General features: G+C 69.2%; 109 protein-coding genes. 59 read left to right on the top strand and 50 right to left on the bottom strand.

From position 1 onward, the window contains the following. From AB0H84_RS12550 to AB0H84_RS12540, 3 genes are all read left to right on the top strand, one after another. The coding region (locus AB0H84_RS12550; RefSeq protein ID WP_357602339.1) for a hypothetical protein at positions 1 to 253 on the top strand (253 nt) is incomplete at its 5' end. A gap of 326 nt (positions 254 to 579) precedes the next feature. Further along, the gene (locus tag AB0H84_RS12545; RefSeq protein WP_357602336.1) at positions 580 to 3,672 is read left to right on the top strand and encodes a BTAD domain-containing putative transcriptional regulator; all 3,093 of its coding nucleotides are present in this window, start codon (positions 580 to 582) and stop codon (positions 3,670 to 3,672) included. Beyond that, entirely contained in the window at positions 3,570 to 3,950 is a 381-nt protein-coding gene (locus AB0H84_RS12540; RefSeq protein WP_357603032.1) for a zinc-binding dehydrogenase, read from the top strand. The genes AB0H84_RS12545 and AB0H84_RS12540 overlap by 103 nt, the downstream gene beginning before the upstream one ends. Positions 3,951 to 3,959: 9 nt before the next feature. Here the strand turns inward: AB0H84_RS12540 and AB0H84_RS12535 are convergent, their stop codons facing one another. Next, positions 3,960 to 5,411 carry an MFS transporter gene (locus tag AB0H84_RS12535; protein ID WP_357602333.1) on the bottom strand — a complete coding sequence of 484 codons (1,452 nt, stop codon included), beginning with the start codon at positions 5,409 to 5,411 and terminating at the stop codon, positions 3,960 to 3,962. Between the two features lie 93 nt (positions 5,412 to 5,504). Here AB0H84_RS12535 and AB0H84_RS12530 point away from each other — a divergent pair, with 93 nt between their 5' ends. The 5 genes from AB0H84_RS12530 (at position 5,505) to AB0H84_RS12510 (ending at position 10,540) form a co-directional block, all read left to right on the top strand. Next, positions 5,505 to 6,494: a sigma-70 family RNA polymerase sigma factor gene (locus AB0H84_RS12530; protein WP_357602330.1), complete on the top strand. Its 990-nt coding sequence runs from the start codon at positions 5,505 to 5,507 to the stop codon at positions 6,492 to 6,494. 43 nt (positions 6,495 to 6,537) lie between these two features. Beyond that, complete coding sequence (locus AB0H84_RS12525; protein ID WP_357602327.1) at positions 6,538 to 7,653, top strand: steroid 3-ketoacyl-CoA thiolase; 1,116 nt, start codon at positions 6,538 to 6,540, stop codon at positions 7,651 to 7,653. A gap of 18 nt (positions 7,654 to 7,671) precedes the next feature. Then, positions 7,672 to 8,691: an MBL fold metallo-hydrolase gene (locus AB0H84_RS12520; RefSeq protein WP_357602324.1), complete on the top strand. Its 1,020-nt coding sequence runs from the start codon at positions 7,672 to 7,674 to the stop codon at positions 8,689 to 8,691. A gap of 25 nt (positions 8,692 to 8,716) precedes the next feature. Beyond that, positions 8,717 to 9,397, top strand: coding sequence for a FadR/GntR family transcriptional regulator (locus tag AB0H84_RS12515; protein WP_357602320.1), 681 nt, complete (start codon positions 8,717 to 8,719; stop codon positions 9,395 to 9,397). Positions 9,398 to 9,592: 195 nt separating this feature from the next. Further along, positions 9,593 to 10,540 carry a DNA polymerase ligase N-terminal domain-containing protein gene (locus AB0H84_RS12510; RefSeq protein ID WP_357602317.1) on the top strand — a complete coding sequence of 316 codons (948 nt, stop codon included), beginning with the start codon at positions 9,593 to 9,595 and terminating at the stop codon, positions 10,538 to 10,540. A gap of 145 nt (positions 10,541 to 10,685) precedes the next feature. Here the strand turns inward: AB0H84_RS12510 and AB0H84_RS12505 are convergent, their stop codons facing one another. From AB0H84_RS12505 to AB0H84_RS12475, 7 genes are read right to left on the bottom strand one after another with little or no spacing between them, the layout of a single operon-like run. Continuing rightward, positions 10,686 to 11,651 (bottom strand): aldo/keto reductase, encoded by a 966-nt coding sequence (locus tag AB0H84_RS12505; protein WP_357602314.1) that lies wholly within the window; start codon positions 11,649 to 11,651, stop codon positions 10,686 to 10,688. Next, complete coding sequence (locus AB0H84_RS12500) at positions 11,648 to 12,637, bottom strand: ABC transporter permease (protein WP_357602311.1); 990 nt, start codon at positions 12,635 to 12,637, stop codon at positions 11,648 to 11,650. Before AB0H84_RS12500 ends, AB0H84_RS12505 begins: the two co-directional genes overlap by 4 nt. Beyond that, positions 12,634 to 14,115: a sugar ABC transporter ATP-binding protein gene (locus AB0H84_RS12495; protein ID WP_357602309.1), complete on the bottom strand. Its 1,482-nt coding sequence runs from the start codon at positions 14,113 to 14,115 to the stop codon at positions 12,634 to 12,636. The genes AB0H84_RS12500 and AB0H84_RS12495 overlap by 4 nt, the downstream gene beginning before the upstream one ends. After that, positions 14,115 to 15,137 carry a sugar ABC transporter substrate-binding protein gene (locus AB0H84_RS12490; protein ID WP_357602306.1) on the bottom strand — a complete coding sequence of 341 codons (1,023 nt, stop codon included), beginning with the start codon at positions 15,135 to 15,137 and terminating at the stop codon, positions 14,115 to 14,117. The genes AB0H84_RS12495 and AB0H84_RS12490 overlap by 1 nt, the downstream gene beginning before the upstream one ends. A gap of 16 nt (positions 15,138 to 15,153) precedes the next feature. Next, entirely contained in the window at positions 15,154 to 15,888 is a 735-nt protein-coding gene (locus AB0H84_RS12485) for an SDR family oxidoreductase (RefSeq protein WP_357602303.1), read from the bottom strand. Continuing rightward, positions 15,885 to 17,183 (bottom strand): L-fuconate dehydratase, encoded by a 1,299-nt coding sequence (locus AB0H84_RS12480; RefSeq protein WP_357602300.1) that lies wholly within the window; start codon positions 17,181 to 17,183, stop codon positions 15,885 to 15,887. Before AB0H84_RS12480 ends, AB0H84_RS12485 begins: the two co-directional genes overlap by 4 nt. Continuing rightward, positions 17,180 to 18,025, bottom strand: a complete 846-nt coding sequence (locus AB0H84_RS12475) for a fumarylacetoacetate hydrolase family protein (protein WP_357602297.1) — start codon at positions 18,023 to 18,025, stop codon at positions 17,180 to 17,182. The genes AB0H84_RS12480 and AB0H84_RS12475 overlap by 4 nt, the downstream gene beginning before the upstream one ends. A 518-nt stretch (positions 18,026 to 18,543) precedes the next feature. Between AB0H84_RS12475 and AB0H84_RS12470 the strand changes: the two genes are divergently transcribed. Together AB0H84_RS12470 and AB0H84_RS12465 are read left to right on the top strand one after the other, a co-directional pair. Further along, a complete protein-coding gene (locus AB0H84_RS12470; protein ID WP_357602295.1) occupies positions 18,544 to 19,728 on the top strand; it encodes a cytochrome P450 in 1,185 nt (394 codons plus the stop codon). A 359-nt stretch (positions 19,729 to 20,087) separates the two neighbouring features. Then, positions 20,088 to 20,885, top strand: coding sequence for a hypothetical protein (locus tag AB0H84_RS12465; RefSeq protein WP_357602292.1), 798 nt, complete (start codon positions 20,088 to 20,090; stop codon positions 20,883 to 20,885). Positions 20,886 to 20,912: 27 nt separating this feature from the next. Here AB0H84_RS12465 and AB0H84_RS12460 read toward each other — a convergent pair whose 3' ends face one another. The 4 genes from AB0H84_RS12460 to AB0H84_RS12445 all read right to left on the bottom strand — a co-directional run bounded on the left by AB0H84_RS12460 (position 20,913) and on the right by AB0H84_RS12445 (position 23,974). Further along, on the bottom strand, positions 20,913 to 21,323 hold the full coding sequence (locus AB0H84_RS12460) for a DUF2000 domain-containing protein (protein WP_357602289.1): 411 nt from the start codon (positions 21,321 to 21,323) through the stop codon (positions 20,913 to 20,915). A gap of 55 nt (positions 21,324 to 21,378) precedes the next feature. Continuing rightward, positions 21,379 to 22,212 (bottom strand): SRPBCC domain-containing protein, encoded by an 834-nt coding sequence (locus AB0H84_RS12455; protein ID WP_357602286.1) that lies wholly within the window; start codon positions 22,210 to 22,212, stop codon positions 21,379 to 21,381. A gap of 24 nt (positions 22,213 to 22,236) precedes the next feature. After that, entirely contained in the window at positions 22,237 to 22,812 is a 576-nt protein-coding gene (locus AB0H84_RS12450; protein WP_357602283.1) for a helix-turn-helix domain-containing protein, read from the bottom strand. Positions 22,813 to 22,954: 142 nt separating this feature from the next. Further along, positions 22,955 to 23,974 (bottom strand): GDP-mannose 4,6-dehydratase, encoded by a 1,020-nt coding sequence (locus tag AB0H84_RS12445; RefSeq protein WP_357602280.1) that lies wholly within the window; start codon positions 23,972 to 23,974, stop codon positions 22,955 to 22,957. Positions 23,975 to 24,222: 248 nt separating this feature from the next. Between AB0H84_RS12445 and AB0H84_RS12440 the strand changes: the two genes are divergently transcribed. The 4 genes from AB0H84_RS12440 to AB0H84_RS12425 all read left to right on the top strand — a co-directional run bounded on the left by AB0H84_RS12440 (position 24,223) and on the right by AB0H84_RS12425 (position 28,369). Further along, positions 24,223 to 25,479: a glycosyltransferase family 4 protein gene (locus AB0H84_RS12440; RefSeq protein ID WP_357602277.1), complete on the top strand. Its 1,257-nt coding sequence runs from the start codon at positions 24,223 to 24,225 to the stop codon at positions 25,477 to 25,479. A 3-nt stretch (positions 25,480 to 25,482) separates the two neighbouring features. Continuing rightward, entirely contained in the window at positions 25,483 to 26,193 is a 711-nt protein-coding gene (locus AB0H84_RS12435; RefSeq protein WP_357602275.1) for a methyltransferase domain-containing protein, read from the top strand. Beyond that, positions 26,190 to 27,242, top strand: coding sequence for a prenyltransferase (locus tag AB0H84_RS12430; protein WP_357602272.1), 1,053 nt, complete (start codon positions 26,190 to 26,192; stop codon positions 27,240 to 27,242). Before AB0H84_RS12435 ends, AB0H84_RS12430 begins: the two co-directional genes overlap by 4 nt. A gap of 158 nt (positions 27,243 to 27,400) precedes the next feature. Beyond that, complete coding sequence (locus AB0H84_RS12425; protein WP_357602269.1) at positions 27,401 to 28,369, top strand: DUF1702 family protein; 969 nt, start codon at positions 27,401 to 27,403, stop codon at positions 28,367 to 28,369. Positions 28,370 to 28,379: 10 nt separating this feature from the next. Here AB0H84_RS12425 and AB0H84_RS12420 read toward each other — a convergent pair whose 3' ends face one another. Beyond that, positions 28,380 to 29,009 (bottom strand): class I SAM-dependent methyltransferase, encoded by a 630-nt coding sequence (locus tag AB0H84_RS12420; protein WP_357603029.1) that lies wholly within the window; start codon positions 29,007 to 29,009, stop codon positions 28,380 to 28,382. Between the two features lie 85 nt (positions 29,010 to 29,094). On the opposite strand from AB0H84_RS12420, the gene AB0H84_RS12415 reads away from it, so the two are divergent. The 3 genes from AB0H84_RS12415 to AB0H84_RS12405 are packed head-to-tail and all read left to right on the top strand — an operon-like array spanning position 29,095 to position 30,857. Continuing rightward, positions 29,095 to 29,547: a TIGR03618 family F420-dependent PPOX class oxidoreductase gene (locus AB0H84_RS12415; RefSeq protein WP_357602266.1), complete on the top strand. Its 453-nt coding sequence runs from the start codon at positions 29,095 to 29,097 to the stop codon at positions 29,545 to 29,547. Beyond that, on the top strand, positions 29,544 to 29,735 hold the full coding sequence (locus AB0H84_RS12410) for a ferredoxin (RefSeq protein ID WP_357602263.1): 192 nt from the start codon (positions 29,544 to 29,546) through the stop codon (positions 29,733 to 29,735). The genes AB0H84_RS12415 and AB0H84_RS12410 overlap by 4 nt, the downstream gene beginning before the upstream one ends. 33 nt (positions 29,736 to 29,768) lie before the next feature. Next, positions 29,769 to 30,857 (top strand): Zn-dependent alcohol dehydrogenase, encoded by a 1,089-nt coding sequence (locus tag AB0H84_RS12405; protein ID WP_357602260.1) that lies wholly within the window; start codon positions 29,769 to 29,771, stop codon positions 30,855 to 30,857. 139 nt (positions 30,858 to 30,996) lie between these two features. Here AB0H84_RS12405 and AB0H84_RS12400 read toward each other — a convergent pair whose 3' ends face one another. The 7 genes from AB0H84_RS12400 to AB0H84_RS12370 all read right to left on the bottom strand — a co-directional run bounded on the left by AB0H84_RS12400 (position 30,997) and on the right by AB0H84_RS12370 (position 38,928). Continuing rightward, positions 30,997 to 31,998: a sugar phosphate isomerase/epimerase family protein gene (locus tag AB0H84_RS12400; protein ID WP_357602257.1), complete on the bottom strand. Its 1,002-nt coding sequence runs from the start codon at positions 31,996 to 31,998 to the stop codon at positions 30,997 to 30,999. Between the two features lie 3 nt (positions 31,999 to 32,001). Further along, positions 32,002 to 33,153 carry a Gfo/Idh/MocA family oxidoreductase gene (locus tag AB0H84_RS12395; protein ID WP_357602254.1) on the bottom strand — a complete coding sequence of 384 codons (1,152 nt, stop codon included), beginning with the start codon at positions 33,151 to 33,153 and terminating at the stop codon, positions 32,002 to 32,004. 11 nt (positions 33,154 to 33,164) lie between these two features. Then, positions 33,165 to 34,211, bottom strand: a complete 1,047-nt coding sequence (locus AB0H84_RS12390) for an ABC transporter substrate-binding protein (protein ID WP_357602251.1) — start codon at positions 34,209 to 34,211, stop codon at positions 33,165 to 33,167. Further along, positions 34,208 to 35,206, bottom strand: a complete 999-nt coding sequence (locus AB0H84_RS12385) for an ABC transporter permease (RefSeq protein ID WP_357602248.1) — start codon at positions 35,204 to 35,206, stop codon at positions 34,208 to 34,210. Before AB0H84_RS12385 ends, AB0H84_RS12390 begins: the two co-directional genes overlap by 4 nt. Further along, positions 35,206 to 36,690 (bottom strand): sugar ABC transporter ATP-binding protein, encoded by a 1,485-nt coding sequence (locus AB0H84_RS12380; protein ID WP_357602245.1) that lies wholly within the window; start codon positions 36,688 to 36,690, stop codon positions 35,206 to 35,208. Before AB0H84_RS12380 ends, AB0H84_RS12385 begins: the two co-directional genes overlap by 1 nt. 13 nt (positions 36,691 to 36,703) lie before the next feature. Further along, positions 36,704 to 37,861: an ROK family transcriptional regulator gene (locus AB0H84_RS12375; protein ID WP_357602242.1), complete on the bottom strand. Its 1,158-nt coding sequence runs from the start codon at positions 37,859 to 37,861 to the stop codon at positions 36,704 to 36,706. A 194-nt stretch (positions 37,862 to 38,055) separates the two neighbouring features. Further along, positions 38,056 to 38,928 (bottom strand): SDR family oxidoreductase, encoded by an 873-nt coding sequence (locus tag AB0H84_RS12370; protein WP_357602240.1) that lies wholly within the window; start codon positions 38,926 to 38,928, stop codon positions 38,056 to 38,058. Between the two features lie 245 nt (positions 38,929 to 39,173). Here AB0H84_RS12370 and AB0H84_RS12365 point away from each other — a divergent pair, with 245 nt between their 5' ends. Continuing rightward, positions 39,174 to 40,019: a glutathione S-transferase C-terminal domain-containing protein gene (locus AB0H84_RS12365; protein WP_357602237.1), complete on the top strand. Its 846-nt coding sequence runs from the start codon at positions 39,174 to 39,176 to the stop codon at positions 40,017 to 40,019. On the opposite strand, the gene AB0H84_RS12360 is transcribed toward AB0H84_RS12365, so the two are convergent. Then, positions 39,967 to 41,220, bottom strand: a complete 1,254-nt coding sequence (locus AB0H84_RS12360; RefSeq protein ID WP_357602235.1) for an MFS transporter — start codon at positions 41,218 to 41,220, stop codon at positions 39,967 to 39,969. The genes AB0H84_RS12365 and AB0H84_RS12360 overlap by 53 nt on opposite strands. Before the next feature lie 101 nt (positions 41,221 to 41,321). Then, entirely contained in the window at positions 41,322 to 41,891 is a 570-nt protein-coding gene (locus AB0H84_RS12355; RefSeq protein ID WP_357602232.1) for a helix-turn-helix domain-containing protein, read from the bottom strand. A 73-nt stretch (positions 41,892 to 41,964) separates the two neighbouring features. On the opposite strand from AB0H84_RS12355, the gene AB0H84_RS12350 reads away from it, so the two are divergent. The 5 genes from AB0H84_RS12350 to AB0H84_RS12330 all read left to right on the top strand — a co-directional run bounded on the left by AB0H84_RS12350 (position 41,965) and on the right by AB0H84_RS12330 (position 48,348). After that, positions 41,965 to 42,609 (top strand): phenylalanine--tRNA ligase beta subunit-related protein, encoded by a 645-nt coding sequence (locus AB0H84_RS12350; RefSeq protein WP_357602230.1) that lies wholly within the window; start codon positions 41,965 to 41,967, stop codon positions 42,607 to 42,609. Between the two features lie 204 nt (positions 42,610 to 42,813). After that, positions 42,814 to 46,455, top strand: a complete 3,642-nt coding sequence (locus AB0H84_RS12345) for a multifunctional oxoglutarate decarboxylase/oxoglutarate dehydrogenase thiamine pyrophosphate-binding subunit/dihydrolipoyllysine-residue succinyltransferase subunit (protein ID WP_357602227.1) — start codon at positions 42,814 to 42,816, stop codon at positions 46,453 to 46,455. Positions 46,456 to 46,527: 72 nt separating this feature from the next. Further along, complete coding sequence (locus AB0H84_RS12340) at positions 46,528 to 46,707, top strand: DUF6104 family protein (protein WP_357602224.1); 180 nt, start codon at positions 46,528 to 46,530, stop codon at positions 46,705 to 46,707. A 100-nt stretch (positions 46,708 to 46,807) separates the two neighbouring features. Next, positions 46,808 to 47,611 (top strand): DUF4097 family beta strand repeat-containing protein, encoded by an 804-nt coding sequence (locus AB0H84_RS12335; RefSeq protein WP_357602221.1) that lies wholly within the window; start codon positions 46,808 to 46,810, stop codon positions 47,609 to 47,611. Further along, a complete protein-coding gene (locus AB0H84_RS12330; RefSeq protein WP_357602218.1) occupies positions 47,608 to 48,348 on the top strand; it encodes a PadR family transcriptional regulator in 741 nt (246 codons plus the stop codon). The genes AB0H84_RS12335 and AB0H84_RS12330 overlap by 4 nt, the downstream gene beginning before the upstream one ends. Positions 48,349 to 48,378: 30 nt before the next feature. On the opposite strand, the gene AB0H84_RS12325 is transcribed toward AB0H84_RS12330, so the two are convergent. The 6 genes from AB0H84_RS12325 to AB0H84_RS12300 all read right to left on the bottom strand — a co-directional run bounded on the left by AB0H84_RS12325 (position 48,379) and on the right by AB0H84_RS12300 (position 53,431). Next, positions 48,379 to 49,239: an oxygenase MpaB family protein gene (locus AB0H84_RS12325; RefSeq protein WP_357602215.1), complete on the bottom strand. Its 861-nt coding sequence runs from the start codon at positions 49,237 to 49,239 to the stop codon at positions 48,379 to 48,381. 77 nt (positions 49,240 to 49,316) lie between these two features. Further along, entirely contained in the window at positions 49,317 to 50,273 is a 957-nt protein-coding gene (locus AB0H84_RS12320; protein WP_357602212.1) for a zinc-binding dehydrogenase, read from the bottom strand. Positions 50,274 to 50,317: 44 nt separating this feature from the next. Continuing rightward, entirely contained in the window at positions 50,318 to 51,190 is an 873-nt protein-coding gene (locus AB0H84_RS12315) for a hypothetical protein (protein WP_357602209.1), read from the bottom strand. Between the two features lie 47 nt (positions 51,191 to 51,237). Beyond that, positions 51,238 to 51,657: a type II toxin-antitoxin system VapC family toxin gene (locus AB0H84_RS12310; protein WP_357602206.1), complete on the bottom strand. Its 420-nt coding sequence runs from the start codon at positions 51,655 to 51,657 to the stop codon at positions 51,238 to 51,240. Then, on the bottom strand, positions 51,644 to 51,898 hold the full coding sequence (locus tag AB0H84_RS12305; RefSeq protein ID WP_357602203.1) for a hypothetical protein: 255 nt from the start codon (positions 51,896 to 51,898) through the stop codon (positions 51,644 to 51,646). The genes AB0H84_RS12310 and AB0H84_RS12305 overlap by 14 nt, the downstream gene beginning before the upstream one ends. Positions 51,899 to 51,994: 96 nt before the next feature. Continuing rightward, positions 51,995 to 53,431, bottom strand: coding sequence for an acetyl-CoA synthetase (locus AB0H84_RS12300; protein WP_357602201.1), 1,437 nt, complete (start codon positions 53,429 to 53,431; stop codon positions 51,995 to 51,997). 284 nt (positions 53,432 to 53,715) lie between these two features. Here AB0H84_RS12300 and AB0H84_RS12295 point away from each other — a divergent pair, with 284 nt between their 5' ends. The 3 genes from AB0H84_RS12295 to AB0H84_RS12285 all read left to right on the top strand — a co-directional run bounded on the left by AB0H84_RS12295 (position 53,716) and on the right by AB0H84_RS12285 (position 57,574). Continuing rightward, positions 53,716 to 54,825, top strand: a complete 1,110-nt coding sequence (locus tag AB0H84_RS12295) for a serine protease (protein ID WP_357602198.1) — start codon at positions 53,716 to 53,718, stop codon at positions 54,823 to 54,825. A gap of 288 nt (positions 54,826 to 55,113) precedes the next feature. Continuing rightward, the gene (locus AB0H84_RS12290) at positions 55,114 to 56,214 is read left to right on the top strand and encodes a hypothetical protein (protein ID WP_357602195.1); all 1,101 of its coding nucleotides are present in this window, start codon (positions 55,114 to 55,116) and stop codon (positions 56,212 to 56,214) included. Positions 56,215 to 56,410: 196 nt separating this feature from the next. Further along, positions 56,411 to 57,574 (top strand): hypothetical protein, encoded by a 1,164-nt coding sequence (locus AB0H84_RS12285; protein ID WP_357602192.1) that lies wholly within the window; start codon positions 56,411 to 56,413, stop codon positions 57,572 to 57,574. Positions 57,575 to 57,896: 322 nt separating this feature from the next. Here the strand turns inward: AB0H84_RS12285 and AB0H84_RS12280 are convergent, their stop codons facing one another. Continuing rightward, positions 57,897 to 58,475, bottom strand: coding sequence for an NUDIX domain-containing protein (locus AB0H84_RS12280; protein WP_357602189.1), 579 nt, complete (start codon positions 58,473 to 58,475; stop codon positions 57,897 to 57,899). A gap of 260 nt (positions 58,476 to 58,735) precedes the next feature. Here AB0H84_RS12280 and AB0H84_RS12275 point away from each other — a divergent pair, with 260 nt between their 5' ends. The 4 genes from AB0H84_RS12275 (at position 58,736) to AB0H84_RS12260 (ending at position 64,986) form a co-directional block, all read left to right on the top strand. Then, the gene (locus AB0H84_RS12275; protein WP_357602187.1) at positions 58,736 to 59,128 is read left to right on the top strand and encodes a transposase; all 393 of its coding nucleotides are present in this window, start codon (positions 58,736 to 58,738) and stop codon (positions 59,126 to 59,128) included. 696 nt (positions 59,129 to 59,824) lie between these two features. Next, the gene (locus AB0H84_RS12270; RefSeq protein WP_357602184.1) at positions 59,825 to 61,351 is read left to right on the top strand and encodes a hypothetical protein; all 1,527 of its coding nucleotides are present in this window, start codon (positions 59,825 to 59,827) and stop codon (positions 61,349 to 61,351) included. A 436-nt stretch (positions 61,352 to 61,787) separates the two neighbouring features. Next, positions 61,788 to 63,311 (top strand): hypothetical protein, encoded by a 1,524-nt coding sequence (locus tag AB0H84_RS12265; RefSeq protein WP_357602181.1) that lies wholly within the window; start codon positions 61,788 to 61,790, stop codon positions 63,309 to 63,311. Positions 63,312 to 63,489: 178 nt separating this feature from the next. Continuing rightward, entirely contained in the window at positions 63,490 to 64,986 is a 1,497-nt protein-coding gene (locus tag AB0H84_RS12260; RefSeq protein WP_357602178.1) for a hypothetical protein, read from the top strand. A gap of 90 nt (positions 64,987 to 65,076) precedes the next feature. Here the strand turns inward: AB0H84_RS12260 and AB0H84_RS12255 are convergent, their stop codons facing one another. Together AB0H84_RS12255 and AB0H84_RS12250 are read right to left on the bottom strand one after the other, a co-directional pair. Then, complete coding sequence (locus tag AB0H84_RS12255; protein WP_357602176.1) at positions 65,077 to 66,435, bottom strand: hypothetical protein; 1,359 nt, start codon at positions 66,433 to 66,435, stop codon at positions 65,077 to 65,079. A gap of 143 nt (positions 66,436 to 66,578) precedes the next feature. Next, positions 66,579 to 67,769 carry an NADP-dependent malic enzyme gene (locus AB0H84_RS12250; protein WP_357602173.1) on the bottom strand — a complete coding sequence of 397 codons (1,191 nt, stop codon included), beginning with the start codon at positions 67,767 to 67,769 and terminating at the stop codon, positions 66,579 to 66,581. A 277-nt stretch (positions 67,770 to 68,046) separates the two neighbouring features. Here AB0H84_RS12250 and AB0H84_RS12245 point away from each other — a divergent pair, with 277 nt between their 5' ends. The 4 genes from AB0H84_RS12245 to AB0H84_RS12230 all read left to right on the top strand — a co-directional run bounded on the left by AB0H84_RS12245 (position 68,047) and on the right by AB0H84_RS12230 (position 70,990). Then, entirely contained in the window at positions 68,047 to 68,904 is an 858-nt protein-coding gene (locus AB0H84_RS12245) for an ABC transporter substrate-binding protein (RefSeq protein ID WP_357602170.1), read from the top strand. A 3-nt stretch (positions 68,905 to 68,907) separates the two neighbouring features. Continuing rightward, positions 68,908 to 69,735 carry an amino acid ABC transporter permease gene (locus AB0H84_RS12240; protein WP_357602167.1) on the top strand — a complete coding sequence of 276 codons (828 nt, stop codon included), beginning with the start codon at positions 68,908 to 68,910 and terminating at the stop codon, positions 69,733 to 69,735. Next, on the top strand, positions 69,732 to 70,475 hold the full coding sequence (locus tag AB0H84_RS12235; RefSeq protein ID WP_357602164.1) for an amino acid ABC transporter ATP-binding protein: 744 nt from the start codon (positions 69,732 to 69,734) through the stop codon (positions 70,473 to 70,475). Before AB0H84_RS12240 ends, AB0H84_RS12235 begins: the two co-directional genes overlap by 4 nt. A gap of 89 nt (positions 70,476 to 70,564) precedes the next feature. Further along, on the top strand, positions 70,565 to 70,990 hold the full coding sequence (locus AB0H84_RS12230; protein ID WP_357602161.1) for a CGNR zinc finger domain-containing protein: 426 nt from the start codon (positions 70,565 to 70,567) through the stop codon (positions 70,988 to 70,990). Here the strand turns inward: AB0H84_RS12230 and AB0H84_RS12225 are convergent, their stop codons facing one another. Beyond that, on the bottom strand, positions 70,991 to 71,284 hold the full coding sequence (locus tag AB0H84_RS12225) for a S24 family peptidase (protein ID WP_357602158.1): 294 nt from the start codon (positions 71,282 to 71,284) through the stop codon (positions 70,991 to 70,993). It abuts the gene before it with no gap. Between the two features lie 172 nt (positions 71,285 to 71,456). Here AB0H84_RS12225 and sodN point away from each other — a divergent pair, with 172 nt between their 5' ends. The 3 genes from sodN (at position 71,457) to AB0H84_RS12210 (ending at position 73,229) form a co-directional block, all read left to right on the top strand. Then, a complete protein-coding gene (sodN, locus tag AB0H84_RS12220) occupies positions 71,457 to 71,858 on the top strand; it encodes a superoxide dismutase, Ni (protein ID WP_344992164.1) in 402 nt (133 codons plus the stop codon). Positions 71,859 to 71,985: 127 nt separating this feature from the next. Continuing rightward, on the top strand, positions 71,986 to 72,432 hold the full coding sequence (locus AB0H84_RS12215) for an anti-sigma factor (RefSeq protein WP_357602155.1): 447 nt from the start codon (positions 71,986 to 71,988) through the stop codon (positions 72,430 to 72,432). A 17-nt stretch (positions 72,433 to 72,449) separates the two neighbouring features. After that, positions 72,450 to 73,229, top strand: coding sequence for an RNA polymerase sigma factor SigF (locus tag AB0H84_RS12210; RefSeq protein ID WP_176573444.1), 780 nt, complete (start codon positions 72,450 to 72,452; stop codon positions 73,227 to 73,229). Here the strand turns inward: AB0H84_RS12210 and AB0H84_RS12205 are convergent. Further along, complete coding sequence (locus tag AB0H84_RS12205; protein ID WP_357602152.1) at positions 73,226 to 73,609, bottom strand: hypothetical protein; 384 nt, start codon at positions 73,607 to 73,609, stop codon at positions 73,226 to 73,228. The genes AB0H84_RS12210 and AB0H84_RS12205 overlap by 4 nt on opposite strands. Before the next feature lie 88 nt (positions 73,610 to 73,697). Here AB0H84_RS12205 and AB0H84_RS12200 point away from each other — a divergent pair, with 88 nt between their 5' ends. Together AB0H84_RS12200 and AB0H84_RS12195 are read left to right on the top strand one after the other, a co-directional pair. Then, the gene (locus AB0H84_RS12200) at positions 73,698 to 74,660 is read left to right on the top strand and encodes a diacylglycerol kinase family protein (RefSeq protein WP_357602149.1); all 963 of its coding nucleotides are present in this window, start codon (positions 73,698 to 73,700) and stop codon (positions 74,658 to 74,660) included. A gap of 274 nt (positions 74,661 to 74,934) precedes the next feature. Further along, positions 74,935 to 75,189: a WhiB family transcriptional regulator gene (locus tag AB0H84_RS12195; RefSeq protein WP_344992174.1), complete on the top strand. Its 255-nt coding sequence runs from the start codon at positions 74,935 to 74,937 to the stop codon at positions 75,187 to 75,189. 137 nt (positions 75,190 to 75,326) lie between these two features. Here the strand turns inward: AB0H84_RS12195 and AB0H84_RS12190 are convergent, their stop codons facing one another. After that, entirely contained in the window at positions 75,327 to 76,796 is a 1,470-nt protein-coding gene (locus AB0H84_RS12190; protein WP_357602146.1) for a histidine kinase N-terminal domain-containing protein, read from the bottom strand. Between the two features lie 197 nt (positions 76,797 to 76,993). On the opposite strand from AB0H84_RS12190, the gene AB0H84_RS12185 reads away from it, so the two are divergent. The 3 genes from AB0H84_RS12185 (at position 76,994) to AB0H84_RS12175 (ending at position 80,210) form a co-directional block, all read left to right on the top strand. After that, positions 76,994 to 77,251: a hypothetical protein gene (locus AB0H84_RS12185; protein ID WP_357602143.1), complete on the top strand. Its 258-nt coding sequence runs from the start codon at positions 76,994 to 76,996 to the stop codon at positions 77,249 to 77,251. Next, positions 77,248 to 77,967 carry a GntR family transcriptional regulator gene (locus tag AB0H84_RS12180; RefSeq protein ID WP_344992180.1) on the top strand — a complete coding sequence of 240 codons (720 nt, stop codon included), beginning with the start codon at positions 77,248 to 77,250 and terminating at the stop codon, positions 77,965 to 77,967. The genes AB0H84_RS12185 and AB0H84_RS12180 overlap by 4 nt, the downstream gene beginning before the upstream one ends. A 104-nt stretch (positions 77,968 to 78,071) precedes the next feature. Beyond that, positions 78,072 to 80,210, top strand: coding sequence for a hypothetical protein (locus tag AB0H84_RS12175; protein WP_357602141.1), 2,139 nt, complete (start codon positions 78,072 to 78,074; stop codon positions 80,208 to 80,210). An 11-nt stretch (positions 80,211 to 80,221) separates the two neighbouring features. Here the strand turns inward: AB0H84_RS12175 and AB0H84_RS12170 are convergent, their stop codons facing one another. Then, entirely contained in the window at positions 80,222 to 80,665 is a 444-nt protein-coding gene (locus AB0H84_RS12170; RefSeq protein ID WP_357602138.1) for a hypothetical protein, read from the bottom strand. Between the two features lie 81 nt (positions 80,666 to 80,746). Here AB0H84_RS12170 and AB0H84_RS12165 point away from each other — a divergent pair, with 81 nt between their 5' ends. Together AB0H84_RS12165 and bioD are read left to right on the top strand one after the other, a co-directional pair. Next, positions 80,747 to 81,022 carry a hypothetical protein gene (locus AB0H84_RS12165; protein WP_357602135.1) on the top strand — a complete coding sequence of 92 codons (276 nt, stop codon included), beginning with the start codon at positions 80,747 to 80,749 and terminating at the stop codon, positions 81,020 to 81,022. A gap of 21 nt (positions 81,023 to 81,043) precedes the next feature. Continuing rightward, a complete protein-coding gene (gene bioD, locus AB0H84_RS12160; protein ID WP_357602132.1) occupies positions 81,044 to 81,754 on the top strand; it encodes a dethiobiotin synthase in 711 nt (236 codons plus the stop codon). 12 nt (positions 81,755 to 81,766) lie between these two features. Here bioD and AB0H84_RS12155 read toward each other — a convergent pair whose 3' ends face one another. Then, positions 81,767 to 82,345 (bottom strand): hypothetical protein, encoded by a 579-nt coding sequence (locus tag AB0H84_RS12155; RefSeq protein WP_357602130.1) that lies wholly within the window; start codon positions 82,343 to 82,345, stop codon positions 81,767 to 81,769. A gap of 147 nt (positions 82,346 to 82,492) precedes the next feature. Between AB0H84_RS12155 and AB0H84_RS12150 the strand changes: the two genes are divergently transcribed. From AB0H84_RS12150 to AB0H84_RS12135, 4 genes are read left to right on the top strand one after another with little or no spacing between them, the layout of a single operon-like run. Further along, positions 82,493 to 83,659, top strand: coding sequence for a histidine kinase (locus AB0H84_RS12150; protein ID WP_357602127.1), 1,167 nt, complete (start codon positions 82,493 to 82,495; stop codon positions 83,657 to 83,659). Continuing rightward, positions 83,650 to 84,306 carry a response regulator transcription factor gene (locus AB0H84_RS12145; RefSeq protein ID WP_357602124.1) on the top strand — a complete coding sequence of 219 codons (657 nt, stop codon included), beginning with the start codon at positions 83,650 to 83,652 and terminating at the stop codon, positions 84,304 to 84,306. Before AB0H84_RS12150 ends, AB0H84_RS12145 begins: the two co-directional genes overlap by 10 nt. Next, on the top strand, positions 84,303 to 85,091 hold the full coding sequence (locus AB0H84_RS12140) for a DUF4097 family beta strand repeat-containing protein (RefSeq protein WP_357602121.1): 789 nt from the start codon (positions 84,303 to 84,305) through the stop codon (positions 85,089 to 85,091). Before AB0H84_RS12145 ends, AB0H84_RS12140 begins: the two co-directional genes overlap by 4 nt. 49 nt (positions 85,092 to 85,140) lie before the next feature. Beyond that, positions 85,141 to 86,787, top strand: a complete 1,647-nt coding sequence (locus tag AB0H84_RS12135) for an acetolactate synthase (protein WP_357602118.1) — start codon at positions 85,141 to 85,143, stop codon at positions 86,785 to 86,787. A gap of 5 nt (positions 86,788 to 86,792) precedes the next feature. On the opposite strand, the gene AB0H84_RS12130 is transcribed toward AB0H84_RS12135, so the two are convergent. Next, positions 86,793 to 88,367: a serine/threonine-protein kinase gene (locus AB0H84_RS12130; protein WP_357602116.1), complete on the bottom strand. Its 1,575-nt coding sequence runs from the start codon at positions 88,365 to 88,367 to the stop codon at positions 86,793 to 86,795. 251 nt (positions 88,368 to 88,618) lie between these two features. On the opposite strand from AB0H84_RS12130, the gene AB0H84_RS12125 reads away from it, so the two are divergent. Further along, the gene (locus tag AB0H84_RS12125; RefSeq protein WP_357602113.1) at positions 88,619 to 88,999 is read left to right on the top strand and encodes a thioesterase family protein; all 381 of its coding nucleotides are present in this window, start codon (positions 88,619 to 88,621) and stop codon (positions 88,997 to 88,999) included. On the opposite strand, the gene AB0H84_RS12120 is transcribed toward AB0H84_RS12125, so the two are convergent. From AB0H84_RS12120 to AB0H84_RS12090, 7 genes are all read right to left on the bottom strand, one after another. Further along, positions 88,989 to 89,201 carry a biotin/lipoyl-binding carrier protein gene (locus AB0H84_RS12120; protein ID WP_357602110.1) on the bottom strand — a complete coding sequence of 71 codons (213 nt, stop codon included), beginning with the start codon at positions 89,199 to 89,201 and terminating at the stop codon, positions 88,989 to 88,991. The two genes, AB0H84_RS12125 and AB0H84_RS12120, sit on opposite strands and share 11 nt — an antisense overlap. Before the next feature lie 32 nt (positions 89,202 to 89,233). Beyond that, a complete protein-coding gene (locus AB0H84_RS12115; protein WP_357602107.1) occupies positions 89,234 to 90,589 on the bottom strand; it encodes a biotin carboxylase N-terminal domain-containing protein in 1,356 nt (451 codons plus the stop codon). A gap of 123 nt (positions 90,590 to 90,712) precedes the next feature. Further along, the gene (locus tag AB0H84_RS12110) at positions 90,713 to 92,008 is read right to left on the bottom strand and encodes an HD domain-containing phosphohydrolase (protein ID WP_357602104.1); all 1,296 of its coding nucleotides are present in this window, start codon (positions 92,006 to 92,008) and stop codon (positions 90,713 to 90,715) included. Further along, positions 92,005 to 93,354, bottom strand: coding sequence for an HD-GYP domain-containing protein (locus AB0H84_RS12105; RefSeq protein ID WP_357602101.1), 1,350 nt, complete (start codon positions 93,352 to 93,354; stop codon positions 92,005 to 92,007). Before AB0H84_RS12105 ends, AB0H84_RS12110 begins: the two co-directional genes overlap by 4 nt. 221 nt (positions 93,355 to 93,575) lie before the next feature. Continuing rightward, positions 93,576 to 94,517 carry an NAD-dependent epimerase/dehydratase family protein gene (locus AB0H84_RS12100; RefSeq protein WP_357602097.1) on the bottom strand — a complete coding sequence of 314 codons (942 nt, stop codon included), beginning with the start codon at positions 94,515 to 94,517 and terminating at the stop codon, positions 93,576 to 93,578. Between the two features lie 10 nt (positions 94,518 to 94,527). Next, positions 94,528 to 94,794 carry a mycothiol system anti-sigma-R factor gene (gene rsrA, locus AB0H84_RS12095; RefSeq protein WP_357602094.1) on the bottom strand — a complete coding sequence of 89 codons (267 nt, stop codon included), beginning with the start codon at positions 94,792 to 94,794 and terminating at the stop codon, positions 94,528 to 94,530. Next, positions 94,791 to 95,396, bottom strand: a complete 606-nt coding sequence (locus AB0H84_RS12090) for a sigma-70 family RNA polymerase sigma factor (RefSeq protein WP_173526616.1) — start codon at positions 95,394 to 95,396, stop codon at positions 94,791 to 94,793. Before AB0H84_RS12090 ends, rsrA begins: the two co-directional genes overlap by 4 nt. Before the next feature lie 309 nt (positions 95,397 to 95,705). Between AB0H84_RS12090 and AB0H84_RS12085 the strand changes: the two genes are divergently transcribed. Continuing rightward, the gene (locus AB0H84_RS12085) at positions 95,706 to 96,449 is read left to right on the top strand and encodes a methyltransferase domain-containing protein (protein WP_357602090.1); all 744 of its coding nucleotides are present in this window, start codon (positions 95,706 to 95,708) and stop codon (positions 96,447 to 96,449) included. An 11-nt stretch (positions 96,450 to 96,460) separates the two neighbouring features. Here the strand turns inward: AB0H84_RS12085 and AB0H84_RS12080 are convergent, their stop codons facing one another. Both AB0H84_RS12080 and AB0H84_RS12075 read right to left on the bottom strand, forming a co-directional pair. After that, positions 96,461 to 96,793, bottom strand: coding sequence for a TraR/DksA C4-type zinc finger protein (locus AB0H84_RS12080; RefSeq protein ID WP_357602087.1), 333 nt, complete (start codon positions 96,791 to 96,793; stop codon positions 96,461 to 96,463). A 155-nt stretch (positions 96,794 to 96,948) separates the two neighbouring features. Continuing rightward, positions 96,949 to 97,695 carry an SOS response-associated peptidase gene (locus AB0H84_RS12075; RefSeq protein WP_357602085.1) on the bottom strand — a complete coding sequence of 249 codons (747 nt, stop codon included), beginning with the start codon at positions 97,693 to 97,695 and terminating at the stop codon, positions 96,949 to 96,951. A gap of 109 nt (positions 97,696 to 97,804) precedes the next feature. Between AB0H84_RS12075 and aroA the strand changes: the two genes are divergently transcribed. The 3 genes from aroA (at position 97,805) to hisN (ending at position 101,336) form a co-directional block, all read left to right on the top strand. Then, entirely contained in the window at positions 97,805 to 99,091 is a 1,287-nt protein-coding gene (aroA, locus tag AB0H84_RS12070; RefSeq protein ID WP_357602082.1) for a 3-phosphoshikimate 1-carboxyvinyltransferase, read from the top strand. Positions 99,092 to 99,254: 163 nt separating this feature from the next. After that, positions 99,255 to 100,295, top strand: coding sequence for a ribosome small subunit-dependent GTPase A (rsgA, locus tag AB0H84_RS12065; protein ID WP_357603026.1), 1,041 nt, complete (start codon positions 99,255 to 99,257; stop codon positions 100,293 to 100,295). 222 nt (positions 100,296 to 100,517) lie between these two features. Beyond that, the gene (gene hisN, locus AB0H84_RS12060) at positions 100,518 to 101,336 is read left to right on the top strand and encodes a histidinol-phosphatase (protein ID WP_357602079.1); all 819 of its coding nucleotides are present in this window, start codon (positions 100,518 to 100,520) and stop codon (positions 101,334 to 101,336) included. Here the strand turns inward: hisN and AB0H84_RS12055 are convergent. Then, positions 101,333 to 102,118 (bottom strand): fructosamine kinase family protein, encoded by a 786-nt coding sequence (locus tag AB0H84_RS12055; protein ID WP_357602076.1) that lies wholly within the window; start codon positions 102,116 to 102,118, stop codon positions 101,333 to 101,335. The genes hisN and AB0H84_RS12055 overlap by 4 nt on opposite strands. Next, a complete protein-coding gene (locus tag AB0H84_RS12050) occupies positions 102,105 to 102,578 on the bottom strand; it encodes a low molecular weight protein-tyrosine-phosphatase (protein WP_357602074.1) in 474 nt (157 codons plus the stop codon). The genes AB0H84_RS12055 and AB0H84_RS12050 overlap by 14 nt, the downstream gene beginning before the upstream one ends. Positions 102,579 to 102,699: 121 nt before the next feature. Between AB0H84_RS12050 and pstS the strand changes: the two genes are divergently transcribed. From pstS to AB0H84_RS12025, 5 genes are read left to right on the top strand one after another with little or no spacing between them, the layout of a single operon-like run. After that, positions 102,700 to 103,806: a phosphate ABC transporter substrate-binding protein PstS gene (gene pstS / locus AB0H84_RS12045; RefSeq protein ID WP_357602072.1), complete on the top strand. Its 1,107-nt coding sequence runs from the start codon at positions 102,700 to 102,702 to the stop codon at positions 103,804 to 103,806. A 7-nt stretch (positions 103,807 to 103,813) separates the two neighbouring features. Then, the gene (pstC, locus tag AB0H84_RS12040; RefSeq protein WP_357602070.1) at positions 103,814 to 104,794 is read left to right on the top strand and encodes a phosphate ABC transporter permease subunit PstC; all 981 of its coding nucleotides are present in this window, start codon (positions 103,814 to 103,816) and stop codon (positions 104,792 to 104,794) included. Next, positions 104,791 to 105,666, top strand: a complete 876-nt coding sequence (gene pstA, locus AB0H84_RS12035; protein ID WP_357602068.1) for a phosphate ABC transporter permease PstA — start codon at positions 104,791 to 104,793, stop codon at positions 105,664 to 105,666. The genes pstC and pstA overlap by 4 nt, the downstream gene beginning before the upstream one ends. 15 nt (positions 105,667 to 105,681) lie before the next feature. Next, a complete protein-coding gene (gene pstB / locus AB0H84_RS12030; RefSeq protein WP_357602066.1) occupies positions 105,682 to 106,458 on the top strand; it encodes a phosphate ABC transporter ATP-binding protein PstB in 777 nt (258 codons plus the stop codon). Further along, positions 106,458 to 107,183, top strand: a complete 726-nt coding sequence (locus AB0H84_RS12025) for a response regulator transcription factor (RefSeq protein ID WP_357602062.1) — start codon at positions 106,458 to 106,460, stop codon at positions 107,181 to 107,183. The genes pstB and AB0H84_RS12025 overlap by 1 nt, the downstream gene beginning before the upstream one ends. Here AB0H84_RS12025 and AB0H84_RS12020 read toward each other — a convergent pair. Both AB0H84_RS12020 and AB0H84_RS12015 read right to left on the bottom strand, forming a co-directional pair. After that, positions 107,152 to 108,096: a serine hydrolase gene (locus AB0H84_RS12020; protein ID WP_357602060.1), complete on the bottom strand. Its 945-nt coding sequence runs from the start codon at positions 108,094 to 108,096 to the stop codon at positions 107,152 to 107,154. The genes AB0H84_RS12025 and AB0H84_RS12020 overlap by 32 nt on opposite strands. Before the next feature lie 33 nt (positions 108,097 to 108,129). Beyond that, positions 108,130 to 109,017: a phenylalanine 4-monooxygenase gene (locus AB0H84_RS12015; RefSeq protein WP_357602057.1), complete on the bottom strand. Its 888-nt coding sequence runs from the start codon at positions 109,015 to 109,017 to the stop codon at positions 108,130 to 108,132. Positions 109,018 to 109,142: 125 nt separating this feature from the next. On the opposite strand from AB0H84_RS12015, the gene AB0H84_RS12010 reads away from it, so the two are divergent. Then, positions 109,143 to 109,595, top strand: a complete 453-nt coding sequence (locus AB0H84_RS12010) for an Lrp/AsnC family transcriptional regulator (RefSeq protein ID WP_357602054.1) — start codon at positions 109,143 to 109,145, stop codon at positions 109,593 to 109,595. Positions 109,596 to 109,698 lie beyond the last annotated feature (103 nt).

Raw genomic sequence — 109,698 nt, 5'->3', positions numbered from 1 at the left:
CAAGGCCTGGCACAACGGCGCAGGATTCACCGACGTCCCCTGGAACGCCGACAAAATCATCGCCACCGGCTTCGCCAAGGACAACATCCACTTCGCCGACCTCGACGGCGACGGCAAGTCCGAACTCATGACCGTCCTCGACAACGGCGACGTCAAGGCCTGGCACAACGGCGCAGGATTCACCGACGTCCCCTGGAACGCCGACAAAATCATCGCCACCGGCTTCGCCAAGGACAACATCCACTTCGCTTAATCTGCCGCACTCCCCCATCAAGGCGGACCGCCGCACCGGCGGTCCGCCTTCGCTCGTGACACAGGTGCGACGACAGCGGGACGACAGCAGAACGACAGCACCATGAAAGACCCGCCTGCTCTACTTCTGCGCGTGCGCGCGGTCCCAGGCTCGGCGGCACGTTTCATGAAACGGGGTCCTGAGTCATGAAACGGGCGACCGGCTCGGGCCGGTACTCCCGGAGCCGCTGAAGCCGGGGCCGCGCGGGGTTCACGGCCGGACTGCGTTATCGATGACGCGGCACCCGGGTGCTGGTACCGCAGGCGTGGGTTATGGGGGTATGTCGCATGCGCATTTTGATGCTGGGGCCGGTAGAAGTCCGCGTGGGGGAGAACCGGGTGCACCTTGGAGGTGCCAAGCCGAATGCGTTGCTGGCCGCGTTGACGCAACAACCGCGGCAAGTCGTCTCCATCGAGCGTCTCGTCACCCTCATCTGGGACGAGGCGCCACCGAACTCCGCGACCGCGCTGGTGCATACCTACGTCTCCGCCCTGCGCAGAGGACTGGCCTCGATCGGGCGGCAGTCGATGCTTGTCACTCGTTCTCCCGGATACCTCCTGAACGTTCAGCGTACGGAGAACGACCTCGAGATCCACGAGCGCTTCCTCGGCCTGGCCAGACGGCTGGAGCGCGAGGGCAACTACAGCGAGGCCGTGACGCACTATGAACAGGCGCTCGGCCTCTGGCGCGGTCCTGCCTTCGGAGGCGTGGAGGCGAGCTTTGCCCGTACCGCGGCGGTGGCGCTGGAAAAGGACCGGCTGAGCGTCGAGGAAGGACTCGCGCGGTGCGACCTGGCCCGCGGCCGGCCGGTGGAGTGCGCCTCGCGCATGGCCCGGGTGAGCGCCTCGTATCCCCTGCGGGAGGAGGCTCGGGGGCTGCTGATGCGCGGGCTGTATGAGAGCGGCCGCCAGGCCGAGGCCCTCACCGCTTACCGTGACGGCCGCCGGCATCTGCGCGAGGAACTCGGCATCGAGCCCAGCCCCAAGCTCAAGGATCTGCACAGCCAGGTGCTCAGCGGCACGCTCGATCCGCTCGTGCCTCTCGCCCGCACCCATGAGGAGGCCTCTGCGAGGCCGGTCGCATCCAGCCGGCTGGTGACCACCGAGGTCGAGCGCAAGGCGCCCAGCAACCTGCCACCCGACATCGGCAACTTCACCGGCCGCGTAGCGCAGTTGGACAGCCTGCGGCGGCTGAGCAGCCGGTCCGCCGGCGGTGCCGCTCAGACGGCAACGCCGACGGTGGCGGTGGTGTCGGGATTCGGCGGATCAGGAAAGTCGGCGCTGGCCGTACACGCCGCATATGTATTGAGAGACAGCCATCCCGATGGCCAGCTCTACGCCGACCTGCGAAGCGGGGAAGGGGACGCGGGCGTCCGGGACGCGCTCGGGCGCTTTCTCGGCGCACTCGGCGTCTCCGTGGCCGAACTGCCAGACACGATGGAAGACCGGGTGGAGCTCTACCGGCGGAAGGTGTCGGGCAAGACCCTTGTGATCGTGTTGGACAACGTCAGCGGTGAGCACCAGGTCCGCAAGCTGCTGCCGAGCTCCCCCGGCTGCCTGGTGATCATCACGAGCCGGTCGCGGCTGGCCGGGCTCGAGGCGTCGGAGCTTCTCGAACTCGATTTCTTCTCCGTCGACACCTCGGTGGAACTGCTCAGCAAGATGATCGGCACCGCACGGGTGGAGACCGACCCCAAGTCCGCGATGACCATCGCCCGGCTGTGCGGGGGCATCCCGCTCGCGATCCGGGCGGCGGCCGGCAAGCTGCTCGCCCGCCCGCACTGGCCGCTGCGCGCCCTGGCCGACCGCTTGTCCGACGAACGGCGCAGGCTGGACGAGCTCGCCGTGGGAGACTTGGCGATCAGGTCGAGCCTCCAGCTGAACTATGCGGAGCTGAGCGGACCGCACCAGCGGGCGTTCCACCTGCTGACCCTGCTCGACTTACCCGATTTCGGATCCTGGCTCGTGGCGCCGCTGCTGGACGTTTCCGTCGAGGAAGCGGAGGACGTCGTCGAGCACCTGGTGGACCTGCGGCTGCTTGACGTGGCGGGCGTCGACGCCATCGGCAGGGTCCGTTACCGATTCCACGATCTCGTGCAGCTCTTCGGCGCCGAGCACGCCGCGAACGAGGAGGTGGACGAGGCGTACGGCCGGATGCTGGCCGCCTGGAGGTCGATGGTGGAGGCCGGGGCCCGCAGGCTCCCCCACGCGACCCTCAGCCTGTGGCGGTCCGCCACGGAGATCGCGGATCTCGACCCGCGCTTACGCGCCGAGGTCGAGGACGATCCTTCTGGGTGGCTGCAGGCGGAGACCTCGACGGTGGTCAGAGTCGTCGAACGGGCACACGAACTCGGCATCGACAAGATGACCACCCTGCTGATCGCCTCGTTGCTGTCGTCGCCGTTCGCGGCACGCAACGAGTTCGACGGCTGGCAGCGAACGCTGGACGTGGCACTCCTGACGGCCCGGGGCGCGGCCGATCGCGGGGCGGAGGCCATCGTGCTCACCAGCCTCGGGGAACTCTCTTACGAAAAGGATGATTTCGGGGCCGCGTTGGACTATTTCCAGCAGGCCCTCCATCACGCGAAAGCCGTCAACGACGAAGCTGTCCAGGCGGTCATCAAGGTCGGGATCGGCAACGTGCACCGCTATCTGGGCGATTTCCACCTGGCCGGGGAAGAGTTGGGCGAGGGCGCGCGGATCGCCGAACGGCTGGGCGAGCCAGCCGTGGTCGCCGCCGCGCTCTACGGCCTCAGCACGATCCACAGGGACGGTGGCGATTTGGAGAAGGCGGCCGAGTCCCTGCGCAAGTGCCAGGCACTGTACCGCGACCTGGGCGACAGGCGAGGCGAGGCGTTGTCGTTGCGCGGGCTGAGCCTGTGCCATCGGGCCGCCGGCGAGCCGGAACGTGCCGTCGAGCTGAGCGAACAGGCAGCGACGATGCTGGACGAAGCGGGCGACCCGCTCAAGGCCGAGTACGCGCGCCAGTCGCTCGCCAAGGCCATGATCCGGCAGGGACGCACCGTTGAAGCGGAGCCTCTCCTGGATTCCAGCAATCGGCTTTTCCTGCGGCACGGTGACCGTTTCGGCGTCGCGCTCGTCACCAGGACGGCGGGCGAGCTGGCGCTGGCCCGCGGTGACAGCGAGCGGGCGCGCGAACTCCTCACCGTCGCGCTCGGCCAGTGGACCGAACTCGGGCTGGCGATCTGGCAGGGTCGTACGCTGCGAGACCTCGCCGCCATCGAAGCGGTGTCTGACCCCGTCTCCGCGAAGCGCCACTGGCAGGAGGCGATCGAGACGTTCATGGCCCTCGGCGCCCGCGAGGCCTCCGAACTCGCAGGCACGGACCCCGGAGCCTGGCTGGAGCAGGTCCGGCGCTGAACGGCACCCGTGCGGTCAGCACCCGGTACGAGTGGCACCACGCATGCCCTGGGCGGCCCGGACGCGCACGGCGCCTTCGCCGAGGTCGTGCCGGACGTGGACGTGGTGCTCGACACCATCGGCGGCGACTACCGCGCGCGCTCACGGCCCTGGTCGAGGCCGGCAAGCTGCGGGTGGAGATCGCCGCCGCTCTTCCGCTGGCAGAGGCGGCCAAGGCCAACGAGCTCGGCGAGACCAACCGCACCACCGGCAAAATCGTCCTCACCGTCGCCCACTGACGTCCGGGGTCAGAGGCCCGCGTGGAGCGGAAGCTCGTCGTGGGCCTCTTCAGTCTGTTCAGAGCGTTCGGGCTTGAGCACCGTGAGCGCGATGACGAAGGACACGGCGACGAGGGCCGTCCCGATCAGGAAAGCGAGCTGGTACCCGCCGGTCAGCGCCTCCGCCTCGGGCCGGCCCGCGGCGGCGAGCCCGGCGGTCCGGGTGGCCGACAGCGTGGCCAGCACGGCCAGCCCCATCGCCGCGCCCACCTGCGTGGTGGTGTTCACCAGGCCCGAGGCCAGCCCGGCGTCCTCCCGCGTGGCGCCCGACATGGCCAGCGCGGCCAGCGCCGGGAACGCGCCGCTGATCCCCACCCCGAGCAGCAGCGTCGCGGGCAGCACGTCCACCAGGTAGCTCCCGCCCACCGGGACCCGGGCGAACAGCGCCAGCCCGGCCGCGATCAGCACCAGCCCGCCCAGCAGCGTGGCCCTGGCGCCGAACCGGGTGACCAGCCGCTCCGAGTAGCGCAGCGACAGCAGGCCCATCAGGACGCTGTGCGGCAGGAACGCCAGTCCCGTGGCGAGCGAGTCGTACCCGAGGACCCGCTGCAGATACAGCGTCCCCAGGAAGAACATCCCGAACATGCCGGCCACGGTCAGCGCCTGGATGGCGTTCGCGCCGGAGACGTTCGCGGAGCGGAAGATCCGCAGCGGGACCAGCGGTTCGCGGGCCTTGGCCTCGCGCAGCAGGAACAGCAGGAGCAGCAGGACGGCCCCGCCCCCGAGCGTCAGCGTCTGGGCCGCGCCCCAGCCCAGCTCGGCGGCGGGCTTGACGATCGTGTAGACGCCCAGCATCAGGGCGGCGGTGATCAGCACGGCGCCCAGCAGGTCGGCGCCCCGGCCGAGGCCGGCGCCCCGGTCCCTGGGCAGCAGCCGCAGGGCCGCCACCCCGGTGGCCAGCCCGATGGGGATGTTCACGAAGAAGATCCAGTGCCAGTTGATGCCCTGCGTCAGCACGCCGCCGGCCAGCAGCCCGATCGAGCCGCCCGCGGAGGCGACGAAGCTGTAGAAGCCGAGGGCCTTGGCGCGCTCGCGCGGCTCGGGGAACATGGTGACGATCACGCCCAGGATGACGGCCGAGGTCATCGCGCCGCCGACGCCCTGCACGAACCGCGCGGCGATCAGCACCTCCTGGCTGCCCGCCAGCCCGCACACCAGCGAGGCCAGCACGAACACCGCCAGCCCCGCCAGGAAGACGCCCCTGCGCGAGGTCAGGTCGCCCAGCCGGCCTGCGAGGAGCAGCAGGCCGCCGAAGGCGATCAGGTACGCGTTCACCACCCAGGCGAGGCTGGACTGGGTGAAGCCGAGGTCGTTCTGGATGGCGGGCAGCGCCACGTTCACCACGGTGACGTCGAGGACGATCATGAGCATGCCGGTGCAGAGGACGGCCAGCGCCACCCAGCGCGAACGTTCCGGATTCATCGTCATTCCTTCCGCAGAAAAGGTTCGCCGTTATAGACCGGCCGGGTGGCGAAAAGTCATCGGTCTGTCGGTGGCGCCGTCTATACAAGGGGTATGACCGACAAGCCGACGAACGAGGAGTTCCTCCGACAGGCTGACCCGATGCGGCGCGAACTGCTGGCGCACTGCTATCGGATGATGGGCTCGGTGCACGACGCGGAAGACCTCGTCCAGGAGACGTACTTGCGCGCGTGGCGGGCCTACGACGGCTTCGAGGGGCGCTCCTCGCTGCGCACCTGGCTCTACCACATCGCCACCAACGCCTGCCTGACCGCGCTCGACAGCCGCACGAGGCGGCCGCTCCCCACCGGCCTCGGCGCCCCCAGCACCGAGGCGACCGCTCCCCTGGTGCAGGACAAAGAGGTGCTGTGGCTGGAGCCCGTGCCCGACGCGCTGGCGGGGGCGGCCGGCGACGACCCCGCCTCGATCGTGACCTCGCGCGAGAGCATCAGGCTCGCGCTCATCGCCGCGCTGCAGCACCTGCCGCCCCGGCAGCGCGCCGTGCTCGTGCTGCGCGACGTGCTCAAGTGGCGGGCCGCCGAGGTGGCCGAGGCGCTGGAGACGTCCACCGCGGCTGTCAACAGCATCCTGCAGCGGGCCCGCGCCCAGCTCGACCAGGTGCAGCCGAGCCGCGACGACCCGGTGGAGCCGCTGTCACCCGAGCAGCGGGCCCAGCTCGAGCGCTACGTGGCGGCGTTCGAGAACTATGACTTCGAGAGCCTGGTGGAGCAGTTCACCAAGGACGCGATCTGGGAGATGCCGCCTTTCGTCGGCTGGTACCAGGGGCCGGAGACGATCCTGGAGCTCATGAGGACGCAGTGCCCCGCCAAGGGCCCCGGCGATCTCAAGCTGGTGCCAACCGCCGCCAACGGGCAGCCGGCCTTCGCCATGTATCTGCGCGAGGACGGCGTCTACCGGCAGTTCTCGCTCATGGTGGTGACGTTCTCCGGGGAGCGGATCAGCCACGGCGTCATGTTCTTCGAGAGGAAGCTGTTCGAGACGTTCGGGCTGCCGGAGGTGCTGGAGGCTTCCGCGGCAAAGTAGAACGCGTTACAGTCAGCGCCAGAGCGACGTTCTGGAGGCGACTGTGGGCACACCTGTGATCGTCGAAGCCGTTCGCACTCCCATCGGCAAGCGGGCGGGCTGGCTGGCCGGGCTCAAGCCGCAACAGGTCCTGGCCATCGCGCTGAACGGGCTCGTCCAGCGCTCGGGCGTCGATCCGGCGGCCGTCGAGCAGGTGTTCGCCGGGTGCGTGACGCAGGCGGGCGAGCAGGGCGGCCACGTCGGGCGATACTCGTGGCTGTATGCCGGGCTGCCGTACCAGGCCGGGGTGACGACCGTGGACGCGCAGTGCGGGTCGTCGCAGCAGGCGGTGCACCTCGCGGCGGCCCTGGTGAGCTCGGGCGCGATCGAGGCGGGCATCGGGTGCGGCGTCGAGGTGATGAGCCGGGCGCCGCTCGGCAGCAACGTGGCGCCCGCCAGGGCCAAGCCGGACGACTGGAGCATCGACCTGCCCGACCAGTTCACCGCCGCGGAGCGGATCGCGCGGCGGCGCGGGCTGACGCGGGAGCGGCTCGACTGGTTCGGGGCGCGCTCACAGCGGCTGGCGGCCAAGGCGTGGGCCGACGGGCGGTTCGAGCGGGAGATCGTGCTCGTCGGGGACGTACGCAGGGACCAGGGATTACGCGAGACCACGGTCGAGACGCTGGCCAAGCTCAAGCCCGTCGCCGAGGGCGCGCTGCACACCGCGGGCACCTCGTCGCAGATCTCCGACGGCGCCGCGGCCGTGCTGGTGATGAGCGAGGAGGCCGCCGCGCGGCACGGGCTGCGGCCCAGGGCGCGGATCCTGGCTCAGGCGCTTGTGGGCGCGGAGCCGCGCTACCACCTGGACGGGCCGGTGGAGGCGACGGCCAAGGTGCTGGCGGCGGCCGGGATGACGATCGGCGACATCGACCGGTTCGAGGTGAACGAGGCGTTCGCGTCGGTCGTGCTGTCGTGGGCGAGCGTGCACGAGCCCGACTTCGACCGCGTCAACGTCAACGGGGGCGCCATCGCGCTCGGGCATCCGGTCGGCGCCACGGGCGCGCGGCTGATCACCACGGCGCTGCACGAGCTGGAGCGCTCCGACTCGGCCACCGCCCTGGTCACCATGTGCGCCGGCGGCGCGCTGGCCACTGCCACCGTCCTGGAACGGGTCGGTTAGAACTACGAGATGGGACGCATGAAGAGCAGACGCAGGCCGTACAGCGAGCAGCGGCCGCAGGACCTCGGCGGCGGGGTGTGGAGCGTGCCGGTGCCGATCCCGGGCAACCCGCTCGGCTACACGCTCGTCTACGCCGTCGAGTCACCCAAGGGGCCGGTGCTGGTCGACGCCGGGTGGAACCATCCGGACGCCTGGGAGGCGCTCAGCGGCGGCCTCGCGGCGCTCGGGCTCGACGTGGGCACGGTGAGCGGGGTGGTCGTCACCCATTTCCATCCCGACCACGCGGGGCTCGCAGGACAGGTCAAGGAGAGCTCCGGGGCGTGGATCGCCATGCACGAGAACGACGCGGCGCTGGTCCGGCTCATGCGCGAGTATCCGGTCGACGAGCACGAGAACTTCCAGTCCGACATGCTCAGGCGGGCGGGCGCCGATCCCGGCGAGGTGCGCCAGGCCGTGAACCGGCCGATGCCGCCCGCCCTGCCCGACCGCGAGCTGCGTGACGGCGACCTGGTGGACCTGCCGGGGCGCAAGCTGCGGGCCCTGCACACGCCCGGCCACACCCCCGGGCACATCTGCCTGCACCTGGAGGATGCCGACCGGCTGTTCACCGGCGACCACGTCCTCCCCGACATCACCCCCCACGTCGGGATTTATCCGTATGACCGGGATGATGTCGATCCATTGGGTGATTTCCTGGACTCCTTGGACCGGGTCAGCGAGCTGGGCCCCCTCGACGCGCTTCCCGCGCATGAGTGGATATTTCCTGATGTGGCCGCGCGAGCCGCCGAGATCCGCCACCATCACGAGGAGAAGCTCGTACGGCTGCGCGCCCTCCTGGCCCAGCGGCCGGAGCCGCAGACCATCTGGGAGATCGCCGCGATGATGACGTGGAACAGGCCATGGGACGACCTGCCCCCCATGCTGAGAGGCATGGCGGCCGGAGAGGCCGCGGCGCACCTGCGCACCCTGGAGGCAAGAGGTCAGATCAGCCGGGTCCCCGATGTCGATCCGGTCCGGTTCCAGGCTCTAGACTCCTAGACATCCGATGTCTAGGGAGAGAAGCGTGGCGGTCACTGACGCGGCCATCGACAAGATCAAAGAGATGATCGTCTCTGGCGAGCTGGCTCCAGGCGACCGGCTGCCCAAGGAGGCCGACCTCGCCGAGCGCCTCGGCCTGTCACGCAACTCGCTGCGTGAGGCCGTGCGCGCGCTGTCCCTGATCAACGTGCTCGACGTACGTCAGGGCGACGGCACGTACGTCACCAGCCTGGAGCCGCGCCTGCTCCTCGACACCATGTCGTTCGTGCTCGACCTGCACCGCGACGACACGGTGATCCAATTCTTCGAGGTCAGGCGCATCCTGGAGCCGGCCGCCACGGCGATGGCGACCGAGCTCATGACCGACGAGGAGATCGCGGAGCTGCGCGTCATCCTCGAGTCCCTGCCCGCCGAGCCCACGGTCGAGGAGCTGGTGGCCAACGACCTCGAGTTCCACCACCGGATCGCGCGGGGATCGGGCAACAGCGTGCTCTGCTCGTTCATCGAGAGCCTGTCAGGTCCGACCACTCGGGCCCGGATCTGGCGCGGGCTCACCCAGGAGGGCGCGATGGACAAGACGCGGGAGCAGCACACCGCGATCTACGATGCCATCGCCGCCCGCCAGGCCGACGTCGCCCGCTCCTGGGCGACCGTCCACGTGGCAGGCGTGGAGTCGTGGCTGCGCAAGGCGCTGGAGCTGGACTGAGGCTCATCGCCACCATCAGGCCCGCCACGGCCTTGAGGATCACCACGGATACGTGCCGCGCTCCGGCTGCTCGAGGTCGCCGAGGCACGGGTCTGCCGGCCGAGCGCATCGCCGACGTCTCCCGGGAGGCACCCGAGATCCGGGTGCCGTACGCGCTGATGATCCGGGAGAGCACGGGCGGGTAGTACCCCTGTCGTGTCCGACAAACTGGAGCGATATCGAAGTAAACGCGACGCCGCCCGCACCCCCGAGCCCATCCCCGCGTCGCCGCCCTCCTCCGGGGACGGCCACGCGTTCGTCATCCAGGAGCACCACGCCCGCTCCCTCCACTGGGACCTGCGCCTGGAGCGCGACGGCGTACTCGTCTCCTGGGCCGTCCCCAAGGGCCTGCCCTCCGACCCCGGCACGAACCACCTGGCCGTGCATACGGAGGACCACCCGATGGAGTACCTCACGTTCCACGGCGAGATCCCCCAAGGTGAGTACGGCGGCGGCACGATGACCATCTGGGACACCGGCACGTACGAGATCGAGAAGTGGTCGGATCGCGAGGTCAAGTTCGTCCTGCAGGGAAAGCGCGCCTCCGGGCGTTTCGTACTGTTCCAGACGCGCGGGAAGAACTGGATGATCCACCGCATGGACGCCCTGACCCGCGACCCGTTCCCGCAGGTCGAGCCCATGCTTCCCACAGAACGCGCCAAGCCGCCCAAGGACGTCTCGGCCTACGCCTTCGAGTTCGCGTGGGGCGGGCGGCGCCTGCTCGTGCCCATCGAGGGCGGGCGCACCACGGCCGCGCGGGAGCACCCGTGGCTGCGCGCCCTGGCGAGGTCGTTCGGCAGCCGCACTGCGGTGCTGGACGGGGAGCTGGCCACGCTGGGGGGCGCGGAGATCCTGGTCTTCTACGACCTGCTGTACGACGACGGCCACTCGCTGCTCGACCGGCCCTACAAGGTCCGGCGGGCGGCGCTGGAGGCGCTGGAGCTGGCGGGCGGCCACTGGCAGACCGCGCCGTCGTGGCCGGGCGAGGCGGGGCCCGTGCGCCAGGCGGCCCGCGAACAGGAGCTGCCCGGGATCGTCGCCAAGCGCCTCGACTCCCCGTACGAACCGGGCCCGTCGAAGTCCTGGCTCTTCATCCCGTCCTGACCCTCGGCCCGCCCAGCTCAGGCACACCGTCCGATCGTCGAGCCCGCCCAGCTCAGGTGCGGGCCCCTTCCGACGGCGGACCGTCCGGCGATCGTCGAGCCCCTCCTACCTCAGGCGGCCCCTTCCGGCCGCAGACCCTCCCGCCTCAGGCAGCCCCTTCCGACAGCAGGCCCTCCGACTTCAGTTCCTCCCACAGCGCGTCCGGCACCGGCCGGGACCAGAGGGCGGCATTGGCGGTGACCTCCTCGGGCGAACGGGCGCCCAGAACGACGGAGGCGACGGCCGGGTGGCGCAGGGGAAAGGCCATGGCCGCCTGGGGCAGCGTGACGCCGTGGCGCTCGCAGGCCTCCGCGATCCTCGTCGCCCTCTCCAGCAGCGGCGCCGGCGCGGGCTGGTAGTTGTACGTGCCCGACGGCCGCGCCGTGGCCAGGATGCCGCTGTTGAAGACGCCCGCCGCCAGCACCCTGACCCCGCGCCGCACGCACTCCTCCAGGAGCGGCAGGCCGGACTGGTCGAGCAGGGTGTAGCGGCCCGCGAGCATGACGACGTCGATGGAGGTCTCCTGGACGAAGCGCAGCGGCGCCTGCCACTGGTTCATCCCGACGCCGATCGCCTTCACCACGCCGTGCGCCCGTAGCTCGGCCAGCGCCGGGTACGCCTCCGCGAGCGCCTGCTCCAGGTGGTCGTCGGGGTCGTGGATGAGAGCGATGTCGACGGACGGAAGCCCGAGGCGGTCCAGGGACTCCTCCAGAGACCTGCGCACGCCGTCGCCGGAGAAGTCCCACACCCGTCGGAGCTCGGCGGACACGTCGAAGCCCTCGTCGTCGCGGCCGCCCGGCGCGGACGCCGGCACCAGCAGGCGGCCGACCTTCGTGGACAGGACGTAGCCCGAGCGGCCTTTGAGCGCGGCGCCGAGGCGGCGCTCCGAGAGGCCGAGCCCGTAGTGGGGCGCGGTGTCGAACAGGCGCACGCCGCTGTCCCACGCCGCGTCGATCGTGGCGCGCGCCTGGTCCTCCGTCACCTCCTGGAACAGGTTGCCGATCGGCGCCCCGCCGAAGCCGTGCCGCGACAACTCAAGCCCGCCGGTACGAGGCTCCTCGATCTCGCTCAATCTTGTGCCTTTCCGCCCGCGATCCGGCTGATCATCAGGGCGACGAGAATGATGGCGCCGTAGATCACCGGCTGCCAGAAGCCCGAGACGCCGATGAGCGTCAGGATGTTCTGGACCAGGCCGATCACCAGCACGCCGGTGAGCGCGCCCAGGATCGTGCCCTTGCCGCCGTCCATGCTCACGCCGCCGATGACCGCCGCCGCGAACACCATGAAGATCCACCCGACACCCTGGTTGTTGCCGATCGCCCCGAGGCGGCCCGTCTCCAGGACCCCGGCCAGCGCCGCCAGCGTTCCGCCCAGGATGAATACCCCGTACAGCACCCGATCCACCCGGATGCCGGCCGCGCGGGCGGCGTCGGCGTTGCCGCCGATCGCGTAGAGCGCGCGGCCGAGCCTCAGGTAGGCCAGGCCGAAGATGCCTGCCGCGAACAGCACCCCCGCGATCCAGATGGCGGCGGGCAGGCCGAGCCACACGGCGCTGCCCAGGTAGAGGATCGAGTCGGGGAGCTGGAAGAGCGTCTTGCCCTCCGTCGGCCCCTGCAGGAAGCCGTGCACGATGATCAGCATCGCCAGCGTGACGATGAACGCCGACAGCTGGAACCTGATGATCAGAAAGCCGTTGAACGCCCCGATGGCCGCGCCGAGCAGCAGCGCCAGCGGGATCACCAGCGCGGCCGGGAGCCCGATGCCGAACCCGCCTGCCGACACCGGGATCACCAGCATCACCGCGATGGCCGGCGCGGTGCCGACCGTCGACTCCAGCGAGAGGTCGAACTTGCCGGCGATGAGGATCATCGCCTCGGCCAGCACGAGGAGCGAGATCGCCGCCTGCTGCTGGAGCACGTTCGTGAGGTTGCCCGCCGTCAGGAAGGTCGGGTCGAGGAACGCGCCCACGACGAGCAGGATCACGATCACCGGCACCAGCGTCAGGTCACGGAACCTGGCGAGGCGCATCCGTGGGGGCGGCGCAGTCAAAGTGGTCAATCTTCTATGCCTTCCATCACGGCCACGAGCTCGTGGTCCGTCCAGCCACGCGGCAGGTCCTTCACGACCCTTCCGTGGAACATCACCAGCACCCTGTCGCAGATGCGCAGGTCGTCGAGCTCGTCGGAGACCACCACGGCCCCGGCTCCGCGCTCGACCGCGTCCTCGACGGCGCCGAGCAGGGCCTGTTTGGCCTTGACGTCGACCCCGGCGGTCGGGTTGATCACGACCAGCACGCTCGGATCGTCCACGAGTGCCCGCGCGAACACCACTTTCTGCGCGTTGCCCCCGGACAGGTCTCCGACGGGCTGGTCAGGTCCTTCCGTCTTGATGTCGAGCTCCCGGATCAGCTGGCCGGCCTTGGCCCGGCGGCGCGCCGGCGACACGAACCCGTACCGGCCCAGCTTGCGGGCGATCGGGAACGTGGCGTTCTCCCCCACCGAGAGCAGCGGGACGAACCCCTCGTGGTGGCGGTCCTCCGGCACGAACCCGAGGCCCGCCCGCATCGCGGCCGGCACGTCACCCGGCCTGACCCGGGTGCCGTTGACCGTGACCGTGCCGGAGTCGGCCTTGCGGAGCCCGACCAGGGTCTCCGCCAGGCCGACCTTGCCGCTGCTCGCGGATCCGGCCAGGCCGACGACCTCGCCCGACTTAACGGAAATATCAACATCTGAGTAGCGGCCGTCGAGCGAGAGGCCCTCGCCCGACAGCACCACCGTGTCGCCGGGCGTGCGGGGACGCGACTCGTACGCCGCCGTGGCCTCCCCCGTCATCGCGGCGACCAGCTCGTCGTGCGGGAAGCCGGCGACCGGCCTGGTCACGATGTGCCGCGCGTCGCGGAAGACCGTGACGCTCTGGCAGATTTCGTAGACCTCGTCGAGGTGGTGGGAGATGTACATCATCGTGACGCCCTGCTCGCGCAGCGAGCGCATGCGGGCGAACAGCCGCTCGATAGCCGGCCCGTCGAGCCTGGCCGTCGGCTCGTCGAGGATGATGAACCTGGCGCCGAACGACAGCGCGCGGGCGATCTCCACGAGCTGGCGCTGCTCGACGGTCAGGTCACCGGCCAGCGCCTGCGCGTCGACGTCCACCTCGTACGTCTCCAGCAGCTCGCGCGCCCTGGCCCGCAGCGCCCGCCAGTTGATCGTGGCGCCCTTGGCCGCCTGGCGGTTGAGGAAGAGGTTCTCCGCGACCGTGAGCGTCGGAATGATCGTGGACTTCTGGTAGACGCAGGCCACGCGCTGCCGCCACGCGTCGCGGTCGGCGAGGGCGGGCGCCGGCTCTCCCGAGAACAGCACCTCGCCCTCATCGGCCGGCTGGAGCCCGGTGAGGATCGACACCAGGGTGGACTTACCCGCGCCGTTCCGGCCGACGAGCGCGTGGGTCTCACCCTCGGCGATCGCGATCTCCGCGCCGTTGAGTGCCACGGTCGGGCCGAAGCGCTTAACGACATTTCGGGCTTCAACGTGATTTTTCATCACTTGACCTGATTACCCCAAAGGCTCTTGTCGTCCACGTTCTCCTTCGTCACGAGCGGCGCGGGGAGCTGATCCTCCAGGCCGTTCGGGAGCTGGATGATCGTGCTGCCGTGGTCGGTCGGGCCGGGCTTGAACGTCTTGCCCTCCAGCGCGGCCTTGGCGTAGAAGAGCGCGTACTTGGCGTACAGGTCGGCCGGCTGCGACACCGTGGCGTCGATGTCGCCCTTGCGGATCGCCTCGTACTCCTGCGGGATGCCGTCGTTCGAGACCACGAAGATGTGCTTGGGGTCGCTCGGCGGGAAGATCAGCCCCTTCTGCTTCAGCGTCTGCAGGGTCGGGGCCAGGTGGGCGCCGCCGGCGTGCATGTAGATGCCCTTGATGTCGGGGTTCTGCTCGAGACGGGTCTGGAGCATGGACGCGGCCTTGCTGCCCTCCCACTCGGTCGGCTCGCTGAAGACCGTGATGCCGGGGAACTTGCTCTTCATGCAGTCCAGGAACGCCTCCGACCGGTCACGGCCGTTGATCGAGGTGAGCGCGCCCTGGAGCTGCACGACCTTGCCCTTGCCCCCCAGCTTCTCGCCGAGGAACTCGCAGGCCTTCGTCCCGTACGCGCGGTTGTCGGCGCGTACGACCATGTAGACCTTGCCCTTGTCCGGACGGGTGTCGACGGTCACGACGGGGATCTTCTTGTTCTCCAGCTGCTGCAGGAGATTGGCGACCGCGCCGGTGTCCTGCGGGGCCATGACGATCGCCTTGGCGCCCTGGCCGACCAGCGCCTGCACGTTGTTGACCAGCTTGGCCACGTCGTTCTGCGAGTTCGTGGGCGGCATGAGGTCCACCTTGAGCTCGCCGGCCATCTGAGGGACGTACTTGATGTAGGAATTCCAGAAGTCGGAGTCGGCGCGCGGGTGATCGATGCCGATCTTTCCGCCGCCCCCTCCTCCTCCCGACGTTGCGCCTGAACCACACGCGGTGACGACCGCCAAGAGGGCCGCTGCCGCGACCGCCGATCCGAACTTCATTGGGGGGTTACCTTCCTTAGTTGGTTACCCTGAGCCGGAGTCCCTGCATCCCGCCGTCGACCGCGATCGCGGTCCCGGTGGTCGCGCCGGCTTCTGGGCTGGCGAGGTAGGCGATCGCCGCGGCGACCTCCTCCGCGCTGACCAGGCGGCCCATCGGCTGCCTGGCGTTGAGTGCGGCACGCTCCGCCTCGGGGTCGTCGGCGGAGTCGAGCAGCCTGCCGACCCAGGGCGTGTCCGCGGTGCCCGGGTTGACGCAGTTGACCCGGATGCCCTCACGGATGTGGTCCGCCGCCATCGCGAGCGTCAGCGACAGCACCGCGCCCTTGGTCGCGCTGTAGAGGGCCCGCTGCGGCAGCCCCGCGGTGGCCGCGATCGAGCAGGTGTTGACGATCGCGGCATGCTCGGACCTCCTGAGGTACGGCAGCGCCGCCCGCGCGACCCGGACCATGCCGAACACGTTGACGTCGAACACCTTCTGCCACTCGCTGTCCGGGTTGTCCTCGATGGTGCCCTGCGCGCCGATGCCGGCGTTGTTGACGAGCACGTCGATGCCGCCGAGGCGGTCGGCGGCCTCCGCCACTGCCGCGCGTACCCCGGCGTCGTCCGTCACGTCCACCTTGATCCCGATGAACGGCTCGCCCGGGGGGTTGATGTCGAGGCAGGCGACCTTCATGCCGCGCTCGGCGAGCAGGGTGGCGGCGGCCAGGCCGATGCCGGAGCCGCCGCCGGTCACGATCGCTTTCAGGCTCACGCGTCCCTCCAGACCTCGCCGCCGGGGAATGTGTGGGCGGCGATCGATTCTGCGTGCATCTCCGCGCTGAAGCCGGGTGCGGACGGTGCGACGTACCTGCCGTTGCGGATGACGACAGGGTCCACGAAGTGCTCGTGGAGGTGGTCGACGTACTCGATCACGCGGTTCTCCATGGAGCCCGTGACCCTCACGTAGTCGAACATCGACAGGTGCTGCACCAGCTCGCACAGCCCGACACCGCCCGCGTGCGGGCACACCGGCACGCCGAACTTGGCCGCCAGCAGCAGGATCGCCAGGTTCTCGTTGACGCCGCCGACCCTGGCCGAGTCGATCTGCAGGTAGGAGATGGCGTTGGCCTGCAGGAGCTGCTTGAACACGATGCGGTTCTGGACGTGCTCGCCGGTGGCCACCCGGATGGGCTCGATCCCCCTGGCGATGGCGGCGTGGCCGAGCACGTCGTCGGGGCTGGTCGGCTCCTCCACCCAGTGGGGGTGGAACTCGCGCAGCGCGTTGACCCACTCGATGGCCGAGCCGACGTCCCAGCGCTGGTTGGCGTCGATCGCGATCGGGAACTCGGGGCCGCAGACCTCGCGGGCCACCCGGAAGCGGCGCCGGTCGTCGTCGAGATCGGCGCCGACCTTGAGCTTGATCTGCTTGAAGCCCTGCTCGAGCGCCTCCTTGCAGAGCCTGCGCAGCTTCTCGTCGTCGTAGCCCAGCCACCCGGGGGAGGTCGTGTAGGCGGGGTAGCCGTCCTCGACGATCTGGCTTATCCGCTCTTCCTTCCCCTTCTCGGCGTTCCTCAGGATCTGCAGGGCTTCGTCGCGCGTGAGCGCGTCGCTCAGGTAGCGGAAGTCGATGAGGTCGACGATCTCCTCGGAGGACATCTCGGACAGCAGCCGCCACAACGGCTTGCCCGCCCGCTTGGCCTTGAGGTCCCACAGGGCGTTGACCACGGCGGAGATCGCCATGTGCATGACCCCCTTCTCGGGGCCCAGCCAGCGCAGCTGCGAGTCGTTGACCATGTCCTTGTAGAGCGCGCCGAGGTCTTCGACGTCCTTGCCGATCACGTACGGCTCGAGCGCGCTGATGGCCGTGGTCTGGATGTCGTTGCCGCGCCCGATCGTGAACGCGAACCCGTGCCCCTCGAACCCGTCATCGGTCTTGAGCACGACATAGGCCGCGGAGTAGTCGGGATCGGGATTCATCGCATCCGAGCCGTCGAGCTCGCGCGAGGTCGGGAAGCGCACGTCGTGCGTCTCCATCCCAATGATCCGGTACGCGCCTGAAGTCGTCATGCCTGCCCCACCGTCTGCCGCTGCCGGCCGAGCCCGGCTATCTCCAGCTCCATGACGTCACCCGCACGCAAATACGGCTGCCCCGGCATGCCCATCGCCACGCCGGCCGGCGTGCCCGTGTTGATCACATCGCCCGGCTCCAGGACCATGAACTGGCTCAGGTAGCGCACGATCTCGGCCACATCGAAGATCATGTTCTTCGTATCGCCGTCCTGGCGCGCCTCGCCGTTCACCCAGAGGCGCAGGGCCAGGCTCTGCGGGTCGGCCACCTCGTCCGCCGTCACCAGCCAGGGGCCGAGCGGGTTGAACGTCTCGCACGACTTGCCCTTGTCCCACTGGCCGCCGCGTTCGAGCTGGAACTCGCGCTCGGAGACGTCGTTGGAGATCGCATATCCGGCGATCACGCCGAGCGCCTCCTCCCGGCTCCCGAGGTAGCGGGCCTCCTGGCCGATGACAATCGCCAGCTCCACCTCCCAGTCGGTCTTCACGCTGCCCCGTGGGACGAGCACCTCGTCATACGGACCGATCACGGTGTTGGGCGCCTTCATGAACACGACAGGCTCGGCCGGCACGTCCAGGCCGGACTCGGCGGCGTGGTCGCTGTAGTTCAGGCCGATACAGACGATCTTGCCTGGACGCGCGATCGGAGCGCCGACGCGCAGCCCCTCGGCGTCGACGACGGGCAGGGCATCGCGCTCGAGCGCGTCCCGGACGCGCGCCACTCCCCCGGAAGCGAGGAAAGCCCCATCAATCTCGGGCTCTCCGATGTCGCGCAGGTTACCGGCGTCATCCATGACCACCGGGCGCTCCTGACCGACAGGTCCTACTCGCAGCAGCTTCACACCGCATCCTTCACATATACATCGGATGTCTCGTTTCACGATGCTCGTGCGACCAGCGGGAGCGTGTCAAGGGCGTGGAGAGGGATACCTCCGATCCGTGACCTCGGAAGACACCCCCAAGAGCCGGCCGATGCCTGTGAATCGACTTAACCGCTCCGATGGTTACGTTCACATACACGAATGTAAGCCCTCCAAAACATCGGAGGTGAAACGCCCCTCAAAGCCCCTCGCCCAGGCGGTTTCGCGCAGGTGACAACTGCGATCAATACCCCTACCCGCAAACAAAACGACACATCCATCCCCCGGTCCCGGATGTGCCCGAACAGGCAGAACGCCACAGCGGCCGGCCGATGTCACGCCACCGCGTACGCACAGGACCCTGGCGACGCCGAGACCCCATTGGCCCGGCGACATGCGACCGTCGCGCACCTACATTCCTCCTTGACGACCGTACAGGGACGTAATAGAACACGTTTCAACAGGACTTAACCAAGCGCTTGATCAAGAGGGTGAATCGCGTGCGCATCGACCTCGTCGACAGGGACATTTACGCGACAACCGGACCACCACTCGAGCAGCTCGCCTGGCTCCGCGCGAACTCCCCCGTCCACTGGCACGAGGGCGAGCCCGGCTTCTGGGCCGTCACCCGATATGAGGACGTGGTGCACGTATCGCGGCACTCGGACCTGTTCTCCTCGTACCGGAAGCTCGCCCTGTTCGAAGAGCTGACCCAGGAGCAGATCGACCTGCAGCGCCTCATGATGCTCAACCAGGACCCGCCCGAGCACACGAGACGGCGCTCCCTGGTCAACCGGGGCTTCACCCCGCGCACCATCGGCAGCCTCGAAGAGCACATCCGTGACATCTGCGACGACCTCCTCGACAAGTGCACCGGCGAGATCGACTTCGTCACCGAAGTCGCCGCGCCGCTCCCTCTGTACGTGATCTGCGAGCTGCTCGGCGCGCCCGTGGCCGACCGCGACAAGCTCTTCTCCTGGTCCAACCGCATGATCGGCAGCCAGGACCCCGACTACTCGAGCACTCCCGAGCAGGCCTCGGCCGCCGCCATGGAGGTCTACGCCTACGCCAGCGAACTCGCGGCGCGGCGCAAGGCCGCCCCGAAGAACGACATCGCCACCAAGCTGCTCCAACCCGACGAGCACGGCGAGACGCTCGACGAGGACGAGTTCCAGCTCTTCGTCCTTCTCCTGGCCGTGGCGGGCAACGAGACCACCCGCAACGCGGCCTCCGGCGGCATGCTCACCCTTTTCGAGCACCCGGACCAGTGGGACCGCCTGGTCGCCGACCCCACCCTCGCCAGGACCGCCGCCGACGAGATCGTCCGCTGGGTCTCCCCGGTCAACCTCTTCCGCCGCACCTCCACCACCGACCAGGTGCTGGGCGGGCAGGAGATCAAGGCCGACGACAAGGTCGTCGTCTTCTACGCCTCCGCCAACCGCGACCCCTCGGTCTTCGCCGACCCTGAGGTCTTCGACATCGCCCGCGACCCGAACCCGCACATCGGCTTCGGGGGCGGCGGCGCGCACTTCTGCCTCGGCAACCACCTGGCCAAGCTCGAACTCCGCATCCTCTTCGAGCAACTGGCCCGCCGCCGCCCCAACCTCCGCCAGACAGGCCCCGCCCGCCGGTTGCGCTCGAACTTCATCAACGGCATCAAGGAACTCCCCGTCGCAGTCGGCTGACGCCCCACCCATCGAGCACACCTTCCGCTCCCCGTGCTGGTCCTCGTCCTGCTCCACGGGACAGCCGGTGAGTCTCCACCACCAACGCCGACGACGGGCGGCAGGCAGCGGACGACGGACGGCGAACGACGAACGACGAACGACGAACGACGAACGACGGACGACGGACGGCGGGCAGAGGACGGCAGGCGGCAGACGACGGACCGAGGCGGTGGACCGCGGGCGGTGGACGGCGGGCGGCGGGCGGAGGTGGGTAATCGGAAGCGGGAGCGGCGGCGGGCGGCGCGGATGCGGCGCAGGATGCGGTCCGTGCGTTCCGGCCCCGGCTGCCAGCCGCGTTGGATCAGAGCATCGGCCACGTGCTGCAGAAGGTCGGCGATCCGGCCGGGGATGACGTCCCTCCGAACGGCGATCACGCGCCAGCCCCGCCTCCGGAGCTCGTCCCGGCGATCGGTGTCCCGTCGCTGGTCGGCGACCGTGGTGTGGTGCTCCCGGCCGTCGTACTCCACGGCGACCCCGAACTCCTCCCAGCCCAGATCGAGATAGGCGAACCGGTCGCCGTCCAGCTCGACCCTGATCTGGGTGGTGGGCATGGGAAGGCCGCCCTCGACGAGGATGACCCTGAGCCAGCTCTCTCGGGGAGAGGCGGCGCCCCGGTCGGCCAGGGCGAGCGTGTCGCGCAGCCGCCAGGAGTTGAACGGGCGGTGCCACAGGGCTTCGAGATCGACGCCCCTGCGCGCGAACTGGTCGAGGACGGCCACCGCCTCCAGGCGCGGCAGCCAGCGGGCGCAGTCGAGGGCCGTGCGCTCGACGGTGGTGAGGCGGACGCCCTTGTGCGTGGTGACATCCTCGGGCGGAAGGGGCGCCAGGTAGGTGACGCAGCCGGGGAGCGCCAGATGGCCGGGGGCGGTCAGCTCGATGGGCCAGTCGGCCGCGCAGGCAGCCAGGACGTCCAGGCCCCAGATGCAGGCGGCCGTCCGGCGGCAGGCGACGGCCTGCGGAACCGCCCGGGTGACCTGGCCGGCCCGCTCGGTCAACGAGAGGCGAGGGGCCGGAAGAGGGTGACCGTCTGTGGGAGTGAGCGGGGGGTGAGGCATGGCGCCAAGGGTGCTACGCGGGCCGGCGAGCGGGGCGGCCGAATGGAGTTCTGTGGATGAGGGCCGCTTATCCACAGCCGCCGAGGGTCAGGGGTGCAGGGAGAGGCCCTTCAGGACCTTGTCCACGCCGTTCTTCGGCCCATGGATCGCCACCCCCACCAGCGCGAGCTCGTCGGCCTCCACCGCCCGCACGGCCGCCCGGTTGTCCGCGTCGTGCCCCGTCTTGAACATCTCCTCGATGTACACGGCCACGTCCATCCCGCGCCCCACGGCCTTCTCCCGGACGCCTCGCAGCCCCTCCAGATCAGCCACGTAGACCAGCACGGGCTGCCGGATCATCGACAGGTACGCATTACCCGACCCGTCCTCGTACGGCTCCCCCATGACCCCGGGCACCCCGCCTGCCACGGCGCTGGACAGGAAGGCGGTGACGTTGAGCTTCTGCCATGCGGCCAGATCCGCGCGGACCACAATGCCGATCTTGGTGTCGAAACGCATGCCACCAGTCTCCGCGCCCCGCCCCCGCCCCGTCTTGCACGCTGGTGCGGTACCGCTACGCCGCGAGGACCGGCTGCCAGTCGGCCACCTCGTGGTAGCGCCGCAGCTCCGCGACCCCGGCCAGGATCCCGCCCCACGCCGCGTACGGAGGCCGTTCCGTGTCGAACCCGCTCTGCACCAGCGTCAGCCGGGTCTTGCCCGCCGACCCCTCCAGCTCCCACGTCCCGACCCCGGTGCCGCCCCAGTCCAGGGAGAACTTCCGTCCGGGCTCGAGCTCGAGCACCTTGGCCGGGCTCGGGTCGTTGGCGAGGCCGCCCATCGCGAACCGGCCGCCCACGTACGGCTCGATCTCGATCGGGAACCCGAACCACTTCGTCACCGCCTCCGAGTCGATCAGCGAGTCGAAAACCTGAGACGGCGGCGCGTCGATCGTGACCTCGGCACGCAGGTCCACGGAGGTGTAGTCGGGCTTGGGCGTGAGCTCGCGTCCCTCGAAGTGCTCGGCCAGGTTGGCGAGGGCCTGGCACCAGTACGTCTGCAGCACCCCCCGGATGCTCTTGCCGGTCATGGCGTCCTGGAAGTCGAAGTGCGTCTGCGACAGCGACACGACGGTCGCCTCCCCGTCCTCCTCCAACCGGAACTCGGCGGTCGTCTCCTCGCCGTCCAGCAGCCACGCGAACCGCACCGTACGCTCGTCGGCATGCAGCAGCCGCTGGTGGGGCGCGTCCCCCTCAGGCGTGGTGCGCCCCCAGAACCCGAACCGGTCGGGCAGCTCCACCTCGGCGTGCTCCGCGAGCCAGACTCGCAGCGCGGCCGGGTCGGTGAGCGCGTGGCGGACCTCCTTGAGCGGCGCCTGAACGCGGGCACGAAGAATCATGGGCTCGGTCATGGTCACTTCCTCCTGTGAAAACGGTCAGGGGCCTTCCGTGGTCCCCGGCTGGTCAGCGGCCTTGGGATAGCAGGCGACGGCCAGCTTGAACGCGTCGCCTTCCGCCCCGCCGTACCGCGTGAACAGGTCCTGCAGCATCGTCTGCAGATCGTTCAGGAACTCCTGACGCCTCTCGGGCAGCACGTGGATCTCCCCGGACAGCCCGATCGACGGGAGCTCGGGCGCGCGCCTGTCGAGCGCCGCGATGTCCGCCTGAACCTCCTCCATGAGGTCCAGGAGATAGCCGAGGCTCAGCTCGTCACGGGCCTTACGCAGCCCGATCCGGCCGACCAGCCGGGGCGACAGCCAGTACGAGCGCGCACTGGCCTGGTAGCTGCCCTCGTGGATCCCGCGCACTTTGCGCTCCGACACCAGGTCCACGAGGCCCGCCTCGACCAGCCGCTTGACGTGGTAGTAGACCCGCTGCGGCGTCTGGCCGAGGCGTTCGGCGACCTCTGAGCACGTACGCGGCTCGGCCAGCTGCCGCAGCACCTCCACGCGCTGCGGCTTGAGCAGTGCCTCGGCCTGCTCGATCTCTTCCAGGTACAGGACGTCTCTCATCGCAAAAACAATCCTTTACGTAAAAATCTGTTTTGTCAATGGCGACGGAGAAGGTGAAGGGTGGGCACATGACTGATCATCGACGGCACCGCGCGGGCCCGCCCAGGCGGTTACCGCGCGGCGATCACCACGACAGGTGAGCTCACGGCCAGGAGTCCTCGTACGGGTCGGCGCCGTCCGAAAGGAGCCGCAGGTCGGATTCGACCATCATCGCGACCAGCTCGTCGAAGGACACGCCGGGCTCCCATCCCAGCTGCGCCCGCGCCTTCTTCGGATCCGCGCAGAGCAGGTCCACCTCGGCCGGACGGTGCAGCGCCTGGTCCGTCACCACGTACCGCTCCCAGTCCAGCCCGGCGGCCGCGAACGCCGCCTCCACCAGCTCCCTGACCGACTTCATCCGCCCGGTCCCGATCACGTAGTCCTCGGGAGTGGCCGCCTGCAGCATCAGGTGCATGGCCCTGACGTAGTCGCCGGCGAACCCCCAGTCCCGGCGGGCCTCCAGGTTCCCCAACCGCAGCTCCGTGGCCAGCCCCAGCTTGATCCGGGCCACGCCCAGCGACACCTTCCTGGTGACGAACTCGGCCCCCCGGCGCGGCGACTCGTGGTTGAACAGGATGCCGGACACGGCGAACATCCCGTACGACTCGCGGTAGTTCTGCGTGAGGAAGTGCCCGTACGCCTTGGCCACCCCGTACGGCGAGCGCGGGTGGAAGGCGGTGCGCTCGGTCTGCGGCGTCTCGCTGACCTGGCCGAACATCTCAGAGGAGGAAGCCTGATAAAAGCGGATCTGTCCGGAGGAGCCCGAGCCCCGCGACACCCCCGAGCACACCCGGATCGCCTCCAGCATGCGCAGCACGCCCATCCCGGTCACCTCGGCCGTGAGCTCCGCCTGCTCCCACGACATCGGCACGAACGAGATCGCCCCCAGGTTGTACACCTCGTCCGGCTGAACCCGTTCCACCGCCGAGATCAGGGAGCCCTGGTCCAGCAGGTCTCCCCGCACGACCTGGACGTCGGAGAGCAGCTTGCGCATCCGGGAGACCCGCGGGTTCGCCTGCCCCCGGACCAGCCCCCACACCTCATAACCTTGTTCGAGCAGGTGCTCCGCCAAGTAGGAACCGTCCTGGCCGGTGATGCCGGTAATCAGAGCGCGCCTGGCCAAGGGTCCTCCAACTATTGCGTACCGCATCCCTTTGGCACGGGAATGTACAGGTAAGCGCACCGACAGGGCATCAGGGCACCTAGAACGTGTTCCACCGAACCACGCTCGGTTACAGTAACGTCGCAGTTCGCACGACGTGTGACGGCCAATGTGAACAATTCCAGGTGACCTACCGAATGGTAGCCTTCTCGGACTAAGGTCATCTTCACGGTACACGCCCATCTCTGGGCCGAACCGGCGGGAAAGGGGTGTCCGTGCAGGAGGACGAAGGCAGGCTGCGGGTCGCGCTGCTGTCCTACCGCAGCAAGCCCACCTGTGGCGGTCAGGGCGTCTATCTCCGCCACCTCAGCCGCGAGCTGGTCGCGCTCGGCCACCACGTCGAGGTGTTCTCCGGACAGCCCTATCCCGAGCTGGACGAGGGCGTCGTCCTGCGCGAGGTCCCCAGCCTCGACCTCTACCGCGACGAGGACCCGTTCCGAACCCCCAAGCGTGACGAATACCGCGACTGGATCGACTTGCTCGAGGTCGGGACGATGTGGACGGCCGGGTTCCCCGAGCCGCTGACGTTCACGCTGCGGGCCTACCGCGAGCTGAAGAAGCGCGTCGGCGACTTCGACGTCGTCCAGGACAACCAGACCCTCGGGTACGGCCTGCTGGGCATCCAGCGGATGTTCCCCGTGGTCGGCACCATCCACCACCCGATCAGCGTCGACCGCCGCATCGAGCTCGAGGCCGCCACGGGCGGCAAGAGACTGAGCCTGCGCCGCTGGTACGGGTTCGTGAAGATGCAGGCACGCGTCGCGCCCCGGCTGAGCCCCATCCTGACCGTCAGCGAGTCGTCGCTGGCCGACATCCACCGCGACTTCAACGTCCCCCAGGCGAACATGCGCCTGATCCCCCTCGGCGTCGACACCCGCTACTTCCACCCCCGCCCGGACAAGCCCCGGCGCAAGGGCTCGATCGTGGCGGTGGCCAGCGCGGACTCGCCCATGAAGGGCGTCGCGACGCTGCTGCGGGCGGTCGCCAAGCTGGCCACCGAGCGCGACGTGAACCTCACCGTCGTCAGCCGCCCCACCCCCGGCGGCCCGACCGAGCAGCTCGTCCAGGAGCTCTCGCTGCAGGACCGCGTACGTTTCGTGCACGGCATCTCCGACGAGGAGCTGGGCGAGCTGGTCGCCACCTCGGAGATCTCGGTCGTCCCCTCGCTCTATGAGGGCTTCTCGCTGCCCGCCGTCGAGCACATGGCCTGCGCCACGCCCCTGGTGGCCAGCCGTACCGGGGCGCTGCCCGAGGTCGTGGGCGACGCGGCCGTCCAGGTGACCCCCGGCGACCCCGAGGAACTGGCGTCGGTGCTGCGCCGCCTGCACGACTCCCCCGAGGAGCGCGAACGGGTGGGCCAGGCCGGATACGACCGCGTCATGGAGCGCTACACCTGGCACGTCGTGGCCAGGCGGACCGTCGAGGCGTACCGCGAGGCCATCGCGAATCACAAGAGGAGAGGCTGACCAGTGCTGACCGTGGACTTCGCCCGGCTCCCCGTCGGCCCCGGCGTGCGCGTGCTCGACGTGGGCTGCGGCGGCGGCAGGCACGCCTTCGAGGTGCTGCGCCGGGGAGCGGACGTGATCGCGTTCGACATGGACCAGTCGGAGCTGGACGGCGTGGCGGCCATGTTCGCGGCGATGGACAAAGAGGGCGAGGTGCCGCCGGGCGCGAGCGGGCAGACCGTCCAGGGGACCGCGCTGGACATGCCGTTCGAGGACGGCAGCTTCGACCGGGTCATCGCGGCCGAGGTGCTGGAGCACATCCCCGACGACATGGCGGCCATGCGCGAGATCTTCCGCGTGCTCAAGCCGGGCGGCACGGCGGCCGTGACGGTGCCGAGCTTCCTGCCCGAGCGCATCTGCTGGGCGCTGGACGAGGCGTACCACACGGCCCCCGGCGGACATGTCCGGATCTACACGCTGGCCGAGCTGTCGGCGAAGCTGAAGGCCACCGGGTTCGAGATCGGGCCGCACCACCACGCCCACGGGCTGCACGCGCCGTACTGGTGGATCAAGTGCGCCGTCGGCGTCGGCAACGACGACCACCCGCTCGCCAAGGCGTACCATGAGCTGCTGGTCTGGGACATCATGAAGCGCCCCGCGGCGACGAGGATCGCCGAAGCCGTGCTCAACCCGATCATCGGCAAGAGCGTGGTCCTGTACGTCAGGAAGCCATGATCTCCCGCGCGGAGGTCGTGCGGACGGCCGAGAGCATCGCGGCGATACAGCAGGACGACGGCGGCGTGCCGTGGCCGGAAGGCCACGTCGACGCCTGGAACCACGTCGAGTGCCTGATGGCCATGGCCGTCGCGGGCCTCGAGGAGCCCGTACGGCGCGGCTACGCGTGGCTGGCCCGCCACCAGCGCCCCGACGGCTCCTGGCCGATGAAGCTGGTCGACGGCGTGCCCACGGAGCTGGGCGGCGAGAGCAACCACGCCGCCTACGTCGCCGCCGGACTCTGGCACCACCACCTCGTCACCGGCGACCGGGCGTTCACCGAGGAGCACTGGCCCATGGTGAAAGCCGCGCTCGACTACGTGGCGGGGCTGCAGACCGAGCGGGGCGAGATCGTCTGGGAGCGCGACGCCGACGGCAGGGCCTCGACGATCGCGCTGCTCACCGGGTGCTCCTCCATCCACCAGGGACTGCGCTGCGGCGTGCTGCTCGCCGACCACCTGGGCGATCCCCAGCCGCACTGGGAGCTGGCCGCCGACCGGCTGGCCCACGTGCTGGCGGCGCATCCCGAGGCGTTCACCGACAAGAGCCGCTTCTCCATGGACTGGTACTACCCGGTGCTCGGGGGCGCGGTGCGCGGGCGGCAGGCGTTCGAGCTGCTGGAACGGGAGTGGGCGACGTTCGTGGTGCCCGGGCTCGGCATCAGGTGTGTGTCCGACCAGCCGTGGGTGACGGGGGCGGAGACGTGCGAGCTGGTGCTGGCGCTCGACGCCCTGGGGGACCGGGAGCGGGCCGCCACCCTCTTCGGGGACGTGCAGCATCTGCGGCACGAGGACGGCTCGTACTGGACGGGGTGGCAGTTCGCCAACCGCAAGCACTTCCCCCACGAGCGCTCCGGGTACACGGCGGCGGCGGCCGTCCTGGCGGCGGACGCGCTGCTGGAGCTGACACCGGGATCGGGGCTGTTCCGCGACATCGCGGGGACGTCGGTCGCCGACCCGGAGACCTGCGGGTGCGCCGGCACCGGCCTCGTACGCCTCGAAGACCTCTGACCTGCCCTGACCGATCCGGCACAAGCGCTTTTGCAGGTTCTTTGCCCCCGAAATCCGGTGCGCCGCCGAGGATCGCCGCAATGGGCTTACTAGCTTCGGAGTGACTCGTACGAGGCGTCTTCGGGGGAAGCGTGGGCGACGCGGGCACAACCTTGCTCTTGGACCAGGTCAGGACCGAGCCGACATTGTCCACGGCGACAGGGCTGCGGAGGTTCCTGGCCAAGGATCCGCTGGAGTCCGATCTGAGCCGGCGACGATTCCGGGTCAGAGGCGGAGTCTCCCGGACGGCATTCACCGACGCCGAAAGCTCGTACGTTTTCGGCTTCAACGCGGTGATGTCCCGGGAAGTCGAGAAGATCGAGGAACTTTCACCCGAGCAGCGTCCCTTCGGCTACGAAGGGGCAGCGGCCGCCTGCACCGTGCTCGACCTCCTCACCCTGACGCGCGGCCGGCGCCTGCACGAGCTGCTGACCGGCCCCGCCCAGCATCACCGCCACGCCGCCTACCTCGGCGCCGGTCGCGCGTACGCGCTGGTGCGGCTGCGGCCCATGCGGGGAGCGCGGCGGGCGCACCCGGTGCTGCGGTGGCTGGCGGTGGACGGATTCGGCTTCCAGTGGAGCCTGGCCAGGGCCGACCGCATGGTGGGCGAGCGTACGATGCCCGATTTGCTGACCAGGGCGCACTGCGCGGTGTTCGACCAGGGGCTGGGACGGCTGCTCTGGTACCACGACTGCGCCGCGCCCGACGACGTCGCCGCCAGGATCGGCGGCTACCCGCCGGGGCGGCGGGCCGACCTGTGGAGCGGGATCGGGTTCGCCGCCACGTACACCGGCGGGGCCGAGTCCGACGAGCTGTGGTGGCTGACCGAGCACGCCGGGGCCGACGGGTTCCGCGCCCATCTGGCGCAGGGCTGCGCGTTCGCCGTGGCCGCCAGGCTGCGGTCGGGGACGCTGCCGGAGCACACGGCGCGGGCCGTGCCGATCCTGGCGGGAGCCGACCCGGAGGAGGCCGGCTCGTGGACGGACCAGGCCCTCATCGCGCTCGGGCACGAGGCGCACACGCACGAGGACTTCCAGCACTGGCAGTCCCAGACCCGCCGCTCCTGGACCCGCCGCCACCGCTGCTGACGCGGGAGGGTCAGATGCCCGCGCCGACGCGTTCCAGCACGCGCAGCGAGCCCTCCACCGACACCTCCCTGAACGCCCCCGACCGCAGCGCCCGCTGGTAGATCCGGTACGGCGCCTGCCCACCGTCGGCGGGATCGGGATAGATGTCGTGGAACACCAGCGCCCCGCCCGCCATGACGTGCGGCGCCCACCCCTCGTAGTCCCGGGTCACGGGCTCCTCCGAGTGCCCGCCGTCGATGAAGAGCAGGCCCAGGGGCGCGCTCCAGAGCGCGGCGACCTGCTCCGACCGGCCCACGACCGCGATCACCTCGTCCTCGAGCCCGGCCGCCGCGATCGTCGTCCTGAACGTCGGCAACGAGTCCATCTTCCCGAACCGGTGATCCACCAGCGTCGGATCGTGATGGGCCCATCCGGGCTGGATCTCCTCCGAACCCCGGTGATGGTCCACGGTGACGACCACGGACCCGGCCTGCCTGGCCGCCGCCCCGAGGTAGATGGCCGACTTGCCGCAGTAGGTGCCGATCTCGCAGATCGGCCCGAGCTTGCCGTACTGGCAGGCCGCCTCGAACAGGGCCAGCCCCTCGTTGGCCGGCATGAATCCCTTGGCGTGCTTGGCTGCGTGGCGCAGCTCTGACGGCATCGACATAGGGATGCACCTTAGCCGAACCGAACAACATTCCAGGAGCCCCTTGCCGGGCCGTTCTGAAACCTGTTCTACTTACACCGTGAATCAGCGCGCTCGCATCGCGATGTCGGACGACGACGTCACCGCGTTCCTCGAGAGCTCACGCAAGCTGCAGCTGGCCACCATCAACCCGGACGGCATGCCGCACCTGGTGACCATGTTCTACGGGCTCGACGAGGGGCGCATCACCTTCTGGACCTACGCGAAATCCCAGAAGGCCCGCAACCTCGCGCGCGACCCCCGGGTGAGCTGCCTGGTCGAGAGCGGCGACGATTACGGCGAACTGCGCGGCGTCCTGGTGTACGGGAAGGCCGAGCGGGTGGACGACCGCGATCGCGTCATGGAGGTCGGCCTGCTGGTCGCCCGCCGGATGACTCCGGGCGTACCGGACGAACTGCTGCGCCCTTACGTGGAACAGACCGGACGCAAGCGGGTTGCGTACGTCGTCGAGCCGAGCAAAGTGGTCTCATGGGATCACAGGAGGCTCTCATGAAAATCAAGGTCGACTACCTGGTCTGCGAGGCCAACGCCGTGTGCATGGGGCTCGCGCCGGAGGTGTTCGAGGTGGACGACGACGACCAGCTCCACGTCCTGCTCCCGGAACCACCCCCCGAGTTCCAGGACCGCGTCCGCCACGCGGTCAGGTCCTGCCCCAAAGCCGCACTGTCCCTCGAGGAATAGCCAGCCCTACGCCTGAGTTCGAGGAGGAACCCCATGCGCGCCGCGATCCTGCACGCCGTAGGCAACGACAAGCTGGACATCCGCGACGACGTCACCCTGGCCCCCGTCGGGCCGGCGGACGTACGCGTACGGATCAAGGCCACGGGCGTCTGCCACTCGGACCTGTCGGCCATGACCGGCGTCCTGCCGCAACCCGTGCCGCTGGTGCTCGGGCACGAGGGCGCGGGCGAGGTGGTCGAGGTCGGCGAGCACGTCACCTCGCTCAAGCCGGGCGACCATGTGGTCATCAACTGGCGGCCGGGCTGCCAGGAGTGCGACCTGTGCCTGGGCGGCCAGCCGTACCTGTGCATCAAGTACGTGGTCGAGGCGTTCACCAAGGGCAACTTCCGCTTCGGCGGCGACGGGGCGACGGCGTTCGGGATGGCCGGGTGCGGCACCTGGGCCGAGGAGATCGTCGTGCCGTGGCAGGGCGCGATCAAGATCGACGAGGACGTGTCGTGGGAGGCGGCGGCCCTGATCGGCTGCGGCATCACGACCGGCGTGGGCGCCGCGATCAACACCGCCAAGGTACGCCCGGGCTCGACGGTCGCGGTGATCGGCTGCGGCGGCGTCGGCCTGTCGGTCATCCAGGGCGCCCGCCTCTCCGGCGCCCGGACGATCCTCGCGGTCGACCCCCTGGAGTCCAAGCACGAGCTGGCCAAGAAGGTGGGCGCGACTCACGCGGTGACCCCGGAGCAGGTCCCAGAGGCCCTCAACGAGCTCACCGCCGGCGCCGGCTTCGACTACGGCTTCGAGGTGGTCGGCAAGTCGGCCACGATCCAGAGCGCCTGGCAGATCACCCGACAGGGCGGCGACGTCATCGTGGTCGGGGCGGGCGCGGTGGACGACATGGTGTCGATCTCGGCGTTCAGCCTGCTGTTCGAGGGCAAGAACCTGCTGTCCAGCCTGTACGGGGAGGCCGACGTGCGGCACGCTTTCCCCTACTTCGCCAAGCTCCACAAGGCCGGCAAGCTGGACCTGGAGTCGATGATCAGCGCCCGCATCCGCCTGGCCGACCTGAACGACGCGGTGGAGGCGCTGCGGGGCGGCGAGGTCCTCCGCCAGATCGTCGTCATGGACTGACCCTCGGGCCGGCCAAGCGTTTCCCGGTTGCCGTGGCGGCTGGGGGCGCGTCGCCAACCGGCCGCGAGGAGCGAGGGGCGGGAGCCCCGTGGGAGGCGCTGCCCGCAACCCCGTGCATGCGGCGCCTCCCGTAAGCGGCCTACGTCGTCGAGAAGGCGGCGTCGAAGGCGGTGGCCGGTGGGGTGATGGAGTTGAGCTTGCGGATGTACGCCAACGCCTCCCTGGCCCCGTCGAGCCGGTCCATCCCCGCGTCCTCCCACTCGATCGAGATCGGCCCGTCGTAACCGATCGAGTTCAGGGCACGGAAACAGTCCTCCCACGGCACGTCGCCCCGTCCCGTCGAGACGAAGTCCCAGCCGCGGCGCATGTCCGCCCAGGGCAGGTGCGAGGAGAGGCGGCCCTTGCGGCCGTCCCCGACGCGCACGCGCGTGTCCTTGCAGTCCACGTGGTAGATCCGGTCCTTGAAGTCCAGGATGAACCCGACCGGGTCCAGGTCCTGCCAGACCATGTGCGACGGGTCCCAGTTCAGGCCGAACGCGGGACGGTGGCCGATCGCCTCCAGCGCCCGCTGGGTCGTGTAGTAGTCGTAGGCGATCTCGCTCGGGTGGACCTCGTGGGCGAAGCGCACCCCGACCTCGTCGAAGACGTCGAGGATCGGGTTCCAGCGGTCCGCGAAGTCCTGGTAGCCGGCCTCCACCATCGACGCGGGCACCGGCGGGAACATGGCCACCGTGTGCCAGATCGACGACCCGGTGAAGCCCACCACCGTGTCCACGCCCAGCAGCGAGGCAGCCCGGGCCGTGTTCTTCATGTCCTCCGCCGCCGCCTGGCGTACCGACTCGGGGTCGCCGGAGCCCCAGATACGGGCGGGCAGGATGGACTTGTGGCGCTCGTCGATGAGGTCGCAGACGGCCTGGCCGACGAGGTGGTTGGAGATGGTCCAGACCTTGAGCCCGTGCTTGTCGAGCTGGGCGCGCTTCTGCTCCACGTACGACGGGTCCGCCACGGCCTGGGCCACGTCGAAGTGGTCGCCCGAGCAGGCGATCTCCAGGCCGTCGTAGCCCCATTCGGCCGCCAGCCTGCACACCTCCTCGAACGGCAGGTCGGCCCACTGCCCCGTGAACAGGGTGACAGGTCGCATGCGTCAGTCCTCCACCTTCGTGTAGCGGCTGCCCTCAGCCGCGCTCTGCTCGACCGCCTCCAGCACCCGCTGCACCCGCAGCCCGTCCGCGAACGACGGCGACGGGTCGGTCCCGGTGGCGACGGCCTCCAGGAAGTCCCTGATCTCGTGGGTGAAGGTGTGCTCGTAGCCGAGCCCGTGGCCGGGCGGCCACCAGGCGCCCACGTACGGGTGGTCGGGCTCGGTGACCAGGATCCGCTCGAAACCGCCGCCTCCGGAGCTGAACCAGAGCTCGTTCATGGCCTCGAAGTCGAACGCCAGGCTGCCGAGAGAGCCGTTGATCTCGATGCGCATCGCGTTCTTGCGCCCGTAGGCGAACCGGGTGGCCTCGAACGAGGCCAGCGCCCCGCCCGACAACCGGCCGATGAACAGGGCGGCGTCGTCCACGGTGACCTGCCCCATGGAGTCCGCCCGCGAGGCGCCCAGTCCCGCGGACTCCGCGGCGAGCGGGCGTTCCTTGACGAACGTCTCCGTCAGCGCCGAGACGCCCACCACGTTCTGCCCGGTGATGAACTGCGCCGCGTCCACGATGTGCGCGCCGATGTCGCCCAGCGCGCCGGACCCGGCCTTGTCCTTCTGCAGCCGCCAGACCAGCGGGAACTCCGGGTCGACGATCCAGTCCTGCAGGTACGCGGCCCGCACGTGCCTGATCTCGCCGATCCGGCCCTCCTCGACGTACCGGCGGGCGAGCGCGATCGCGGGCACTCTCCGGTAGTTGAACGCCACCATGCTCAGGCCCGGCGCGGAGGCCGCGGCCCGGACCATGGCCTCGGCCTCCTCGACGGTGTTGGCCAGCGGCTTCTCGCAGATCACGTGCTTGCCCGCCTGCAGCGCGGCGATGGCGATCTCGGCGTGCGAGTCGCCGGGCGTGCAGATGTCGACGATCTGCACGTCGTCACGCTTGATCAGTTCTCTCCAGTCGGTCTCGGCATCGGCCCAGCCGAGCTGCGCCGCGGCGGCCTGGGTGCGCTCCTTCGACCGCCCGGCGATCACCGCCATGCGCGGTGTCAGCGGCAGGTCGAAGAACGCTCCCACGCTCCGCCAGGCCTGAGAGTGAACGCGGCCCATGAAGGCGTAGCCGATCATGCCAACGCCGATGGTGGTCTTGTCTGACATGCAACCCCCGATCAGGATTCGAAGCCGAGCGCCAGGTACTTCTCGACGTTCTCCTTGGTAATGGTCTCGGATGCGAGCGTGATCGACTGTGGGACCTGGTTCTCCACGAGATCACTCATGCCCTTCCCCTGTGCTATCAGACGCGCGAGTTTGATCGCCGAGGAGGCCATCGTTGGGCTGTAGGTGACCGTGGCCTTGAGCACCGACGTGCCGGACTGGATCTCCTTCATCGCGTTCAGCGACCCGGCGCCGCCGACCATGATGAACTCGTTCCGGTTCGCCTCCTTGATGGCGGCGAGCACGCCGATGCCCTGGTCGTCGTCGTGGTTCCACATCGCGTCGATCTTCTTGTGCGCCTGGAGCAGCGAGGTGGCCACCTGGTTGCCGGTCTCGACCGTGAACTTGGCGTCCTGCTTGGCCGTCACGCTGAACCCGTACGTCTTCAGCGCGTCCGCGAACCCCTTGCTGCGGTCCTGCGTCAACGGCAGCGTGGCGATGCCCTGGATCTCGACGATGACCGGGTTGGCCACGCCCTTGTCCTTGAGCTGCTTGCCGATGAACTGGCCGGCCGCGACGCCCATGCCGTAGTTGTCGCCGCCGATCCAGGTCCGGTACGCCAGCTTGTCGGGGAAGACGCGGTCGAGGTTGATGACCGGGATCCCCGCCTGGGTCGCCTGCAGCGCCACCTGGTTCAGCTGCTGGCCGTCGTTGGGCAGGATGACCAGCGCGTTCACCTTGGCGGCGATGAGCGACTCGACCGCCGAGATCTGCTGGTTGATGTCGTTGGTGGGCTCGACGGGCTTGAAGTCGACGTCGGAGTACTGCTTCGCGGCGCTCTCGGCGTTCTTGGCGATGGCCGCGATCCAGCCGTGGTCGGCGGCGGGCGCGGAGAAGCCGATCGTGACCTTCTGGCCGGGCTCGTCGTTGCCGCTCGCGGCGGGGGCGGGAGCGGCGGCCGCACTGGAGGGCGCCGCCGCGGGCTCGTTGCTGGTGCAGCCGGCCGCTAAGAGTACGGCCCCGCCGACGAGGAATCCCCTGCGCGCGACGTTCTCACTCATGGTGCTCTCTCCTTCAGGTTCCGCCGCTGGAGAAGGACGGCGACGACGATGATCAGGCCCTTGGCGATGAGCTGGTCGCTGGTGTTGAGCCCGTTGAGGATGAAGAGGTTCGTGATGAGGGTGAAGATCAGCAGGCCCAGGATCGAGCCCACGATCGTGCCCCGGCCCCCGGTGAGCAGCGTGCCGCCGATGATGACGGCGGCGATGGCGTCGAGTTCGTACAGGTCGCCGTGGGTGGACGAGCCCGTCGTCGTACGCGCCATGATCAGGATGGCGGCGATGCCGCAGCACAGCCCCGACAGGGCGTAGAGCAGCATCGTGTGCTTGCGCACGTCGATCCCGGCGAGCCTGGCGGCCTCGGGGTTGCCCCCGACCGCGTACGTCCGCCGCCCGAACGTCGTGCGGTTGAGCACGATCCACCCGAGCACCACGACCAGGGCGAAGATGTAGACCAGCAGCGGGATGCCGAGCACCCGCGTGGTCGACAGGTCCACGATGGCGGCGTTGTCGGCCTGGATGAGCTGCGTCTTGCGGTCGGACATGCGCTGCGCCAGCCCGCGGGCGGCGACGAGCATGGCCAGGGTCGCGATGAACGGCACCAGCCGCCCGTAGGCGATGAGCAGCCCGTTGACCAGCCCCGCCCCCGTGCCGACCAGGACGGCGCAGATCGCCATCACCACCGGTCCGTACGACTGCGTGGCGAGCGTCGTCGCCCAGACCGAGGCCAGCGCCATGACCGCGCCCACCGACAGGTCGATGCCCCCGCCGATGATGACGAACGTGGCCCCGACCGTGATCACGCCGATCGTGGCGGCCAGGGAGAGGATGCTCACCAGGTTGGAGGTGGTGGCGAAGTTCTCGGGTCTGGTGACCAGGCCGACCACCACCAGCAGCGCCAGGGCCGCCAGCAGCCCTAAATGCCGCATCTCGCCGAGGCCGCCGAGGCCGCGCGACGACCGGGGCGCGGCCATCACCTCCGTTGTGGGCTCGCTCATCAGGCCGCCCTCCCATTCATGATCATGTCGAGTACGCGGTGTTCGTCCAGCTCCGCGGCGTCGCCCTCGTGGATGACCGTGCCCTCGCGTAACACCAGCACCCGGTCGGCGAGGCCGAGCACCTCGGGCACCTCACTGGAGACCAGCAGCACGCCGATGCCGCGCTCGGCGAGGTCGCGGATCACCGTGTACAGCTCGGCCCTGGCGCCCACGTCCACACCCCTGGTCGGCTCGTCGAGCAGGAGGAGTTTGCGGCCGCCGAGCAGCCAGCGGGCGAGCACGGCCTTCTGCTGGTTGCCGCCGGAGAGGGTCCTGATCGGGCGTTCGGGGTCGGGCGGCCGGATGTCCAGCATTTCCGACAGGCGCTTGGCCTCGCTCCGCTCACGTCTGCGGTCGATCCAGCCGAACCTGGCGAACCCCGGCAGGCTGCCCAGCGTGATGTTGGCGGTGACGCTCTGGTCGAGGAGCAGGGCCTGGGCCTTGCGCTCCTCCGGGGCCAGGCCCATGCCGCGCCTGACCGTGCCGACGACGCTCCGGCGTACGGGCTGCCCGTCGAGCAGGACCCGTCCTGAGGAGGGGCGGGCGCCGTACACGGCCTCCAGGATCTCCGAGCGCCCCGAGCCGACCAGCCCGGCCAGCCCGACGATCTCGCCCGCCCGCACGGAGAACGAGACGCCCGAGAAGACGCCCGGCGAGGAGAGGTTCTCGGCCCTGAGCACCTCCTCGCCCAGCGAGCGCTGGGCGCGGGGCGGGAAGACGTACTCGACGTTCCGGCCCGTCATGAGGGAGACGATCTCCGCCGTCGGGGTGTCGCGCGCGGGCAGGCCGACGGCGACCGTTCGGCCGTCCTTGAGCACGGTGACCCGGTCGCCGATCTCGCGGATCTCCTCCAGGCGGTGGGAGATGTAGACGACGGCCACGCCCTGGGCGGTGAGCTCGCGGATGATGCGGAAGAGGTTCGTGACCTCGTCGTGGGCGAGGGCGGCGGACGGCTCGTCCATGATGATCAGGCGGGCGTCGTGCGAGAGCGCCCGCGCCATCGACACGACCTGCTTGGCCGCCGGCGACAGCCGCCCCACCTCGGCCGACGGGCGGATCTCCGGGTGGCCCAGCCGCTCGAGCACCTCGCGGGCCGCGCGCCTGGCGGCCGCCCTGTTCACGAAGCCGAAACGGGCGTGCTCGTGGCCGAGGAAGATGTTCTCGGCCACGCTGAGCCCGTCGACGAGGTCGAGCTCCTGGTAGATGGTGGCGAAGCCGAGCCTGATGGCGTCTATGGGGCTGCTCGGGCGCACTTCCCTCTCGTTGAACGAGATCGTGCCCTCGTCCGGCTGGTGGACCCCGGCCAGCACCTTGATCAGCGTGGACTTGCCGGCGCCGTTCTGGCCGAGCAGGCAGTGCACCTCGCCCGCCCGTACGTCCAGATCGACCCCGTCCAGCGCGCGCACGCCGGGGAACTGCTTGACGATGCCCTTCATGACCAGCATCGGAAGATCCCTTTCAGGCGTTGACGATGCGGTTGATGTTGTCCGGTGAGAGGTAGTGCTCGATGGCGAGGATCCCCGCCCCCAGCGCGGCCGCGTTGATGCCCGCCTGGCTGGGCGTGATCGACAGGTGGTGCGTGGCCAGCGGGAGCGATCTGCGGTAGACCGTCTCCCTGATCCCGGCCAGCAGGTGTTCGTGCACCCTCGACAGCGCGCCGCCGACGACGATGACCTCGGGGTTGAAGAAGTTGACCAGGCTGGCCAGCACCTCGCCGATGTGCCGGCCGGCCTCTCTGACCAGCCGCAGCGCCTGGGTGTTGCCCGCCTGTACGAGCGCCACGACGTCGGCTCCCGACTCTGCCGGAAGGCCCAGCTCGGTCAGCCGCCGCGCGATGGCGGCCCCACCGGCCACCGCCTCCAGGCAGGCGCTGTTGCCGCAGCGGCAGCCCGCGTCGTCGTGGCCGCTGACCCGGATGTGGCCGATGTCGCCTGCCGAGCCCTGCGCGCCCCTGTGCAGCTTGCCCTCGGCCATGATGCCGCAGCCGATGCCCGTGCCGACCTTGACGAACAGCAGGTGGTTGATCTCCGGGAACGAGTGGCGGTGCTCGCCCAGCGCCATGACGTTGACGTCGTTGTCGACCAGCACCGACACGCCGTCGAAGTACTCGGGGACGGGGTAGTCGTTCCAGCCCGGCATGATCGGCGGGTTGTTCGGCCGTCCGGTGGCGAACTCCACCGGCCCCGGCACCCCGATGCCCATCGCGCGCAGCGCGGCGCGCGGCCGGCCCACCTCGCCGAGCAGCCGGTCCAGCCGCCGGTCCACGTGCGCGAGCACCTTCTCCGGCCCCTCGCCGATCAGCAGCGAGTCCTCGCACTCGGCCAGCACGTCGCCCGAGATGTCCATCAGCGCGACCCGGCAGTGGGTGGCGCCCAGGTCGACGCCCGCGAAGGCGTGCTCCTCGGTGTGCAGGCGCAGCTGCCGCGGCGGCCGCCCCCCGGTGGACTCGCCGCTCTCGATCTCCTCGACCAGCCCGCGCTCTATCAGCGCGTCCACACGCTGGGAGATCGTGGACCTGGCCAGGCCGGTGAGCCTCGCGAGATCGGAACGGGTCGTCGCCGAGCCTGCGCTGATCAGCGTCAGCACATCGCCGGCGGAGCCCGACTGGGGGGTCATGTCGCGACAATAAGATCACCGATGCGGCAAATCAAGGGGATGGATCGACCAAACTCCCCTAACTTCCGCCGAACATCGAACAAAGCCCGCTTTTTGCGGCTTTGGGCGGCATCCTGCGCCGCGACGGCCCTCTCCACAAAGCAGAAGATCCCCGCCACCGGGTCCGACCCGGCAGCGGGGATCACCCGAAAGAGTCAGAGCATCGCCTTCATCGAGTCGGCGGCCGTGAGGACGTAGGGCTGCTCGGCCATGATCGCCTCCCAGTTGCCCGCGACGGCCTCCGGCGTGATGTCGTCGTCCTTCCAGCCGGGCCCCTCGGCCACGAACACCCGTGCCACCCGGCCGCCGCCGACGCTGAACACCTCGCCGCTCGCCTCGCAGGTCTCGTGCACGAGGTACGCCACCAATGCGCTCACCCGCTCGGGTGTGAACTTGGCCTCGAACTCGGCCGGCAGCAGCGACTCCGTCATCCGGGTCCAGGCGATGGGCGCGATGGCGTTGGCCATGATGCCGTTGCGGGCGCCCTCGATGGCGAGCGTCTTGGTCAGGCCCACCAGCCCCATCTTGGCGGTGGAGTAGTTGGCCTGGCCGAAGTTGCCGAACAGGCCGGCCGGGCTGGAGGTGTTGACGATGCGGCCGTAGCCGGCCGCCTTCATCAGCGGGTAGGCGGCCTGGCTGATCAGGTACGAGCCGCGTACGTGCACGGCCAGCACCCCGTCGAAGTCCTCGACCGTCATCTTCCCGAACGACTTGTCCCGCAGGATGCCCGCGTTGTTGACGACGATGTCCAGCTTGCCGAACGCGTCGACGGCGGCCTGCACGACGGCCCTGGCGCCCTCCGGCGTGGCGACGTTGTCGGCGTTGGCCACGGCCTGGCCGCCGTTCTTCGTGATGAGCTCGACCACGTCGGCGGCGGGCCCGGCGGAGGCGCCCGTGCCGTCGAGCGCGCCGCCGAGGTCGTTGACGACCACCTTGGCGCCCCGCTCGGCCAGCAGGAGCGCATGCGACCTGCCGAGACCGTGCCCGGCCCCCGTGATGATCGCGACCCTGTCATCGAACCGAAGCATCGAACCTCCCACGCAGGAGAACAACATTCTGTTACGAGTACGATAACGCGTTTAATGGTCGCGCTCACTTGGCCCTCGCTGGTCACGCGAGCTACCGCTCTCGGGCCTGAACGTTCGCCGCTCCGCGTCACGCGCCCCGCCACAGATCCGGCTCGCCGGAGCTCCCCGCGCATAGCGGTAATCACCACAAATTTCATCATCAACCCGAACATAGTTCTGTATCAGAAACATGTTCTACTGGGGTCATGAAGCTGAGCGGCGAGACCTCCCGTAATGGCCGCTTCATACGGCAGCCGAACCGTTTCACCGACCGCCTCGACTCCCCCGAGCCGGGCCGCTACCGCCTCTACGCCTCCTATGCCTGCCCATGGGCGCAGCGCGCGCTGATCGTCAGGAAGCTGCTGGGCCTTGAGGACCTGCTCGACGTCACGATCGTCGACCCCATCCGCGACGAGAAGGGCTGGCGCATCCCCGGCGGCGACCCCGAGTACCTGTCGGAGCTCTACCACGCGAGCGACCCCGGCTACACGGGCCGCTACACCGTTCCCTGCGTCTGGGACACCAAGGACAAGCGGATCGTCACCAACGACTACCCGCAGATCACGCTCGATCTGGAAATGTCATGGGGAACCTCCCCCAACCTCTATCCGGAACGCCTGCGCCCCGACATCGACATCATGAACGACCGCCTGTACCACGGCCTCAACAACGCGGTCTACGAGGCGGGCTTCGCCCGTGAGCAGCAGGCGTACGAGGAGGCGGTGGCGCGGGTCTTCACCACCCTCGACTTCCTCGAGGTACGCCTGGCCGAGTCGGAGTACCTCTTCGACACCCTCACCGAGAGCGACGTGCGCCTCTACACGACCCTGGCGAGGTTCGACGCCGTCTACTACGCGCACTTCAAGTGCTCGGTCCGGCGGCTGATCGACTATCCGGCGCTGTGGGCGTACGCGCGCAGGCTGTACGCGATCCCGGCCTTCCGCGAGACCACCGACTTCGACCAGATCAAGCGCCACTACTACATCACCCAGACCAACATCAACCCGACAAGGATCGTGCCGGTGGGACCGGAGATCGACTGGAGTCTCTAGGCGCGGGCATCCGCACGAACAGCAGGGCCGAGGAGAGCGTCACCAGCGCGGCGACGGCCCAGGCGGCGGCCGGGCCCGCCTGGGTGGCCAGGGCGCCCAGCGTGAGGTTGGCCACGACCCCGCCGGACTGCAGGGACAGTGAGCTGGTCGAGGTGACGGTGGTGCGCTCGGCGGCGCTGACGGCGTTGTGGGTCATCTCCAGGCAGAGCAGGCTCCCCACGGACAGTCCGACGAACAGCGTCACGTACGCCGCTCCGGCGTTCACCAGCCCGGCCGCGCCGCCCAGCCCGGACGTGGCGGCCAGCCACCCCACGGAGAGCGCCGCCACCACCGCCCCTGCGATCGCGCCCCTGGCGGAGCCACCGGCCAGCCGCGCCGCGCGTGGCGCCAGGGCGCTACCCGCCGCGCTCGCGGCGAACCCGAGCGCCGCGACCACGGCATAGGCCAGGCTGCCGCGCTCGGCCGTGCCCGCCAGCGCGGCCAGCCGCCCCGGCGTCAGCAGCTCGATGCTCGTCAGCATCACGCCGGAGCACACCGCCGCCGCCGTCAGGCGGCGCAGCACCGGACTCCCCGCCGCGAGCCGCACACCCGCCATCACCGTGGCGGGCACCTCGCGCAGCACGCTCGCCAGCGACCTGCGCTCATGCGCCGGCTCGGGCATCGCGAAGATCACCACCACCAGCAGCACGGCCGCCGCCACCGCCCCCAGCAGCGGCGGCGCGGCCAGCGGGAACATCAGCGAGGGCGGCACCAGCAGCGGGACGACGCCGCCCGCGAGCACGCCCAGGCACAGCGCCACCGACTCCATCGCGCCACCCTTGGCCAGCCCCGGCTTGAGGTCGGCGTCACGGCCCTCGATCGCGTGGACCGTGTCGACGTACCAGGAGGTGGCGGGACCGCTGGACAGGGCCCTGGCCACGCCCTTGAGCACGCCGCTCACCAGGAACATCCAGAACGACGTGGACACGGCGATCATCGCGAGCGCCGCCACGGTGAACGCGGCGGAGGCCGCCAGCACCATCCGCCGCCCGATGACGTCGGCCAGGCCGCCCGTGGGGAGCTCCAGACTCACCGTGACGATCGAGAACACCGTCACCGACAACCCCACCTCGGCGAGGCTGAGCCCGCGCGCGGTCATCAGCAGCACCATGGTGGCCACCATGAGGCCCATGGGCAGCCAGGTCAGGAAACCGACGAGCATGTAGCGGCGTAACGCGGAGCGGCGAACGTTCGGGCCCGAGAGCGGTAGCCCGCGTGACCAGCGAGGGCCACGTGAGCGCGACCATTCAACGCGGCGTGCGGTCACTGCTCCTCCTCCTGTTTCGACAGCGGTACGGCGCCGTACCAGACATCGACCTGCCTGGCCTCGGGGTCACCGGCGTATCTGGCGGCGAGGTCGCGCAGCAGCTCCTCGGCCTTCTCGTTGAACTCGCGCAGCGCGGCGGGCGACAGCGAGAGGACGTGGTCGCTCATCCCCGCCGCGTCGACCCACTCGCGGGACCACTCGGCGGCGTCGAACTCCTCCATCAGCCGCCCGACCATCTCGGCCTGCCGCAGGTGCATGATCCTCATCGCCTCACGCCCCTCCGCGCTGGCGGACATCTCGGCGGCGTCCCACGAGGTGTAGTTGTGGCGGGCCCGCCAGCGGCGCTCGCGCCCGTCGCGCCGCTCGGGGTCCTCCTCGATGAAGCCGTACTTGAACAGCTCGCGCAGGTGATAGCTGGTCGAGCCGGAGCTCTCGCCGACCTTGCGCCCCAGCTCGCTCGCCGTCGCGGGGCCGTCGGTGCGCAGCAGGCCGAGCAGGCGCACCCGGAGCGGGTGGGAGACCGCCTTGAGCACCTGCGGATCACTGATCTTGTACTGCTCCTCCATGCGGCTCACGATAGACCGCAAAGACAATTTTGCAAAGGGAATTTTGCGATTTCGCCGCTCCTAGACTGTGGGGATGCTTGACGACATCTGGGTGGACGACTCCGTCTTCGCGCTGCGCCCCGACTTCGCGGTGCTGATCGTGACCGCGCACGGCCTGCGCAACGGGCCCACGGACGACCGGTCCCGGGCGTGGCTGGCGGCGGCCTCCGAGCTGGAGGTGCAGTCGGACAAGATCGACGCCTGGAAGGACGCCTACCGCGCGTTCGGGGCCAAGCCGCAGCGGACGCGGCCCTCGGTCGACGCGCTCACCCGCAGGATGCCGCTGCCGGAGATCAACCAGGTGGTGGACGCGTACAACTCGATCAGCGTGAAGCACGCGCTGCCGATCGGCGGCGAGGACCTCGACCGCTACGTCGGGCCGGCCCGGCTGGTGCGGGCGACCGGCGACGAGGCGTCCGAGGAGGCGCTCGGCACGCCCGAGCCGGGCGAGGTGATCTGGCGCGACGACGTCGGCGTCACCTGCCGCAGGTGGAACTGGCGCCAGGTGGTGCGCACGCGGCTCACCGAGGAGACCACCAACGCGATCTTCCTGCTCGAACGCCTCGAGCCGATGTCGCTGGAGGAGCTCAAGCAGGCGGGAGAGGAACTGGCCGACCTGCTGTCCGAGTTGTCCCCTCAGGCCCGGATCGCTAGCAGGTTGCTGTCCAGCGGGAAATAAACCTCACGTAGTGGTGTTGATACCAAAGAGTAATAATTGCGGCACCACCTGGACTGACTAGGGGGGCGTGACGTCTTTGCTCTGTCCTGAGAGGATCGAGCGAGGCGCCACAGCCTCTTCGGCGCGCGCTGCCGGTCCGGGCGAGTAGCCTTGGACAGGTTCTCTAACATCAACGCCGATCTGCGGAAGAGGGCGATTTCCGCCGTGTCGTCTGAGTCGTCGCGGACAAACCCGCTGGCAAGCTTTGGTCAGAACGAGTGGCTTGTCGACGAGCTGTACCAGAAGTACCTCCAAGATCCCGAGTCTGTCGACAAGGCCTGGTGGAACTTCTTCGCTGACTACAACCCTGATTACGGACCGGGCCGGGCGGCACCGGGTAGGGAGGCGGCGAACGGCACTGTGACCGCTCCCGCTCCCCCGCAGACGCCGCCCAAGGCGCCGCCGGCGGCCGAGAAGCCGAAGCAGCCGGCCACTCCGGTGCCCAAGGGCGCCGAAGAGGTCAAGCTGCGCGGCGCCGCGGCGCGCACGGCCGCCAACATGGACCTGTCGCTGTCGGTCCCGACGGCGACCAGCGTGCGCGCGATCCCGGCCAAGCTGCTGATCGACAACCGCATTGTGATCAACAATCACCTCAAGCGGGGCCGCGGCGGCAAGGTCTCCTTCACGCACCTGATCGGCTATGCGATCGTCAAGGCCCTGCGGGCCATGCCGGAGATGAACTACTCCTACACGGAGGTCGACGGCAAGCCGACGCTGATCAAGCCCGAGCACGTCGGGTTCGGCCTGGCGATCGACGTACAGAAGAGCAACGGCGAGCGCCAGCTCCTCGTGCCCTCGATCAAGGGCGCGGACGAGATGGACTTCCGGCAGTTCTGGATGGCGTACGAGGAGGTCGTGCGCAAGGCGCGCGCGGGCAAGCTGGGCGTCGACGACTTCTCCGGCACCACGATCTCGCTGACCAACCCCGGCACGATCGGCACCGTCCACTCCGTGCCGCGCCTGATGCCCGGCCAGGGCACCATCATCGGCGTCGGAGCGATGGAATACCCGGCCGAATACCAGGGCGCCTCGCCCGACACGCTCTCGCGCCTGGCCGTCTCCAAGGTCATGACGCTGACCAGCACCTACGACCACCGGATCATCCAGGGCGCCCAGTCGGGCGACTTCCTGCGCCAGATCCACCGGCTGCTGCTGGGCGAGGACGGCTTCTACGACGAGATCTTCGAGGCGCTGCGGATCCCGTACGAGCCGGTCCGCTGGGTGCAGGACGTCTCGGCCTCCCACGACGACGACGTGTCCAAGTCCGCCCGGGTGATCGAGCTGATCCACGCCTACCGCGTGCGCGGCCACCTGATGGCCGAGACCGACCCGCTGGAGTACAAGCAGCGCAAGCACCCCGACCTCGACATCCAGTCCCACGGGCTGACGCTGTGGGACCTGGAGCGCGAGTTCGCCACGGGCGGTTTCGGCGGCCGTCCGCTGATGAAGCTCCGCGAGATCCTCGGCGTGCTGCGTGACTCCTACTGCCGCACGGTCGGCATCGAGTACATGCACATCCAGAACCCCGAGGAGCGGGCCTGGATCCAGGCGCGGGTGGAGAAGCCGCACAAGTCGCCCGAGCGCGACGAGCAGCTCAACATCCTGTCCCGGCTCAACACCGCCGAGGCGTTCGAGACGTTCCTGCAGACCAAGTTCGTCGGCCAGAAGCGCTTCTCCCTGGAGGGCGGCGAGTCCCTGATCCCGCTGCTCGACTCGGTGATCAGCGACGCCGCCGACGAGGGCCTCGACGAGGTCGTCATCGGCATGGCCCACCGCGGCCGGCTCAACGTGCTGGCCAACATCGTGGGCAAGTCGTACGCGCAGATCTTCGGCGAGTTCGAGGGCAACATCGACCCGCGCACGGCGCACGGCTCCGGCGACGTGAAGTACCACCTCGGCGCGACGGGCACCTTCACCGCGCCGAGCGGCAAGACCATCACCGCCTCCGTGGTCGCCAACCCCTCCCACCTGGAGGCGGTCGACCCGGTGCTCGAAGGCGTCGTCCGCGCCAAGCAGGACCTCCTGGAGCGCGGCGAGGAGGGCTTCACCGTCCTGCCCGTCCTCGTCCACGGTGACGCGGCCTTCGCCGGCCAGGGCGTCGTGGCCGAGACCCTCAACCTGTCGCAGCTGCGCGGCTACCGCACCGGCGGCACCGTGCACGTGGTGGTCAACAACCAGGTCGGCTTCACGACCTCGCCCGCCTCGTCCCGCTCCTCGGTCTACGCGACCGACGTGGCCCGGATGATCCAGGCGCCGATCTTCCACGTCAACGGCGACGACCCCGAGGCCGTGGTGCGCGTGGGCCAGCTGGCCTACGAATACCGCCAGGCGTTCCGCAAGGACGTCGTCATCGACCTCATCTGCTACCGCCGCCGCGGCCACAACGAGGGCGACAACCCCGCCTTCACCCAGCCGCTGATGTACGACCTGATCGACGCCAAGCGCTCGACCCGCAAGCTCTACACCGAGGCGCTGATCGGCCGGGGCGACATCACGGTCGAGGAGGCCGAGCAGGCGCTCCGCGACTACCAGGCCAAGCTGGAGCAGGCGTTCACCGAGACCCGCGAGGCGGCGAAGAAGCCGGCCGAGGCGGCCGCCATGCGGGTGCCCCCCGCCGAGGTCGTCAAGTGGTCGCACGACGAGACGCCGACCGCGATCAGCGACGAGACGCTCAAGCGCATCGTCGACACCCAGCTCAACCTGCCCGAGGGCTTCACGCCGCACCCGCGCCTGGCGCCGGTGCTGCAGCGCCGCGGCCAGATGGTCGAGACGGACACGATCGACTGGGCGATGGGCGAGACGCTGGCCTTCGGCTCGCTGCTCATCGACGGCCACCCGGTCCGCCTGGTGGGCCAGGACTCGCGGCGCGGCACGTTCACGCAGCGCCACGCCGTCCTGGTCGACCGGATGACCGGCGCCGACCACACGCCGCTCAAGACCTTCAACGAGGGCACCACGAAGTTCTACGTCTACGACTCGCTGCTGAGCGAGTTCGCGGCGCTCGGCTTCGAGTACGGCTACAGCGTCGTCCGCCCGGACGCGCTGGTCTGCTGGGAGGCGCAGTTCGGCGACTTCGTCAACGGCGCCCAGACGATCATCGACGAGTTCATCTCGTCGGGCGAGCAGAAGTGGGGCCAGAAGTCCTCGGTCGTGCTGCTGCTGCCGCACGGTTTCGAGGGCCAGGGTCCCGACCACTCCTCGGCCCGCATCGAGCGGTTCCTGCAGGTCTGCGCGCTCGACAACATGACGGTCGCGCAGCCCTCGACCCCGGCCAACTACTTCCACCTGCTGCGCTGGCAGGTGGAGTCGCAGCGGCACAAGCCGATGGTGGTCTTCACGCCCAAGTCGCTGCTGCGCCACAAGGCGGCCACGTCCAAGGCGTCCGACTTCACCACGGGCACCTTCCAGCCGGTCCTCGGCGACACGACCGTCGACCCGGCCAAGGTGACCAGGGTCGTGCTCACGTCCGGCAAGCTCTACTACGACCTGGCCGCTGAGCGCGACAAGCGGGGCAGCGACAACGTCGCGATCGTCCGGCTGGAGCGCCTCTACCCGTTCCCGGGTGAGGAGCTGGCCGCCGAGCTGTCGCGCTACGGGGCGCAGGCGGAGCTGGTCTGGGCGCAGGACGAGCCGGTCAACATGGGGCCGTGGCCGTACCTGGCGCTCAAGCTGGCGGAGGACCCGCAGGCGCTGGGCGGCCGCCCGGTCCGCCGCATCTCGCGGCGGCCCAACAGCTCGCCCGCGACGGGGTCGCACAACACGCACGACACCGAGCTCGAGGAGATCCTCCACGAGGTCTACGGCTGAGCCAGCGCACCACACGTGAGCCCCCGGCCCCGGCTGGGGGCTCACTGCCGTTTGAGGGAGGAATGGAGAGAGATGTACTTCACGGATCGGGGGATCGAGGAGCTCGTCGAGCGGCGGGGCGAGGAGGAGGTCAGCCTGCTCTGGCTCGGTGAGCGGTTGCGCGAGTTCGTCGACCTCAACCCGGAGTTCGAGATCCCGGTCGAGCGGCTGGCCACCTGGCTGGCGCGGCTGGACGACGACGACGAGGACTGAACCCCCGCTTTGACGAACTAACGCGATACATCTTGAGATTTCGACAGACGCGACATATCGTGTCTGGTGTAGGGATGTGTCGCCAGAAGGGCGGGGGATCATGCAACAGTGGACGATCGACACACCGGAGCAGCTGACGTTCGGCCCAGTGAAGTCGCTCGACGTCCGCATCGTCGCCGGTCGGCTGGACGTGCTCGCCAGCGACGGCCCGTCCACGGTGGAGGTGGCCGAGATCGATTCGACGTCGCCCCTGCTGGTGACGTACGACGAGGACACCGGAGAGCTCTCGGTCGCCTACAAGGACCTCACCTGGGACGGCCTGCTCGGCTGGCTGCGGCGTGACCGGCGCAGGACGGTCCTGACGATCGCCGTGCCCAAGGAGTGCACGGTCAACGCCGGGGTGGTCTCCGCGCCTGCCGTGGTCGCCGGGTTCGAGAGGATGACGCAGGTCAGGGGCGTGTCCGGGGAGATCGTGCTCGACGGCCTCAGCGGCGACGTGCACGCCACGACCGTCTCGGGCCCGGTGGAGACGCGGGCCCTGGACGGCGACCTGGCGTTCAAGAGTGTCTCCGGCGACCTTACCGTGGCCCACGGCACCCCGCGCAGGCTGAAGGTGAACACCGTGTCCGGCCGGATCACGGCCGACCTCGCGCTGCGGCCGACGGGCCACGTGACACTCCACAGCGTCTCCGGTGACATCCTGGTCAGGCTGCCGGAGAACGTGGAGGCGGACGTGAGCGTGAGGTCCACCTCCGGCAGGCTGGTCAGCACGTTCGACGAACTGTTCAACACGAACGGCCCCGGCGCCAAGCAGATGTCGGGCCGGCTGGGCGGCGGCATGGCGTCGCTGTCGGCGATCACGGTCTCCGGCGAGGTCGCGCTGCTCAAGGGGGAGAAGGAATGAGCCCTGTCTTCGGTCACGGCCGGCTCCGGCTGTACCTGCTCAAGCTGCTGGAGGAGAGCCCGCGTCACGGCTACGAGGTGATCAGGCTGCTCCAGGACCGTTTCCTCGGCGTCTACTCGCCCTCCCCCGGCACGATCTACCCGCGCCTGGCCCGCCTGGAGGAAGAGGGCCTGGTGACGCATGAGGTGGTCGAGGGCAAGAAGGTCTTCTCGATCACCGACAAGGGCCGCGAGGAGCTGAACGCCCGGCTCGACGAGCTCGACGACCTCGAGCAGGAGATCTCCGCCTCGGTACGCGACATCGCCCGCGAGGTCAAGGAGGACGTCCGCGACACGGTCAGGTCGTTGCGCGACGAGCTGACGCGGATGGCCAAGGACGTCCGCACGGGGGCCGCGGAGGACTCCCGCCGGTTCGGGGACAAGCAGAAAGAGGACTTCAAGCGGCTCAAGGAGCAGCAGAAGCGGCAGTGGATGGAGAACGCCTACCACTGGCAGGACGAGGGCGAGCGGCTCAGCAGGGAGTGGCGCAGGATCTGGTCCGAGGTCTGGTCCACGCTCGGGGGCGCGCCCAAGAGCCGCGCCGACCTCGACGCGGAGCTGGGCGAGCTGCTGGCCGACTTCATCGGCCAGGCCCGCCAGGAGGCTTCGCAGGCCCGGCTGACGCCGGAGATGCTGGCCGATCTGCGTACGGCGCTCGACGACACGAGCCGCCGCATCCGCGACATCCTCGAACGCTGACCTGCGCCCGAGCGCGCACGCCTTGTGGGGCTATGCCGAGTGCCGGAGCTGCCGCTCCAGCCGGCGCGAGCTCCGTTCGGCCTTGCGGGCGTGGTAGGCGATCGGCATGTACCGCAGGCGTTCGGGCAGGCGCGGCGTCAGCACCGCCACGGCGTGCCCGAGCTGCCGCAGCCGCCGCTCCTCCCGGGCCGTCCACCGCAGCCCCAGCTTCCGCCGTACGGCGGGCGGCAAGGTGCCCACGGTCACGAAGTGGTTGAACTCCCCCGACCCGACCCCGACCGGCGTCCACAGCCGGCGCAGCGGTCGCGGCAGCCCGGGCGGCGCCGGTGTGCCGCGCAGGACCGACAGCACGTCGAGCGCGGTCGGGTGCGGCTCCAGCGTGTCGGCCACCATCGCGTCGAAGTACCGCCAGAACCCCTCCAGGTCGCGGGGCATCTCGCGCTCCGGCACCCGCAGGATCGCGCCGAGGTGCCGCGACTCCTCGTAGAGCCGCCGCTGCTGTTCGACGGTGAAGGGGGTCCCGAAATAGCGGCGGAGCGTGATGAACCGCTCGAACAGCGACAGGTGCACCCACGCCCACGCCGCGCCGTTCAGCGCGTGATAGGGCCTGCCGAGCTCGTCCACCCCGCTGATCGGCCTGTGCAGCTCTCGCAGCCGCCGGCCCTCGGCCGGGCCGTCCGCACCGCCGTACACCCACTTCTGGATGGAGACGAGCGTGCGGGTGAGCCGCCCCCACGGGTCGTCCTTGTACGTGGAGTGCTCCGCGACGGCCGCGCCGACGGCCGGGTGCATCGTCTGGATGACCAGCGCGCTGCCGGCGACGAGCAGATTGCGATATTCGCCGGCGGTCTCCCAGTGCATCGAGCCTGGGCCGAAGGGCTCGACCTCCATGATGACGGCCTCCCGGGTGAGACAACTCCCCTCATGCATGTATCACCCAGGAGCCGCCAAAGTAACCCATTACTTATTCATACCGCAAAAACCACTTTCCCAAAGATCTCCCCTGCCGCCATGGCGGCGAACCCGGCACGCGCGTCCACCAGCGACAGCACTCGATCGACGACAGGCCGGACACCGGTCTGCTCCAGGAAGATCGCCAGCCGCTGGAGCTGGTCCCGCGTGCCCATCGTGGAGCCGATGACGGAGAGCTGCAGGAAGAAGACCCGGTTCAGGTCGGCGGGCGGGACCGCGCCGCTGGTGGCGCCGGAGACGACGATGCGTCCACCCGGTCTGAGCGACTTGAGCGAGTGGTCCCAGGTGGCCTGCCCGACGGTCTCCATGACCGCGTCGACCCGCTCCGGCAGCCGCGCGCCCGGCTCGAACACCTGGTCCGCGCCGAGCTGGCGAGCACGTTCGCGCTTCTCCTCGGAACGGCTGGTCACCCAGACCCGGTAGCCGCCGGCCCGGCCTAGCGCGATCAGCGCAGTGGCGACGCCACCACCCGCACCCTGCACCAGCACGGTGGAGCCGGGCTCGAGCCCGGCCTTGTCGAACAGCATCCGGTACGCCGTCAGCCAGGCCGTGGGCAGGCAGGCCGCGTCCTCGAAGCTGAGCGCGGGCGGCTTCGGCACGAGATTGGCGCGCGGCACGGCCACCCGTTCGGCGAACGTGCCGTCGTGCAGCTCGGACAGCAGCGTGCGCCGGGGGTCGAGCGTCTCGTCCGCGCCGGTGCCGATGACGGAGTGCACGATGACCTCGTTGCCGTCCTCGTCCACTCCCGCCGCGTCGCAGCCGAGCACGATCGGCAGCCGGTCCTGCCTGATGCCGACGCCTTTGAGCGTCCAGAGGTCGTGATGGTTGAGCGCGGCCGCCCGCACGGAGACGGTCGTCCATCCGTCCGGGACCTTCGGCTCCGGATGCTCGCCGAGCGTCAGCCCGGCGAGTGGGTTGTCGGGATCGGTCTGTGTGGCGGTTACGGCGAACATGGCCGCACCTTACTTCAGCACCCCCGCCCGCACCCCGGACCGCCTCACTTGAGCGTGACGCGGATCCCCTCGATCGCCTTCTTCCGGTACGGCTGCGACCCCGTGACGGCGACCAGCACGTCACCCCGGCACACCCAGCCGGCAGGGCGTCCTCTGATGACCGCCGGCATCAGGGCCCGCTTCCTGCAGTCGGGCGTGGGGACGAGCGCGACCATCTCCCCCGCGCCACCGCCGAACCAGAGCTGCGGCCCCACCGGCTGGCCCTCCGCGAGCTCCCCCGGCCTGGCGAGCCGCACGGGCGCCTTGGCCGACAGCACGAGGTAACCGTCCTTCGTCGCCCTCCCCTTCAGCCCTTTCGCGAGCGCCATCCGCTGGTCGAACGTCAGCCCCTGTCCCCGGTCGTACATCGCCAGCCGCCACCGCCCGAACGCGAACAGCAGCACCTGCCCGTAGTGCTCGCTCCCCGCCTGACGGGGCCAGAGGGTGACGTTGGGCGTGTAGTTCCTGATCGGCTCGCCGCCCTTGGTCACCTCGAACTCACCGCTGTACGGCGCGGTGACCTGCCGATATGCACCACCTATCCAGAAGCCCTGGAAAGGCCGTGACCCCATCTCCGCGAGGCCGAGCTCGGCCGGGTAACGCACCTCGGCCCGCACCCCGTGCGGGAACACCACCTCGATGACCTCGTCACCGCCCTTGGCCTTGGCAGGGACGCTCAGGATGTTGGGAGCGCCGCCGATCCTGGTGAGGGACCTGATGGGCTCGGGGGTGGGCGTCGCCCGCGGCAGCGACTCGGGATCCCGGCTGGTCAGCAGGCCGATGACCGGGATCAGCAAGAGCGCCAGCACCGCGGCCAGGCCGATCCACCGGCGGCGACCTCGCCCGCCTTGCTCGATGACGTCGAACTGGTCAGCCACGACCGTTCCTCGCCGAGTAGTGAGGGCTCGCGCCCCTTCACCTCAGTTCAGTTGAGCGGCGACCTCCAGCGCAAGCCCTCGAACCGGGCGAAGTCCTTGTCGCAGGACACGAATTCGCAACCGTGCTCGATGGCCAGTGCGGCGAGGTAGGCGTCGGGAATGAGGTTGCCTACCGCACCGGCCTGTCGGCACAGCTTGACGAAGATCTCCCAGTGCCTAGAACCCGCGTTCACCACGACCGCATGCGGCTGGTGGCGGAAGCTCTCGGCGAACTCGCGTGCGACCTCGAACGACGTCGCGTCCGGGATGCGCGTCACCACGCGGATGAAGCCGTTGAGCGCGAAGTCGCTTACGGCATAGGCCTCGTCGCCGCCCACGAGCTCGGTGAGCAGGGCATGGCACTGCTCATGATGTTCCATGTCACGCCGCTGCGCGTTAACGAGGATGTTGGTGTCAAGCATCCGCATGGCAGGTCCTCACAGCGCGCTCGATGTCGTCTTGCTCGAGAAGCTCCTTGATCTCGGCCCAGGTCAGCTTGGGGCCAGACGCTGATCCGGAGACCGGCAGATTGATGCGGGGCCGCTCCGCGACCTCCGTGGACCGGTTGAGCAGTTGCCTCAAGGCATCCTCCATCACTGAGTTGAGACTGCGTCCGTTACGTGCCGCGTACGCCTTCGCCTCGTTGAGGAGCGTCTCGTCGATGCGCACAGTTGTCCTCCGCATGACTCCAGCGTCCGCCCGTGACATAAAAATGTCAACGCCGCACAGTAGTCAAGCGATCACAGATTTGGCATCAACTTCAGGTCACCACGTAGCCACATTGACCTTCCCGTCGCTCACCAGCCGCACCCGCTGCCCCACCAGCTCCCGCGACTCCGCGTCCGCCAGCAGCTCGGCCCGCTCCACCACGGCATAAGCCCGCCCACCAGGCACCTCGGCCACGAGGACACCCCTCTGGGCGCCCCCGTCCCGCCCGTGCGCGACCGTGTACCCGGCCACCACCCCGTCCCCGTCGAAGGCGTCCACAAGAGGCACCTCCTTGGCCACGAACACCGGCGCCGCGCTCCCCGGCCGCCCACCCGGCTCGCTGGACCACACCGCGTACGTGTGCTTCGTCAGATGCATCCCCACCCCGCTCACCAGCCCGTGCCCCGACTGCGCCCGCAGCAGTCCCGCCATCGTCGCCGTCGAGTGCAGCACGTAGTCGCTGGCCGGGCCGCCCGCGTACGGCAGCCCGCCGGTGACCGTGAGCCCGTGCCGGTCCAGCGGGTCGAGCCCGATCGCGTCGCACGCCTGCCGCAGGGCGACCGCGAAACAGCTGTAGATGTCGAGCGCGTCCATGTCGTCCAGGCCGAGCCCGGCCCGCAGGAAGGCGGCCTCGGCCACCTTCCCGATCGCCTCCGAAGCGCCGAGCACGGGCCGCGCGGCCACCTCCCAGGTGTCCTCCCCGTACGCCCATCCGCGCAGGTACACGCGCCGCTCGGCGGGCACCCCGAGCCGGTCGGCCAGCTCACTGGCGGCCAGGACGACGGCCGCCGCCTGGTCCACCTCCAGCACGGCCACCGTGCTCCTGGTGTAGGGCCAGCCGACGAACCGGTCGCCGCGCGCGAGCTCGTCGGGGGTGCGGACCGTCCTGCGCCAGGCGTACGGGTTCGCGGCGGCCACCTCGGTCATCGGCGCCATCATCCGGCCCCTGTCGCGCATCTCCTCCTCGACCGCGAGCCCGGCCGCCGCCCGCCACGCCGTCTCCATGATCGCGTAGGTGTGCACCGGCAGGAACAGCCCGTGAGCCAGCGCGGACGGATGCGGGGGCCGTTCCCACCCGTAAGGGGGCTTGGGCACGGCGGGATGGCTCCACGGCACGTGCTCGCCCGCCTGCCTGTACGCCCTGCGCGTCGCGAGCGCCTCGGCCCCCGTGACCAGCGCGGAGTCGATGTCACCCGCCGCGATCCTGGCCGCGGCCTCGCCGATGAGCAGTTGCGGAGCCGTACCGCCGACCTTGGAGTACGCGCGGTGGCGCGGCGTGGCGCCGAGGCGCTCGGCGAGGCGGCCGACCGGGGAGTCGTACTGCCAGGAGTCGGTGTAGACGATCTGGATCGAGTCGAGCCGTTCGGCGGGGAGCCGGGCGTCGTCGGCGGCTGCGCGGGCCGTCTCCGCCCACAGATCGAGCGGCTCCGGACCGGGCTGCTCGCGAACCGTGCGCTGTGCGATGCCGATGAGACAAGGGGTGCGTGGATCCATGAATCCAGTTAACCAGAACAAGATTCGGTTGGCTGTGAAGTGGCATTTGATAATGAGTGTTACCGCTGTTGCTGCAGACAAATAACAGGTGCCACCACCTGCGGAGATGCCGATCGGTAATACATGCGGTTTCGCTATTTCCATAACGGAATGGAACCGGGCCATGCTTTTTCACGTCGTTTCCTGGCCACCCGCTTGCGCCATTCATTAACGTTCCGATCGTTTTCCTGGCCCACCGGGGCGCAGTACCCCGCTCTGGGCCGCCGAAAGCTGAAAGGAGCTCCATGTTTTCCCGAGCAAGGCGCATCGCGATCCCGCTCGCCGGCCTGCTGGCCGCCGGGCTGATCAGCGGCACGGCGGCGAGCGCGACCTCACCCTCAGACGTCGTCTCCCAGAACGCCGCCACCCCCGCGGAGCAGGCGATCCAGTTCTGGACGCCCGACCGCGTCAAGCTGGCCACCGACTACGACGACGGCCTCAGCCTGACCTCCAAGGGCGTCAAGGGCACCAACGACGCCCCTGACGGACCCCCCGGATCCGTCCCGCCGATCGGCGAGGAGAAGACGAAGGCCACGAAGAGCAAGCACGTCAACCTGCCCAACACGGTCGGCCGCGTGTTCTTCACGCTGCCCAAGGCCGACCCGCGCGACCCGAGGAGCTGGCGTTACTGCTCGGCCAGTTCGGTGCAGGGCAAGTACCGCAACCTCGTGGCGACCTCCGCCCACTGCGTCTACGACACCAGCAAGAACACCTTCTACGACAACTGGATCTTCATTCCGTCGTACTGGGACGGCAACAATGCCTGGGAGGGCAAGGCGCCCTACGGCATTTACGCCGCCAAGACGTTCAACGCGCACGACGACTTCGTGGTGAAGGAGGACTACGACTTCGACTACGCGTTCGTCAACGTCTACAACGGCATCAAGGTCAACTGGGAGAAGGTCAACGGCCGGTGGCAGTGGACCGTCAAGAACGTCGGCCGCCTCGGTGACAACGTCGGCGGACAGGGCTTCACCTGGAACAGGAGCCCGAAGCTGAACGTGTTCTCGTTCGGGTACCCGGCGGGCGAGCACCCTGACGGCGACAAGCCGTACACCGGGCGCACGATGAAGTTCTGCTACGGCAAGACGAAGCCGATGCCGGAGGCCAGGAAGTACAACCTGCAGGAGCACATCGGCTTCAAGTGCTCCTTCACCGCCGGCGCGAGCGGCGGACCGTTCCTCTACAACTACAAGAGCGCGTCGCGCACCGGCTACCTGGTCGGGGTCAACAGCGTCGCGTGGGACACCGACGGCAACGACCGCTACGACTACATCTCGTCGCCGTACTTCAACACCGACACCTACAAGGTCTACAAGGCAGCAGCCAACCGCTGGACCGGCAACTTCCGTTGATCACGCCGGCACCCTGGGCCCCGGTTCCCCGAGAACCGGGGCCTTCCCCCTGGGGATGTCAATGAGGCGTTCGCCACTGGAACAGCGCGGAATCGCCGTAATTCCCACGCCCCCGCAACCACCCTGACCTGGGCAAACGACAAGTTTCAATGATCATTTAGCGGCTTGTCTGACGGTGTCCTTATAGCTCACCCTGCACCCTGATCAGGTAACGAATCTCTATCCTGGCTGCAATACCACGTGTTGATCTGGAAAAATCCACCCTTACAACCCAAAGAAAGGCATTTCATGATCCCCCGGGCCAGGCACTTGGTGGCGGCTGCGCTCAGCAGCGCGCTGCTGATGCTGCCTGCCTTCACAGGGATCGCGAGCGCCGAGCGCGACAGCAGGGTGTTCGCCGTCACGCTGGCCAAAACCTCGGCGGACGTGAAGCGGGTCGCCGACTACTGGACGCCCGACCAGCTCAAGAAGGCCGACAGCTACAGCCCGGCCACGCCGGGCGCCGCGGCCACCCCGGCGCCGTCCGCCACCCCGGCCGCCTCCGCCCCCGCCGTGCAGGCCACCTCCCCGGTCACCAGGGCGATCGCCGCGCAGTCCGTGGCGCCGGCGCTGCCGCGCAAGCGCTCGGCGGCGACGACCATGGGCAAGGTCTTCTTCCGGTTCGGGGACAAGGAGTACTGGTGCTCCGCCAGCGCGATCGCCGCCAAGAACCGCAGCGTCGTCGCGACGGCCGGGCACTGCGCGTACGACCCGCGCCAGACCAAGGCGGCGGAGTACTGGATCTTCGTCCCGAACCCCGGGCCCAACGGCGAGACCCCTGACGGCATCTACGTGGGCTCCTCGATCAGCATGCACGAGGACTGGTCCGGCAAGGGCGACTACGACTTCGACTACGCGTTCGTGACCGTGCACCGCGGCTTCAAATGGGTGTCCAAGAACGGCGGCTACGTCATGCAGGACGTCGGGCGCCTGCAGGACAACGTGGGCGGCCAGGGCATCGAGCTCAACAAGAAGCCGGGCACGTACTCGGTGGTCGCCTTCGGCTACCCGGCGGGCGCGCAGCCCGACGGCAGCACGCCGTTCAACGGCAAGAAGCTGGAGATGTGCGGCGCGGGGCCCACCCGCTGGACCTCGGCTGTCAGCATCGACCTGCAGAAGGGCGTGCAGTTGCTGTCGTGCGACTTCAGCCCCGGCGCGAGCGGCGGCCCCTGGCTGATCGGCTACAACGGCGACCGCGGGCTCGGCAGCCTGAACGGCGTCAACAGCCTGACCTGGAACAGAGACGCCAAGGACTGGTACGACGCGGTGTCGTCCCCGTACTTCGACACCACCACCGGAGAGGTCTACCGACGCGCCGCGGCCCTGACCACACCGTCAAAAGTGACCTAAATCACAGCAACCGTTCAATCACTGCTCGTGATCAGCGCTTCCTTTGTCTCGGTACGGTCACGGCGGGCCATTGGAACGATGGGATGATCTACCCAAAATTCACACCGGCTTGGTCAAACCTGTAAATTCCGGGTGTCCTTTTGCTGAGTTGTGGAGGTGCACCAGGCGCCTCTTATCAGCGCAACCTGGAGTTACCTTGAAGCGAATCCTTCTGCCCGCCGGTGGTGCCATTCTGGCGACCGGCCTGCTCGCCGTGGGTCTGACCGGCACTGCGCAGGCTGACGGGGACGTCTCCCGCGACGCCCTGGCCAACAGCACGTCCGACGCCGTCTCCGTCGCCTCCTTCTGGTTCGGCGCGAACGGAGCCGCGCTCCGTCAGGCGACCCAGTACACGTGGGATGCGAAAGAAGTCCGCAAGGTCGTCTCCAAGGGCGGCTACACCCCCGACGGCCGGCCGGGCACCACGGCGCCGACCGGCGAGTCGAAGTCGTCCGGCTCGGCCCAGAACGTGAACCTCCCCAAGACCATCGGCAAGGTCTTCTTCGTCGACGGCTCGGGCAAGTACCGCTGGTGCTCGGCCACCTCGATCCAGTCGAACTACCGCAACCTGGTCGCCACGGCCGGCCACTGCGTGTACGACACGGACAGCAACAGCGCGCTCCTCGACAAGTGGATCTTCGTCCCCGGTTACTACCAGGGCAAGCACCCGTGGGGCATCTACGTGGGCAAGCAGGCCTTCACCCACTACGACTTCGACACGTACGAGGACTACGACAAGGACTACGCCTTCGTCACGGTCTACAACGGCATCCAGCTCGAGCGCGTCAAGGACGTGGACCGCAAGACCTACGACCGCTTCACCGGCCCGAAGCGCTCGTGGGGCGGCCGCTACCACCTGCTGCTGGTCAAGGACGCGGGTCGCCTCGGCGACAACGTCGGCGGCCAGGGCGTCGCCTGGAACCAGCCCACCGGCAAGCCCGTCCGCGCCTTCGGCTACCCGGCGGCCCCGCACCCGGACGGCAACAAGGTCTACAGCGGCGTCACGCCGAAGACCTGCTACGGCAAGACCACCGCCAAGGCGGTCGGCGCTCCCTGGCTCAAGATCGAGGAGCACATCGGCCTCAAGTGCGCCGTGACCCCCGGGTACGACGGCGGCCCCTGGCTCGTCAACTACAGCAACGCCAAGCGCCTGGGCTACGTGAACGGTGTGACCAGCACCTTCGCGGACCAGGACGGCAACGACCGCATCGACTACATCACGTCGCCCTACTTCGACGGTGAGACGGCCGCGGTGTACAACGCGGCCAAGAACTCGTGGTCCGGCAAGCTGGTCACCGCGAACGGCGAGCTGTACAAGTAAGCCCTTCCAGGGGAACGGCGAGGGCCTCGGCAGTGGACGAGGCCCTCGCCGTAGCCGTTCCCGGAGACGTTGGCAATAAAGTCGCTCCGCTCAACGGCAGAGCTACCCGCTGGCAGCGGCCGCCGCCGCCGCGCATGCCGACATCGAGGCACGACGCTTCATGGGTAAGACCTCGCCTCTGACATGACGTCCATGCCTGCCCTCACTCCCCGCCCGGCACGTTCGGCACAGCGGCGACTGCCCTGCCGGCACGACCCGAGCAGGCGCCCTCCCTCCTGCGCCTGGCAAGAGCAACGGAGCCTCCCGCAGCGGGCACACCAAGCTAAGCCATCGCGCCACGGCCACGGCAGGAAAAGCGCATTCCTCGCGAGACAGCAGCGAAACGAGGACTCAGCAGCTCATACGGCGGCCGCCAGGCGAACGCGGTACCCGCGGTACCCGCTATGGGCACACCACCCTCATCGGCCATGAAGGCGTACCGGAAGTCGGCATGCACATGCGACGGCTCCCCCTCTGCCGAATCAGCCGGAACCGAGTGGACGCTGATGTGCACCGGAATGTCGTCATCCGGCATCGCGGGGATCGTGTGACACCATGCGACACCGGTCACCGCCTCAAGCCCACGCAGAGCAGCGCCGTACATGCTGGGATCCCCCGGCTCGACATGCCCACCAGGCAGCCGCCACCGCCCATTCCTCCGGTGCCAGATCATCAGGATGTCCCCGACGGCATCCACGAGGACCGCACTACAGGTGACGTGCAACGGAAAGGTCCTCCGCGAGGCCACGTCGCCGCTCTGCCCAAGGGCCGCAACCAGAGGAGCCGTGTCGAGCCCGCGATGGGGTGCGGCAGCGAGATACCGCGCCAGCACAGCGCCGACCTCCTCATGGGAAACAGTCACGATCACATGGAAGGGCCTGCGGCAGCTCCCCCGCAATCGACTGCCGGACATTGACTTGATTCTTCCCATTGCCGAGAACATGGCTGTCGACCAGCAAATATGTCCATCAGGTCCCTGCTGTCGGCGTTCCCTCCTGATGTCCCGGAGCGACTTCAGCAGGAGGCGCATCGGCAGCGGCCATCCAGCTTGATAGGCAAACTCTCGCGAAGATCTTCTTTGAATTTGCTGACACAGCGTGTTTGCCTTGTCACGATGAGCGTATGCATCGAGGCGATCTGACGAACGCCGAGTGGGAGCGACTCGCGTCGCTGCTCCCCCAGAGCGACAAGCGCGGAGATCGGTGGGATGAACACCGCACGATGATCAACGGGGCGCTTTACCAGGCCCGCACCGGCCTGCGGTGGCGCCATCTCCCCGGGCGCTTCGGCTGCTGGGTGACCATCTACCGACACCACCGCCACTGGACGGCCGACGGCACCTGGCGGCGTCTGCTGGCCGCCGTGGAGATCGCTCAGCAGAACGTCCCTCGAGCGCGCCAGGACGAGGCTCCGGCGATGACACAGCACCCGCGACACAAGCGGGCCACGAGCGATCCGGTGCTGATAAGCCTGCGTGCCCACCTGACCGCGATAGTCAGGCAGAGAGACCTCTAGATCCCGCTCCAGAAGCGGCCGGTTGCCGCTTCGACCGGACAACCCCTTCAGAAGCGGCCGGCTGCCGCTTCGACCGGACAACCCCTTCAGAAGCGGCCGGCTGCCGCTTCGACCGGACAACCCCTTCCCATGGCCCGTGGCACGTCGCCACGGAAGCCACTGAGGCGCCTCAGGCGCTCAGTTCACATAGGACTGGCCGCGGGTCGCTCCCCCAAGACCCGCCTGCCAACCGACGGCCGTCCTCGCCGACCCCTCCCTCCCGGCGAGGACGGCCCCAACCCGGACAGGGCGCCCTCTACGCGGCCCCGCAATCGCCCTCTGAGTGGCGTTCCGGAGAGGTTTCAGGCCTAACCTGAAGATCACCTGTGAGGATTGGAACGACTTAGACGGATTGGGCGTCAATCCGGTTCCTGTGATCTAAGTCACGTTCGACCGACTACGCACTGTGACAGGCCGCTAACGGCACTCCAGTACCATCAGCCACAACCCCTCTATACCCAGCGAAAACGTAACTATCCAATCACCGGCCGCGAAGATCTCTGACTGATAACAGCACGGTAACGGCGGTACGGCCGCCTACCGGATCGCCCAAACCGGGTTTCACCTGCGTAGATCACCACGCTATGTTCCTTGCTATCCCTTTACTGACGCATGGGACGCAAGTTGCGACCCACGACAGAGCAAGGAGCAGTTCCCTTGAAGCGCATCCTCATTCCCGCCGGTGGCGCCCTCGTGGCTACCGGCCTTCTGGCTGCCGGCCTGGCCGGCACCGCCCAGGCCAACAGCGACGTTGCCAGCGACCCGATGGCGACGAGTGCGGCGAACGCCAAGGCCATTGCCCAGTTCTGGGCCGACAACAACGGCGCTGCCCTCCGGGCCGCCAAGGAGTCCAACGTCTGGGACAAGGGCGACGTCGCCAAGCTGCAGAGCAAGGGCGGCTACAGCGCGGACACCAAGCCCGGCTCGACGGCCCCGATCGGCGAAGAGAAGAAGGTCGCCGCGAAGGTCCAGAACGTCAACATGCCGAAGACCATCGGCAAGGTGTTCTTCGTCAACAGCAAGGGCGAGAAGAAGTGGTGCTCCGCCACTTCGATCCAGTCCCAGTACCGCAACCTGGTCGCCACGGCCGGTCACTGCGTGTACGACACGGCGACCAACTCGGACGTCATGTCCAAGTGGGTCTTCGTCCCCGGTTACTACCAGGGCAAGGCGCCGTTCGGCATCTTCGTGGGTAAGCAGGCCTTCACCCACTACGACTTCGACGTGTACGAGGACTACGACCGCGACTACGCGTTCGTGACCGTGTACAACGGCGTGAAGCTCGATGCCGGATCGGCCAAGAAGGTCACGCTCAACGAGTACAAGGACGCTCAGGCCAAGGGTCTGGTCACCGACATCAAGACCACCGAGGTCGACGAGAAGGAATACCTGTCGGCCATCAAGGACCCGAACAAGTTCCTGTACTACGACATCAAGCCGGGTACGGCGAAGAAGGTCGCCGGTCCCGACTACCCCGGCGCCATTGTCGACAAGAAGGAAGTCTCCAAGGCTGACTACGAGGCCGCCAAGGCCAAGGGCAACGGCCGTGGTCAGGGCTTCGTCTACGGCGACCCGGTCGTCGAGAACGTCGACAAGGCCACCTGGGACGCCTACAAGGGTCTCGGGGAGAAGGGCGAGGGCGCGGACAAGTTCGGGAACTACCTGATCACGCACTACTACGTGCAGGACTGGTACGTCCCGGGCACGAGCACCAAGTACTACCGCGTCGACTACTACGTGATCGAGGGCTTCGCCAAGGACGCCGGTCGCCTCGGCGACGTCGTCGGCGGCCAGGGCTTCGCGTGGAACCAGCCCACCGGCAAGTACGTCCGCGTGTTCGGCTACCCGGCCGCTCCTCACCCCGACGGCAACAAGAACTACACCGGCGTGACTCCGAAGTGGTGCTACGGCAAGACTTCGAGCAAGCTGGTCGGTTCGGCTGCCAAGAAGATCGAGGAGCACGTGGCCCTCAAGTGCGCCTTCACCGAGGGCGCCGACGGTGGTCCGTGGCTGTACAAGTACAGCAACGCCAAGCGTCTCGGCTACGTGAACGGTGTCGTGAGCACCTTCAACGACCAGGACGGCAACGGCCGCGTGGACTACATCTCGTCGCCGTACTTCGACGGCGAGACCAACACCGTCTACCGGGCGGCTGCGGCTTCGTGGTCCGGCAAGATTGTCTGAAGTAACGGATAGCGACCGGTCCTAGACCGTTCGTATAACCGTTGCGACCAAAGGGCCCGGCATCCTGCCGGGCCCTTTGGCATTCCCGCCGAAAGTGAAGGCGCCTTGGACGCATGGGGCGTCCAGACGGTGCCATCAATCCAATGTGATCTGCCTCACATAGCCGATCCGGCCGAGATCGAGACGGCGCCTCAGCCCCGCGAGCAACGCTCACAACGCCCTTATGTTGATCAGGGCAAACGGTCGCAAGGCGAGCGTCTTTCGCCTCACGGGCATCAGCGACTTAAACATCACAGAACGGTCACGCCCGGCTTGTCGCATCTTTTCCTTCCAAAGCGGCTACCGGCTAGCAAGATCGACACTGTATGTTCTGGCTATCCCTTTACTGACGCATGGGACGCAAGAGGCGTTCCACGACAGCGCAAGGAGTTACCAAATGAAGCGCATCCTCCTCCCGGCCGGTGGCGCCATTCTGGCCACTGGTCTCCTGGCTGCTGGCCTCGCCAGCACCGCCCAGGCTGCCGACACCTACTCCGCCGACGAGCTGGCCGGCCAGGCCAAGGCCGCCGAAATCCTCGACTTCTGGACGAAGTCGGACAACGCGGCGCTGAAGCAGGCTGTGGCGTTCAACCCCGACGCTCTCGAGGTTCAGAAGATCTCCTCCGGTGGCGGCTACACCTCGGACACCAAGCCGGGCTCCACCGCCCCCATTGGCGAGGAGAAGAAGGTCGCCGCCAAGGTTCAGAACGTGAACCTGCCGAAGACCATCGGTAAGGTTTTCTTCGAGGGCACTGACGGCAAGCTGTACTGGTGCTCCGGTACCTCGATCCAGTCGCAGTACCGCAACCTGGTCGCCACGGCCGGTCACTGCGTGTACGACATCGGCGGCAACGACGAGGTCGTGTCCAAGTGGGTCTTCGTCCCCGGCTACTACCAGGGCAAGGCTCCGTTCGGCATCTACGTGGGTAAGCAGGCCTTCACCCACTACGACTTCGACGTGTACGAGGACTTCGACCGCGACTACGCCTTCGTCACCGTCTACGACGGCATCGGCGGCGTGGCCTACGCTCACGACAAGGTCACGTACGAGCAGTACCGGGACGCTGCCGCCAAGGGTGAGGCGGTGGACACCAAGCGGACCGAGGTGTCCAAGGACGAGTTCGACAAGGCGCAGAACACCCCGAACAAGGTGTACTACGACGTCGAGCTGGGCAAGGGCTCGTCGGAGGCCGGCCCCGACAAGCCGGGCTCTGTCGTCGACAGGGTCGAGGTCACCAAGGCCGTCTACGACCAGGCTGTCACGGACAAGAAGGTCGGCCGCGGTCAGGGCTTCATCTTCGGCGACCCGGTTGTCGAGAACGTGGACAAGGCCACCTGGGAGTCCTACACCGGCAAGGGCACGAAGTCTGCCGGGGCGGACCAGTTCGGGAACTACACGATCACCCACTACTACGTCCAGCAGTGGTACGTGCCCGGCACCTCCACCAAGTACTACCGGATCGACTACTACGTCGTCTCCCACAAGGTCCGCAGCATCGGTCGCCTCGGCGACGTTGTTGGTGGCCAGGGCTTCGCGTGGAACCAGCCGTCCGGCAAGTACGTCCGCACCTTCGGCTACCCCTACGGCCCGCACCTGGACGGCAACAAGCCGTTCACCGGTGTGACGCCGAAGTGGTGCTACGGCAAGACCGCCAAGAAGGCTCTGCTGATCCCGTCCAAGAAGGTCGAGGAGCAGCAGTCCATGAAGTGCACCGTGACCGCTGGCTACGACGGTGGCCCCTGGCTGTACAAGTACAGCAACGCCAAGCGTCTCGGCTACGTCAACGGTGTCACCAGCCTCATCGCGGACACCGACGGCAACAAGCGCTACGACACGATCACCTCGGCTTACTTCGACGGTGAGACCAACGTCGTCTACCAGGCTGCTGCGAAGGCCTGGAGCGGCAAGCTCATCCCGTAGTTCGCTGCGGATCGGAACGAAGACTTGTTCGTCGTTCGTCAGCAGTAAAACCGAAGGGCTCGGCATCCTGCCGGGCCCTTCGGCCTTTTTGGTGAGAAATCTGGCATTCCGACTTACTACAGTGACTTAAGTGTCGATAGGGTCTTTACACCCTTTTTGACAACCGTGGAGCCTCCCCTTGAAGCGCCTGCTCATCCCCCTGGCCACCGCATGCCTGAGCGCCGCCGCCCTCGCCGTCCCCGCCGGCGCCGCCCCTAGCTGGGCCACCGACAACCTTCAGCCCAAGCCTGCCGACGCGTACGGTGCCGCCTACTTCTGGCTCGACTCCAACGGAGCCGCCCTGCGCAAGGCCACCGAATATCGCCTGGACACCAAGACCGTGTCCAAGATCGTGTCCTCCGGCAGCAGCGGCGCCACCGACGGCAAGCCCGGCATGACCGGCCCGACCACCACCAGCACCAAGCCCGCGCAGTCCAAGAACGTCAACCTGCCCAAGACCATCGGCAAGGTCTTCTTCCTCGACAAGGCCGGCCAGTACCGCTGGTGCTCGGCGACGTCCATCCAGTCCAGGAACCGCAACCTGGTCGCCACCGCCGGCCACTGCGTCTTCGCCAACGGCAAGGACGACGTCTACGACAAGTGGATTTTCGTGCCCGGCTACTACCAGGGCAAGGCACCCTTCGGCGTTTACACGGGTGCTTACGCATTCACCGCTTACGACCTCGACACCTACGACGACTACGACGGCGACTTCGCCTTCGTGGCGGTGCACAACGGATTCGCGCTGGCGGGCGGGAAGGACGTCTCGCGCAGCGAATTCAAGGCGTGGGCCGGCGACAAGTGGATCAAGCCGCGCGAGATCAGCGCCGCGGACTTCCTCAAGTGCCAGCTCACCCTCGGCGACTGCTGGTCGGAGGGTGAGGACAAGCCGGCCGACCTCGTCGGCCCCGACTACGCCGGCGCCGTCCTGGAGAAGGTCGAGGTCACCCCGGCCGCGTACAAGGACGCGAAGACCGGCAGGGGCCAGGGCTTCAAGTTCGGCGAGCCGGTTGTGGAGCAGGTCGACAAGGCCACCTGGGACGCGTACAAGGGGCCTGGCGACAAGGGCACCGAGGCCGACAAGTTCGGCAACTACACCATCACCCACTACTTCACTCAGAAGTGGGTTAAGCCCGGCACCTCCCGCAAGTACTACGAGGCCCACTACATCATCGGCATCGCCAAGGACATGGGCCGCCTCGGCGACGTGGTCGGCGGCCAGGGCGTGGCCTGGAACCAGCCGCTGGGCCAGCAGGTGACGGCGTTCGGCTACCCCGCCGCCCCGCACCCCGACGGCGACCGCCCGTTCTCCGGTGTGACGCCGAAGTTCTGCTCCGGCAAGACCGCCACCAAGAGCTACCAGATCAACACGTTCAAGGTCGAGACGCACCAGCTGCTCAAGTGCTCCATGACCGCCGGCGCCGACGGCGGCCCGTGGCTCATGAAGTACGACAACGCCAAGCGCACCGGCTACGTCAACGGCGTGACCAGCCTGTTCCACGACAACGACGGCAACGGCCGGATCGACTACATCAGCTCGGCCATCTTCGACGGTGAGGTGGCCGACGTGTACGCGAAGGCCCAGTTCGCCGAGACCAAGAAGATCGTCGGCCCCAACGGCGAGCTCCTGCAGTAAAAGGCGCACGGGAAGGCCCGGGGTGCTCAAGGCGAGCGCCCCGGGCCGCTTGACGTCTCGAGGTCACACCGCCGTGCGGACGTTCCGAAGTCACACCGCCGTGAGCTCGCGCGACCTCTCCCGCAGCATCAACACAGCGCGCTCGTTCTTGTACGGCTCCAGCCGCCGCCGCAGATCGGCCGCGTAGGACCGCGTCCGGACCGACTGCAGGTCCCCGGCCAGCGCGAAAGCGGTAGCGGCGGCCGAGCACGCCTCCTCCAGCTCCCCGCTCTGCAGCAGCCCCGCGGCCAGCAGCGACAGGTTGAACATCCGCCCCCGGACGTACCGGGCGTCCATGTCGAGCGACCGCCGGGCGTACCGCACGGCCCGCTCCCCCTGCCCCAGGTCGCGGAAGCAGTGGGCGAACTTGGCGGACAGATAGGCCTCGTCGAAGTAGCTCAGCCAGGCGGGCTCGTCGGCGGCCTTGCGCGCGTCGAAGGCGCTCTCTGCCTCGTGCAGGGAGGCGCCGCAGGAGCGGGCGTCGCCCAGGCCCGCGTGGGCGTGGGCCTCGAGCACGTGAGCGGAGGCCAGCAGCGTGTGGACGCGGGCGCGGCGGGCGGCCATCTGGGCGGCCCTGGCGAGGTCGAGGGCGTGGGCGGGCTGGCCCATGTAGATGGCCTGGTGTGCCATGCCGGCCAGGATCTCGCCGCCCAGGGTGTGGTCGTCGGCGCCCCTGGCCAGGCGGAGTGCCTGGATGAGGTAGCGCTGGGCGAGGCCGTGCTGCTCCATGTCGTAGGCCATCCAGCCGGCCAGGCGGGTCAGCTCGGCGGCCGCGGCGGCCAGCTGCCTGCCGGTGGCCTCGCCGTACAGGCCGTCCTTGAGCAGCGGCGAGACGGCGGTGTCGAGGTATTTGACCACGGAGGTGCGGACGCGGCCGCTGCCGAAGCGGTTGTCCAGCTCGCCGAAGGACCGGGTCACCTCCTGGATGGCGGCGATGTCGGCGCGGCCCACCCGCCGCGCGCCGGTGCCGCTCGGATGTCCCTGGGATGGGGACGTCAGCCAGCGGACGGCTCCTACGGAGCCTGCTCCTATTGCGAAAGTCGAGTCGATGAGGAATCTCCGTCTTTCTACGTCGGCCCGCCAGAGCGCCGTCACGGTCGCCACCCCCTCCTGCCACGTGTGCGTGAACTCCTGCCCGAGATCGAGGGGTGTGAGGATGGCGGGCATGCCCAGGTCTTCCGGGGTAACCGGTCGGCCCAGCCGCATCGCGAATATCTCCGTGAGCAGCGCCGGCACCGGATCGCGTGGCCTCTGGCCGCCGATCCAGCGCAGCACGGAGCTGTGGTCGTACTTGAGACCCGGAGTGCCACGCGCAGCTCCCCAATCATTGAGGCACCTGGCCAGTCCCTTGTGGGAGAACCCCGCCTCCGAGATGAGCTGCCGCAGCAGTCGGTTTGGCTCGCGTTCCATCGCTCTCCTCGTCGCAGGAGTGGGCGCCCACATCCTTACAGAGAGCTACTGTTATATCACCTTGGGTAAAGGTTTAAGGCTGTTTCTCAAAGGACAGCAAAAAGGGGGCCCCACTAAGTGAGAGGGCCCCCCTGAAGGAGAGGTCAGAGGCGGGCGACGCCGTCGGCCCGGGCCTGGGCCGAGACGGCGGCCGTCACGGCGGGCGCCACGCGCTCGTCGAACGGGCTCGGGATGACGTACGTCGGCGAGAGATCGTCGCCGACGACCCCCGCCAGCGCGTCGGCCGCGGCCACCTTCATGTTCTCGGTGATGGCGGAGGCGCGCACGTCCAGGGCGCCCCTGAAGACCCCGGGGAACGCGAGCACGTTGTTGATCTGATTGGGGAAGTCGGAGCGCCCGGTGGCCACGACCCTGGCGTGCCTGGCGGCCGCCTCGGGGTGGACCTCGGGCGTGGGGTTGGAGAGGGCGAAGACGATCGCGTCGGGCGCCATGGAGGCGATGGCCTGCTCGGAGACGGTGGATCCGGACAGCCCGAGGAACACGTCCGCGCCGGCCAGCGCGTCCTCCGTCGAGCCGGTGTGGCCCGCGCGGTTGGTGTCGCGGGCGAGGGCCTCCTTGACGGGGTTGAGCCCCTCCCTGCCCTCGTAGATCATGCCCTTGGAGTCGGAGACCGCGATGTCGCCGATGCCCGCCTCCAGGAGGATGCGGGTGACCGCGACGCCGGACGCGCCCGCTCCGGCCACGACGGCGCGTAGGTCGCCCAGCGAGCGCCCGGTCAGGCGGGCGGCGTTCTGGAGCGCGGCCAGCGCCACGATGGCGGTGCCGTGCTGGTCGTCGTGGAAGACGGGGATGTCGAGCCGCTCACGCAGCCGGTCCTCGACCTCGAAGCAGCGGGGGGCGCTGATGTCCTCCAGGTTGATGCCGCCGAACGACGGCGCGAGGCGCGCGACGGTCTCGACGAGCTCGTCGACGTCGGTGCAGTCAAGGCAGATGGGGACGGCGTCGACGTTCGCGAACTGCTTGAACAGCAGCGCCTTGCCCTCCATGACCGGCATGGCGGCGGAGGGGCCGATGTCGCCCAGGCCGAGCACGGCGGTGCCGTCGGAGACGACGGCGACCACGTTGGAGACCCAGGTGTAGTCGTTGACCAGCGCGGGCGTCTCGGCGATGGCGGTGCAGACCCGGGCGACGCCGGGCGTGTAGGCGAGCGAGAGGTCGTCCGCGTCGCGGACGGGAACGGTCGAGCGGATCTCGATCTTTCCGCCGCGGTGCAGCGCGAAGGCCGGATCGAGATCGAGTTTCGCGACGGAAGCAGAAGCGGGCGTGACAGCCACAGCGACCCCTGTAGTCATCGGGAGCGGAAGAAACCTTCGGCGGACGAGCGGGAGCGGGCTGGCTTCGGTAGCTGCCAGAATCCCCTCGTCGGTCGTCTCAGAGGGGTACGGGGGTCACCCGTCTCACTATCGTGCCACATGGTGAGATGGTCTCGGTGTCGGCGCCGACGCCGTTCCGTTGACGCATCGTTAAATCTCCGATGACGGACCGCTGCTAAACCCCATTTAAACTGCACAAAACGCAAGCTTCGGGCATTTCACTTCGAGGAGGCCGTACATGGCCCTCAGTCCCAAGGGCCGCCGTGGCTACGCCGCCGGCGCGCTCGCCTTGATCGCTGCTTTCACGCTGTCCGCGTGCGGCGGCGGCTCCGGCTCGAGCTCCGGCAGCACGACGAGCGCGAGCGCCTCCGCGGCGGGCGGTGTCAAGCTGGTGCAGCCCGGGAAGCTCACGGTCTGCACGAACATCCCGTACGAGCCGTTCCAGTTCAAGGACGCGAGCGGCAAGATCGTCGGCTTCGACGTGGACATCGTCGATCTGGCCGCGAAGAAGCTGGGTGTCACCCAGAACATCGTGGACATCGACTTCGCCGTCATCAAGAGCGGCGCCGCCATGGCGGCCGGCAAGTGCGACGTGGCCGCCGCCGGCATGACGATCACTCCCGAGCGCAAGCAGAACATCGACTTCTCCGACCCGTACTTCGACGCCACGCAGGCGCTGCTGGCCAAGAAGGGCACGGGCGCCAAGTCGCTGGAGGACGTCAAGGCCAAGAACCTCAAGCTGGGCGCCCAGGCCAGCACCACGGGCCTCGACTACGTCAAGAAGCAGGGGCTCAACCCCACCGAGTACGCCGACTCAGCCAAGGAGCTGCTGGCCCTGCAGGCCGGGCAGGCCGACGTGATCGTGCAGGACCTCCCGGTCGTGCTCACCTGGCTGAAGAAGCCGGAGATCGCCGCCAAGTTCGAGCTGATCGCCAGCCTGAACACCGGCGAGCAGTACGGCATCGGCCTGAAGAAGGGCGCCGACCCGACGCTGCTCAAGACGATCAATGAAGAGATCGCCAAGGCCAAGCAAGACGGCACCTACGAGAAGATCTACGTGAAGTGGTTCGGCAAGAAGCCCGGAGAGCTGGGCTGACCCATGGCCGACCAGCCGAAGACGGCTGAGCCTGCCCGCGCCAGGCTCAGCCCTCGGAAGAAACAGCGCATCAGCCGGGGCATCCAGTACGTCGTCCTGGTCGTCGCGCTCGTCGCCCTAGGTCTGTACGCGGACTGGGGCGGCCTGGCCCAGAACTTCGCCAAGCCGGACGTCGCGGGTCACGCGCTGCCGGACCTGTTCACGATCGCGCTGCGCAACACGATCATCTACACGGTCGGGGGGTTCGTCTTCTCGTTCGTGCTGGGACTGCTGCTCGCGCTCATGCGGCTCTCGCAGGTCCGGCCGTACCGGTGGATCGCGATCGTCTACATCGAGATCTTCCGCGGGCTCCCCGCGCTGCTGATCTTCCTGATGATCACGTTCCTGCCGCTCGCGCTGCCCGGCTTCCAGGTGCCCTTCGGCACGTACGGACAGGGCATCCTGGGGCTGGGCCTGGTCGGGGCGGCCTACCAGGCGGAGGTCTTCCGCGCGGGCCTGCAGGCCGTGCCGAAGGGCCAGACCGAAGCGGCCAGGTCGCTGGGCATGTCGGCCACCCGGGCGCAAATCACTGTGGTGATCCCGCAGGCCATCCGCATGGTCATCCCGCCCACCACCAACCAGTTCGTGGCCCTGCTCAAGGACTCCTCGCTGGTGCTGTTCCTCGGTGTCTCGGGCGAGTACGTCGAGCTGGCCAAGTTCGGCAACGACCTGGCTTCCCAGTACGCCAACGCCACGCCCATCATGGTCGCGGGCGTGACGTACCTGATCGTCACGGTCCCGCTGGGATACCTCGCGTCCCGGCTCGAGCGACGTAAGGGGAGCGCCCGATGACGCACGCGATCGACGTCAGGGACCTGCACAAGCACTTCGGCCAGAACGAGGTGCTCAAGGGCATCGACCTCGCGGTCGACACAGGGCAGGTGGTCTGCGTCATCGGCCCTTCGGGGTCGGGCAAGTCGACCCTGCTGCGCTGCGTGAACCTGCTGGAGCAGCCCACCAGGGGCAAGGTGTTCGTACGAGGGGTCGAGGCGACCGACCCCGACGTGGACATCGACGCCGTCAGGCGGCACATCGGCATGGTCTTCCAGCAGTTCAACCTCTTCCCGCACATGACGGCGCTGCAGAACGTCATGATCGCCCAGCAGCGGGTGCTGAAGCGGAGCAAGAAGGAAGCCGAGGTCGTCGCCAGGGAGAACCTGGAGAAGGTCGGCGTCGGCGACAAGTGCGACTCCCTGCCGGGCCAGCTCTCGGGCGGCCAGCAGCAGCGCGTGGCGATCGCCAGGGCGCTGGCCATGAACCCGGACCTGATGCTGTTCGACGAGCCCACCTCGGCGCTCGACCCCGAACTGGTGGGGGACGTGCTCACCGTCATGCGGAAGCTGGCGGAGGAGGGCATGACCATGCTCGTCGTCACCCACGAGATGGGCTTCGCCCGTGAGGTGGCCGACCGGGTGGTGTTCATGGACGGCGGCGTGATCGTCGAGGACGGCGCGCCCGCGCAGGTCATCGGCGATCCGCAGCAGGAACGCACCCGCACCTTCCTGCGCCGCGTGCTCCACCCGGAGGAGTGACCGCCGGCCGCACGCCTGCGCGGAGCGCGCCCCGTCCACTCGGGGCGCGCTCCGGCGGCGCCGGCCGAGCGATCGTGTAATACTCCGGCATGGACCTCACCTCTTACGCCGAGTGGGCACTCCGCCTGGTCAACGACCCGGACCCGCCGCCCGAGCTGAGAGGGCTGCGGGACGAGCTGGCCGCCGTCTTCGACGCCGCCGAGGACGAGCGGGCCGCGGCCGAGCGGCTGAACGCCCTGCTCGTGCGCTATCCCGTACGCCCCCAGCTCACCGACCACGACGGCCGGGGCTGGCACCTCCACCTGGCCGAGGAGGACGCCGCAGGCGCCGTGATGGGCCTGGCGGCGGTGGTGGCGGAGCTGGGCGCGGACCGGCTCGGCCGGTGCCAGGAGCCGCGCTGCGGGCGGGCGTTCCTGGACACCTCGTCCAACCGTTCGCGCCGCTACTGCTCGCCGCGCTGCGCCAGCCGCGCGAACGTGGCCGCCTTCCGCGCCCGTCAGCGGAACGGCTCCTGATCATCGCCGCCGCCGCAGGGGCCAGTAGCGCAGCACGACCCGTCCGACGATGTCCTGGACGGGGCCGAAGTCCCAGCTGTCGCGGCGACCGCTCGCGCGCTGGTTGTCGCTCTCCAGCCACCAGCCGTCGGCACCGTGCCACTGTGCCCGTTTCACGATCAGCCGGTCGGGGTCGCCGGGGAGCCTGGCCACCACGACGTCGCCCGGGCGGACGGCGGCGTTCCTGCGTACCAGGAGCCAGTCGCCGGGGACCAGCGCGGGACGCATCGAATCGCCCTCGACACGCACTCTCATGATCTCCTCAAGGACGCGCTCGGCACCGGACGGACGTCTCCGCCCGAACCTGCCGCGGAACAAGCCTAAGACCCACGGGCGCCGAGCAATCCCCCCTCCTCCGCGGTCGTTCCGCACCCGAGTAAGGTCGGTTGTGGACCAAGCTGATTCAGCATCAAGGAAGGATTTTCTGATGCTCGCACGACTGCTACGACCCAAGCAGGTCGCCTCCGCGCACTGTGACCTGCCCTGTGGGGTCTACGACCCCGCTCAGGCCCGCATCGAGGCCGAGTCGGTCAAGGCGATCATGGAGAAGTACGCAGGCAACGAGGACCCGGTCTTCCGCGCCCGCGCGCTGACCATCAAGGAGGAGCGCGCCGAGCTGGTCAAGCACCACCTGTGGGTGCTGTGGACCGACTACTTCAAGCCGCCGCACCTTGAGCAGTACCCTCAGCTCCACCAGCTCTTCTGGGACGCCACGAAGCTCGCGGGCGCCGCCGGTGCCAAGGGCACCGTCGACGTCGCCAAGGCCGAGGACCTGCTGGGCAAGATCGACGAAATCGCCAAGATCTTCTGGGAGACCAAGGCGGCCTAAAACGGCACATAAGGCTCTGTGCGGCGGCGTCCGCGCAGAGCCTTTTCCGTTGATGGCGAGTCTGAATCGTCCAAGCACCTCCCAGGGGCGGTAAGTTGCAGTTGGCATCGGAAACGCGAGGAGGAACGTGACCGAGGAAACCGAGACGCGCGCGGAGGGCGTGGCCGGCATCCGCGACGTGGTGAGCATCCGGCTCCCCGCCGCCAGTGCCTACCTGTCTGTGCTGCGTACGGCTACCGCCGGGCTGGCGGCGCGGCTTGACTTCACGCTCGACGAGATCGAGGATCTGCGGATCGCGGTCGACGAGGCGTGCGCCATGCTGCTCACCGAGGCGGTGCCCGGCACCGACCTGACCGCCGAGTTCGAGCTGACCGGGCAGGAGATGCAGGTGAGGGTCGAGGTGGCGACCGTCGGCAGCTCCGCGCCCAAGCGTGACGACTTCGCCTGGATGGTGCTGACCGCCCTGGCGGACGAGGTGGACGCGGTGGCGCCTTCCCAGGGCTCCCCCGACACGATGGCGATCGTCCTGCGTAAGCGCCGAGGCGCGGCCCAGAGATCGGCAGGGCCGGCGTGACGGAAAGGACTGGAGCCATGGCCACCAGCGAACACGCCGTGCCCGACAGGGTGCGTGCCCGCATGCTCTTCGCCGAGTTGGCCGAGTTGGGCCCCGAGGAGCCGCGCCGCCAGCGCATCAGGGATGAGCTGGTCGAGCTTCACCTTCCCCTGGTCGAATACCTGGCCCGCCGCTTTCGCAACAGGGGCGAGTGGCTCGACGACCTGACCCAGGTCGCCACCATCGGCCTGATCAAGTCCATCGACCGCTTCGACCTCAACCGCGGCGTGGAGTTCTCCACGTACGCCACGCCCACCATCGTCGGCGAGATCAAGCGCCATTTCCGCGACAAGGGCTGGGCGGTGCGCGTGCCGCGCCGGCTGCAGGAGCTCAAGCTCTCGCTGACCAAGGCGATAAGCGATCTGTCGCAGCGCGAGGGCCGCGCGCCGACCGTGGCCGAGCTGGCCTCCTACCTCAAGATGACCGAGGAGGAGGTGCTCGAGGGCCTCGAGTCGGCCAACGCGTACTCGACCGTGTCACTCGACGCGCCCGACTCCGGCGACGACGACGCCCCCGCGGTGTCCGACTCGCTCGGCATCGTGGATGAGTCGCTCGAGGGCGTCGAATACCGCGAGTCGCTCAAACCGCTGCTCGAGCGGCTGCCGCCACGTGAGAAGCGCATCCTGCTGTTGCGCTTCTTCGGCAACATGACGCAGTCGCAGATCGCCACCGAGCTGGGCATCTCGCAGATGCACGTCTCGCGCCTGCTGGCCCGCACGCTGGCCCAGCTGCGCGAGGGCCTGACCGCCGAAGACTAGCCGTCCCCGTAGAGGGCGTGGGTGGTGGGCGGCGCGAGCAGCGTCGCCAGCCCGGCCACGGCGATCACGATCAGCGGGATCCCCAGCTGCGGCTGGCCCGACTGGATCAGCGTGACGGCGACCGGCAGCACGAAGATCTGGGCCAGCACGCCGGGCGACCTGCCCCACCGCTCCATCCTGAACAGCCCGCCCCACGCCACCCAGAGCAGCCCCGCCCCGATCAGCACGCCGAAGGCCGACTCCGCGAGGGCGGTGGTGAGGTTGTCCGGGGTGCTGACGAGGGTCTCGACCGCGACGTAGATCCCGAGTCCGAGCGCGGCCAGGCCCTCCAGGGCGACGATGGCGGCGGCGACGACGAGGGTGACCGGACGACTGCTCACGCCCGTACCCTACCCCTCGAATCCGTCGGCCCGAGAAATAGGACGTTCGGCCGATAAGGCGCACGTGGCCAGCGGATACGCTGGCGATATGCGCGCCATGCTACTGGTGAATCCCAAGGCCACGACCACGAACGCGCGTACGCGTGACGTGCTGATCCGCGCGCTCGGCGCGGCCGTGGAGCTCACAGTCGAGGAGACCCGCTACCGCGGGCACGCCGCCGCGCTGGCGGCCACCGCGCGGGCCAAGGGGTACGACGTGGTGGCGGTGCTCGGCGGCGACGGGACGATCAACGAGGCCGTCAACGGCCTGCTGAACCCGGTGAACGGCCACGAGGTCCCGTCGGACGATCCCAGCACCGGGCGGCCGGCGCTCATCGTCATCCCCGGCGGCAGCGCGAACGTGTTCGCCCGCGCGCTGGGGCTGCCGAACGATCCGGTGGAGTCCACGGGCGCCGTGCTGGAGGCACTGCGGGAGGGCCGGCGCAAGACCGTGGGCCTGGGACAGGCCCTGTGGGAGGGCCAGAGCCGCTACTTCACCTTCTGCTCGGGCATGGGGTACGACGCAGAGGTTGTACGGGCCGTGGAGGGCCTGAGAGGCACCGGGCGTAAGGCGTCACCCGCACGCTATGTGAACACCGCTCTACGGCACTATCTGGCCACGGACAAGCGGCATCCAGCGATGACGCTGACCGGTCCGGGGATACCGACCGTCGAGGGCGTGTTCATGGCGATCATCTCGAACACCTCGCCGTGGACGTACGTCGGCAGCAGGCCGGTGCACCCGACACCGTGGGCCGGGTTCGACACGGGCATCGACCTCCTCGGGCTGCGGCGCATGGGGCTGGCCACGATCGGGTCATTGGTCCGACAGATTCTCACGGAGAGTGACGCCCTTCCGGGCGGCCGGCACCTCGTACAGCTCCACGACGAGGCCGAGTTCACGCTGACCGCGGACCGGCCCGTGGCCTTCCAGCTGGACGGGGACTACCTGGGCGAACGTGAAACCGTGACATTCCGGTCTACACCGCACGCGTTACAAGTTTTGGTCTAGATGGTTACAATCGGTCATTGTGTGACGCATCCGACATCCATAACAGCCAAAACTTCCCGCCAACCCTCTTGCGTGCACACAGCGTGGCTGACAGTCTCAAGACTGACGTCGGAACGTAGGACCTTTAACAACCCCAAGGGTTCTGCGAGCGTCAGTGGGCAATCCCGGGTCCTTCGCAGGTCCGGGTAATTGTTCGCGCGAGTTAGTGAAACTCTTCACAAAGTAGTAGCCGCACGGAGCCGACCAAAGGCTTCATCTACTAAGGAGTGGACGCATGGACTGGCGCCACCGAGCTGCCTGCCGTGACGTGGACCCCGAGCTGTTCTTCCCGATCGGCAACACCGGCCCGGCACTCATGCAGATCGAGGAGGCCAAGCAGGTCTGCCGGTCCTGCTCGGCCGTCGAGGCCTGCCTGAAGTGGGCGCTGGAGTCCGGGCAGGACGCCGGCGTCTGGGGCGGTCTCAGCGAGGACGAGCGTCGCGCCCTCAAGCGCCGCACCGCTCGCCAGCGCGCCCGCCTCACCGCCTGACCTGCTCGTCCGAGCCACTGCCGGCTGACACCGGCACCGCCTGACCTGCTCGTCCGAGCCCCTGCCGGCTGACATCGGCGCCTGAGCCGCGACAGACACTCAAGCGCCGTCGTCGGCGCGCGTCCCCTAGAGGGAGATCAGGCCGCCGGGAGCGGGATCGACAGCGTGACCTCCGTGCCTCCTTCGAGCCGCGGCTGGATGGCCAGCCGGCCCGACAGCTCGCCCTCGACGAGCGTACGGACGATCTGCAGCCCCAGGCTGGTGGAGCCCTCGAGGTCGAAGCCGGTCGGAAGCCCGCGGCCGTCGTCCCAGACCGTGACGTTGAGCCGGTCGAGCGCGGGCTCGACCACCACCTCGAGCCGCTTGGGCCGCCCGTGCTGCATCGCGTTCTGCAACAGCTCGGTCAGCGCCATGGCCAGCGGTGTGGCGATGAGCGAGGGCAGCACGCCGAACCCGCCGACTCTCCTGGGCATCACGGCCGCCTCGGCCGCCGACACCTCCCCCGTCATCGCGATCACCCGGTCGGCGATCTCGTCGAAGTCCACGAACTCCTCGGGCGCGTGAGACAGCGTCTCGTGCACGATCGCGATCGACCCGACCCGGCGTACCGCCTCCTCCAGCGCCTCCCTGCCCTCGGGCACCTGCAGCCGCCTGGCCTGGAGCCGGAGCAGCGCGGCCACGGTCTGCAGGTTGTTCTTCACCCGGTGGTGGATCTCGCGGATGGTGGCGTCCTTGGTCATCAGCTCGCGCTCGCGCCGCCGCAGCTCCGTCACGTCCCTGATGAGCACCAGCGCGCCGATGCGGCCGCCGCCGACGACCAGCGGGATGGCCCTGAGCTGCACGATCGTGCCGCCCGACTCGACCTCGGTCTCCTTGGCCGCGCGGCCGCTGGCCACGATCATCAGGTCTTCGTTGATCGGCTCGTCGGAGTAGCAGAGCGCCGCGGTGACCCGGCCCAGCTCGGCGCCGACCAGGTCAGCGTGGAGGCCGAGCCGCCGGTAGGCGGACAGGGCGTTCGGGGAGGCGTACGTGACGCGCCCGGCCCGGTCGAGCCTGAGCAGGCCGTCGCCGACGCGCGGCGAGCGCACCAGGATCGGCTCCTCGCCCGAGAACGGGAAGCGGCCCTCGGCCACCATCTGCGCCAGGTCGGACGCGCTCTGCAGGTAGGTCAGCTCCAGGCGGGACGGGGTGCGCGCGGAGGAGAGGTTCGTGGAGCGCTGGATCACCCCCAGGAAGCGCCCTTCGCCGCCCTCGACGGTCCGCCGCACGGGGATGGTCTCCTCGCGTACCGGAACCCCCGTGGACCAGTCGGGATCGCCTTCGCGGCAGATCCTGCGCTCGTTCCACGCGGTGTCGATGAGGTGGCGCTCGCCCTTGGCCGCGACGCTGCCGACGATGTCGTCGTGGTAGACGGTGGGCCCGGTGGTCGGGCGCATCTGGGCGATCGCGATCCAGCCGCTCCCGCCCAGGAGCGGCGCCCACAGGATGAGGTCGGCGAACGACAGGTCGGCCAGCAGCTGCCAGTCGGAGACCAGCGAGTGCAGCCAGTCGAGATCCCCCTCGTCAAGGGCGGTGTGACGGGCTACGAGGTCGCTGAGTGTCGGCACAGATGCATCATGCGTGCTTTCCGCCGCAACAACCAAACCGACTCCCTCGTTGAATGCACACCCGCGTACGAGGGCGGTACTCGGAGCGAGCGCGGACACGGCGTCGTGTGCAGCCCACCGGATCTATCAGGCATCTCATATTGTGAGAACCGTCACAGTGCCGACCTGTTCGGACAGCAGGACGGTGCAGTACGGAGGTGATCGACACGGGCAGGTGGATCCATCGCGACACGGCTCACCTATCGGACGCGGTTGCTATCGCGCACGCTGCTGTGGATATCCTTCACAATCAGCCTGAGCTGCCCGGATCCGTGCGCGCCAGCCGCCGTGCCCATCCGGTGCCGGCCGGCCGCCACGGCCTGCGGTTGACCGCTCTGGCAGAAGTGAGTTCCGATGATCTCGCGGTGACCAGACGCGCCCTCACCGCCGTGGCAGAAGTGAAGGTGAGAGCGTGACAGACGACAGCCCCCGCGTACCGAAGTACTACGACGTCAAACGCAGCCTGCTCGAGCTCACCAAGACGCTGTCACCGGGCACGGCGCTGCCGCCGGAACGCACGCTCGCCGTGCGGTTCGAGACCTCGCGCACCACCGTCCGGCAGGCGCTGACCGAGCTGGTGGTGGAGGGCCGGCTGCTGCGCATCCAGGGCAAGGGCACGTTCGTGGCGCAGCCGAAGGTGGCGCAGGTGCTCCAGCTCACCTCCTACATCGGTGACCTGCGCACAGCGGGCCTGGAGCCGGACACCAAGATCCTGGAGATCGGCTACATCACCGCCGACGAGGCCCTGGCCAGGCGCCTGGCCATCAACCCCGGCGGCCGGGTGCTGCGCATCCACCGCCTCCGGCTGGCCAACGGCGAGCCCGTCTCGATCGACACCACGCACCTGTCCGCGCGCCGCTTCCCGCGGCTGCGGCGGGAGCTGGAGGTGCACGCGTCGCTGTACGAAACGCTGCACAACGCCTACAACGTGCGGCTCACGGACGCCGAGGAGATCATCGAGACCGTCCTGGCCACCCCGTACGACGCCAAGGCCCTCGGCGTCGACGTCGGCCTGCCCATGCTCCTCCTCACCCGCCACGCCTTCGACGCCGACGGCAACCCCGTCGAGTGGGCGCAGTCGCTCTACCGCGGCGACCGCTACAAGTTCGTCACCCGGCTCCGCCGGCCGTAGCCCTCTCGGCCATGCCGACGGGGTTGTTCCTGTGGCTGGGCGGAGCGGCCTGTGGGACAGTTGGGCCCACGTGGTCGTAGGGCCGGGCAGGAGGAGGGCGACTCGTGTCCACGCCGCCTGGGACGGGTCCGTTCGATCCCGATCTGCATGGGATCGACCCCGGCCTCATGGACACCTTCATCGCCGCCATGATCCGAGCGCACGCGTCGATCGGCGGGCAGGCCGAGCTGATCCGCATGGAGCTGAGCCGCGTGGGCGTCGGCACCGCCGCGCTGACTCCGTTCAAGGAGATCGAGGACTGGGCCGGCGCCCAGGTGCCGCGGCTCCGCGTCCGCAACGAGCTGATCCGCAAGCAGGTCCCCGACTGGATGCCGGGCTGGGCCACCGGCCTCGTACGCTACGACGAGTCCACGGTGCCGTTCACCTCGCCGCAGGAGGCCCGCCGCGCCGGAGCCGCGCTGAGCGACCTCTACCAGCAGTACGTCAAGGAGAGCACGGGCAAGGTCGTCACCGACGAGCTCAAGCAGCGCCACCGCGACCTGCTCGCGCAGTTGCTGAGCCACAGGGACGACGCGGACTTCGCCGCGGCCTTCTTCGCGGGGCTCGGCACGACGGGCACCCAGGCGCTGCCCCGCCACATCAAGGAGTTCTACGAGCACGGCCGGACGCTGCCGGTGAGCGACGCGGCGAGCTCCCGTGAGGCGGCGCTCGGCGAGCTGAGCAGGATGTTCGGCACGGCCACGAGCGCCGCCGCCCGGGTCCCCGGCATGGCCAAGGTCATGAAGGACCTCGAGCGCGGCGGCGAGGGCATCGACAAGGACGCGCTGTCGTGGCTGGTCAGCGAGGGCCACTTCCCGACGGAGTGGCTCGCGGCCGTGGGCCGGAACAACGCGGTCATCCCCATGCTGAACGGCTCTCTGACGCCGGAGACGGTCGCGCTGGGCACCACGGCGCGTTTCCTCGACGCGCTCGGCGCCGACCCGGCGGCGGCCCGCCTGGCCATCGGCGCTCTCTCGAGCGACTGGGCGCCCGGCTCCCCGTGGCCGGGGTCCCTGCCGCTTGGCCTGCCCAAGGCCGGGCTGTCGGCCGTGCTGGCCAGGATGGACCTGTTCCTGGCCCGGGTGGAGCAGCGCGGCGATCCCGGGGCCTTCCTGCGGACGCGCGGGAGCTTCGCGCGCCTGCTGGCCTCCGCCTCCGGCGTCCATGACGAGAAGGACGGCGCACACAGCAGGGACGCCGCCAGATTCGCCTTCGGTGTGATCACCGCCGCGCCTCACTTCGCACTCACCGACGCGATGAGGCTGCGGCTGGCGGAGATCGGCGGCTCGTACGCCACCGAGTTCGCGGCGAGCGCGGAATCCCTGGACCCCGACTCCGGCAAGCCGAGCCGGTTCGGAGGGTTCGACGACGAGCTCGCCGGGACCGAGCCGGCGTTCCGCCTGTCCCTCACCGACGGTTACCGCTTCCTGCAGACCTTCGCCGACACGAACGAGCACATGGAGCCGTTCGACCGCGGCATGGCGGCGCTCACCCAACGGCTGTTCGCGGAGGGCGTCCGCCTCGACAAGGACCGGCTGGCCCATCCACCGCCGAAGGGACTCCAGCGGGAAACGGCGGTCGAGCAGCTCTTCTCGCGGTTGGGCATGGTGTCGGGCATGCAGTTCGCGGCCATGAAGGTGGTACGCGGCACCGCGGACCTGGCGGACAGGGCGGCTTTCGACGCCTTCGAGCAGGCCCTCGACAAGGGCATGGACACCGCGATGCTCTTCCTGCCCACCGCCGGGGGGACTCCGGCGGCGGTGGGCTGGATGACGCTCAGCTGGGCGATCAAGGACGGGCTGGGGGCCGCCCTGGAGCCCGAGGGCCGGTTGCCGTCGGTCAACGAGAAGGAGCTGGCGCAGTCGCGGATGGTGCTCCATGAGATCGCGTCCGGGCTTGTCGCCAGGGGGTACACGATGGAGGGGGCGCCGGTCTCGTTCAGGCCGCCGACGGATCCGCTCATCGTCGACGGTGGGGGGAGGCTCCGGCCGTTCTCGGAGATCAACCGGGATCCGAAGAGGACTGAGGCGTTTCTGCGGTGGCTCAAGGCGAACGGCAGCGTCGACAGCGAGGCGGACCGCCGCACCTTGGGCAAGTTGGTTGAAGGAGCCGCGCTGAAGTTCTCCGGAGGGCACGACCAGACGGAGAAGATCATTGCGTCGCAAGACGCACAGCTCAGGAAAATCCTGACAGGAGGCGGCTGAAGATGCGCCCGTCATCTCTGAGGAGGGACGCAGTCCGTCTCACCCACCACGGTGATCTCATGCTCGGTCGGCATGTCGACCGTGACCGTGGTGCGGGACGACGCGAGTTTGAAGACGGTCTTGTGCGACGCGGTCGCGGAGGCCATGTCCACTTTGTAGCCCCACGTGGAGGTCAGTCTCCCGGTCATCTCAAGGAGGAATCCGTCGCCTCCGCCGTCGAAAGTCGACCTGGCGCCATAGGTCCGCTTGGTTCCGCCTCCTCCACAGGAAACGTCCTTGCCACCGGGATCGGTGACCTCGACATCGCGCAGCCCCGTCTGCCGCATGAGCTGGGTGATGTGCGATCTGAGGGTCTCCCCCGCCTGCGCGGCAGTTGGCCCGGCGTCAGCCTTGGAGCAGGACGTGGCGAGGGCGAGGACCGCCATGGCGAGCACGCCGAGACGTACAGGTGTCATGGGACCGCCTCCGTTCACACATCTCATAGTGCAACTACCCCGCCTGCGCCGCCCGCTTATCGCGGAGACAGGTAGGTAAGGATGATCGAGAACCCGCGTCATCAGGAGTTGCGGCAGGCGCTCGCCAGGGTCCGGCAGCTGGTGGCGCAGCTCGAGGCGGCGCTGGACGAGCCGTACAAGCAGTTCGCCGGCTCGGCGGTGTGGGTGGGGCCGGCCGCGAGGCGGTTCGGCGAGGAGCTGAGCCACCAGCGGCAGCGGCTGCGGACGCAGGCCGACAAGGTGATCAGGGATCTGGAGGAGGAGCTCGCACGTACGCCGGAGAAGGTCTCGCCGGAGCAGTCCCGTCACTTCGGGTGACCGGGCCCTACGCTTGGGGTCATGAGCATCCTCGTCGTCACCGGCACCGACGCCGGAGTGGGCAAGACCGTCGTGGCGGCGGCGCTGGCGGCGCTGGCGTTGGGGCGCGGGTCGTCCGTCGCCGTGGTCAAGCCCGCGCAGACCGGGGTGGCACCGGGTGCGGCCGGGGATGTGGACCAGGTGATCCGGCTGTCCGGGGTCACCACCACCTTCGAGCTGTGCCGGTTCGCCGAGCCGCTCTCCCCGGCCGCCGCCGCCCGGGTCGCGGGGTTGCCGCCCGTGTCGCTGGCCGGGGTCGCCCAGCTCGTACGGGAGCTGGCCGAGAGCAGCCGGCTGGTGGTCGTGGAGGGCACCGGCGGGCTGCTCGAGCGGTTCGACGAGGACGGCGGGACCATCGCCGATCTCGCGCGGTCCTTGAACGCGCAGGTGCTCGTCGTGGCCGGGGTCGGGCGGGGCACGGTCAACCACACCGCGCTCACCCTGGAGGCGCTGGCCCATCGGGGGCTGGAGCCTGCCGGGGTGGTCATCGGGCGCTGGCCGGACGAGCCCGGGATCGTGGAGCGGAGTTGCGTGTGCGATCTGGAGATGCTGGCCGCCCGGCCGCTGGCCGGGGTGCTGCCCGACGGGGCGGGAAGCCTCGACAGGGCGGCGTTCGCCGAGGTGGCGCGCACGGGGCTGGCCGCCACGCTGGGCGGCACCTTCGACCCCGCCCGCTTCAGACCCCCCCCGTAAAGGGCTCTCTGGCTAGCAGGACGCCTCCGGCAGGTCGCAGATCTTGACGGTCATGCGCTCCGCCTTGTCGATCAGGCCGCGGAAACGGGCGATCGGCAGGCTCTTCGACGGCCAGGCCGTCTCGCCGACGATGTAGACGGCGGCCCCGCGCCGTACCGCCACCGCCTGCTCGCCGCCCTCGTAGAAGCGGCCCCCCGCGCGCAGCCCGTCGTCCCCCACGTCGAGCGGCTTGCTGAAGTACCGGTAGCGGCGCGCGCCCTTGCCGACGTCGGCGCACTTCCTGAGGTCGGCACGGAGCAGGCCCATCGCGCGCTTGGCGTACCGGACGTCCTTGTAGAGCACCAACTGCTCGTAGTTCTTCTCGGCTCCGCTCGAGTGGAGCGCCGCCCGCGTCTCCAGCCGCCCGCCGTCGCGGCGGTGGCGGTAGAAGCAGGGGTTGAGCTGGAGCGGCAGCGCCTTCGAGTCGGTCACCTCGAAGGTGTCCCACTCCTTCGTGGGCGGGTGCGACTCCATGAACAGCATGCCGTCAGGCAGCCCGCTGGACATCATCGTCGCCGCGAGCGCGACGGCGACCCCCGTCTGGATGAACATCTTGAACCTCCCCCGGTTCGTGTCTGTCGATCGGTGAGATGGGGTGAAAGGCGGATTTGTTCGGGAGGCAGGGTGGGGAAAACCCCACCATCCATCAGCACACCAGGCCCATTTCGCGTCCCACCCGCCGCTCAATACCGTTGAGCCATGAAAGTCCCCCGCCCGTGGTCGGCGCGTGCCTGGCTGGACACGGCCCACGTGATGATCGGCCTGCCGGTCGCCGTGCTGCTCGGCGGACTGACGCTCCTGACGGCCGGGTGGCCGCCGCTGCTGATGCGGAGCGTGCCGTGGTTCACCAGGGTGCAGCGTTCCAGGTTCGAGGCGATCCTCGGAGCGCGCATCCCGCCCGTGCGCTCCCCGAGCAGCTGGCGCAGCCCGGCCACGTGGCGGCAGATCGGCTATCACCTGCTGTCGCCGTTCGTGGGGTTCGCGGCGGCGTTCCTGGTGGCGTTCGCGTGGGGCGGGGTGGTGGTGGGACTGCTGTCGTTCCTGCCGCGGCAGCTGCAGCCGCCGCCGATGGAGTTCGAGATCGGGTTCGACCTCAGGGACGACAAGGTCGTCGCCGTCTTCATGGTGATCGGGTTCGTGCTGCTGCTGCTCGCGCCGATGCTGGCGCGCGGCATGGCGGCGCTGGACCTGTCGGTGGCGCGTACGCTGCTCGGCCCCAGCCGTTCCGAGCTGGGACAGCGGATCGAGACGCTGACCGAGAGCCGGGCAGGCATGATCGACGCCGCGGACGCCGAACGGCGCAGGATCGAACGCGACCTGCACGACGGCGCCCAGCAGCGCCTGGTCTCCCTCGCCATGAACCTCGGCCTGGCCAGGGCCACCCTCACCGACCTGCCCGAGCCTGCCCGCGAGGCCATCGCGCAGGCCCACGAGGAGGCCAAGCAGGCGCTCAAGGAGCTGCGCGACTTCGTCCGCGGCCTGCATCCGGCCGTGCTGAACGACCAGGGCCTGGACGCGGCGCTGTCCGGCGTGGCCGCCCGCGCGCCGTTCCCCGTCAAACTCCACGTCGACATCGAACGGCGTGCCACTCCGACCATCGAGGCGGTGGCGTTCTTCATCGTGTCCGAAGCACTGACCAACATCGCCAAGCACGCCGCGGCCACCAAGGCCGAGGTGAGCGTGCGGCGCGAGCGCGACCGCCTGCACATGCTCGTCTACGATGACGGCTGCGGCGGCGCCCGGCTGGACGGCGGCACGGGCCTGCGCGGCCTGGCCCAGCGGATCCACTCGGTGGACGGGACGCTCCGGCTGTCCAGCCCGCTGGGCGGCCCGACGACGATCGAAGTGGAGCTGCCGTGCGAGTAGTGCTGGCCGAGGACTCCGTGCTGCTGCGCGAAGGGCTGATCCGGCTCCTGGACGCCTCGGGCATGCGGGTGGTGGCTGCCGTGGACGAGGCCGAGGGGCTGCTGCGGGCGGCGGAGGAGCACAAGCCCGAGCTGGTCATCACGGACGTACGGATGCCGCCCACGCACACCGACGAGGGCCTGCGGGCCGCGCTCGTGCTGCGCCGCCAGCAGCCGGGGCTGGCGGTGCTGGTGCTCTCGCAGTACGTCGAGGAGCGCTACGCCGCCCAGCTCCTCGCCTCCGCCGCGACGGGCGGGGTCGGTTACCTGCTCAAGGACCGGGTGGCGGACGTGGCGGAGTTCATCGACGCCCTGCGCAGGGTGGCCGCGGGCGGCACCGCGCTCGACCCTGAAGTGGTGGCCCAGCTCCTGCTGCGCGGCAACAGCGACCCCCTCGAACGGCTGACTCCCAGGGAGCACGAGGTGCTCAGGCTGATGGCGGAGGGCCGTTCCAACGCCGGCATCGGCCAGGCCCTCGTGCTCAGCGAGGGCGCGGTGGGCAAGCACATCGGCAACATCTTCACCAAACTCGACCTGTCACCTGCCGAGGGAGACCACAGACGCGTGCTGGCCGTGCTGCAGTTCCTCAAGATCAGGAGCTTGCCGTGAGAGGGGTCTGGCTGGCGGCGGGCGCCGTGGCGACGGTGATCGCGCTGGTGATCTCCACCCTGGTGCTGTGGCGCGGGGTCGCGCGGGCCAGGATGCCGGAGGAGAACACGCAGAGATCCATCCCCTTCGCACAGAAGAACGTGCGCATCAAGACGGGCATGGGCGCCCAGGTGGACCTGTCCGTCCTGCCGGGCAGGGCGGGGGAACTGGTCGTGATGAAGTCGCTGGTGTGGTCGAGGGAGCGGCCGGCCGTCACCGACGACTGGGACGCCCTCTCCAGCACCCTGCGGCTCGACGCGGTCTGTCCCGGCGTGGACGAGCCGGAAGGCCGTGACGTACCTCTCTGCCAGGCCGACTTCACGGTTTTCGTGCCGCCGGAGACGGACATCGAGGCCGCCACGACCAGCGGCGACCTCGTCGTCAACGACGTCTTCGGCAAGCTGCGCGTGTCCTCCATCTCCGGCGAGGTCCACGTCGACAACATCTCCGGCGCCATCTGGGCCAGGGCCGGCACGGGCGTCATCGAAGCCCGCGGGCTCGACGTCGATCGGGCCGACGCGGAGATCGGCTCAGGGAAGGTGAGCCTGTCGTTCATGAGCGCGCCCACGGAGGTCAAGGCAGTCGTACGGACCAAGGGCGACATCAACCTGAACGTGCCGAAGGCCGCCTACCACGTGACGGTGGACGCGACCGAGAGCGACATCGACGTCGAGCAGAATCCCCAGGCGTCGCGGAACATCGTCGCCAGGGCGCCGAGAGGCACCGTGTCCGTCTGCTGCGACTGAAGATCCTTAAGATCTGTTTACTCCGCTGGCTGGAAGGTAAGTTCCCGGCATGGAGTCTGCGAAGCACGCCGGTGACGCCGCCGTCGCCGTGTCCAAGGCCTATGGCGTCGATACCATGTTCACCCTGTCCGGAGGTCATGTCTTCCCGCTCTACGACGGCGCGGTGCACGAGGAGATGCGCATCCTCGACGTACGCCACGAGCAGAGCGCGGTCTTCGCCGCCGAGGCGACGGCCAGGCTGACCAGGAGGCCGGGGCTGGCCGTGCTGACCGCGGGTCCGGGCATCACCAACGGCGTCAGCGGCGTGGCGACCGCCCACTCCAACGGCTCCCCCGTCGTGGTCATGGGCGGCCGTGCGCCCCAGTCGCGCTGGGGCAGCGGCGCGCTCCAGGAGATGGACCACCCGCCGCTGCTCAAGCCGATCACCAAGCTGGCGTTCACGGCGACCGACGCCGAGTCCGTCGGCCAGGACGTCGAGCTGGCCTTCCGCACGGCCGTCGCGCCCCACCGCGGCCCGGTCTTCCTCGACTTCTCCATGGACCACCTGTTCGCGCCCTCCCTGCCGCACGAGGTGCGGACGCAGACGCCGTCACCGCTCGAGCCCGACCCCGACGACCTGGCCGCCATCGCGCGCCTGCTGGCCGAGGCCGAGCGGCCCGTGCTGGTGTACGGGTCCGACGTGTGGATGGACCGGGCCGAGGAGGCCGCGCGTGACTTCGCCGAGACGTGGCGGCTGCCGGTCATCCCCAACGGCCAGGGCCGCGGCATCCTGCCCGCGGGCCACGAACTGCTCGTCACGCGGGCCCGCGGCCTCGCCTTCGCGCAGGCCGACCTGGTCATCGTGGTCGGCACCCCGCTCGACTTCCGTCTGGGCTACGGATGGTTCGGTGGCAAGGAGGGCGCGCCGCTGGCCCGCGTCGTGCACATCGCCGACGCGCCCTCGCAGCTGGCCACCCACATGACGCCCGCCGCGTCCGCCGCAGGTGACCTTTCAGTGGTGCTCTGGAGCCTCGGCACCGCCTGCGGCGACGCGGGGGTCAAGCCTGACGCGTACGCCTCCTGGGTGTCGAAGCTGGGCGACGCGGCAGCCGCGGCCATCGCGGGCGACGCCGAACTGCTGGCCTCCGACTCCGACCCTATCCACCCCATGCGCGTCTACGGCGAGCTGGGCAAGGTTCTGGCCGACGACGCGGTGGTGATCGGCGACGGCGGCGACTTCGTCTCCTACGCGGGCAAGTACGTCGAGCCGAAGCAGCCGGGCAACTGGCTCGACCCGGGCCCGTACGGCTGCCTCGGCACCGGACTCGGCTACTCCATCGCCGCCCGCCTGGCCAGGCCGTCCTCGCAGGTGGTGCTGCTGCTGGGCGACGGCGCCGCCGGCTTCTCCCTCATGGACGTCGACACCCTCGTACGCCACCGGCTGCCCGTCGTCATGATCTGCGGCAACAACGGCATGTGGGGCCTGGAGAAGCACCCCATGCAGCTCCTGTACGGCTACGACGTGGCCGCCCAGCTCCAGCCGCAGTGCCGTTACGACCAGGTCGTGACCGCGCTGGGCGGAGGCGGCGAGCTGGTCACCAAGCCGTCGGAGATCGGGCCGGCGCTCCGGAGGGCGTTCGACTCGGGCATCCCGTACATGGTGAACATCGCCACAGACCCGCAGGTCGCCTACCCCCGCAACACGACGGGGGTGTGACGCTCCTACTTGGGCGTGGCGGTGGGGCTGGGGGTCGGGCTGGTGTCCTCCGGGCAGACGCCGTCGGTGACCACCAGTTTGACTGTCTTGTTCACCGGCCACGGCGTCCCTACGCTCGGCACGGTCTGCGTGATCACGCCGCAGCGCATGCCGTTCGAGGTGGAGGTCCTGTCGTCGGGGATCACGTCCTCGAAGCCCGCCTTGATGACCATCTCCTGTCCCTGCAGGAACTCCTTCCCGACCACCGGCGGCACGACCACCTTCTTGACGCTCGGCGAGGGACTGCTCGACGTCGGGGTCTTGGTCGGAGTCTTGGTGGCGGGCGGCGTGGTGCTGGGCGTCTCCTTCGGCTCCTCTTCCTTCTCCGTGACCCGCACTGTGGGCCTGGAGGTCGTGGGCTTCGGATCAGGCGTCGTCGGCTCGACCGTCGGTGGCTTGGTAGTCCGCTTGGACGGCGGCTTGGTCGTCGTCTTGGCGATGTTCTCGGAGTCGTCGGCCGGGGCGGCGGTGCTCGTCGGCGGCCCGGGGTTGACCATGCCGGTCAGCGCGACCGCGGTGGCGCCCGCGCCGAGCACCACAGCGGCCGCGATGCCCGCGATCAGCCCGGTCCTGCGCGGGGCCTTGGCCGCCCGGCGGCTGCCTCCGCGCCGGTCGGCCACCGTCGTGGCCTCCTCCTGGGGATGCGCCTGATGCGCCCCCGTCTGGTACGCCTCCACCGGCGCCGCCATCGGAGTCGCGAGGACAGGTTCGGGGGCTGCGGGGGTCTGCCCGCTGGCGATGGCCTTGGCGGCCTCGCTCATCGCCCTGGCCGTCGGGTAGCGCCTGGCCGGGTCCTTGGACAGGGCGACCTCGACCAGCGTGCGAACCGCCGGAGGGATCTCGGCGGGCAGCGGGGGCGGCGCCTCGCGGATGTGCTTGAGCGCGATCGTGACCGCGCTGTCGCCGTCGAACGGCCGCTGCCCCACCAGGCACTCGTACGCGACCACGCCGAGCGCGTAAATGTCGACCGCGGGCGTGACAGGGGCGCCCTCGGCCTGCTCCGGGGCACAGTAGGCGGCGGTGCCGAGCACCATGCCGGCGTCGGTGAGCCGGTTGGCCAGGTCGGAGCGGGCGATGCCGAAGTCGGTCAGCACCAGCGTGCCGTCGCGCTGCACCAGCAGGTTGCCCGGCTTGACGTCGCGGTGCACGATCCCCTGGTCGTGGACGGCCTGCAGCGCCGACGCCGCCTGCGCGATCAGCTCCATGGCCGCCTGCGGCGGGATCCGGCCCAGCCTGGCCAGCAACCGGTCGAGCGGCTCGCCGTCGACGAACTTCATCACCAGGTAGACGGTGTCGCCGCTGACGCCGTAGTCGTAGACGTCGACGACTCCGGCGTGGTTGATCGTGGCCATCGCCCGCGCTTCCCCCTGGAAGCGAGCGACGAAGCCGGGGTCCTGCGTACGGCCGGGAAGCAGCACCTTGACCGCGACGGTGCGCGCCAGGACGATGTCCTCGCCCCGCCACACCTCGCCCATGCCACCGGCGCCGATGCGGGTATCCAGCCGATATCGCCCCGCCAGCGTCGTCCCTTGGGCCACCATGTCTCCCCCGTTACCCCCCTACACCCGTAACCTCTTGCACCCCGCGGCTCTCCAACAAAGCGAACTTTTGTCGCGGTGAGGTAACACAGTGGTCACGGAAGTCAGAGAGTGTACGACTCACCTGTCCCACATGCCACTCAAATGTTCTTAAGCCGTACAAACCCTATCCTGGGGCCTTATGGCGGCACTTGTCCGCGTTTCCCGGAAGTCAGCGGACCCATTAGCCGGCACGGCCACCTTAGGCTGAGCCCATGACGCTCGCTCCCGGCCTCCGCTCCCAGTTGCTGATCATGGTGGAGATGGAGGACACCGCCAAGAAGATCGGCAGCGGTGACGTGCCCGTGCTCGCCACGCCCAAGCTGCTCGCGCTGGCCGAGGCGGCGACCGTACGGGCCGTGGAGCAGCATCTCGCGCCCGGCGAGACGTCGGTCGGCACCCGGGTCGAGCTCGAACACCTGGCCGCCAGCCCGCTCGGCACGCACGTCCAGATCGGTGTCGAACTCACCGAGGTCGACGGCCGCCGCCTGGTGTTCGCCTTCGAAGCCCACGACCGGCACGCCATCGTGGGCAGGGGCACGATCGAGCGCATCGTCGTCGATCGCGCCCGATTCATGAAGCGCGCTACTCGATGACGGCGATCAGGTCGCCCTCCTGGATGACGTCGCCCTCGGCCACCTTGATCTGGGCCACCACGCCGTCGTCCTCGGCGAGCACGGGGATCTCCATCTTCATCGACTCGAGGATGACGAGCGTGTCGCCCTCGGAGACGGTGTCGCCCTCACTGGCGACGATCTTCCAGACGTTCGCCACCATCTCAGCGCGTACCTCAGCCACCACAACTCCCCTCTTTCATCACTCTATTCACCTTAGGCCCGCATCCGCGCGACCAGGCCCGTGTCGTAGTCGCCGGTGACGAACTCCGCGTTGTCCAGCAGCTCAGCACAGAACGGCAGGTTGTTCTTGGGGCCCTCGACGACGAACGCGTCCACCGCCTTGCGCCCCTTCTCCAGCGCGTCGGCGCGGGTCTCGCCGTGGACGCAGAGCTTGGCCATCAGGGGGTCGTAGAACGGGGTGACCGTGTTGCCCGCCGTGTAGCCCGAATCCACGCGCACGCCCTCGCCGTCCGGCTCCACCCAGGCCGTGATCGTGCCGGGGCCGGGGAAGAACCGCTGGGGATCCTCCGCGTAGACCCTGAACTCGATCGCGTGCCCGGTGGTCACGGGCCGCACCTCGGGGCTCTCCCCCGCGGCGACGCGCAGCTGCAGCTCGACCAGGTCGAGCCCGGTGACGAGCTCGGTGACCGGGTGCTCGACCTGCAGCCTGGTGTTCATCTCCAGGAAGACGAAATCCTGCTTGTCGGCGTCGACCAGGCACTCGACCGTGCCCGCGCCGAGATAGCCGACGGCCTCGCCGGCCCGCGCGGCGGCGGCCAGCATGCGCTCACGCAGCTCCGGGGTGATGCCCGGGGACGGCGACTCCTCGACGACCTTCTGGTGGCGGCGCTGCACCGAGCAGTCGCGCTCGCCCAGCGCCACGACGCGGCCGTCGGGCAGGCCGAGGATCTGCACCTCGACGTGGCGGGCCCGCTCGATGTAGCGCTCGAGCAGCACGTCCGGCCCGTCGAGAGCGTCTCCGGCGAACCTGGCCGCCGCCCTGGCGGCCTGCTCGAACGCCTTGGCCAGGCCCTCGTCGTCGTGGGCCACGCTCATGCCGATGCCACCGCCGCCGCCCGCGGTCTTGACCATGACCGGGTAGCCGATGGCCTCGGCGGCCTTGAGCGCCTGCGACAGGTCGGTGACCGGCTCGCGGGTGCCCGCGGCGACCGGCACGCCGGCGCTCTCCATGAGATTCCTGGCGTTGATCTTGTCGCCCATCGTCTCGATGGCCTCGGGCGCGGGCCCGATCCACACCAGCCCGGCGTCGATCACGGCCCTGGCGAACGCGGCGTTCTCCGCAAGAAACCCGTAACCCGGGTGAATCGCCCGGGCGCCGGTCGCACGGGCCGCCTCCAGCACTTTGGCGGCGTCGAGATAGCTCTGCGCGGGGTTGGCCGGGCCGATCAGCACGGCCTCGTCGGCCTCGCGCACGAACGGCAGGTCGCCGTCGGCCTCGGAGTGCACGGCGATGGCGCGCAGCCCCAGCCGCTTGACCGTGCGGATGATCCGCCGCGCGATCTCCCCTCGGTTCGCGATCAGAACGGGTCCGAGCGTCTCAGTAAGCACGCCGACCAGCCTATGGCCGTGACCGGTCCGGCCCCTTTCCTCCTGAACCACCGATCCCGAGAGCGCGATCTGTAGGAACCCGACAATTGTGAGGGGTCCGAAACGCGACAGCGGTTGTACGGGCTAGACGCGCCCGCGGTCGATCACGCGGGTGAGCGCCTCGATCGCCGAAGGATCGTACGCGCTGCCGGACGACAACCGGATGCGCTCCAGCGCGGCCCCGGCGCGGTCGCGGTCGGTGGAGGGCCCTACGAGGTCGTCGTAGGCGTTGGCGACCTTGATGATGCGGCTCGACAGCGGCGGGTCGTCGGCGATCGGATCGCACTGCCGCTTCACCACGTCGGCCACCCGGTCGAGCACGCCGGTCTGCCTGATCACCTCGGCCCCCAGCTCGGCGATGCGCCGCGCCTGCTCGGGCTCGGTGAGCACCGTGGCGCCCCCGGGGATGGGGTCGCGCAGCGAGAGCTGGCCGATGTCGTGCATCAGCGAGGCGTACTCCAGCTCGAGCAGCTCGGGCTCGGCCATGCCCAGCTCTCTGCCGATCGCCACGGCCAGGCGGCTCACCCGGCGCGAGTGGCCGGGCTCGACATAGCCGCCGACCTCCGTGACCCGCGACAGGGCTCGTACGGTCTGCAGGTAGGTCGCGCGGATCCCGGCGTACTTCCTGAAGGCCACCTGCGTGACCAGCAGCGGCGCGGCGAACACCAGCAGCGCGACCAGGTCCATGCTGTGCGTGGCCAGCGCGAGCAGCACGCCCGACGAGGCCACGGCCGCGCCCAGTGGGAAGGCCATGTTGATCTCGTCTCGCACCGCCACCCTGAACGCCGTGCGCACCTGCTCGGCCCGGAGCAGCGCGGCGATCAGCACGTCGATCATGAGAGAGATCGCGATGAGCGTCACCATCACCACGAGCGCGGGCCACCACGTGCTGGTCGGCGGCTTCGTCAGCGCGTAGAGCGGGTCGGCCAGCGGGCGGAACGCGAAGGCCAGCAGCGCCCCGGTGAGCAGCCGCCGCGCCATCGCGTCCAGCCGGGGCGGACGCCCGACCGCCAGGTGCGGGAGCGCCCCGGCCAGCATCCCGACCGCGATCACGGCCACGACCTGCAGCGCCGAGTGGCGGAGCGGGTGCTGGCTGAGGTCGAGCAGCAGCGTGTAGCCCAGGGCGGCGGCGGCGCCGATGGGCGCGACCTCCCTGTTGCCCGGCATGGTGAGCCTGGCCAGCTCGCCGACCGCGATCAGCGCCCCGAACCCGACCGCGATCTCCGGGCGGTCGAGCCCGACGGCGGCGGTGTGGGCGACGCCCGCGACCGCGACCAGGCCCGCCGCGCAGATGAGCAGCAGCTGGCCGGAGTCCAGCCGGCGCAGGACCGTGTTGAGCGAGCGTTCTGCGCGCCTCGGGCGGCGCTCCGTCGTGATCATTGCCCGGTCACGACCTGGATGGGCATCGTCGGGTCGTCGTGGTCCTTGATCGGGGTCTCGTCGGGCGGCGGCGCCTCGACCTTGCGCGGCGGCTGCCACGGCTCCCGATCGAGCGCGCGGATGAAGGCCGTGACCATGACCGGGTCGAAGTGGGTGCCCGCGGTCTTGCGCAGCTCGTCGAGGGCCTCCGCGACGGGCCTGGCGCCGCGGTAGGAGCGGTCGGAGGTCATCGAGTCGAACGCGTCGGCCACCGCGATGACCTTGGCGAACTCGGGGATCTCGTCACCGGCCAGGCCCATCGGGTAGCCGGTGCCGTCGTGGCGCTCGTGGTGGTGCATGATCCCGGCGTACGCCTCGTCGAGGAAGCCGATGCCGCGGACGATCTCCAGGCCGCGCATGGGGTGGAGCTGGATCGCGGCGAACTCCTCCTCGGTGAGCGGCCCGTCCTTCTGCAGCACCTTGGTCGGCACCCCGAGCTTGCCCACGTCGTGCAGCATGCCCGCGTAGCGGATGGCCCGCACCCGCTCGGGGCCCATGCCGATCTCCTGAGCGATCATGGAAGAGGCGAGCGAGACCCGCGTGCAGTGGCCTCGGGTGTAGTAGTCCTTGGTCTCCACGGCCTGGCAGAGCGCGGCGATGGTGGCGTCGTACGAGCGCTGCTGCGCGTGATACTGCCCGAACGCCCATCGCGCCACGAACAGCGGCAGCAGCACCAGCACCGCCGAGATCGACTGCACGGTGGCCCAGAGCCCGGCCACCAGCAGCCCGAACGTGCCGTAGCCGAGGTACGACAGCAGGAACTGGGCCATGCCGCGCATCGGCACCTCGGTGGCCCGCACCCGCGTGGCCAGCCCGACGATGGTCAGGGTGAGGGCGATGTTGAGCGGCACGAACACGGCGGTGGCCGCGGCGTAGGGGCCGATGAGATCGTCGAATGCGTTGACCTGGGGCACGCCGACCTGCCCGCCGAGGCCCTCGTAGATCCGCCCGGCCGCGTAGCCGCAGATGGCGAACTGCGCGCCGTTGAACAGCCGCTTGATCAGCGGCAGCCCGGGGCGCACGCTCAGCACCGCGGTCAGCCCGACCAGCGCGGCGCCCTCCGGCCCGATCAGCACCACTGCCGCCAGCGAGGCGGAGAAGCTGACCGACACCGCGAACTGCTCCACGTTGAGCAGCGTCGGCATCGACTCGCACACCAGGAAGAGCAGGGCGAGCACCAGCAGGACGTCCAGATCCTCCGGCGCCACGAGGGTGCCGGAGACGATCACGCTGCGCGCCATGAGAGCGGCCGCCGCCCCGATCACGGCGACCAGATAGACCCTTGCAGGCCACGGCAGATCACGCATTGCGGCCCCCTACGGAGATCAGGTCCAGGACACCCCGGGAGGAACCGCTCCCCCGATCAGCATGATCACCGGGGTGATCAACAGGATGGCCGTGAGCAGCCGGGCGACCGTAACCTTCATCATCCACATGCCTCCACGTCGACTTCTGGAGTTCACGCTACAGAACAGGACGTCACCGCACGGGCAGAGTCGGAAATCGCAAGCAAAGCGTAATCAAGCCACTACTTCTGGCGACGATTTCTCGCCCATTCGACCGTTTTCTTCACCCCGGTCGGCAGGTCCGTACGCGGCTGCCAGCCGAGGCCCTCGTGGGCGGGCACCGGATCGACCGCCATGGCGGGCAGGTCGCCCGGGCGCGGCGGCGCGAACCCAGGGTGATCATGGGCGCCCGCCGCGTCGGCGATCAGCGAGTGGAGCCGCCGGTCGGTGGTCTGGATGCCGGTGCCGAGGTTGAACCTGCGGCCGTCGCCCCGCTGGCCGCACGCCGCGACGAACCCCTCGACCACGTCGTCGACGTAGACGTAGTCGCGCGTCTGGTCGCCGTCGCCGTAGACGACCGTGGGCGTGCCGCTGAGCAGCGCGTCGGTGAAGATCGCGACCACGCCGGCCTCGCCTTCGGGCGACTGGCGCGGGCCGTAGACGTTGGAGAGCACCAGCGCGGTGTATTCGATGCCATAGAGGGCGCGGAAGGCGGCGAGGTAGGTCTCGCCGCTGAGCTTCGACGCGGCGTACGGCGAGCGCGGGTCGGTGGCCGCGTCGCCGGGCACGGGGATCGTGGCAGGCCGGCCGTAGACGGCCACGGAGGAGGCGAACACCACCTTGCGCGCGCGTCCCTCGTGGGCCGCGGCCAGCACGGCCGCGGTGCCCTCGACGTTGACCCTGGCGTCGCGCCTCGGGTCGGCCACGCTCTTGCGCACGCTGATCTGGGCGGCCAGGTGGCAGACGACCTCCGGCTGCAGCCCGGCCACGAGGCCGGGCAGCGCGGGATCGAGCACGTCGAGCACGTGCAGCCGGAAGCGCTCGCTCTCGGCGGCCTCGGCCAGGTTGTCCCTGGAACCGGACGACAGGTCGTCGACCACGTCGACGTCATGCCCCTCGGCGAGCAGGCGATCGACGAGATTGGACCCGATGAACCCGGCGCCTCCGGTGACCAGCACACGCATGGTGTGCATCTTAGTCGGACAGCTCCGACCTGACCTGCGCGATGCGAGCCAGCACCTTGGAACGCAGGTCCGCGGGGACCGGGTCGCAGCCGCAGTGCTTGTGCACGAGCGCCTTGACCGCCTTGTCGAGGTCGTATTCCTTCAGGCACGGGCCGCACTCGTCGAGATGCACCCGGATCTCCACGACGTCGGTCTCGGTCAGCTCGCCGTCGAGATAGGCGTAGACCTTGTCGAGCACTTCGCGACAGTCGGTGTCATGCGGGTTGCCACAGCTCATTTCGATCCCTCCGCCGGGACCAGGCCCCGCTCGCGAGCATAGTCCTCAAGGAGGCCCCGGAGCTGCCTGCGTCCCCTGTGCAGCCTCGACATCACAGTGCCGATCGGCGTGCCCATGATGTCGGCGATCTCCTTGTAGGGGAAGCCTTCGACGTCGGCCAGGTAGACCGCGATCCTGAACTCCTCCGGCAGGGCCGCGAGCGCCTGCTTGATGTCGCCGTCGGGCAGGTGCTCGAGCGCCTCGACCTCCGCCGACTTCAGCCCGCTCGAGGTGTGGGACTCCGCCCGCGCGAGCTGCCAGTCCTCGATCTCCTCCGTGCCGGACTGCTTAGGCTCACGCTGCTTCTTGCGGTAGCTGTTGATGAACGTGTTGGTCAGGATCCGGTAGAGCCACGCCTTGAGGTTGGTGCCCTCCTGGAACTGGTGGAACGACGCGAACGCCTTGGCGAAGGTCTCCTGAAGCAGATCCTCCGCGTCCGCGGGATTCCGGGTCATCCGGAGCGCGGCGGAGTAGAGCTGTTCGAGATACGGCATCACGTCGCGCTCGAATCGCTCGCTCCGCTGCTCCAGCGTCTCCGCGCCTGTCGCGGGCACCGGACCCACCCCCCTAAGATCACCGGTGGCCGGCTGTTGCGGAACACCGTACTCAGGGGAGGATACCCGCTGGCCGAAGACGCGCCGGTCGGTGGGGAGGGGGTCAGCCATGCGAGCCAAGGAGCTCGGCGGGAGTGAGCGAGTGCCGAGCCGGCGACCGCCGAAGCGGTCGCGACCATCAACAACAGCGAGCATGCTCGTCGCAACACACCCGCGCCCTTGTCTGTTCCCGCAAGATAGAAGGTACGAAGGACCCGGTGCGGGGAACGTCCATACGTACCGGCTGGTAGCCCTTTACCCGGAACCCAGGAGTCGCGTGTGCTGCCCATTCCGGCCGAGGAACTGAACGGCTCAGGGACGCTCGGGCCGTACTGGACCTTCTACCGCGCCGTCGCCGCCGAACAACTCAACCGATGGCTCCCCGCCGACCCCTCCGTCATCCTCGATCTCTCCGGCGGCCAGGGGCGCTGGTCCGGCCAGGCGGCCAGGGCAGGGCACAAGGTGATCGAGGTGCTCGACTTCCGCCGCACCGTCGACGGGCAGTCGCGGTTGCGGGATGCCGACCGGGTCCATCACGTACGCGCCGACGATCTGGCGTTCCTGCCCGACGCGAGCGTCGACGCGGTGCTCGCCGAGGAGCGCGTGCTGTCGATCGAGCTGATGGCGGAGTCCGCGATGAACGACGTGGCCAGGGTGCTGCGTCCGGGCGGGCGGGCGCTGGTGTGCGTCGACTCGCTGGTGCTGGGCATGGCGATCCTGGCCGAGCAGGAGCAGTGGCAGCACCTGCGGCAGACCGGCGAGGTCATGCTCGTGCCGTGGCCGGACGGCAGCATCACGCGCTGCTTCAGCAGCGGCCAGCTGCGCGAGCTGCTGGTGGGCGCCGGCCTGGAGGTCGAGTGGATGCGGCCGCGCACGGTGCTGTCGCCGTCCACGGTGGACCACGTCCTCGGGTCCGACGCGCGTGCGCTCAACTATCTGGTGCGCACGGAGCTGGAGGCCCATCCGGACGACGACGACACGGTCGGCATCCACCTGGTGGCCAGCTGCCGCAAGACAGCCTGACTCCCTTGGCGTCAGCGGCGCCGCTCCTGCTTGCCTTGACACTGCACGCAGCGCGCGGCCTCCGGGCGTGCCTCCAGCCGTCCTTCAGGCACCGGCTGGGCACAGTCGACGCACCGGCCGTACACGCCTTCTTCCAGGCGCTTGATCGCCTCGATCACGGCACGGCGCTGCGTCGTGGCGACGGCCAGCATGGCCTGCGCGCGGTCGGCGTCGGTCAGGTCCGAGCCTGCGTCGGCCGCCGAGTGCTCGCGTACGGCGACGGGGTCGCCCTGGAGGACCCCGATCGACCGGTCCAGTTCCGCGAGCATGTCTTCCAGCCGCTCACGAGCGGTCGTGACGTCCACGAATCCGCACCTCCGGGTGAATCACGGCAACCCGCGGCTAGGACTCCCCGGTTGTCCCGCCCGGCGCAATTAGGGGGCTTTTTTGGCGGTGACACCGAGTGAACGGATGCATCGCTTTCCTCACCGGATGCCCACTTACAGCGCTTCTTACACCTTTAGAAAAGGGCGGTTTCCTCCCCCTCGGGTAGCGGTTTGATGAGATCCGGGCCGTTGTTTCTGACGTTGTTGACGTCAGTGGAGACCGGATACGCCGTGAGCCGCCCCTGCTCGGCGGGCACCAGCAGCCGGGTGGCCCGGTCGACGTCGTTGACCTTGGGGTCGAGCCACTCCTCCCAGCGCTCCCGCTCGATCATCATGGGCATCCTGTCGTGGATGCGCCCGAGGTCGTCCTCCGCGTCCGTGGTGATGACGGTGCAGGTCACCAGCCATTTGAGCGGGTCGTCGTCGGCGCGCGACGGGTCCTTCCAGAATTCGTACAGGCCCGCCATGGCCAGCACGCCGCCGTCCTCCGGATGGATGAAGTACGGCTGCTTCTTCTTCTTTTCGCCTTCGACGGGCATCCACTCGAAGTAGCCGTCGGCCGGGAGCAGGCACCTGCGCTTGGCGAACGCCTGGCGGAACGACGGTTTCTCGGCCACCGTCTCGATCCTGGCGTTGATCAGCCGGGAGCCGATCGACGGGTCCTTGGCCCAGGCGGGCACGAGCCCCCACTTGACGATCCTGAGCTGTCGTACCGCCCGCTCGGCCTCCTTGGGGACGCGGCTGAGCACGGCGTAGACGTTCTTGGTCGGCGCGACGTTGTAGTCGGCGCCGAGCTCCTTGTCGGGATCGCCGTCCTGCTCGACCTGGAACTCCTCGAGCAGCTCGTGCTTCTTGCGCGCCGAGGCGTATCTACCGCACATAACCCCACCCTGCCACGTACGTCCTTCACCCGCGCCTGATGTCCACAGCCTACGAAAGGTCGTCCACAGGCCCGTGAACCCGCCCTGCCGCTCCCAGTAGTCTTTGACCATGCCCGCTACGCACTGGCCCGCGCCCACGGCGACCGCTCCGGTGACCGCCGCCGTCTCGCTGCCCGGCTCCAAATCGGTCACCAACCGCGCGCTCGTCCTGGCCGCCCTCGCCGACGGCCCGGGCGTCGTGCGCCGGGCGCTGCGCAGCCGCGACGCGGACCTGATGGTCTCGGCCCTGCGTGCCCTGGGCGCCACCCTGGTGGCCGCCGGCGAGAGCGCCGCCGGGGTCGACTGGCAGGTGACGCCGGGCCCGATCCGGGGCGGCGCGAGCATCGACGCCGGGCTGGCGGGCACGGTCATGCGTTTCGTCCCGCCGATGGCCGCCCTGGCCGACGGCCCGGTCTCCTTCGACGGCGACCCCCACGCCCGCAAGCGCCCGATGGGCCCCATCCTCGACGCCCTGCGCTCGCTGGGCGCGCGCGTCGACAACGACGCGCTCCCGTTCACCATCAGCGGGCCGCCGGCCGGCGGCGAGGTCACGCTGGACGCCTCGGGCTCGTCGCAGTTCGTCTCCGGGCTGCTGCTGACGGCGGCGCGGTTCGAGAAGGGCGTCACGATCCGCCATGTCGGCCCGCCCGTCCCCTCGCAGCCGCACATCGAGATGACCGTGGAGATGCTCAGGGCGGTGGGCGTCACGGTGGACGACAGCGAGCGCGACGTGTGGCGCGTCGAGCCGGGCCCGATCGCGGCCAGGGACATGACGGTGGAGCCCGATCTGTCCAACGCGGCCCCGTTCCTGGCCGCCGCCCTGGTCACGGGCGGCACGGTGACGATCCCCGCCTGGCCGGCCCACACCACCCAGCCGGGCGACGCCCTGCGCGGCCTGCTCGGCGCGATGGGCGCCGAGGTCACCCGCTCCCCCGACGGATCCGACCTGGTGGTCACCGGGCGGCCGACGGGCGAGATCACCGGCCTCGACACCGACCTCCACGAGGTGGGCGAGCTGACCCCGACGATCGCCGCCCTCGCCGCGCTCGCGACCACGCCGAGCCGCATCAGGGGCGTGGCCCACCTGCGCGGCCACGAGACCGACCGCCTGGCCGCGCTGGCCACCGAGATCAACCGCCTGGGCGGCGACGCGGAGGAGACCGAGGACGGCCTGATCATCCGCCCCCGCCCGCTGCACGGCGGCACCTTCCACAGCTACGACGACCACCGCATGGCCACGGCCGGAGCCGTGATCGGCCTCAGGGTGCCCGGCGTGGAGGTGGAGAACATCGCGACGACGGCCAAGACCCTCCCCGAGTTCGTCCAGATGTGGACCGGCATGCTGGAAGGCCGATGACCGGGGCTTGCCGCCGCCCTCCAGCGGCGGGTTTCACGAGGGAAACGCCGGGCACGTCGGAAAAGGGCGGCACGTGGGGTTCGGCCGTCCCTATGGCGAGATCCACCGGCACGACGTCATTGCCGCATGCCCACAGAGGGAGAGAGCGCATGGGAGCAGACCGCTGAGAAAGCGGGAGTACGACGAGGACGACGTACGGGTCCGGCCGGGCAAGGGCTCGAGGCCGCGGACCCGGATCCGTCCTGCGCACGAGGACGCTGTCGAAGGGTTCGTGGTGGCCGTGGACCGCGGCCGCTACACCACGCTGGTCGAGCCGGAGCGCCCGAAGGGCTCCGCGCAGAAGCGCAAGCAGCCGCAGAGCCGCCTCGTGGTGGCCATGAAGGCCCGCGAGCTGGGCCGCAAGGGCATCGTCGTGGGTGACCGGGTCGCCCTGGTCGGCGACGTCTCCGGCCGCCCCGACAGCCTGGCCAGGGTCGTACGCGTGGAGCCCCGCACCTCGATGCTCCGCCGCTCGGCCGACGACACCGACGACACCGACGGCATCGAGCGCCCGGTCGTGGCCAACGCCGACCAGCTCGTCATCGTCACCGCCCTGGCCGACCCGCCGCCCCGGCCCCGCATGATCGACCGCATCCTGGTGGCGGCCTTCGACGCCGAGATCGAGACGCTGCTCTGCCTCACCAAGTCCGACCTCGCCCCGCCCGACGAGCTGGTCTCCCTCTACGAGCCCCTGGGCGTCCAGCACGTGGTCGTGCACAAGGGCGGCCCTCTGGAGGAGCTCCGCGACCATCTGGCAGACCGCATCAGCGTCCTGGTCGGCCACTCAGGCGTCGGCAAGTCCACTCTCGTCAACGCCCTGGTGCCCGACGCCAACCGCGCCGTCTCCCAGGTCAACGCCGTGACCGGGCGGGGCCGCCACACCTCCACCTCGGCCGTCGCCCTGGAGCTGCCGGAAGGCGGCTGGATCATCGACACGCCGGGCGTGCGCAGCTTCGGCCTGGCGCACGTACACATGGAGACGGTCCTGGCCGCGTTCCCGGATCTCGTGGAAGGCACGGTCGACTGCCCCAAGGGCTGCACTCACCTGGGCCCCGAGTGTGCCCTGGACGCCTGGGTCGCCAAGGGCAACGCCGACCCGGTCCGCCTGGAGTCACTCCGCCGCCTGCTCTCCAGCCGCGAAGGCACCCTCGACGACGCCCCCTGACCCGCTTATCACCCGGCACCCGGTCGAATCACACTTTCCCGCCAAAGTGTGAGCCTCATTCTCTGTCGCGATCATGGGCGCCAAACAGGGGAATCAGCTGATCTGGACGTCCTTTTACCTTCACGGCAAAACAGCAGTTCTTGTCCAGTCCCACGGAAAAGTCCGGTTTACCCCCGACCTGAAGCCGGAGCACTGAGGACAATTCCGGTAGCGTTGGCGACCGTGCAGGGTTATAACGATGATCTTCGCCTCGCGCATGTCATGGCGGACGCCGCCGATGACCTGACCATGCGGCGGTTCAAGGCGGTCGATCTCAAGGTCGACACCAAGCCCGATCTGACGCCGGTCAGCGACGCCGACCGTGCCGTGGAGGAGGCCATCCGGGGCACGTTGCGCCGTGCGAGACCGCGCGACGCGGTCGTGGGCGAGGAGTTCGGGAAGACCGGCTGGGGCGCCCGTTCGTGGATCATCGACCCGATCGACGGCACCAAGAACTACGTACGCGGCGTCCCGGTGTGGGCGACCCTGATCGCGCTCATGGAGTACGGCAGGGTCGTCGTCGGCCTGGTGTCGGCCCCGGCGCTCGGCCGCAGATGGTGGGCGGCGACCGAGGGCGGCGCGTGGACCGGCAAGAGCCTGACCAAGGCGTCCAGGATGCGGGTCTCCTCCGTGTCCAGCCTGGAGGACGCCTCGTTCTCCTACTCCAGCTTCGGCGGATGGGAGAAGGCGGGCAAGCTCGAGAACTTCCTCGACCTCGGCCGGGCCTGCTGGCGCACCAGGGCGTACGGCGACTTCTGGTCGCACATGATGGTCGCCGAGGGATCGGCGGACCTGTCGGCCGAGCCCGAGCTGTCGCCCTGGGACATGGCGGCGCTCACGGTGATCGTCGAGGAGGCCGGCGGCCGCTGGACCGACGTCGCCGGGGTGCGGGGGCTGGAGGGCGGCAGCCTGGTCTGCACCAACGGGATCCTGCACGACGAGGTGATCGACCGCCTCAACGGCACCACGTTCACCCAGGGTTCACCGATCCACGGGGTCTAGAGCGCCAGCACCCGCCGTACCGCGTTCATCAACCCGTCACGGTAGGACCCGCCGAACAGCACCACGTGGACGAGCAGCGGATGCAGCTGGTGCAGCGGTACCCGCTCCTGCCAGCCCTCCGCCGGCGGGAACTCCTCGTGGTAGGCCCCCAGCACCCGGTCGAGGTACGGTAGGCCGAAAAGCGCCAGCATGGCCAGGTCGGTCTCCCGGTGCCCGCCATGGGCCGCGGGATCGACCAGCACCGCCGACCCTTCCGACCACAGCACGTTCCCGCTCCACAGATCCCCGTGGATCCGCGCGGGCGGCTCCGGAGGCCCCGCCACCGCGGCGAACCGCTCCACTGCCCGCTCGACGAGCGCCAGGTCGGATGAGGACAGCCCGGCCTGCCGGGCGAAGGGCAGCACCCGCCGGGAGGCGTAGAAGGAGGGCCAGTCGGCGGCGGGCGCATTGTCCATCGGCAGCTCGGCGATGAACCCCGGCCACGGCGCGCCGAAACCGGCGGCCCCCGCCCGATGCATCCGGGCCAGCGAGCGCCCGAAGCGCTCGGCCGCCGCCGCGCTGGGCGCCTCCTCCCGTACCCATGACAGGACGAGCCGATCGGGACCGACCTCGACCACCTCGGGCACCGTGATCGCCTCGCCCAGCCAGCGCAGCCCGGCCGCCTCCGAGGCGAACATCTCTGAGGCGGCCCCGCTTTTCACGAACACCTCACGCCCGTCGTCCAGCACGCCCCGCAGCAGCCGCCATCCGTGGGACGAGCCCAGGCTCTCAGTCGATCTCATCGGCGATGTGCTTGGCCACGCCCTCGGAGGCGGACTCGACCAGTGCGAGCACCTCCTCGAACCCCTCGCGGCCCCCGTAGTACGGATCGGGCACCTCGGCCCCTTCCTCGGCTGCGGGGTCGAACGCCCGGAACAGCTGCACCTCCACCCCGGAAGGCGCGATCCGGCGTAGGTTGGCCAGATTGTCCCGGTCCATGGCCAGCACGAGGTCGTAGCGGTCGAACCAGTCCCGGGTGAACTGCCTGGCCCGATGAGCCGCGCCGTCGTAACCGTGCTGCTCGAGGATGGCCAGCGCCCGTTCATCCATGGGGTCACCGACGTGCCAGCCGCCGGTCCCGGCGCTCTCGACGGTGACGCGGTCGCCGAGCCCGCGGTCGGCCAGCGTCTGGCGGAGCACCACCTCCGCCATGGGGGATCGGCAGATGTTTCCCATGCACACCAGGCATACGCGATAGGTCATAACTCCCATCATGGGGGCGACCGGGCGCGTTCACCGAACGTTCACCCTCGTCGGGGGGTTCAAGTCACCTTGGCTGCATACGTTCATGGCGACTAAGGACCAAGTGGGAGGAAACCCAACCGTGAAGTATGCAGGCCGGCTCGCCGCTGTCGCCGTCGTCGGCGCGCTCTCCCTCGCTGCGTGCGGCACAGACAACAACGCCCCCGGCGGCAGCGGCACCACGGCCGCCAGCGCCCCCGCCGCGGGCAACGACAATGGTCTGAGTGGCACGATTCAGGCCGCGGGCTCCTCCGCCCAGGCCAACGCGATCACCGAGTGGACGAAGAACTTCACGGCCACGAACTCGGGTGTGACCATCAACTACCAGCCCAGCGGCTCCGGTGCGGGCGTGCAGTCGTTCATCCAGGGCACGACCGCCTTCGCGGGCTCCGACTCGGCGCTGAAGCCGGAGGAGGCCCCGCAGGCCGACGCCCGCTGCAAGACCGGCAAGGCCATCAACATCCCGATGGTCACCGGTCCCATCGCGGTGGTCTACAACCTCCCCGGCGTCGAGGGCCTCCAGCTCTCCCCCAAGACGCTCGCCGGCATCTTCAACAGCAAGATCGCCAAGTGGGACGACGCCGCCATCAAGGCCGAGAACCCCCAAGCCAAGCTGCCGTCCACCCCGATCCAGGCCTTCCACCGCTCGGACGAGTCGGGCACCAGCGACAACTTCACCAAGTTCCTCAAGGCCACCGGCGGCTGGCCGTACGAGCCCGCCAAGGCGTGGCCCGCCGAGGCCAAGGGCCAGGGCGCCAAGGGCTCCGACGGCATCGCCTCCTCCATCAAGGACACCGAGGGCGCGATCAGCTACGTCGAGCTCTCGTACGCCGAGAACTCCTCGCTGCAGAAGGCCAAGGTCGCCAACGGCGCCAACGAGTACGTCGAGCTGACCCCCGAGAGCGCGGCCAAGACCATCGAGACCGCCGAGATCAAGGGCACCGGCAACGACCTCGCCCTGTCGATCGACTACGCCACCAAGACCGCGGGCGCGTACCCGATCGTGCTGGTGACGTACGAGATCACCTGCGAGAAGGGGCTGCCGGCCGACCAGTCGAAGATCGTCAAGTCCTTCCTCACCTACACCGCCAGCGACGAGGGGCAGTCGGCGCTCAAGGAGCTGGGCTACGCCCCGCTGTCGGGCACCCTGCTCACCAAGGTCCGGTCCGCTGTCGAGGCGATCTCCTGATTCGCACATGACCACAAATCTGAAGACCCGTGACGGCGGGCCGGCCATGAGCCGGTCCGCCTCGCGGCGCACCCATGGTGAAGGCCCCTTCCGCTTCGTCTCCACCGCGGCCGGCGTCATCCTGCTGGCGATCATGGCGGCCATCGCCGTCTTCCTCATCAGCGAGGCGATCCCCGCCCTGCAGGCGAACAAGGCGTCCTTCTTCTTCGAGCTGACCTGGGATCCCAACGGCCAGAAGGTGTTCGGCATCGCCGCCCTCGCCTTCGGCACAGTGCTCAGCTCGGCACTCGCCCTGGTCATCGCCACCCCGATCGCCGTCGGGGTGGCGTTGTTCATCTCGCACTACGCGCCCCGCCGCCTGGCCTCCCCGCTCGGCTACCTGATCGACCTGCTCGCCGCCGTGCCCAGCGTCGTCTACGGCCTGTGGGGACTGGCCTTCCTGGTGCCGCTGCTGCGCGAGCCGTCGAAGTGGCTGAACGAGAACCTCGGCTGGTTCCCGCTGTTCGCCGGCGAGGGCGCCATCGGCGGCAAGACCATGCTCGCGGGCTCCATCGTGCTGGCCATCATGATCCTGCCGATCATCGCGGCCATCTCCCGCGAGGTCTTCCTCCAGGCGCCGAAGATGAACGAGGAGGCGGCGCTCGCGCTCGGCGCCACCCGCTGGGAGATGATCAGGATGGCCGTGCTGCCGTTCGGCCGCCCGGGCATCATCAGCGCTGCCATGCTCGGCCTCGGCCGGGCGATGGGCGAGACCATCGCGGTCGCGCTGATCTTCCCCGCGACCTTCGACATCACCTTCGAGATCCTCACGCCCCACGCCAACAGCATCGCCGCGAACATCGCCAACGGCTTCGGCGAGGCCACCCAGATCGGCCGCGGCGCGCTGATCGCCTCCGGCCTCGTGCTGTTCGTCATCACGCTGCTGGTCAACATGGGCGCACGCCTGGTCATCAACCGCCGCAAGGAGTACGCGAGGTCCGGCGCATGACGGGAATCCAGCACATCTCGACCGGCCGCCGGATCAAGGACAAGTTCGTCCAGGGGCTGGTCTACCTGGCGTTCGCGCTCGCCGTGGTGCCCCTCGTCTCGGTGCTCTGGCTGGTCATCTCCAACGGCCTGGCCCGCTTCGACCTCGAGTTCCTCACCCACTCGATGCGCGGCATCGGCGCCCGTGACGTGGGCGGAGGCGCGTACCACGCGATCATCGGGACGCTGGAGCAGGTCCTGCTCGCCTCGCTCATCTCGGTCCCCATCGGCCTGTTCACCGCGATCTACCTGGTCGAGTACGGCAACGGCGGCCGGCTCAGCCGCTCGATCAGCTTCTTCGTGGACGTCATGACCGGTGTCCCCTCGGTCGTCGCCGGCCTGTTCGTCTTCGCGTTCTGGATTCTGTTCCTCGGCTTCCAGTTCTCCGGCTGGGCGGGCGCGCTCGCGCTGTCGATCCTGATGATGCCGACGGTGGTCAGGTCGGCCGAGGAGATGCTCCGGCTGGTGCCGGGCGACCTGCGCGAGGCCTCTTACGCACTGGGCGTGGCCAAGTGGCGCACGATCCTGAAGGTCGTGCTGCCGACGGCGTTCACCGGCATCGTCACCGGCGTGATGCTGGCCGTGGCCAGGGTCGCCGGCGAGACCGCGCCGCTGCTGATGACGGTCTTCTTCACCAACTCCATCAACAACGATCCGTTCACCGGACCGCAGATGGGCCTGCCGCTCTTCGTCTTCGACCAGGCGGCCCGGCCCAACGACACCGCGATCGACCGGGCGTGGACCGGCGCCCTCACGCTCATCCTGATCGTCATGCTGCTCAACCTGGTGGCGCGCCTGATCGCCTGGTGGCGCGCGCCCGCCAGGGGCCGATAGGGGGTTATCGACGTAATGTCCAAGCAGATCCAGGTCTCGGGTCTCGACGCGTACTACGGGTCGCACAAGGCGATCGAGGACGTGTCCATGACCATCGAACCCCGCTCGATCACCGCGTTCATCGGCCCGTCCGGATGCGGCAAGTCGACGTTCCTGCGCACACTAAACCGCATGCACGAGGTCATCCCCGGCGCCCGCGTCGAGGGCAAGGTCATGCTCGACGGCGAGGACCTGTACGCCCCCACCGTCGCACCGGTCTCGGTACGCCGGATGATCGGCATGGTCTTCCAGCGCCCCAACCCGTTCCCCACGATGTCGATCGCCGAGAACGTGGCCGCGGGGCTCCGGCTCAACGGCCGGTTCAGCAAGTCGGAGGTCGACGGCATCGTGGAGGAGTCGCTCAAGGGCGCCAACCTCTGGAACGAGGTCAAGGACCGCCTCAACAAGCCGGGCGCCGGCCTGTCGGGTGGTCAGCAGCAGCGGCTCTGCATCGCCCGCGCCATCGCGGTCAAGCCGCAGGTCCTGCTGATGGACGAGCCGTGCTCTGCGCTCGACCCGATCTCCACGCTGGCCATCGAGGACCTCATGGCCAAGCTCAAGGACGAGTTCACGATCGTCATCGTCACCCACAACATGCAGCAGGCCGCCCGGGTCAGCGACAGGACCGCGTTCTTCAATCTCGCCGAGCAGGGCAAGCCCGGCAAGGTGATCGAGATGGACGAGACCTCCCGCATGTTCACCAACCCCTCGCAGAAGGCCACAGAGGACTACATCACGGGGCGCTTCGGCTGATGACCCAACAGCAGGCGGCACTCACGGTGAACGGGGACACGCGGACCAAGCCCGTACTGCTCATAGCCGACCCCGACGACGCCGTCGTGGAGGACCTCGCCACGGCGCTCGAACGCGAGGGCGTGGCCGTCACGGGCGCGCCCGACGGTGCTCAGGGCCTCCTCCAGGCGGGGGCCCTGCAGCCTGACGTGGTGCTCGTCTCGGCCACGCTCACGGTCATCGACGCGGTGGAGTTCGTCCGCGCGGTACGCCTCGCGCGCGCCGTCCCTGTGCTGCTCGGCGTCGGTGAGGGGCACGCCGAGCAGGCGGTGCGCGCCCTCGCGGCCGGCGCGGCCGCCTGCGTGGCACGGCCCTACCGGGTGACGGAGCTGCTGCCGTTCATCCAGGCGGCCTCGCCCGGGTCTCGCCAGGTGCTGGCCGTGGGCGGGGTCGAGCTGGACGTGCAGGCCTATCAGGTACGCGTGGGCGGGCGGGCCGTGCACCTGCCGCTGCGGGAGTTCGAGTTGCTGCACTACCTGATGCGCAACGCCGACCGCACGGTCACCCGCGAACAGATCATGCGTCACGTCTGGCACGCCGCGGCGACCACCTCGACCAACACGATCGCGGTGCACGTCAAACGCCTGCGCGCCCGGCTGGGCGACGAGGACGACCAGCTCATCCAGACCGTGCGCGGCGTCGGCTACCGCCTGGTCACGCCGGGCACTTCCGGAAGTCTCGCATGATCCGCTTGGCCACGCCTTCGACGGTCGCTATGCCGTACCCCACCTGAGGGCTTCCCTCGGTGAGTACGGCAATGGCGTAGTCGTGCCCGTCGCCCCTGAGCAGGCCCACGCTGATCGTGGCCCAGAGCTTGTTCGAGACGCGCTTGAGCCAGCCGTTCTTCAGCGCCACGCGGTCGCCCTCGCACGCGGCGGCGCTGATTCCCCAGTTCTGGCCGTCGACGACCCGGCCCATGAGGTCGAGCACCCGGTCGCGCTCCTTGGCCCTGAGCGGGCTTCTGGGGGACACCAGGGCGTGCATGAGACGGATCTGGTCGTCCACCGACGTTCGGGTGATGCCCCAGCAGTACAGGTCCACGCAGTCGCCAGGGACGCCCCGCGTGTGCTTGAGCCCGAACGTCCTGCCGGCCTTGGTGAAGCCGGAAGCGCCCCCGATGCGCAGCCAGAGGCGGTCGGCGGCGTGGTTGTCGCTGTAGCGGATCATGATCTCGGCGTCGTGCCGGACGGCCTGTGGCAGCTTCTTCCACGGGGTCTTCAGCAGCAGACCCATGAGGATCTGCGCCTTGGCGGTGCTCGCGGTGATCAACCGCTCGCCCGGGTGATAGCGGTAGAGCCGCCCGGTCGCCAGGTCCTTGACCATGGCGGTGACCTTCCCGGACCGGCCCGCGAGATAGCCGTCGAGCCGCCTGCTCATCCGCTTGGCCGGGACCGGCGCCAGGCTCTCCTCGGCCGAGACCTGCTCCAGCCGCGCCCCGGTGGCCTCCTCGCGGATCCCCAGGAACACCGGAGCCTGCCGTGCGAGGGACGTGGCGGATGCGGGCGCCGGTAATCGCGGGGCCGACGCCGGGACGAGGCCGGCGAGCAGGGCGAGCGCGATGACCGCGCGTGGTACTGCCTGTCCTCGGCGCGCCACCATTGACGCATTATCACGAAAAATTGCGACAAGCCGCTAGGCGGCGGCGGCGATGAGTTTCGCGATCGAGTCGTCGTCACAGGTGTCCCAGAAGTCGCCCACGACATCTTCCAAGTGCTGAAGGGACTCGGCCCGGAACAGTACGTCCTGATATTTCGTGATGTCGTAGTGGGTCGTGCCCATCGCGGACAGGTCCAGCGGCCGGATGTCCATGCCGCGGAACTCCTCGATCTCCCCGTACGACGACAGGATGCCCGCCCCGTACGCCTTGAGCTCGCCCGCCTCCCCCATGACCCCGAACTCCAGCGTGAACCAGAACACCTTCGACACGAACTCCAGCGCCTCCTCCGACTGGACCCGGCGCGCGGCCTGGCCCGCCAGCCGGTAGAGGGCGGCGTACCGGGAACTCGCCAGCGCGTTGGCATGCCCGATCACCTCGTGGATGACGTCGGGCTCCGGAGTGTAGAAAGGCACGGAGTGGTGCCGAATGTACTGCGTCGAGTGGAAGTACCCGTCGGCCAGCACGCCGTAGAAGTCCCGCAGCGGCACCAGCCCCGCGGCCGGCAGATAGCGGAACCCGGTCAGCGGCTCCAGCAGGCGCGAGACCTCCTCGAGCTGCGGGATCCTCTCCTGCGGCAGCCCCAGCCGGTCGACGCCGTCGAGATACTCGGCGGTGGCGTACTTGGCGTGCTTCACCGCCAACTCCCTGGTGACCAGGGCCCAGACCTCGTGCTCCTGCTCGGTGTACTCAGCGGCCGGGATGGGCGTGCCTGGGCGGTAGTTGACGGCCAGCCCGGCGATCGCGTTGCGCCGCGCCCGATACACCGGATCCGCGAACCCCGGGTGGGACGCGGACAGCTCGACCACCACCGACCCGTCCTCCTGGGCCGCGACAGGGGCGAAGTACTGCGCTTCCTCAAACATGTCCAAATGACAGCAAACCCGGGTTTTCCTGGCAAGAGCGCCCAGCTCAGCTGAGCGATACGCTAGCTTTCGCACCCTAAGTAAGGAAATTTCTGGTCGAATCGCACAGCTTGAGAGGGCATGCCATGGACGATCTGGACGCGAGGTTGCTGGTGACCATGCGCGCCCATCCCCGTATCGGACTGACGGAGCTGGCCCGGCTGCTGGGAGTGGCGCGCGGCACCGTACAGGCTCGGGTGGAGAAGCTGACGGCCAGGGGCGTGATCGAGGACTTCGGCCCGAGCGTGTCACCGGCACAGGCCGGCTATCCCATCCTGGCGTTCGTGTGGCTGCAGATCGCCCAGGGCCGCCTGGCGGAGGCCGTGGAGGCGCTGCGGGCCGTACCGCAGATCCTGGAGGTACACGGTACGAGCGGCCAGCACGACCTGCTGTGCCGAGTGGTGGCGCGCACAACGGACCACCTCCAGGAGATCATCGCCCACATCCTGGCGTCACCGGCGGTGCAGCGGACGGACACGACCATCTCCCTGTCCACCCAGATCCCCTACCGGATCGAGCCCCTCCTGAACATCCGCTGAGCGCCAAACAAAAAGGGCCACCCTTCCGGATGGCCCTCTTCGACAAATATTGTGCGGCGGTGACCTACTCTCCCACACCCTCCCGAGTGCAGTACCATCGGCG

The organism is Nonomuraea sp. NPDC050786, from assembly GCF_040654115.1.
Classification (GTDB): Bacteria; Actinomycetota; Actinomycetes; order Streptosporangiales; family Streptosporangiaceae; genus Nonomuraea.
Note: the sequence above shows the minus strand (reverse complement) of the source record. Positions and strands in the feature narration are given on the sequence as shown.

Excerpts from the sequence above, each read along its gene's own strand:
- sodN (WP_344992164.1), top strand. The coding sequence starts at position 71,457 with ATGCTCGCACGACTGCTACGACCCAAGCAGGTCGCCTCCGCGCACTGT.
- AB0H84_RS12195 (WP_344992174.1), top strand. The coding sequence starts at position 74,935 with ATGGACTGGCGCCACCGAGCTGCCTGCCGTGACGTGGACCCCGAGCTG.
- AB0H84_RS12410 (WP_357602263.1), top strand. The coding sequence starts at position 29,544 with ATGAAAATCAAGGTCGACTACCTGGTCTGCGAGGCCAACGCCGTGTGC.
- AB0H84_RS12200 (WP_357602149.1), top strand. The coding sequence starts at position 73,698 with ATGCGCGCCATGCTACTGGTGAATCCCAAGGCCACGACCACGAACGCG.
- AB0H84_RS12130 (WP_357602116.1), bottom strand. The coding sequence starts at position 88,367 with ATGGTGGCCCAAGGGACGACGCTGGCGGGGCGATATCGGCTGGATACC.
- AB0H84_RS12320 (WP_357602212.1), bottom strand. The coding sequence starts at position 50,273 with ATGTTCGCCGTAACCGCCACACAGACCGATCCCGACAACCCACTCGCC.
- AB0H84_RS12245 (WP_357602170.1), top strand. The coding sequence starts at position 68,047 with ATGGCCCTCAGTCCCAAGGGCCGCCGTGGCTACGCCGCCGGCGCGCTC.
- AB0H84_RS12360 (WP_357602235.1), bottom strand. The coding sequence starts at position 41,220 with ATGCTCGTCGGTTTCCTGACCTGGCTGCCCATGGGCCTCATGGTGGCC.
- AB0H84_RS12365 (WP_357602237.1), top strand. The coding sequence starts at position 39,174 with ATGAAGCTGAGCGGCGAGACCTCCCGTAATGGCCGCTTCATACGGCAG.
- AB0H84_RS12295 (WP_357602198.1), top strand. The coding sequence starts at position 53,716 with ATGTTTTCCCGAGCAAGGCGCATCGCGATCCCGCTCGCCGGCCTGCTG.
- pstB (WP_357602066.1), top strand. The coding sequence starts at position 105,682 with ATGTCCAAGCAGATCCAGGTCTCGGGTCTCGACGCGTACTACGGGTCG.
- AB0H84_RS12165 (WP_357602135.1), top strand. The coding sequence starts at position 80,747 with ATGATCGAGAACCCGCGTCATCAGGAGTTGCGGCAGGCGCTCGCCAGG.
- AB0H84_RS12265 (WP_357602181.1), top strand. The coding sequence starts at position 61,788 with ATGAAGCGCATCCTCCTCCCGGCCGGTGGCGCCATTCTGGCCACTGGT.
- AB0H84_RS12150 (WP_357602127.1), top strand. The coding sequence starts at position 82,493 with ATGAAAGTCCCCCGCCCGTGGTCGGCGCGTGCCTGGCTGGACACGGCC.
- AB0H84_RS12530 (WP_357602330.1), top strand. The coding sequence starts at position 5,505 with ATGACCGACAAGCCGACGAACGAGGAGTTCCTCCGACAGGCTGACCCG.
- AB0H84_RS12380 (WP_357602245.1), bottom strand. The coding sequence starts at position 36,690 with ATGCTGGTCATGAAGGGCATCGTCAAGCAGTTCCCCGGCGTGCGCGCG.
- AB0H84_RS12275 (WP_357602187.1), top strand. The coding sequence starts at position 58,736 with ATGCATCGAGGCGATCTGACGAACGCCGAGTGGGAGCGACTCGCGTCG.
- AB0H84_RS12300 (WP_357602201.1), bottom strand. The coding sequence starts at position 53,431 with ATGGATCCACGCACCCCTTGTCTCATCGGCATCGCACAGCGCACGGTT.
- AB0H84_RS12110 (WP_357602104.1), bottom strand. The coding sequence starts at position 92,008 with ATGATCACGACGGAGCGCCGCCCGAGGCGCGCAGAACGCTCGCTCAAC.
- pstC (WP_357602070.1), top strand. The coding sequence starts at position 103,814 with ATGACCACAAATCTGAAGACCCGTGACGGCGGGCCGGCCATGAGCCGG.
- AB0H84_RS12370 (WP_357602240.1), bottom strand. The coding sequence starts at position 38,928 with ATGCTTCGGTTCGATGACAGGGTCGCGATCATCACGGGGGCCGGGCAC.
- AB0H84_RS12460 (WP_357602289.1), bottom strand. The coding sequence starts at position 21,323 with ATGCGTTTCGACACCAAGATCGGCATTGTGGTCCGCGCGGATCTGGCC.
- AB0H84_RS12545 (WP_357602336.1), top strand. The coding sequence starts at position 580 with ATGCGCATTTTGATGCTGGGGCCGGTAGAAGTCCGCGTGGGGGAGAAC.
- AB0H84_RS12405 (WP_357602260.1), top strand. The coding sequence starts at position 29,769 with ATGCGCGCCGCGATCCTGCACGCCGTAGGCAACGACAAGCTGGACATC.
- AB0H84_RS12350 (WP_357602230.1), top strand. The coding sequence starts at position 41,965 with ATGCTTGACGACATCTGGGTGGACGACTCCGTCTTCGCGCTGCGCCCC.
- AB0H84_RS12170 (WP_357602138.1), bottom strand. The coding sequence starts at position 80,665 with ATGACACCTGTACGTCTCGGCGTGCTCGCCATGGCGGTCCTCGCCCTC.
- AB0H84_RS12155 (WP_357602130.1), bottom strand. The coding sequence starts at position 82,345 with ATGTTCATCCAGACGGGGGTCGCCGTCGCGCTCGCGGCGACGATGATG.
- aroA (WP_357602082.1), top strand. The coding sequence starts at position 97,805 with ATGCCCGCTACGCACTGGCCCGCGCCCACGGCGACCGCTCCGGTGACC.
- AB0H84_RS12020 (WP_357602060.1), bottom strand. The coding sequence starts at position 108,096 with ATGGTGGCGCGCCGAGGACAGGCAGTACCACGCGCGGTCATCGCGCTC.
- AB0H84_RS12335 (WP_357602221.1), top strand. The coding sequence starts at position 46,808 with ATGCAACAGTGGACGATCGACACACCGGAGCAGCTGACGTTCGGCCCA.
- rsrA (WP_357602094.1), bottom strand. The coding sequence starts at position 94,794 with ATGAGCTGTGGCAACCCGCATGACACCGACTGTCGCGAAGTGCTCGAC.
- AB0H84_RS12135 (WP_357602118.1), top strand. The coding sequence starts at position 85,141 with ATGGAGTCTGCGAAGCACGCCGGTGACGCCGCCGTCGCCGTGTCCAAG.
- AB0H84_RS12375 (WP_357602242.1), bottom strand. The coding sequence starts at position 37,861 with ATGACCCCCCAGTCGGGCTCCGCCGGCGATGTGCTGACGCTGATCAGC.
- AB0H84_RS12495 (WP_357602309.1), bottom strand. The coding sequence starts at position 14,115 with ATGAAAAATCACGTTGAAGCCCGAAATGTCGTTAAGCGCTTCGGCCCG.
- AB0H84_RS12055 (WP_357602076.1), bottom strand. The coding sequence starts at position 102,118 with ATGAGATCGACTGAGAGCCTGGGCTCGTCCCACGGATGGCGGCTGCTG.
- AB0H84_RS12400 (WP_357602257.1), bottom strand. The coding sequence starts at position 31,998 with ATGCGACCTGTCACCCTGTTCACGGGGCAGTGGGCCGACCTGCCGTTC.
- AB0H84_RS12075 (WP_357602085.1), bottom strand. The coding sequence starts at position 97,695 with ATGTGCGGTAGATACGCCTCGGCGCGCAAGAAGCACGAGCTGCTCGAG.
- AB0H84_RS12255 (WP_357602176.1), bottom strand. The coding sequence starts at position 66,435 with ATGGAACGCGAGCCAAACCGACTGCTGCGGCAGCTCATCTCGGAGGCG.
- AB0H84_RS12325 (WP_357602215.1), bottom strand. The coding sequence starts at position 49,239 with ATGGAGGTCGAGCCCTTCGGCCCAGGCTCGATGCACTGGGAGACCGCC.
- AB0H84_RS12290 (WP_357602195.1), top strand. The coding sequence starts at position 55,114 with ATGATCCCCCGGGCCAGGCACTTGGTGGCGGCTGCGCTCAGCAGCGCG.
- AB0H84_RS12395 (WP_357602254.1), bottom strand. The coding sequence starts at position 33,153 with ATGTCAGACAAGACCACCATCGGCGTTGGCATGATCGGCTACGCCTTC.
- AB0H84_RS12455 (WP_357602286.1), bottom strand. The coding sequence starts at position 22,212 with ATGACCGAGCCCATGATTCTTCGTGCCCGCGTTCAGGCGCCGCTCAAG.
- AB0H84_RS12310 (WP_357602206.1), bottom strand. The coding sequence starts at position 51,657 with ATGCGGATGCTTGACACCAACATCCTCGTTAACGCGCAGCGGCGTGAC.
- AB0H84_RS12390 (WP_357602251.1), bottom strand. The coding sequence starts at position 34,211 with ATGAGTGAGAACGTCGCGCGCAGGGGATTCCTCGTCGGCGGGGCCGTA.
- AB0H84_RS12105 (WP_357602101.1), bottom strand. The coding sequence starts at position 93,354 with ATGCGTGATCTGCCGTGGCCTGCAAGGGTCTATCTGGTCGCCGTGATC.
- AB0H84_RS12235 (WP_357602164.1), top strand. The coding sequence starts at position 69,732 with ATGACGCACGCGATCGACGTCAGGGACCTGCACAAGCACTTCGGCCAG.
- AB0H84_RS12010 (WP_357602054.1), top strand. The coding sequence starts at position 109,143 with ATGGACGATCTGGACGCGAGGTTGCTGGTGACCATGCGCGCCCATCCC.
- AB0H84_RS12050 (WP_357602074.1), bottom strand. The coding sequence starts at position 102,578 with ATGACCTATCGCGTATGCCTGGTGTGCATGGGAAACATCTGCCGATCC.
- AB0H84_RS12210 (WP_176573444.1), top strand. The coding sequence starts at position 72,450 with ATGGCCACCAGCGAACACGCCGTGCCCGACAGGGTGCGTGCCCGCATG.
- AB0H84_RS12340 (WP_357602224.1), top strand. The coding sequence starts at position 46,528 with ATGTACTTCACGGATCGGGGGATCGAGGAGCTCGTCGAGCGGCGGGGC.
- AB0H84_RS12230 (WP_357602161.1), top strand. The coding sequence starts at position 70,565 with ATGGACCTCACCTCTTACGCCGAGTGGGCACTCCGCCTGGTCAACGAC.
- AB0H84_RS12450 (WP_357602283.1), bottom strand. The coding sequence starts at position 22,812 with ATGAGAGACGTCCTGTACCTGGAAGAGATCGAGCAGGCCGAGGCACTG.
- AB0H84_RS12015 (WP_357602057.1), bottom strand. The coding sequence starts at position 109,017 with ATGTTTGAGGAAGCGCAGTACTTCGCCCCTGTCGCGGCCCAGGAGGAC.
- AB0H84_RS12490 (WP_357602306.1), bottom strand. The coding sequence starts at position 15,137 with ATGAAGTTCGGATCGGCGGTCGCGGCAGCGGCCCTCTTGGCGGTCGTC.
- AB0H84_RS12535 (WP_357602333.1), bottom strand. The coding sequence starts at position 5,411 with ATGAATCCGGAACGTTCGCGCTGGGTGGCGCTGGCCGTCCTCTGCACC.
- AB0H84_RS12225 (WP_357602158.1), bottom strand. The coding sequence starts at position 71,284 with ATGAGAGTGCGTGTCGAGGGCGATTCGATGCGTCCCGCGCTGGTCCCC.
- AB0H84_RS12330 (WP_357602218.1), top strand. The coding sequence starts at position 47,608 with ATGAGCCCTGTCTTCGGTCACGGCCGGCTCCGGCTGTACCTGCTCAAG.
- AB0H84_RS12355 (WP_357602232.1), bottom strand. The coding sequence starts at position 41,891 with ATGGAGGAGCAGTACAAGATCAGTGATCCGCAGGTGCTCAAGGCGGTC.
- AB0H84_RS12430 (WP_357602272.1), top strand. The coding sequence starts at position 26,190 with ATGATCTCCCGCGCGGAGGTCGTGCGGACGGCCGAGAGCATCGCGGCG.
- AB0H84_RS12385 (WP_357602248.1), bottom strand. The coding sequence starts at position 35,206 with ATGAGCGAGCCCACAACGGAGGTGATGGCCGCGCCCCGGTCGTCGCGC.
- AB0H84_RS12520 (WP_357602324.1), top strand. The coding sequence starts at position 7,672 with ATGAAGAGCAGACGCAGGCCGTACAGCGAGCAGCGGCCGCAGGACCTC.
- AB0H84_RS12240 (WP_357602167.1), top strand. The coding sequence starts at position 68,908 with ATGGCCGACCAGCCGAAGACGGCTGAGCCTGCCCGCGCCAGGCTCAGC.
- bioD (WP_357602132.1), top strand. The coding sequence starts at position 81,044 with ATGAGCATCCTCGTCGTCACCGGCACCGACGCCGGAGTGGGCAAGACC.
- AB0H84_RS12100 (WP_357602097.1), bottom strand. The coding sequence starts at position 94,517 with ATGCGTGTGCTGGTCACCGGAGGCGCCGGGTTCATCGGGTCCAATCTC.
- AB0H84_RS12125 (WP_357602113.1), top strand. The coding sequence starts at position 88,619 with ATGACGCTCGCTCCCGGCCTCCGCTCCCAGTTGCTGATCATGGTGGAG.
- AB0H84_RS12480 (WP_357602300.1), bottom strand. The coding sequence starts at position 17,183 with ATGACGACTTCAGGCGCGTACCGGATCATTGGGATGGAGACGCACGAC.
- AB0H84_RS12025 (WP_357602062.1), top strand. The coding sequence starts at position 106,458 with ATGACCCAACAGCAGGCGGCACTCACGGTGAACGGGGACACGCGGACC.
- pstA (WP_357602068.1), top strand. The coding sequence starts at position 104,791 with ATGACGGGAATCCAGCACATCTCGACCGGCCGCCGGATCAAGGACAAG.
- AB0H84_RS12420 (WP_357603029.1), bottom strand. The coding sequence starts at position 29,009 with ATGCCGTCAGAGCTGCGCCACGCAGCCAAGCACGCCAAGGGATTCATG.